This window comes from Pinirhizobacter sp., assembly GCF_036499745.1.
Classification (GTDB): Bacteria; Pseudomonadota; Gammaproteobacteria; order Xanthomonadales; family Rhodanobacteraceae; genus Pinirhizobacter.
Genome location: NZ_DASYDG010000028.1, coordinates 1 through 81,592 on the forward strand (window position 1 = coordinate 1; position 81,592 = coordinate 81,592).

Below are 81,592 nucleotides of genomic sequence, written 5' to 3' on the forward strand. Positions count from 1 at the left end.
GCGCATGACCGCGCCCTTGCCGAACTGCTTTTCGATCTGGCCGAGGGCACTGGCGAGCGCCTTGCGCTTGTTGTCATCCATCGTTTGCATTCCCGCGTGAGGTCGTTTGATGTAGGTGTATCTTGCGCCGCGGCGATCTCAGGGACTGCGATCCACCGGGGGGATTTCAATTATCCCACACCCGCCAGGATTTCCGCGGCGGATGGGCCCCGTTAACCCGTCAGCGCAAGCAGCATGCCTTCGAGGGCGGCACCTACCGTCTGCCGGCGCACCGCCTCGCGGTCGCCGTCAAAATGGAACAACTTGGCGTGTGCATAGCCACCACGCCGTTTCCAGCCGATCCATACCGTGCCGACGGGTTTGTCCGGCGTGCCACCAGAGGGGCCTGCGATGCCGGTGACGGCCACGGCAAGGCCCGCACCGAAGCGCGACAACGCGCCGGAGACCATTTCCGTCACGGTGGATTCGCTCACTGCGCCCGTGGCCTCGAGCGTGCGCGGGTTCACCCCGAGCAGGGCTTCCTTGGCCTCGTAGCTGTAAGTAACCACGCCCGCGTCGAACCAGGCGGAACTGCCGGGGAGATCGGTGAGGCTCTTGGCGACCCAGCCGCCAGTGCATGATTCGGCGGTTACCACCATCAGGCGGCGCTCCTGGGCGGCCACGGCTACCTTGCCGGCCAATGCGTACAAATCACCATCGGTGGGAATGGAGGGGTGCTCCATGCGAGACTTTCGCTTTTGCGGGGAAGGGAACGAGACGTTCTACTCCCCCACCACCGTATCGCCAAGACTTGACGCCATGACGCAGGACGCCACCTCGCACACGCCCTTCATGCGCCAGTACCTGGCCGCCAAGGCCGAACATCCGGATGTACTGCTGTTCTTCCGCATGGGCGACTTCTACGAGCTTTTCTACGATGACGCGCGCAAGGCCGCGCGGCTGCTGGACATTACCCTCACCCAGCGCGGCCAGTCGGCCGGGGCGCCGATCCCGATGGCCGGCGTCCCCTACCATGCCGCTGAGAATTATCTGGCCCGGTTGGTGAAACTGGGCGAATCGGTGGCGATCTGCGAGCAAGTGGGGGACCCGGCGCTGTCGAAAGGGCCGGTGGAGCGCAAGGTGGTGCGCATTGTCACCCCGGGTACGGTGACCGACGCCGCCCTGCTGGAAGACCGCCGTGACAACCTGTTGTTGTCCATCGCCGCCGATGGCGTGCGCTACGGCCTGGCCTGGGTGGACCTGTCCACCGGCCGCTTCCTGCTGAGCGAAGTGAACGGCGCCGAGGCGCTGGCTGCCGAACTCGCCCGCCTGGCGCCGGCGGAGACCCTGGTGGGCGAGGATGTCGCCTGGCCCCGGATGGTCACGGGGCTGCCGGGCCTGCGCAAGCGCCAGCCCTGGCACTTCGATGGTGCGGCGGCCTTGCGCGAGCTGTGCCGCTTCTTCAAGGTGCGCGACCTCTCCGGATTCGGCGTCGATGGCATGCCCGTCGCCGTGGCGGCCGCCGGCTGCCTGCTCGGCTACGTGGAAGAAACCCAGAAGAGCGCCCTACCCCATCTTTCAGGCATGGCGGTGGAAAGCGCCAGCGAAACCATCGCCATGGACGCGGCTACCCGGCGCAACCTGGAAATCGACACCCACCCCACCGGCCGCACCGAGCACACCCTGCTGGGCGTGCTCGATGAAACCGTCACGCCGATGGGTGCGCGCCTGCTCAGGCGCTGGCTGAACCGCCCATTGCGTTCGCAGGCCGTGCTGCGCGAACGCCACCAGGCCATTGCACTTTTGCTCGACACCCGCCGGCATCTTTCGCTACGCGAACGCCTGCGCGGCATCGGCGACCTGGAACGCATCCTGGCCCGAGTGGCCTTGCGCTCGGCAAGGCCGCGCGATCTTTCCACCTTGCGCGATGGACTACTGGCGGCACCTTCGCTGCGCGATGAGATCGCATCGCTGGACAGCCCGCTGCTGCATGCCCTGGTATCGCGCATCGGTGAGCACCATGAACTTGCAGCGCTGCTGCAGCGCGCCGTGATTGAACAGCCCCCGGCATTGATCCGTGACGGCGGCGTGATCGCCGACGGCCACGATGCGGAACTGGACGAACTGCGCCGGTTATCCACGCACGCCGACCAGTACCTGGTGGAACTGGAGGAACGCGAGAAAGCCGCCAGCGGCATCACGTCGCTGAAGGTGGGCTACAACCGTGTCCACGGCTATTACATCGAGATCGGCAAGGGCCAGAGCGATCGCGCGCCCACGCACTACACGCGCCGGCAGACCACCAAGAACGCCGAACGCTACATCACCGAGGAACTGAAGGGATTCGAGGACAAGGTGCTCTCGGCCAAGGAACGCTCGCTGATGCGCGAGCGCGCCCTTTACGAGGCGTTGCTCGATACCTTGATCGAAGAGCTTGCCCCCCTGAAATCCGCCGCCTCCGCGATGGCCGAACTGGACGTGCTGGCCAACTTCGCCGAGCGTGCCGACGCCCTGGACTGGACGCGCCCGGATCTCACCGAAAACGACGGCCTGCACATCGTGCGCGGCCGTCACCCGGTGGTGGAGAAAGTACGCGACGATCCGTTCGAACCCAACGACCTGTGCCTGGACGAATCCCGCCGCATGCTGGTGATCACCGGCCCGAACATGGGCGGCAAGTCCACCTACATGCGGCAGAACGCGCTGATCGTGCTGCTGGCGCATATCGGCAGCTACGTACCGGCCACCGAGGCCTGTCTTGGCCCCGTGGACCGCATCTTCACCCGTATCGGCGCCGGCGATGATCTATCGCGCGGCCACTCCACTTTCATGGTGGAAATGACCGAGACCGCCAACATCCTGCACAACGCCACCGCACAAAGCCTGGTGCTGATGGATGAAGTCGGCCGCGGCACCAGCACCTATGACGGCCTGGCGCTCGCCCGCGCCGCCGCCGTGCACCTAGCCGCGACAAGCCACGCCTATACCTTGTTCGCCACGCACTATTTTGAACTGACCGCCCTGGCCAGTGAAATGCCGAGCGTGGCCAACGTCCACCTGGATGCGGTGGAATACGGCGACCAGCTGGTGTTCATGCATGCGGTGAAGGAAGGCCCTGCCAACCGCAGCTTCGGCCTGCAGGTGGCAGCACTGGCCGGCCTCCCGCCCTCGGTGGTGGCCGACGCACGCCGCTACCTGCAGGCGCTCGAACAGGGCCAGCAAGTGACCACCGCCAGTGCGCCGCCGGTCGCGGCACCCGGCCCGCAAATGGGATTGTTCGCCCCGCCCCTGCCTTCGGTGGTGGACGAGACGCTGCGCAGTCTCGATCCCGACACCATGACACCGCGCGAAGCGCTCGATGCGTTGTACCGGCTGCGGAAACTGATCTGAAGGCGCCACGCCTAGCCGTCTGGATTTTCCTTCATGTCCCTCAACAGGCGGCGATCCTGTTTGTCTGGACGCCCAGCCGGACGAGGCGCATGCGCATGCAGCCTCCGCATGGCTGCCTCGTTGGCGCGATGGGCAACGCTTTCGGGTGTCTCGGCATAAAGCGCCTGCGCCTGGGCAGCGGGCCCGCGCCGTTCGGATAGGTCTTGCACCACCACTTCGACCCGTTCATTGCCGCGCATCAGGCGCAGCACATCCCCCACGTGCACGGCTTTCGCCGGCTTGCAGGCACTGCCGTTCAATTCCACCTTGCCGCCGTCGATGGCCTGCTTGGCCAGCGAGCGTGTCTTGTACATGCGGGCGGCCCACAGCCAGACGTCGGCGCGGACGAATGAAGTGTTGTCTGTCATCGATCGGGAAAACCTCAGACGGCCAGGGACATCAACAGCGCATTGCCACCGACGATGGTAAACAGCGATAGCGCGATGCCGGCGCCAAGCACGGTATTGGCCAATCGTGGCTCCAGTGCATACTGGTCGGCAAGGATCGCCGCCGAGATCATCGGCGCCATCGCAGCCTGCAGCACAGCCACCACCAGCACCAGGCCGCCGTAGCCGCAGGCCATGCCCAAGGCCAGTACCAGCAAGGGCGCCAGCAAGAGCTTCCACGAAAGTCCCAGCGACAGTGCACCGGCCTGCCCCGGCTCCATGTGCAGGCGGAATTGCAGGCCCACCGAGAACAACGCCAACGGCGTTAGCGTACGGCCGACCTGTTCCAGTGCCCCGTCCACGATCGGCGGCCAGCCGCCGATCCAGCCAACGACGATGCCTGCCAGCAGTGCAAGGAAGGCGGGAAAGGTGAAGAGGCGCCGCGCCATCGCACCCACCGTGGGCCTCGCGCCTGAATAAAGCGACGCCACCACGATGCCCCCCACCGCCAGCAAGGGAAACGTTCCCAGCTGGTCGGCTACGACCGCTACCCCAAGTCCGGGACGGCCATGCAGGGCTTCGATCATCGGATAACCCATGAACGAGGTATTGCCCAGGCCGCAGACCAGGGTAAGGCAGCCGATGCGTCCGCGTGACCAGCCACGCATACGGCCCACCGACGCAAAAAGAACCCACGCGCCGAAGAAGGTGATGAAGGCTCCCGCAGCTGGTAGCCACAGCGAGGATTCAAACCGCAGCTTGGGCACCAATGCCAGCACCAGCGCCGGCAAGGCGATGTTCAGTACCCACCAGTTGATGCCGGGCACGATACCCTCGGGCAACCGCGCGAATCGGCGGCAGACGATGCCCAACAGCAGGCAGGCGAACAGGGTGACAAGGGCGGACATCGACCCATTATGCCTGCGGGTCTACACCAACCGGCAGCACGCATGGACGATTGCGTGTTGACTTGCCTGAAGCCGCGCGGGCGCCGATGGCCCCGCGCGACATCCGGCAGCGGAATATCAGCCGAGCAACACGCGATTCATGCGACGGACAAAAGACGCCGGATCATCCAGTTGCGCACCTGCGGTAATCTCGGCCTGCTCGAGCAGCAGCGCGGCAAGGTCGCCTGCCCTGGCATCGTCGCCCTCGCCCTCCAGGCGCTGGACCAATGGATGGCCTGGATTGATCTCGAGCGTGGGCTTGCCCGAGGGCATCTCGTGCCCGGCCTCGCGAAGCAGGCGTGCAAGGTGAGGGGCCATGTCGAAATCAGCCAGCGCCAGGCACGAGGGCGAATCGGTGAGGCGCGCCGATACGCGCACGTCGCCGACGCGCTCGCCCAGCAGGGCCTTGATGCGCTCGACCAGCGGCGCCGCCTGCCTGGATGCTTCTTCCTGCTTCTGCTTTCCAGCTTCATCCAGTGGCAATTCGCCCTTGGCGGCGCTCTGGATCTTCTTGCCGGCATATTCGGTGAGGTTGCCCAGCATCCATTCGTCGATGCGGTCGGACAGCAGCAGTACCTCGATGTCCTGGGCCTTGAGCGCTTCCAGTTGCGGGCTTCCGGCCGCCGCGGCGTGGCTGTCGGCGGTAATCGCCCAGATCACGTCCTGGCCCACCTGCATGCGGCCGATGTAGTCGTCCAGCGACACCACCTGGGCGGCACCGTCGCCCTTGGTCGAAGCGAATCGCAACAGTTTGGCAATGCGCTCACGGTTGGCGCTGTCTTCGACGATGCCCTCCTTGAGCGTATTGCCGAAGGCCTTCCAGAAGGTGGCGAATTTGTCGGCGTCGTCGCGGGCGAGTTTCTCGATCAGGTCCAGCACGCGCTTGACGCAGGCGGCGCGGATCTTCTCCAGCTGGCGGTTCTGCTGGAGAATTTCACGGCTCACGTTCAGCGGCAGGTCGTCGGCATCCACCACGCCGCGCACGAAGCGCAGGTAGTTCGGTAGCAGCTCATCGGCCGCGTCCATGATGAATACGCGCTTGATGTACAGCTTCAGGCCCTTGCGCTCGTCGCGACCACCCATGGCCAGGTCAAACGGCGGCTGGCTTGGGATATACAAGAGCGTGGTGAAGCTCTGGCTACCCTCGACGCGGTTGTGCGTCCAGGTGAGCGCATCGTTGAAATCGTGGCCCAGGGATTTGTAGAAACCCTGGTATTCGTCCTCGGAAATCTCCGACTTCGGACGCGCCCACAGTGCTGAAGCCGCGTTGATCGTCTCGAATTCACCTTCTTCCGGCTTGCCGTCCTTGTCCTTGGGCACGCGGATCGGGAAAGCGACGTGGTCGGAATACTTGCGGATGGTCTGGCGCAGTGTCCACGGGCGAAGGAATTCATCCTCGTCGGCTTTCAGGTGCAGGATCACCGTGGTGCCACGGGCGATATCCGGTGCATCGTCGAGCGTGTACTCGCCCTTGCCGTCGCTTTCCCACTTCACGCCCTCGTCACTGCCGGCACGGCGGCTGAGCACGGTGACCTTGTCGGCTACCACGAACGCGGAGTAGAAGCCCACGCCGAACTGGCCGATCAGGCGGGCGTCGTTCTTCTGTTCGCCCGAGAGCGCTTCGAGGTAACGGCGGGTGCCGGAGCTGGCGATGGTGCCGATGTTGGCGATCACTTCATCGCGGCTCATGCCGATGCCGTTGTCACGCACGCTCACCGTGCGGGCATCGGGGTCCCAGCTGACCTCGATGCGAAGTTCGGAATCTTCCGCAGCCAACGAAGGATCGGCCAGGGACTCGAAACGCAGTTTGTCGCAGGCGTCGGAGGCATTGGAGATCAGCTCGCGCAGGAAGATTTCCTTGTGCGAGTACAGCGAATGGGTGACCAGGTGCAGGACCTGGGCGACTTCAGCTTCGAAGCGGCGGGTTTCGGTACCAGTGGTCATGGGTCGTGGGAACCTTACAGATGTTGTTGAAAAGGAGAGGCCGCGGCGCCTCCCGGCGCCGCGGCCTTCGGGAACGGTGAGTCCGCTAGTTTACGCCGTACGCTGCAGGGCTGCGATGCGCTCGGGTAACGGCGGATGGCTCATGAAGAGCTTCTTAAGGCCTTCAGCGAGCGGGCCGGCAATACCGAAGGCGGCGATCGTCTGCGGCAGGGTGGATTCGCCGTGGTTGGCGGACAGGCGTTGCAGGGCCGAAACCATCGAAGCGCGGCCGGCAAGGTTCGCCCCGGCGGCATCGGCGCGGAATTCGCGCCAGCGCGAAAACGCCGCCACGATCATCGAGGCGAACAGGCCGAACACCACCTGCAGCACCATCACCACCACGAAATAACCGATGCCACCACCGCCATCGCGCTCGCGTCCACCGGAAAGCCAGCCATCGACCACGCGGCCGACGATACGCGCCAGCACGATCACCAGGGTGTTCAGCACGCCCTGGACCAGGGTGAGGGTCACCATGTCGCCGTTGGCGACGTGGCCGATCTCGTGGCCAAGCACGGCGGAAACCTGCTCGCGGTCCATCTGCTGCAGGAGGCCCGTGCTGACTGCCACGAGCGCGCTGTTGCGGCTCATGCCAGTGGCGAAGGCGTTCATCTCGGGGGCGTCGTAGATGGCCACCTCCGGCATGCCGATGCCGGCCTTTTCCGCGTGCTTGCGCACGGTGGCCAGCAGCCAGCGCTCGGTGTCATTGCGCGGCTCGGTGATCACCTTCGCACCGGTGGACATCTTGGCCATCCACTTGGAAAGGGCCAGCGAGATGAAGGCGCCGCCCATGCCGAAGACGGCGGCAAAGGCCAGCAGACCGCCAAGGCCTACGCCCTGGCGTGCCGCCCACTGGTCGATCCCGAACAGGTGGCAGACGACCGACAGCAGCAGCAAGACGGCGATGTTGGTACCGAGGAACAGGGCAATGCGCAGCACGTGGTTTTCTCTCTTGCGTCCGTGGATAGAGTGAAGACCATTTCTGCGGGCGCCGGTTCCTCGTTTCAAGGTGAACGGCGTTCCCCATCTTGCTGTCGTGGCAGCTAAAATTGCCCAATGACCTATCGCGGCCGCTTCGCTCCCTCGCCCACCGGTGACCTCCACGAGGGATCCCTGCTGGCCGCCGTGGCCAGCTGGCTAAGGGCGCGCCAGCACCACGGCACGTGGCTCGTGCGCGTAGACGACATCGATCCGCCACGAGAGGTAAGCGGCTCGGCGGCGTCGATCCAGTCCACGCTGACCTCGCTGTCCCTGCACCCGGATGAACCGGTGTGGTTCCAGTCAGCGCGCCACGACGCCTACCACCATGCTTTCCTCAAGCTGCGGACCTCCGGACTGGCTTATGCCTGCTGGTGTTCGCGCGCAGACCTCGCCGCCGCTGGCGGCATCCATCGCGGCCCTTGCCGGTCGCCGCCGCGTGACAGGCCGCCTGCCTGGCGCCTGCGCGTTGGCGATGCCGTCATTGAATGGCTCGATCTGGTATCCGGCCCGCAGGCGTGGCCCATGGCCGATGGCGGTGATTTCGTCGTGCTACGCGCCGACGGCTTGTGGTCGTACCAGCTTGCCTGCGCCGTGGACGATGCAGCCCAGGGCATCAGCGAGGTCGTGCGCGGGCGCGACCTGATCGATTCCACACCGCGCCAGATACTGCTACAGCGCCTGCTGGACCTGCCCACACCCGCCTACGCCCACCTTCCCCTGCTGGTGGGTGTGACGGGCAGCAAGCTGGCCAAGTCCACCCACGCGCCTGCCGTCGACACCGATGGCCTGCCGGCCCTGCGCCGGACGCTTGCGCGGTTGGGCATGCCTGGTGCGCCTGAAGGCGACGCCGCCACGATGCTTGGCTGGGCCCTGCCGCGGTTCGATCTGGCGTCGGTCGCGGACAAAGTAGCCATCCATATGGCCGAACCGTTATAACGTCGGATCAAACGGCGTTCGCCGGACCGAACATTCCAAGGAAATACTTCCAATGACGCAACGCACGGCCCTGGTCACCGGCGGTACGGGTGGCATCGGCACCGCATTGGTGCGGCACCTGATCGACCAGGGGCATCGCGTTGCCAGCAATTACCGCGACCGCGACAAGGCCAACGCCTGGGGCCAGCGCATGCGGGAGCTCGGTTATGAAGTCACCCTGGTCTATGGCGATGTCTCGGACAATGTCTCAAGCCAGGCCATGGTCGAAGAAGTGGAAGCGGCCATCGGGCCGGTCGACATCCTGGTCAACAACGCCGGCATCACCCGCGACAGCACGTTCCACAAGATGGACTACCAGCAGTGGAGCGAGGTGGTACAGACCAACCTGAACGCCTGCTTCAATGTCACGCGGCCGGTGATCGAAGGCATGCGTGCGCGGCGTTGGGGGCGGATCGTGCAGATCAGCTCGGTGAACGGCCAGAAGGGCCAGTACGGCCAGGCCAATTACGCCGCGGCCAAGGCCGGCATCCACGGTTTCACCATTTCCCTGGCGTTGGAAAATGCCCGCTATGGCATCACCGTGAATACGGTGTCGCCCGGCTACATCGCCACCGACATGGTCAAGGCCGTACCGCTTGAAGTGCGTGAGAAGATCGTGGCCCAGATCCCGATGGGACGCATGGGTCATCCCGACGAAATCGCCCGTGCGGTCACGTTCCTTACCGCACAGGAGTCGGAATGGATCACCGGCGCCAACCTCGCCATCAATGGCGGGCACTACATGGGCTGGTAGCGCTGCCGGCCACGCCTTAAGCCAGCAATTTTTCCAGGATCTTGCCCACCGCCGCGAAGGCGAAGGTACCCGTGACGTGGGTGGCGGCGCCCAGGCCACCCCCGCAATCGAGCTTCAGCGCATCGCCGCCTTCCGGACGGATACCGCACACGCTGCCGTCGGCCTGGGGGTACTGGACGTTCTGCAGTGAATACACCGCCGATACACCGAAGTAGCGGTCGGTGTTCTTCGGGAAGCCGAAGTCCTGGCGGAGCTTCTTGCGGATCAGGCTGAACATGGCGTCGTGCTCGGTGCGCGAGAGATCGCGCACCCGCACCTGGGTGGGATCGGTACGGCCACCGGCCGAGCCCACCGTCACCGTGGGGATCTTCTGCCGCCGGCACCAGGCGATTGCCTCGACCTTCACCCGGAACGCATCGCAGGCATCTAGCACGGCATCGTAGCCGCGGTCGAGCAGTTCATCGAGCGTACTGGTGGTAAGGAAGCGCTCGATCGGATCAAGCGCGATGTCGGGGTTGATTGCCCGCAACCGCTCGGCCACCACCTGCACCTTGTTGCGTCCGTACTGGCCATCGAGCGCATGCGACTGGCGGTTGGTGTTCGACAGGCAGATGTCGTCGGCATCGATCAGGGTGATCCGCCCCACGCCTGATCTCGCCAGCGCCTCGGCCGCCCACGAACCCACCCCCCCGACACCAATGACGCAGACGTGGGCCTGGCCCAGGCGAGCGAGCGAGCCGGCGCCATACAGACGCTCGATGCCGGCGAACCGCTCGTGCGCGGTAGTGACGGCCGGCGCCAGGGCCAATGAGGGAACTGACATCAGGGTATCCGCTTAATGCATTGAATGGATTATATTTCAAAGCGTAAGGATCGACGGTCGGCTATGCTTGGCCCCCGTGCTTAGGAGGGAAACCATGCGAGCCATCATCCTTTTGGTCATCGGCCTGGCCGTGGGCGCAATGTGCGCCACCTACGCGGCCAATACAGTGGCGGCGCGGCACGCCTATACAAGGGGTGTCATGGCCATCATGCAGCACCATGCCACTGCCCTGGGCGCCCAGGTCAAGGCCGGCCAGTGCCCTGCCGACACCAGCCTGGACCACCTCCGCCGTATCAATGGCACCGCCGCCGAGATTGAATCGGCCTTTGCCGGCGCGGATGCCGACTTCTTCAAGCATGCCCACGCGCTGGCCGATGCCTCGGCGGCCGTCATCGCCAGTCCCCCCGCCGACTGCCCGGCGCTGAAGCAGGCAATGGCGAAAGTGGGCGAAACCTGCAAGAGTTGCCACGAGCTTTATCGCTAGGCATTTCCACGGAAGCCTTGCCCAAGGATGAAACCGCCCGTCCAACGCTCTACCGGGCCGCTGCGCTTCCTGCGCATGCGGGCGTGGCTGCTGTACCGCGCGCTGACGCGGTTCGAGACCACCATGTTCGCCCGTACCCGCTACTCGCAACCGAAGATGGTGGCGATCGGCGTCGTTGGCGCGCTCAGCCTGATGTTCTACTACCCGATCTGGGCGTGGCTATTTCCGCAGCCATACGAAAACTTCGGCCTGCGACTGGCCTGCAGCGTGCTGTTCGTACCGCTGGCCCTGCTGCCCTGGTGGCCCCGGCGCGCGCGTGCCTGGCTACCGAGCTACTGGTATGCGGTGATGACCATCTGCATGCCCTTCTTCGTCGGCTATATGACCCTGCGCAACGGCACTGCCGTATGGCTGATGACCCACCTGGCAGTGATCATGTTGCTGATGATGCTGTTCGATGTGTCCAGTTTCGTGCTGGTATTCGTGGTCGGCAGCCTGATGGCCACGGTGGCCTACCTGGTAACCCCACACCAGCCATTCAACTCCGCCGCCTTCATCGAATACATCCCGCTGCTGTTGTTCGCCACGGCCGGTGGTGCGGTGTGCACGGTGTCCGCCTCAATGGCCGAACAGAACCGCCTGGACGCCCTCACCGCCGCATCGAACAACATTGCCCACGAGCTGCGCACCCCGCTGGGTTCGGTGCGCATCGCCGCCCAGGCCGTGCGCCGGTACCTGCCGGACCTGCTGCAAAGCCACAGGACCGCCCTCGATGCGGGCCTGACGGTGGCCGAATTGCGCGACAACCACCTGATGGCACTGGAGCGCAGCATCGGCATCATGGAGCGTGAGGTGGAGTACTCCAACACCATCATCGACATGCTGCTTTTGGCCGCCCGGCCCATTGGCGAAGTACGCCCGACGGAGCTTTCCGCCCTGGCATGCGTGGAACAAGCGCTCAACCGGTATCCTTATGGCTCCCGGGCCGAGCGGGACCGGGTTCGGCTGGAGGCCGCCGGGGATTTCCTGTTCATGGGCGTGGAGAGCCTGCTGGTCCACGTGGTCTTCAACCTGGTGCGCAACGCCCTGTTGCATACCGGGCGCGCCGGCAAGGGCATCATCCAGATCTATATCGAGCCGGGAGCCGGGGACCACGTGATCCGTGTCCACGACACAGGTCCAGGCATCCCGCCAGACGTCCTGCCGCGGATCTTCAACCGGTTCTATTCACATTCGGACGACAAACATGGCGTGGACGGCTTAGGGATCGGGCTCGCTTTTTCCCGCGCGGCCATGGAGCATATGGGCGGGACCATCCGATGCAGTTCGCACTGGGGGGAATTTACTGAGTTCACCCTGACCTTTCCTCCACCCGATCCCGAACGGCAACCATGACGCTCAACGTGCAGGGTGATATCCAACCCTTCCACTTCCCGACCACAACGGTCCTGGTGGACGACCACGAGGAATACCTCGATGTCGTGCCGCTTTTGCTCGACCCGATGCTGCGTGTGCGGACATATTCCTCCCCACGCCAGGCGCTGGCGACATTGGGCAACAATGGCAGCCGGCCGGTGCCCGGGGGTGGCTGGCTGTACCGCTGGAAAGACCGTCCCTCCGATACCCAGGAACTGGTCGCCCTTGACATCGACTCCATCCACCGCGTGGTCTACGACCCGGAGCGCTTCGCCGAAGTGTCCGTGGTGGTGGTCGATCAGGTCATGCCCGAGATGGACGGCATCACATTCTGCAAAAGATTGCCGAATCCGCATGTGGGAAAGATCTTGCTTACCGGCCGGGCCGACGATGCCACCGCGATCGAGGCCTTCAATGCAGGGATCATCGACCGGTTCATCCGCAAGAACGACCCTGCCGCCATCGACAAGCTGCAGACAGCCATCGTGGAACTGCAACGGCGGTACTTCGACCGCGCCAGTGCCTTCGTGGCCGAGACACTCGCCCTGGGCAACTTCCGGTTCCTGCGCGACCCGGCCTTCCGCGAGGTATTGCAGGGCATTACCGCCACCTTCCAGCCGGTGGAATGCTACGTGCACTGCAATCCCACCGGCCTGTTGTTGCTCGACGCCTGGGGCATCGGGCGCTTCCTGCTGGTTCAGACCGACGAAGACCTCCGCGCCCATTATGAGATCGCCGCCGATCTAGGCGCCCCGCCCTCGTTGCTCGAAGCCCTGCGCGGTGGCGAGGCGCTGCCCTGGTTCCCATCACGGGACGGGTTCTATCACAAAAGCCTGGAGAATCCCGAGGCAAGCCTTTACCCGTCCACGGCGATTTCAGGCGAGCAGTGGTACTACTACGCGTTGATCGACCACGTGGAACGCTTCCGCCTGCAGCATGTGAAGTCGTATCGCAGCTGGCTGCGCGAGCAGGATCTCAACGCCTCAATCGGTCATGTCCCGAAGCTGATCTGAAGCCGGGACAGGCAGGGTTCGCCAGCAGAATTCACGGCTTTTTACCCGGCGTAAAACCATAAGCGATGCGAACCGTCTGATATTTTAGCGGTTGCATTGCAAATCGTGGCTGATCAATATCGGCAGAATAGCGATTCCATCACAGCCTAATCACTTCATTTGCAGTGATTGTGACGCAGTTCGCTGCCATGATGAGTTATCGGGCCATCCGCTGCTCTCTCCAATACCGCCGGTCCAGGCAGGGCTGGTGATCGGTTCCGCACATCCGCGCTGCGGTTCCGTCCAGACAGGGATGTGCTCTATCCCCCGGCAACCGAGAGGCCAACATGAGTAACGTTTCCCCGATCCACCGTTCCACCCCCGTGTCAGCACCCGCGCTACCTGCTTTCGTCACCCGCCGCGTCGAGCGCTTCCACACTCAACGCGTGGCGGTGGACTGGGGCGGCCGGCACATCCTGCGCGGCCGCCATCCCAAGCCTGGCGACCTGATGCTGCAAAGCAACGATTACCTGGCCATCGCCGGCCACCCGCAGATTGTCGAGGCGCAACGTGAAGCCCTGGCGACAGGCGGCCTGGGCATGATGATGTCCGCGCTGTTCATGCAGCACGAAGACGAACCCCTGCACCAGGTGGAAGCCGAACTCGCCCGTGCCGTGGGCACCGAGTCCGGCATCCTGGCGCAGTCGGGCTTCGCCGCCAACGTGGGCCTGATCCAGTCGATCGCCGACGAGCGCGTACCGGTGTACGTGGATATGCTCGCCCATGCTTCCCTATGGGAGGGCATCAAGAGTGCAGGCGCCAAACCCGTACCGATCCTGCACAACGACCTGGGCCACCTGGAGCGCCACGTATTGCGGCATGGCCCGGGCATCATCGTGGTCGATTCGGTATATAGCACCAACGGCAGCGTGGCCCCACTTGCGGCCATCGCCGACATTGCCGAGCAGTTCGGCTGCGTGTTCATCGTGGATGAATCCCACTCTCTGGGCACCCATGGCGCCCGTGGCGAAGGCCTGGTGGCGAGCCTCGGCCTGAACGAAAAGGTGCATTTCGTTACCGCGAGCCTGGCCAAGGCCTATTGTTCGCGGGCCGGGTTCATCGGCTGCGGGCATCGCTTCAAGGATTATTTCGGATGCGAAGCGCTGCCGGCCATCTTCAGTTCGTCACTGTTGCCACATGAACTGGCCGGCATGGCCGCCTCGCACCGGGTGATCCAGAACGAAGGCTGGCGCCGCACCCGTTTGCGCCAGGTCACCCACCAGGTGCGCAATGCCCTGACGGACCTGGGCTATCCCATCGAGGACGGAACCGAGCAGATCATCGCCTTCGAAGGCGGAGCGGAACTCCTTACCGGCCGCGTGCGCGACGTGATGGAGGAGCACGGCATCTTCGGTTCGGTGTTCAGCGCCCCGGCCACCACGCTCAATCGTTCCCTGCTACGGCTGACATTGAATGCCGGCATGGACGAGGCGGACGTGGACCGCCTGATCGACACGTGTGCACTTATCCGCGACAAGCTCGACATTCCCTCGTGGAGCGCGCACAAGCGGGCCGTCCGCCGGGCGAGCGATCGTGAACTGGAAAACGTGGCCTGAAGGGGAAGGATCCCTGGCACGACGGCCAGCCGGTAGTGCGGGACAGGGTCAGCGGATGCTGACCCTGCCGCGCAGGATGTCCCAGAACATCACCCAGTCGCCCGCCAGGCTGTAGAACGGGTGGCTGAAGGTGGCCGGGCGGTTCTTCTCGAAGAAAAAGTGGCCGACCCACGCGCAGCCATAGCCGCCAACAGGCGCCAACCAGAGCCAGGCCAGTCGCCCGGTCGAGGCTGCCAGCACGATGCTCACGATCACCAGCACGCTGCCGGCGAAGTGCAACCGACGGCTGCGCACATCACTGTGCTCGTTAAGATAGAACGGGTAGAACTGGGCGAAGCTGGCAAATCGCGCCATGGCAAAGCTCCCTTACCAGGCCCGCCCATACTGGAGGGGCGCCTGGATCTTAACGCCCAGCTCCGATGCTGCGCGACGGGGGAAGTACGGGTCGCGCAAGAGCTCCCGCGCCAGCAGGACAACGTCGGCGGATCCGTCGCTGATCACCTTGTCAGCCTGCGCTGAGTCGATGATCATCCCTACCGCACCGGTAGCCATGCCCGCCTCGTGGCGGATCCGCGAAGCAAAGTGAACCTGGTACCCAGGGCCAACGGGGATCTTCGCGCCGGCCACGTTGCCGCCGGAGGAAACATCGATCAGGTCCACGCCCAGCTCTTTGAGCATGCGCGACAACTGAACGCTCATCGTGTCGTCCCAGCCGCCGTCGATCCAGTCCGTTGCCGAAATCCGCACCCACACCGGCAGGGTTTCCGGCCATACCTGGCGTACCGCCCGCACGACTTCGCGCAACAGCCGCGTGCGCCCTTCAAGGTCGCCGCCCCACTGGTCGGTCCGATGGTTGGAAAGAGGTGAAAGGAACTGGTGCAGCAGATAGCCGTGCGCCGCGTGGATTTCCACAAGCTCGAAACCGGCGGCGGCCGCCCGGCCGGCGGCGATGCGGAAGGCCTCGATCACGGCCTGGATGCCCGCTTCGTCGAGCTCGGCCGGCACGTGCCAGCCCTCATCGAAGGGCAGCGCCGACGGCGCCACCGTCGGCCAGGGTGATTCATCCCTGCCGAGCGGGCCGCCGCCCTGCCAGGGCAACTGGGCACTGGCCTTGCGACCGGCATGGGCCAGTTGCACGCCAGCATGGGCACCCTGTGAACGGATGAAGGCGGTAATCGGCTGCCAGGCTGCAATCTGGGCATCGTTCCAGATGCCGGTGTCGCCGTGGGAAATGCGGCCCTCAGGCAACACCGCGGTGGCCTCGCTGACCACCAGGCCCGCGCCGCCAACGGCGCGCGAACCCAGATGTACAAGATGCCAGTGGTTGGGCAAGCCATCGGTGGCGCTGTATTCGCACATGGGTGACATGACAATGCGGTTGCGCAGTTGCAAACCACGTTGCTGCAGCGGCTCGAACAGGGACATGAATATTCCTCGACGGAGGTAAATATCCAACGTGCCGCTACGGCCGGCTCATATCAAGCGGTCGCAACAACTTTCGCAAATGAAAAAGGCCGGGCGTTACCGCCCGGCCTTTCTTACTTACCATGACGCCTTTGGATCAGACGGCCTGGACTTCTTCAGCCTGCTCGCCCTTCTGACCCGGCACCACCTTGAAGCTGACCTTCTGGCCTTCAGCAAGGCTCTTGAAGCCGTTGCCCTGGATGGCGCGGAAGTGTACGAACACGTCCGGCTTGCCACCCTCGCGGCTGATGAAGCCGAAGCCCTTGGCATCGTTGAACCACTTGACAGTGCCGATCTCACGATCCGACATAAAACACTCCAATACGAGTTACACAACAATTAAGCCGGCCACGGGGGGCCGGCGACTTACCACACGAGTTTAGGCGGCAGAGACTTCTTCAGCCTGATCGCCCTTCTGGCCCTTCGTCACTGTAAAGCTGACTTTCTGGCCTTCAACAAGGCTTTTGAAGCCGTTGCCCTGGATAGCGCGGAAGTGTACGAAAAGGTCCGGGCCGTTATCGCGGCTGATGAATCCAAAACCCTTGGCATCGTTAAACCATTTAACGGTGCCGAGCTGACGTTCTGACATGCTTTTACCACTCCTGGAACGATTTACTGAACTCAACCGTGACCTTGTTCCAAGGGTCGAACGGCCGACTTACTGGTGTGCAAGAAACGCAAGGAGCGAAGCGATGTGGCAGATCTTGGATCAGCGCATCGGGACAGGACTTCCCCATCCCCGGCAAACACAGTCCGGGCATCATACCCCCCCTACGGCAAAATTGCGATGGCAGCGGGATATCAAGCCAACACGCCGCGTTCACCGGTGCGGGCCGCATGCTTTGCCCGGTTCATTGGAAGTCCCGCCGGGCGGGACCAAGCAGGTAGCCTTTTGAAGACCAAAACGACCAAACGGGGGTTCGCCATGAAAAACCTGACCAGTAAGCTTATTGTACCGCTCGGCCTGGCCGGCCTGATCCTGGCCGGGTGTTCGCACCAGGAGGCCAAGCCGACGACCTCCTCGACGACCAGCACCAGCACTGTCGCACCCACCACGCGCACCACGTCATCGACCGCCGGCACCTCCCGCAGCACCAGCGGTACCGTCCGCAAGGCTGCAAGTTCCGTTTCGGACGCGGGCCTGCCCTCGAGTACCGGCGTTCCCGCCTGCGACGACTACCTGGCCAGCTACCGAAGCTGCCACCGCGCGGCGGCGATCTACCCGGCCGACCAGATCGATTCGCGCTACGAGCAGATGCGTCACACCCTGCTTCGCGACTCGCAAGATCCCGATATCCGTCCGCAGCTGGCCAACCGCTGCAATTCGCTGGCTTCGAACCTGAAGCAGGCGCTGCATGGCAAGAGCTGTGCGCCCGATGCCGCCCCGGCGAGCACTTCGCCCGCTGCCGCAGGCAGCGGTGGCTAGGCGGCCCATCCCCCCGTCCCCCCACTGGAGGAATCGCCCATGAAGTTCAAACCCAGAACCGGCCTTCGCGCCCTCGCCCTGGCCACCTCGCTGTTCGCCGGCAGTGTGGCCGTGGCCCAGACCGACACGTCGCAACCGCCGGTGCCACCACCCCCGCCGACAGCCCCTGCACCTCCGGTCCCCCCACCGCCTCCGCCGCCCACCGACACACCGCCGCCCCCGCCGAGCGATGCGCCGTTGCCGCCCCCGCCAGGCACCGCGCCGGCTCCAGCCACACAAGCGCCGCCACCGCCTGCCGGCGCCGCCATGGCACCGACAGCCGGCGCCCAGGTGGAAGTGCATAGCAGCCAGCCACAGGTGGCCGCGATGGGTACACCGCCGGATTTCTCCACGCTCGCCAAGAGCGGCAAGTCCATCAGCGAAGCCGATGCCGCGGCCTATCCGGCCCTGGCCAACGACTTCCAGTACGCCGACAAGAACCGCGACGGGCGCATCACCAAGTCCGAGTACGAACGCTGGACGCAGGGAAAGTAAGCGCGGTCGAACAGGTCCCGGGCTGATCCGGGGCCTGTTCGACATTCTTCCGCAAAGGCATTGGCTACACTCTTCCTTCGCGTGCTTTTTATAAAAGTGATGTGCCCAAGGGAGAGCACTGCATGAAACACACCGCCGCCACCACGGCGCTTGGTGCCGCTGCGTGCCTGGCACTGGGCATGGCCCGCGCACAGAACCCCAGCCCGCTGGACATCCGCGCCTGCTCTGCCATAGAGACCGACTCACAACGCCTGGCCTGCTATGACAAGGCCGTGGGCAGGCCCAACCTGGTCACTGCGCAGAAAAAGGGCAATCCGGAAGCCAGCCGCGACCTGGCAGGTTTCGAAGCCGCGCACCGCGATATCGAAGGCACCTCCATCGGCGAAGGCGTGGCAGCACCCGTCTCGCTGCTCGATAGCCGTTGGGAACTCGCACCGGAATCGAAGCTGGGCACATTCAACCTGCGCGGCTACAAGCCGACCTATGTGTTACCGGTGTTCGTCAGCAGCGACCAGAACCAGCGACCGTCGAGCCCCGCACCCAACCATACGGTGAGCGAAGACCAGGGACTGGACAACGTGGAGGCGAAGTTCCAGCTGAGCCTTAAGACCAAGGCGTGGCAGGGCGTGTTCGGCGACGTGGGCGACCTGTGGGTCGGTTACACGCAATCGTCCCGCTGGCAGGTCTACAACAAGGATATCTCACGCCCCTTCCGCGAAACCGACTACGAACCTGAAGCACTGCTGGCGTTCAACACCCACTACCAGGTGCTCGGCTGGGAGGGCCGGTTGCTCACCATCGGCGTGAACCATCAATCGAACGGGCGAGCCGATCCGCTCTCGCGAAGCTGGAACCGCGTGGTGGCGGACGTCGGCTTCGAGCGGCCGGGCTGGGTGGTGATGCTGCGGCCGTGGTGGCGTATCCCGGAAGATCGCAAGACCGACGACAATCCTGACATCTCCGACTACATGGGCCGGGGCGAAGTGCAGGTGATCCGCGAATGGGATTCCAACGAGTTCGGCCTGGCGGCGCGGCACTCCTTCCGCACCGGGGACCGCTCGCATGGCTCGCTACGCTTTACCTGGAGCTTTCCGATAGCCGGCAACCTGCGCGGTTACTTCGAAGCCTTCAATGGTTACGGCGAGAGCCTGATCGACTACAACCACAGCGCCAATTACCTGGGCCTGGGTGTGTCGTTGCTGGATTGGTATTAGCCCAAGCCGGGGTCGAAGGCTGAGCCTGCGAACCCCGGCAGCGGTCAGGTTTAGTGGTGGTGGCCGCCCACGCCATGGACATGGCCATGGCTCAGTTCCTCGGCGGTCGGCTCACGCACGTCGGAGATTTCAACGGCAAAGTGCAGGGTTTCGCCGGCAAGGGGATGGTTGCCGTCGACGGTAACCTGGTCGTCCTCGATCCGCGTGATGGTGACGTTGATCGCACCGTGGTCGTTGCGACCCTGGAACTGCATGCCCGGCTGGAGGTCTTCCACCCCCTGGAAGGCCTCGCGGGGCACCACCTGGATGAGTTCGTCGTGCTTCACACCATAGCCTTCGGCGGGTGCGACATCCACGTTCAGCTTGTCGCCCTTCTCGCGGCCTTCCAGCGCGTTTTCCAGGCCCGGGACGATCTGGCCCTCGCCATGGATGTAGGCCAGCGGTTCACGGCCATCGGAGCTGTCGATCACCTCACCGGCATCGTTGGTGAGGGTGTAGTGGAACGATGCAACGGTGTTCTTGGCGATCTTCATCGTGGGGCTCTTTGCCTTGAGGGATCGAGTAGGCTAAGTGACGCGGCGCACGACTGCAAACCTCGCCCCTGGATTGGCTAGCCGGCCAGCACGCCAGGCAGGTCCCGGGCGATTTTCTCCGGGGTATCGGTGGGAGCGTAGCGGCGCACCACGTGTCCGTGTCGATCAACCAGGAACTTGGTGAAGTTCCACTTGATCGCCTCGCTGCCCAGGATCCCCTTGCCCTCGTGCTTGAGCCACCGGTACATCGGATGGGCGTGCTCGCCATTGACCTCGACCTTGGAGAACATCGGGAACGAAACATCGTAGGTCAGTGAGCAGAAATCGCGTATCTGCGCCTCGTCGCCGGGCTCCTGGTGGCCGAATTGATCGCAGGGGAAACCCAGGACGTCAAATCCCTGTGCTGAAAATTCCCGCTGAAGTTGCTCCAGGCCCTTGTATTGCGGCGTGAAGCCGCATTTGGAGGCCACGTTCACCACCAGCAACGCCCGGCCCTCGAATTCCCCGAGCGAACGCCCGCGACCATCGATGTCGCTTGCGCTGAAGTCGTAGATCGAAGCCATCGGTCGTCCCCGCGCGCACCAAAGATACGGAAGTCTAAACCCTCGCCGGCCTTCCATGCAGGTTAAGATTCGTGCATGACCGAACGCCCTGCTTTGATCACCCTTAAGGCCGTTGCCAAGTCCTACCGCGTGCGCGGCCGCGACATACCCGCCCTGCAGCCGACGGACCTGGCCATCGAAGCGGGCGAAGTGTTCGGCATCATCGGCCATTCGGGAGCGGGCAAGTCCACCCTGTTGCGGCTGGTCAACCTGCTGGAGAAGCCCACCGCCGGCCGCGTGGTTATCGACGGCGCGGACGTCACCAGCATCGATGGTGCGGCGCTTCGCGACCTTCGTGCAGGCATCGGCATGATCTTCCAGCATTTCAACCTGTTGTCCTCGCGCACCGTGCGCGACAACATCGCCTTTCCGCTGCGCCTTCGCCCAGGCATGGACGAGGCGGCCATCGCCCGGCGCGTGCAGGAACTGCTTGAGCGTGTGGGCCTTGCCGGGCTCGCCGACAACTACCCGGCCCAGCTGTCGGGCGGCCAGAAGCAGCGCGTGGGCATCGCGCGGGCGCTGGCCAACAAACCGCGGGTGTTGCTGTGCGACGAGGCCACCAGCGCGCTCGATCCGCAGACCACGGCCTCGGTGCTGGACCTGCTGCTGGACATCAATCGGGAACTGGGCCTCACCATCGTGCTGATCACCCACGAGATGGACGTGATCCGCCGTGTCTGCGACAGGGTCGCCGTGCTCGATGCCGGGCGCGTGGTGGAACTGGGCAATGTGGTTGATGTCTTCCTGCATCCGGAGCATCCCACCACGCGGCGCTTCGTCAGCGAGGCCGAGCACGGCGATGAAGGCGGTCCGGACTACAGCGCGGTGGAAGGACGGCTGATGCGCCTGTCATTCCGTGGCGAGGCCACCTATGCGCCAACCCTGTCGTCGGTGGTGCGCGACACCGGCATCGAATACAACCTGCTGTCCGGCCGTATCGACCGCATCAAGGACATACCGTACGGCCAGCTCACCCTGGCCATGCGCGGGGCCCGCATGGATGCCGCCGTGGCGCAGCTTCGCGCCGCGGGCGTAGTGGTGCAGGAGATCGCCCGATGAACGCGCCTTCGCTGCTGCAACAATGGTTCCCCAACATCACTGACTGGACGGAAATCGGCCAGGCCTGCATCGACACCCTGCTGATGCTTGGCGGCTCGCTGCTGCTCACGGTCGTGATCGGCCTGCCTCTTGGCGTATGGCTGTTCCTGGCCAGTCGCAGCCAGTTGCACGACAGTCCGCGGAGCTACGCTGCGCTCTCGCTGGTGGTGAACGTGCTGCGCTCGATCCCGTTCATCATCCTGATGATCCTGCTGATGCCGCTGACCTTCTTCCTGATGCGCGCGACCATCGGTATCCGTGGCGCCATTCCACCCCTGGTGATCGGCGCCGCGCCGTTCTTTGCGCGACTGGTGGAAAGCGCCCTGCGCGAAGTGGGCACCGGTGTTGTCGAGGCCAGCCAGGCCATGGGCGCCACCACCGGGCAGATCGTGCAGCGCGTGCTGCTTCCCGAGGCCCGCGCCGGCATTGTCGCGGCGATCACGGTGACCGCCATCGCACTGGTGGGCTATACGGCGATGGGCGGCATCATCGGCGCCGGCGGCCTGGGAAGCCTCGCCTACCAATACGGTTACCTGGGTTACAAACCCGACTACATGATCGTGACCGTTGCCCTGCTGGTACTGCTGGTACAGCTGCTACAGATGCTGGGCGACGCGATCGTGCGCCGGATGTCCCACCACTAGGCGCCTTTGCCATTTGGATGTCTGGAAGGCTATGCTGCCGCACCGCAACAAAAACACGGATATCCATCAATGAAGACCCTCCTGCCCATCCTCGCCGCCGCCCTGCTGGCACTGGCCGGCTGTGGGCAGAAGGCTGCCGACGACACGCACCTGTCGGTGGCCGCCACCGCGGTGCCGCACGCTGAAATCCTGAACTTCGTCAAGCCCATGCTGGCCCGTGAGGGCATCACCCTGGACATCAAGGTGTTCGCCGACTACGTGCAGCCCAACCTGCAGGTGGCGCAGAACCAGATCGACGTGAACTACTTCCAGACAGAGCCCTACCTGGACCAGTTCAATCGCGAACGCGGCACCCACCTGGTGACGGTGGTCGGTGTGCACATCGAGCCGTTCGGCGCCTATTCGCGCAAGTACAAGTCGATCGGCGACCTGCCCGACGGCGCCAGCGTGGTGATCCCGAACGATCCGAGCAACAACAGCCGCGCGCTGCTTCTGCTGGCGAAGAACGGCCTGATCACCCTGGCCGATCCGAACGACCGTCTGGCAACGCTCAAGGACATCACGGCCAATCCGAAGAACCTTAAATTCCGCGAGATGGAAGCGGCGATGTTGCCGCGAGTACTGGGCGAAGTGGACCTGGCCCTGATCAACACCAACTATGCGCTGGCGGCCAAACTCGACCCGTTGAAGGATGCGCTGCTGATCGAAGGCAAGGATTCCCCCTACGTCAATTTCCTGGTTTCGCGGGATGACAACCGCGAAGATCCGCGTGTACAGAAACTGGCCAGGGCGCTGACCAGTCCCGAGGTGAAAGCGTTCATCCAGTCCCGCTACAAGGGCGCGGTGCTGCCTGCCTTCTGACATGCGAATCCCTTCAAAACTGTTTGGCCCGTTGTTGGCGCTGCTGCTCGCCCTGCCCGGCGCCGGCGCCGCCCAGGACCTGCGCATCGAAGGCCTGGGCCAGGTCCGCGTGCTGACGGCGGCCCAGATGCGCGCACGCCCGGACGCGCGCGACATCTTGGTACCCGATGACCCGGTGTACCACCGGGACATGCACTACAGGGCAGTGCCCTTGCGCTCACTGCTTTCGGGCCTTGCCGCCGATGCGCATGTGCAGTTCGTCGCCACCGACGGATTCACCGGTGAAGTGCCTGCGCACCTGGTGATTGACGGCGGCCGTACCACCGGCTGGCTCGCGATCGAACCTGAAGGCCATCCCTGGCCTCCGGTAGGGCCGGGCAAACCATCGGCGGGGCCGTTCTACGTGGTCTGGACTGAACCTTCAGCGGCCGGCGTGGGCCGCGAACAGTGGCCCTTCCAGGTAGCCACCGTGCGCGTCACCACCGACGTCGACACGAGGTTCCCCGGCATGCTGCCCGACCCCGCCCTGCCGCCGGACGCGCCGGCCCGACGGGGATTCGCCGTGTTCAAGAAGGATTGCATCACCTGCCACACGCTCAATGGCCAGGGCGACGCCCGGCTCGGACCGGACCTCAACATCCCCCATAGCCCAACCGAGTACCTGGGCACGGCCTACCTCAAGAAACTGGTGCGCAACCCGCAGGACCTGCGCCATTGGCCCGAGGCGAAGATGCCGGCGTTCGACAGGCGCACGCTCAGCGATGCCGACCTCGACGACCTGGTGGCCTACCTCAGCCACATGGCGTCGCGCAGGCCGAAGTAGCCAGCGCCTCGAGGCTAGCCTGTCGCGCTTGTTTCGGTTCCCTGGCCAATACTGCTACGCGCGCATGGAAAGCGGCCCAGTTACCATGGACCTGGGCGAACAGGGCCGTGAAAGCCGGCACCCATTGCTCGTACAGGCCAAACGGCAGCAGGCTGGCGTTGTTGAGGTCCCCCGCCACCCATGCGTCGTAGCGTTTGTCGCCACCGAAGTCCGTATCGCGCCAATGCGCGTAGCGTTCACGGAAGCCGGCGAAGGCAGCACGCTTTTCCTTCGCCAGCGTCATCGGCTCCCCGCCGCGGGTATAAATGTCGGCCAACGACTGCCGCAGATCGATCACCAACTGGGTAAACGCTGCTTCCATGCGGTCTCCGCGCGGATCCACCGGACCCAGCCCTCGAGCGTGTCGCCATGCATCCAGGCCCTGCCGCTGCACGAACGTCGCGTAGGACTCGTTGAAGGCGGTATCGCCGGCCACGTAGACACGCTGGTGCGCCAGTTCATGGAACACCTCGCCGGCCAGTTCGTCATCGTCCCATCGCAGCATGCTGCTTAGCACCGGATCGTCAAACCAGCCAAGGGTGGAATACGCAGGCGCACCGCCCACGCTCACATCGTCCCCAAGGGCACGTAGCCGATCGGCTTCACGCGCGGCCTGCGCTTGCGAAAAATACCCGCGGTAGGCGACGCAGCCGGCGATGGGGAAGCAATGATTGACGGCCTTGATGGAGTAGGCCGGCGTGGCGAACACATTCCAAACCACGTAGGGCCGGTGAATATCCACGTATCGGGTATAGCTGCCATTGCGCGGCAGTGCCAGCATGTCGGAGGCGAAACGTCGCGCCTTCAAGGCAAGTTTCAGCCGATCCGCGACGGTTGTATCGGTAGCAGGGTCCGCAAGCACGCGATCGATCGCCTGCCGATGCACCAACAACGACGCCTGTCCCCTCGCCACGTGTGCGTAATAGCAACCCCCGGGCAACAGCAGCGCAACCGCCAGCAAGCACGAGCGGAGCGTTTGCACGCCCCGAGTCATGCGCTGCCGTCAGTGATCGCTGCGGTGACTGTCCCCGCGCGACCCGCCGTGGTTGCCGTTGCTGCCACCGTTGCCATGGTACCCACCCGACGGACGTGCACCCGATGGGCGCCCACCCTGGCTGGAACTACCCGGACGTCCTTGCCAGCCGCCAGGCCGCCCATGCCCATCATCGGCCCTGCCACGCCATCCACCAGGAGGCGGGCGGCGATCGCCCACCGCTCCGTCATGGCGATCGCCTGGACGCCCGTTCCACCCTCCCGGACGGCCACGGCCGCCGTGATCGCGCCAATCGGACGGACGGCGATAGCGATGACCATGGCCATCGTCGACCCAGATGGTCGAGACGCCGAAACCACTGCCGTAGTAGTAGTCGTCATAGCCCGGATAGTAAGCCGGATAGACGGGGTAAGGGTCGGAATAAACCGGTGCGGACTCGCCGATGTAGGCGCCGCCGCCGGAACGCACGTAGGCCGGCTCGTAGTAACACGCCGACAATGCCCCTGCCATCACGGCAAGAGCGGCACAACGCCAAACGGTTTTCATCTCGACACCCTGTCTGCCTTACGCCACCAAGCTGCGCTGGCGGCGTTGAATGGGTCCTTAAGTTGGCGCGTGCCGGCCCCTGGTGGATGCCTGCCGTTCAGCCCTTGCGCTTGGCCTGGTCGCCGCGCTCGTGCGCGTGGTTGGCATATGTGGATTCAGGCGAAGGCACCGGCGTCGCCTCGTGCGCGTCGTTCACCGGCGCGGAACCTGCCGCACCGCCTTCGCCAGGCCAGGACGGCCCTTGGCGGACGCGTTCACGCTTGGCGTCGAGCAATGCCTGGATATTGGCCACTGCTTCCTCTTGCGTGATCAGGGGAACGTGTTCGGTTTCGACACCCAGTTCACTCGGACGCGGCGGGACCGCCTCCGTTGCAGCGGGAGCAGGCGCTGCGGGCCTGGGAGCAGGCGCTGCGGGCCTGGACGTAGCCTTGCGCGGCAGCGCCGCCGGTTTGGCCGCTGAAGCAGGGGCTGCCTTCTTTACTGGCCTGGCCGCGGGCTTGACGTTTACCTGCGGCTTCGCCTGCACGATGGCTGCCTTCTTCACCGGTGCCTTCTTCGCCGGCGACTTGGCAACTGTCACCTTGCGGGCAGGCGCCTTGCGCGGTGCGGCCTTCTTCGCGCCAGCACGAGTCGGCGCCTTCTTGGCGGCCTTGCGCGGCGCGACTTTCTTCGCTGCCTTGCCGACGGCGGTCCTGGCAACGGGCAGCTTCCTGGCTACAGCCTTCTTCGCCGTGGATTTCTTTGCGGCAGCCTTGCGCGAGGCAGCTTTCTTCACTGCCGCCTTACGGGGTGCAGCCTTACGGGGTGCAGCCTTGCGCGCGGCTGTTTTGCGAGCGACCGTCTTGCGAGCGGTTTTCTTCGCAACTTTCTTCGTCGCGGACTTGCGGGCTCCGGCCTTCTTCGCAGCTGGTTTCCGTGCAACAGCCTTCCTGGCCGTAACTTTCCTTGCCGCCGCTTTCTTCGCCGGTGTCTTGCGCGCGGCAGCCTTCCTGGCGGGTGCCTTCTTCACGGCAGCCTTCTTGCCAGTGGCCTTCTTGCCTGTCTTGCGTGCCGCGGATTTCTTCGCGGTGGACTTGCGGGTGGTTGCCATGCGTTAGCTCCTCCGGTCGGGTTGCGCGACGCGCCTGGCTCACCGTGTGCAGGCTTCGCGCTCTTGCATTCGGGAATAAGAACATCCCGTTCGTGATGTACGCGTGTCACATCATCTCGCAAGCGCGGGTGGAAGTCACATGCGGCTTCAAGGATTGAGCAGCGTCTGCACGAAATGGCCAACCAGGCGCGGTTCGACCACAAGGGTGGCGGCTATGCCATATGCACCGCCCCACAGGTGCGCGCTGTGGTTGACGTTGCCACCACCGCGCCGCTCCATGAACACCGAATACACCACGTAGAGCACGGCATAAACGATGGCCGGCATCGGGATCACGAACATGACGCCGATCATCGACCACGGCCGGAACAGGATGTAGGCGAAAAGGATGGCCGATACTGCGCCGGAGGCGCCCAGGCTGCGATAGTTGGGGTCTTCCCGGTGCTTGAAATAGCTTGGCAGGATCGAGGCGATCAGGCCGCCTACATAGAACAACACGTATCCCAGGATGCCCAATTGCGCCGTGTAGAACCGCTCCAGGAACCCACCGAAGAAAAACAGGGTGAGCATGTTAACCAGCAGGTGGTTGAAGTCGGCGTGCACGATGCCGTAAGTGACCAGGCGCTGGTACTCGCGGCCACGGGCCACGGCGGGCGGCCAGAAGATCAGGCGGGCCATCAGTCGGCCATCGCGCAAGGCCATGAAGGAAACGACGCCGGTGAGCGCGATGATGATCAGGGTGATGGGCATCGAGGCCATGGTACGGGGTGATCTCCTTGTCGGGCGCGGCATAGTGGCGTCCCGGACCCCGGGTTGTCGATACGCCGCGTTGACGCCGGGCCGGTAATGGTCGGCGCTTGAAATCGACTGGACAGCCATGGACATCAAAAGCGGTCATCCGTTCTGGCCATTGGAACATGGCCTGCTTGGCGCGTTTCCGGCGCTCCAGGGTGACCTGACGTGCGAGGTGGCGGTGATCGGTGCCGGCATTACCGGCGCGCTGATCGCGCGGGAACTTGCCGCTTCCGGACTGGATGTGGTGGTGCTGGACCGGCGTGAGGCCGGTTGGGGCAGTACTTCGGCCAGTACGGCTTTGCTGCAATACGAGATCGACACGGAACTCACGGAGCTTCGGTCCATGTATGGCCAGCGCTTTGCCGACGAGGCATATCGGGCGTGCAGCCAGGCCATCGACGATTTCGAAGGCCATGCGCGGGACATCGGTGTCGATGTCGGGTTCCGGCGCGTGGGGAGCCTTTACTATGCTTCTTCAGCGAAGGACGCACGTGGATTCCCCGGGGAATTCGCCGCCCGGTGCGAAGCAGGCCTGGCCGTGGAATGGCTTGAGGCCGGTGATGTCGTGGACCGCTTCGGCCTGAAGGCCCCTGCGGCGATGTGGACACCGCAGGCAGCGGTGGTTGATCCGTACCGTTTTTGCCGCCACGCCCTGCACCAGCTGGTCGACCGCGGCGCCAGCGTGTATGACCGCACCGAAGTGACGGGCTGGAAGGATGCCGGTGGTGGCTGGCTGGAGCTTGCCACCCATGCCGGTGCGCACGTCCGCTGCCGGCATCTGGTGATCGCCGCCGGTTATGAATCCCAGCGTTGGCTCAAATACCGCGTGGCCCGCAATCACAGCAGCTATGCACTGGTAACCGAACCCGTGGGCCACCTGCCCTTCGCATTGGAAAACAATGTGGCCTGGGAATCGGCCCGTCCCTACCTTTACCTGCGCAGTACCGATGACGGGCGCGTGCTTGTGGGCGGTGAGGACGACAAGCTGGACATTGCCAGCAAGCGCGACGCCGCATTGCCTGGCAAAGCAGACCGGTTGTTGGCGAAGTTGTCCCGGCTATCGGGTGGCCGCAGCTTCGAACCGGGCTTTGCCTGGGCGGGAACATTCGCCGAGACCACCGATGGACTCCCTTACATCGGCACGCTTTCGGACGGTGACCCCCGTGTGCACTTTGCCATGGCCTATGGGGGGAACGGCATCACCTATAGCGTCATTGCCGCCGAGATCCTGCGCGAGGCCATCCATGGTGGCACGCATCCGCGTGCTTCGTTGTTCGGCTTCGGCCGAATCGGGCGATAAGGCCATACCGTCGCGCCAGGCGGCGGCATATAGGGGTTATCATGAGCGGCTCGTGTCCCCACCACGGCGCCTGCCCTCATGCACCAGATCCGTTACCAGCAGCTGGACGTCTTCGCCGCCAGGCCGGGCGGCGGCAACCAGCTCGGCGTCGTCATCGATGCAGAAGGCTGGACCGACGAGGCCATGCAGGCCTTCGCCCGCTGGACGAACCTGGTCGAAACCACCTTCCTTACGCCGCCGACGCAACCGGGCGCCAGCTACCGTGCGCGCATCTTCACACCGCGCAAGGAAATTCCCTTCGCCGGGCATCCCACCATCGGCAGCGCGCACGCCGCCCTCGACGCCGGGCTATGCCGGCCCTCCGCCGACGGCTTGTTGCACCAGGAATGCGCCGCCGGCGTGTTGCCGATCCGGGTGGAGAACCATGACGGTGAGCGTGTGCTGTTCGTGCAGGCACCGCCTGCGCGCGTGGTGCCTGCACCGATCGGCCTTAGCGCACTTCGCGATGTCCTGCACGGCATCCAGACCGGCCCCCTGCCGCCGGCCTTCGTCGAGGGTGGCCGTCGCTGGTGGATCGCCGAATTCGCCGACGAGGCGGTACTGCGCGCCTGGCACCCGGACCATGCCGCCATCGGCATGCTGGCGCGTGATACAGACAGCCTGGGCCTTTGCGTGTTCGCTCGCAGCAGTGAGCCGGGTGTCGAGCTTGCGGTACGCGCATTTCCTTCGGGCGTGGATATCGTCGAGGATCCTGCCTCCGGAGCCGCCAACGGCCTGATCGCCGCCTACATCGCGCACGCGGAGCCAGCGGGCGCACTGGCCCGCGGGTATCGGGTCAGCCAGGGGCGTGAAGTGGGGCACGACGCCAGTATCACCGTGCGCATCGACGGTGCGATATGGGTGGGCGGGAGGACGAACACCATCATCGACGGCGCCGTGGACTGGCCGCACGCATGAGCCAGGCTCCGGGCCCGGTGATCTGGGTGGACGCCGACGCCTGCCCGGTTGTCATCAAGGAGATCCTCTTCCGCGCCGCCGAACGGGAGAAAATCACCGTCACCCTGGTGGCGAACCAATGGCTTCGTACCCCACCATCGCGCTACATCCACACCGTCCAGGTACCCGGCGGCTTTGATGTGGCCGATGGCGAGATCGTCCGACGCGTGGCGGCGGGCGACATGGTGGTAACCCAGGACATTCCACTGGCGGCGCTGGTGCTGGAAAAGGGCGCCCTGGCGTTGAATCCACGGGGTGAGCTTTATACCCGCGAGACGATCGCCCAGCGATTGTCCATGCGCAATTTCATGGAAGAATTGCGTGGCAGCGGCGTGGACACCGGCGGCCCTTCGGCATTCGGCCAGCGCGACCGCCAGTCTTTCGCCAATGCGCTGGACCGGTGGCTGGCCAGACGCCCGCGGTAATTGCCACGCGAAATATCGCCGGCACGTCGGATGCCGTCACCGCACGTGTTGCCGAAGGGCTATAGCTCGCGCAATACGCGGAAACCCACGCGGGCGCTGCGCGTGTCGGCACCGGCACCCTGGCGGAACGCCGAACGCAGCATGTCGGGCGCACTGCCCCAGGAGCCACCGCGGATCACCCGCCGCGTGCAACCTGGGTTGTCCCATGCGCTGCCATCGCGCGGCGCCCGGATGTAATTATCGTGCCAGCAGTCCTGCACCCACTCCGAGACGTTGCCGCCCATGTCATAGAGGCCATCGGGATTGGGCGCGAACGACTGCACCGGCGCCGGCCCCCAGTATCCATCGCGATAACCGGGCATGGCGTTGCTCCAGCGCCGGCCGCTGGTCGTGCGGTCACCGCTGCCGGTGATGTTTTCCACCCGGCTGGCGGGACTGCCATCGCCCCACCAGAAGCGCGTGGCGGTACCACCACGTTCGGCATACTCGAACTCCGCCTCGCTGGGCAGGCGGTAACGTTGACCGCTGCGGCTGGCCAGCCATGCTGCAAAGGCGCGGGCGTCGTTCCACGATACGTTGATCACCGGCAGGCCGTCGGCCGCGGGCTTACCTGCGTAGTCGGACATCCAGGTGGCCTGGGCGTCGTCGCGCAGGCCGCCGCTGGCTTCATCGTAAATACTTGAGCCGCCTAGCTTCTGCGAATCAGGCACATAGCCGGTGGCGCGGACGAACTCGCGGAACTGGCCCACGGTCACTTCACTTCGTGACAAGGCAAAACCCTTGGCGATGTCCACGGTATGGCGCGGTGACTCACTTGCGTCGTGGCCCTTTTCGTCCTCAGCGGAACCCATCTGGTAGCTGCCGGTGGGCAGCACGACCATCGCCGGGCCCTGTCCGCCACTGTCGACGAAGCGATCGCTGAACACCTGGCCGGGCTTGTAGCTGGCATAAAGACGGGCATTGGTCATGCGTTCGTTGAATTCGTCCAGGCCCGCCAGATCCGGGCTGATGCCCTGGGCCTGTTTGGCAAGCTTGCCTGCAAGAGCCTGGTCACCGGCATCGAGCGCGGAGCGTGCCTGGGCCAGCAGGCCCTCAGCACTCTGACGCCTCATCCCCTCTACCCGGCCCCGGGTGTCCTGCAGGGCCTGGGAATCGGGCTGGATCGCGGCAGCGTCGGCCAGGGCCTTGTCCGCCCCGGCGAAATCGTTCCTTGCCACGGCCGTCAGCGCCTGGTCGAGCACCACGCGCTGCACCTGCGCCATGCCCTGGCTTGCCACCGCGTTGCCCGGATCCATCGACAGCACCCGGCGATACAGGTCCAGCGCGCTGCCACCGACAGGAGACGCAGCCTTGTCCTGACGCATGAGGTCCGCTGCCTGGGCCAACACGGGTTGCACCTGGTCCAGGAGCTTGAGCTTGTCGTTCAGGGCCGCGGTATCCGCCGCGCTGTCGGGCATCGCCTTGAGCATCTTGACGCGTTCACGCGCGGTATCGCCATCGCCCAGTGCCAGCGCTTGTTCGGCTTCGGCGAGCAGTCGCGCGTGGACTTCGGCCACACCGGCCTTGCCCTTGAGGCTATCGGCATTGGCCTTGAGTACTTCGTTGTACAACGCCAGTGCACTATCGGGCCCGCCGGTGAGGTGATCGGCCGCCAGCGCCTGGGTGGCGCGTTCGAGCAGTTTCTTCGATTCGGCGCTATCGGGCACCGAGGCGCCTTCCGGTGCGGGCACCGGTTCACGCCGATGACCTGCGATCACCGCGGCCGACGCCAGCATCAGCGGCGGTCCTGAATCCACCTCCGAAACCATGCGCGGCGCGGCCTGTGGCCGCTGGTCGAACCCCATATTGGGCGCCGGTGCGGCCGACGGCGCCAGGACCGGGCCCTGCGACTGTGACGAAGTACGCAGCAATCCGGGGAAAAAATGATAGGAAAGTCCAAAGCACAACACCACCAGGCCAAAGCCGCCGCCTAGCGCGCGCTGTCGTCGGACGGTTTCGGTGCTGGGCATGGTCTTCGGGCGTCCCGGGTGGCGGCCTGCTATCTTTCGCCGTCACCATAGGCAATCGACGCACACAGGGCAACGGGCGGTGCCCGCGCGCACCGGCTCAGGTTCACGCAAAGGATTCAAGATGGATGCACTTTCGCCGGCCCCGGCCGCCGACTGGATCGACAACGCGGCTGCGCTGGGCGCATGGCTGGGCGATATTCCCGCCGGTGCCGCGGTGGGCATGGACACCGAGTTCATGCGCCGCGACACTTTTTATCCACAGCTGGCGCTGCTGCAACTGTCATACGGCGGTCGCCACGCCCTGGTAGACCCACTGGCTTTCGACGCCGGCACCCTGCTTGACGATGCCTTCGGCAAGCGCCCGGTCACCAGCATCATGCACAGCGCCAGCGAAGACCTCGAAGCACTGGCGCCATTGCTGCCGCGAGGCCCGCACACGCTTTTCGACACCCAGATCGCCGCGGCCTATGCCGGGATGGGCGCGGGCCTGTCCTATCGCGCGCTGGTGGCCGAAGTGATCGGTGACGACCTGGACAAGGGCGAGACCCGCTCGGACTGGATGCAGCGGCCGCTCACACAAAGCCAGCTGGCCTACGCCACGCTCGACGTGGTGCACCTGCATCGCATTCACGCCGAACTCGTCACACGCCTGAACTCGCGTGGCCGCTACACCTGGTTCGAAGAAGACTGCCGCCGGCTGCTTGCCCGCGCCGCCCATGCCGGCGACGACCAGCCCCAGCGCGGCGTGCGAGGTGCGGCCGAATGGCCACGCGAACGACAGGCGCTGCTTCGCCGCATCCTGCGCTGGCGCGACACCACCGCCCGCAAGCTCGATCGTCCACGCCCATGGTTGCTCGACGAAGCCCTGGCATTGAGCCTCGTCAACAACCTGCCACATAGCCAGGCCGATCTCGATACCCGCGGCCGCGGCCAACGTGCATTGCGTTCGGCACAGCGGCAGGAACTGTTCGCGTTGCTGCACCAGCCGGTGACACCGGCGGAAGTGGCGGCGACACTGCCGATCCCGGGACATCCGTCAGGCGAGGCGAAGAAAGCGATCACCGCCATGAAGCTGGTGGTGGATGCTATTTCGCTGGAACTGGACCTTCCGCAGGGCCTGGTTTGCGCACGGCGCAACCTGGATGAATATGTCGTGTCAGGCCAATGGCCCGACGGCTTGGCCGGCTGGCGTCGCGACGTACTCGAGGCAAGGATTTCACCCCTCCTTCCATAGCCGCCGATGAAATCCATCCAGGAAATCCGGAATCTTGCACACGCGCTTCGCGCCCTGCACACGGACAGCATGCGCGAGCGGGCCGCATTGGTAACGATCATACGGACGGAAGGTTCGACCTTCCGGCGAGTGGGCGCCGCGATGCTGGTCCATGAAACCGGAGCCATCATCAACACCCTCTCCGGAGGTTGCCCGGAGCGGGATCTGGTCGACCGGGCGCGTGAGGTCATGGATAGCGGAAACATCCGCTATGTCGGCTACAACGAGGAACAAGGCCTCGACCTTCTCCTGGAAATGGGATGCGGCGGGACACTGGAGGTTGCCATCGAGCCATTCAACTCATGCGACGATCTTCAATTCCTTCCGTTTCTGGAGGACGCCTTGCAAGCCGGCCGGGCCTTCATGATGTCCACGATATTCCCGCCGTCAGGATCAACGGATCGTCCCCGACGCAACTTCGACAGGCGGGCGGTCGACATCACCGGTGGGTCGATCCCTGCGGGAACCGCGGTGTGTGATATCCGGGACCACGGGCAGGTCGTTCTCATCGAATCCTTCCGCGCTCCCGTTTGCCTGGTGATCGCCGGAGCAAGCGAAGAGGCCCGCCAACTGGCCGATGTGGCAAGCCGGTTGGGCTGGCGCGGCACGATCGTGGATAGTTCAAGTGAGCGACTGGGCGCCCTGGCAACGCTTGCCCCTGGCTGGACGTCGATGATCAGCCATCCCGAAACCATTCATTTGAATGTTCCGCTGGACGAAAATACGGCCTTTGTCACCATGACGCGTAACCTGGCGCAGGATATTGCCTATCTGCGGGCAGGCTCCGATGCAGGCGCCTTTTACCTGGGCGCCCTGGGATCGCGCGAGCGGGCTCACCTGATACGCGCCCGGGTTGATTCACCTTCGCTGCGCGTGCCTGCCGGCCTGGATGTCGGGTCCAATACACCCGGCGAAATCGCCTTGGCCGTGGTTGCCGAAATCATGGCGGCGCGCCATGGGCGAACGGGCACGTCGCTGAGCGTTATCGACGGGCCGCTTCACTGATCAGGTGAATTTGCTGCATCCAGCCTGCCTGACAGGACGGCCTGGCGAATATCATCCTCCGTATCCAGATCGTCGCCCAATTCGTCCGCACGGACGCAGAGCGGTTCATCAACGAGCCACAGGTGTCGGAAACCTTGCTCGCCCTTGAGATCCCGGGCCAGCTGCATCGTGTTCGCGCGGACGAAGGCCGGTACGCCGCGTACATCACCATAGCCGGTGACGACGTCGCGCCGACCGTCATAAGCGGCCATGAGCGCATCAAGATGTGCCTGGCCAAGCGCGGGCTGGTCCACCACGGTGATCAACACGGGAAGCTTGCGTCCGGCCAGGCAATCCGCCGCCCGTTGGAGCGACGACGCCATGCCGCTGGCCCAGTGGGGATTGATCACGACGAGATCGCCCGATACCTGTAAACGGAGGGTGTCGGCGAATGCGCCCAGGACCACGACAAGCTTCTGCGGGCGCGTTGCTGCAACCAGACGCGATGTGCGGGCGAGCAGAGTCTCGCCGTCTATCGTAAGGCTCTGCTTTGGACGGCCCAGTCGTCGGCTACCGCCTGCGGCGAGCACCACTGCGTCGTGAGCTTCAGTCATCGTAGGCCTGAAATCCGGATGCCGCGGCCAGCATACCGGCGACATGGTGTTTTCATGAAAACTACGGAACTTCCTCGGCCCCGGTAACCCGTCCCGTCCCAGGCCCCTTCCATCGCCGCCCCACCCGCTGCTACCATTCTGCGCTCAAGTGGGGCGGTAGCTCAGCTGGGAGAGCGTCGCGTTCGCAATGCGAAGGTCGTGGGTTCGATCCCCATCCGCTCCACCATATTCAAGGCCCGGGTTCCTACCCGGGCTTTTTTTTTGCGTTGCTCCAGAGCCACGCGATCACTTGATCCGCGTCAGGTCGGCCTTGAACGCCGTGGCCCATGTGCGGCCGCCGTCCCGCGAATAGGCAATTTCGAAGTGATGGGCGTCGGCCTTGATGTCCGACCAGACGCCGCGCACCAGCACCGTGCGATCCTTGTAGAGGCTCGTTCCGAAGAACTCGCCACGGCCGTCCTTGAAAGCCCCGATGGTCGGGGCCTCGACCTTTCCGGAACTGCTGTCGACGTAGGTCTGGCTCCATTGCCCGGCCTTGGTGTCATAGACGAAAAGCGTCGCGCCTTCCCAATGTCCGTCGGGCCCGTCGGCCTCGATTTCTTCGAGCCACGCCTTGCCATTCCAGACCGGGCGGGCCGTCTTCGTACCGTCCATCACAACCGTATGGGTGCCGCCCTCGAACGGGTCGAGCACTTGCGTGGCATGGGTATGCCAGACGCCACGGGCGAAGTCGAAATCGTGCGCGCCGTCCCGGGGCGATTGCGCCCCTGCGATGAACGGCAAGCAGGCGATGACACCTGCAACCATGACACTACGCAGCAACCATTTCCGCATTATCCCGCCCTCCGTCGTGACCAATCTCACGAAGGCACTTTAGGGAAGGTCCCTGGGGATGAAAAAGGGCCAATTCCGGGAATTGAAGGTGGTCCACTTCACCGCCATGGCCTTGCCGGCGTTTCCTCTCCCGATTGGTCCGCATGTTTTCCAGCGAAGTGGCGCCTATGTTCCTGCCCATCGTTGCAATAACGTGATTCGCCTGGTGTATCAACCCTCAGGCGAGCAATGAACATGCGCGGAAAAACCTGGAAAAGCCCGTTGTTGTCAGTTGCGATCCTCCTCACCGCCACGGGGCCCGCCGCGGCCGCCGAACCCGACGGCCAGCATGACTTCGACTTCCATTTCGGTACATGGAAGACACATGTATCCCGGCTGGTGCATCCGCTGACGGGCTCGACCACCTGGACCGCCTACGACGGTGAATCGATCGTTCGCAAGGTCTGGAACGGCCGCGCCAGCATCTTCGAGCTGGAAGTCGAGGGACCGGCGGGCCATATCGAAGGCGTCGGACTTCGCCTGTACGATCCGACATCGCATCAGTGGAATCTTAACTGGACCAACAGCAGTGTCGGCATGCTCGATGGCGCGATGATCGGCGAGTTCAAAGGTGGACGCGGGGATTTTTATGGCAAGGACACCCTCGATGGGCGAAGCATCCTGGTGCGCAACAGTTTCGCCGACATCACCCCGGGCTCGTCCCGATTCGAGCAGGCGTTTTCCGACGATGGTGGCAAGACCTGGGAGACGAACTGGGTGATGACTTTCACCCGGTAGCGAGGTTCATTGCGAGCCAAGCCGACACAACGAAGTTGAGCATGACAGTTTGAGTTTTGTCCGATGGGATGTCAGCGATAACTTTGCGACGCTTACTATATGGAGTTGGAGCGACATATCCGCGATCATCTGTTTGCCGCCGGGCAACTCTCGGCGGTCGGGTATCGAAACCCGTGTTCTAGATCCGGGTGCCGTAGGCAATATCGCCTGCGGTACCCGTGATTCCCCGTCTTTCTATGGCGGGCAGTCAGGCGGGCTTCGGCCCGGCCGTATTGATCTAGACACGGTTTTCGATCCTGGCTCGCCCGCCACTCTGAGTGCAAACAGCGTGGCGACATGCTCCTGCATGAGTCAGCGCAGGACGGATGAACCATCGGGTCGTGTCGAAGTGATCCACGGCTGGCTAACCGGTCATGAACACCATGACGTGACTGGGGCCGACAGGCAGGACATGCCTGGGTGGTTCATTCGTCCGGCCCTCTCCTTAGGGCCATCGCCGCGCAGCATGCAGTATGCGAATGATGCGGATGTCATCCTTCATGACATCGTAGACTACGACGTAATTACCATGCACGACGAGTTCGCGGGTTCCCTTTAGCCGTCCAGTACGACCCATCAGCGGCAGTTCAAGTAATCCTGCTGTGCGATCGGAAAATACCTCATCCAACTCAAGTGCGGCAGCCGGGTTGTCACGCTCGATGAAGGTTCGGATGTTCACGCGATCCTTGCGTGCGGTGCTCGTCCATAAAAGTTTCACCGACTGGATCGCTCCTTCCGGTTCATCGCCGCAAGTGTTCTTTTCCGCCAGGCATGTGCTTCGGCCTCCACCTCCTTGGCAGATGTAACGTCGCCCGCATCCGCTGCTTTGAGGCCGGCACGCACCTGGGCTTTGAACCAGACATCGTACTGAGCAGTTTCGCGTTGCTCGCGGACGAAATCCCGCATGAAGTCGCGTAACAATTGCGCTCCACTACGATCTCGGGAGCGGGCTGCCGAAGCAAAGGCCTGTTTTAGGTCTTCTTCGACCCTAAAGGTAAACGTGGCATCGGTCATGAAATGGCTTATCCCATGTGTTACAAAGTAAGTACACTGTAGCACACCGATGCCAGGCTTATCAGTCTTTTAGCGATCTTGCCGAAGCAAGCGCTGCCGCCAACGCCTCACCCGCTCCCCGGATTTGTTCCGGCTCCAGAGCACCGAACCCAAAAACGAAACCATGGCGGTCCACGACCCCATGGTAGTAGCGGTGGAGCGTATGCAATTTGATCCGCCGTCGCTGGAGAAACCCTGCAACTTCCTCGGCGTCAATATCACTTGGAACAGTCGCCGACAGATGCATGCCGTAGGAAGATGGCAGTGGCGTGAGCGTTGGCGCCAGCGTGTCCATCACTTCAAGCAAGGCCTCGCGTCGCTCCCGGTAACGCTGGCGCATACGCCTCACATGCGCGGCAAGATGCCCTTCGTCGATGAAGCGGGCCACACCCAGCTGGATCGGCGTGGGGCAATGCCAGTCCATGCAGTTCTTCGCCGCCACCAGGGTGGGCATGGCCCAAGCCGGCGCTACAAGGTAACCCAGGCGCAGCGAAGGCAGCATGCATTTGGAAAACGTGCCGACATAGAACACGGTGTCGGCATGCGCAGGTGTGCGCAACACCTCCAGCGGGCTTCCTTCGTGGCGGAATTCGCCGTCGTAGTCGTCCTCGACGATCACCGCGCCGCGTTGCCTTGCGATGTCGAGCAAGGCCTGGCGCCGCCGCGGTGACATCGACACGCCGAGCGGGAACTGGTGCGACGGGCAAAGGCAGATCACGCCGGCATTCACAGGCAGGCGGTCTACCATCAGCCCTTCATCGTCGACGGGCACGGGCACCAGGGTGGCGCCTGCCGCGGCAAAGGCCACGCGCATGGGCGGGTAGCCCGGGTCTTCCACAGCGACGACCGTCTGGCCCGGCGTGACCAGCACGCGAGCGAGCAGGTCGAAAGCCTGCTGCGCACCGGAGGTCACCAGGATGTCGTCGGCCGTGCACACCACGGCACGGGTCAAGGCGATGTGGCGGGTGATCGCTTCCCGGAGGTGGTAATTGCCCTGGTTGCCTTGCGGGCTCTTGTAGCGCGCCGGCCGCTTTTCCAGGCCGCGCAATTGCCCGGTCATGACGCGCCGGAAGATATCGAAGGGAAAAAGCCGCGGGTCGATAAGCGCGGGTCGGAAATCCAGGGAGGGACCGTCGCCCGCCACGGTATCGGGCGTGTCCCTCCAGAACCCCATGGCGGCGGTCACGTCCTTGCGTAGCCAGAAGGGATTGAGCGCGGGATGGGACGCGGCCGGAACGGCGGCCACGCTCCTTCCCCGCGGCATGGGCGGCGCATCGGCCACGAAGGTGCCCGAGCCTTGTCGGCTCATCAGCAGGCCTTCGGTCAACAGACGATGGTAGGCCTGCACCGCCGTGTTCCGCGAGACGGCGAAAAAGGCGGCCGAGGCGCGCGTGGCAGGTAGCTGCGTGCCAGGACGCAGGCGCCCGTCGATGATCGCCGCCTTCAATTCCTCGTACAGCGTACGGCCGGATGCGCGCGTCCCGCGCCCGGCTATGTCCAGCTTGATCTCGAACAGGGCATCCATGGAAAGTCCCGGGCGCCTAATAAGGCTCCTGCAGCGCAATGGTGCCTGTTTCCAGCAGCGATTTTTGGAGATGCCTTTCTGAATTTCGCAAATTCCTGCTCTACGCAATCGGTACGTTCCACGCTCGTCCAGGGCAGCTGCTTACGTATATTCGGCAAAAGTTGCCTCATGGGTTGCGGCCGTGAGACCTGTGACCCACGTTTGGTTTGCAGTCGTGGCATGCTGTCAGTGTATTGGCGGACCACAACCATCAGGCTAGGGGCGACAAGGGCGTGAAGGGAAGCACGGAAGGCGAAATTGTCAGGGCGGAACCCTGGGTCTGGGGGCAGCACGTTGCGATCGCCGCCGCCTACGGGGTGATCTATCAGCTCGCCCTGCATGTGTCGTTCCCACAGTTCCTCCTCACCACGGGCCTGCGCCTGGCCTGCCTGCTACTGCTGCCTGTCCGTTACTGGCCGGCGATCGCCCTGGGCGAGGGTCTGCCCCTGGTTGAGAACGCTATCCTTTGCGCCGGAAAATTCGGCATCCCATGGGCGATCCTTGCCTCGGTGCCGACCGTGGCGTTATGGATGCCGCTATTAAAACCCTTACGTCAGCGGTGGCCCCTGCATGACCCTGACGGCCACCTGAGGATGCCCATGATCCTCGCGGCCACGCTCGGCGCCGCCGTCATCACCGCCGCGATCACGACCGTCACTTTAATCGCGGCGTTGCTCCATACGCCCGGCAAGTGGCCCGACCTTTCGCCGGTCGATTTTTTCTTCGCTTATCTGCTCGGCGCGTACCTCGGCGCGCTCACTCTCACGCCCGTCATCCTCGCGCTTCATGAGCGCTTCCGTGCGCTTCATGACGCGCGCCTTAGCATCGCGGTGATCTGGCATAGCGCCCTGTTCCGCGACGTCCTGTGGTGGGTATTGCCGGCCCTCGCCGCGATGGCCTGGCTGGCCATCACTACGCAAGACGATGTCGTGCGTCAGGCGGCCCGCCTTGCCCTGCTCTGGCCGGTTCTGGGCCTGGCCTGGCGTCATGGCTGGCACGGGACCGCGGTGGGTGGCATGGCGGCCAGCCTGGCCCTGGCCATCACGGCCAAGGGCCTCCTCGACCCGGCAACGCTCCAGGTTCAGGTGGTGCTGGCGTTCGCGCTTTCGGGCACCTTGATGATGGGCGCGCGCGCGCAGACGCTTCGGGCCGCTATGGGGCCCGAGCGTTCCTGATCTTCAGCGTTTCACTGTACCCGGATCGAGCACTGCGCCGGGTTATCGCAATCGCCCGGCGCAAGCATCATGCGTGCGGAGCCGTCCGGCTGCGGGGCCACGATCACCGTCACCGAATCGTCCTGGTAGACCTGCTTCGCGGCGTCCGGCGCGGCGCCGTCGGTGACCGTGACCCAACGCGATGCATCCACACCGATGGGCAGATCAAGGACGGTATTGGCATCGGTATAGGCGATGGCGCCGCGGACGGTGCCGGAGGCATCGTTGACCTGGACGTAACGCACGCCCTCTTTCTCGAAAACGTAGACGTGATAGCCCGGGCTGGCGCTGACGTCCGAAGCATTGGGCCATGACTGGCCCAGTCCCGTCGCCGGAGGCGTGGCGGCAGCAGCCGAAGCGCACGCCAGCAAGAGGATGGATACGATGGCACGGCGGTGAATGGAACGCATGGCGACACTCCGAGGCTAGGTTGGTTGGGAACTGCGAGCGTAGCCTAGCGCTCCTTGTGCAGACCTGCGCTGCCCGGTAGCCCTCGGCGCCGAGGTGTACCATGCGCGATGTCGAAATGTGGCCGGCCCATTCGACGCATGCGTATTCCCCCATCATGGACGCCGAATGACCGACCATCCCCTTGCCGATCGCCGCTGGCTGGCCCTGGTCCTGCTTTGCCTGGGCGAATTGATGATCGTGCTGGATACGACCATCGTGAATGTCGCCCTGCCCTCCATCAAGGCCAGCCTCGGCTTCGATGAAACGGCGCTGGCCTGGGTGATCAATGCTTACATGCTTACCTACGGCGGATTCCTGTTGCTCGGTGGACGACTGGGCGACCTGTACGGGCACCGCAGGCTTTTCCTGCTGGGCATCGGCTTGTTCGTGGTTGCATCGCTTGCCTGCGGGGTATCGACCACCCGCAGCGTGCTGGTGATAGCCCGCGCCGTGCAGGGGATCGGGGGTGCGGTGGTCACCGCCGTGGCCCTGTCGCTGATCATGGACCTGTTCCCTCAACCGGCCGACCGTGCCAAGGCCATGGGGGCCTACGGCTTCGTCTGCGCCGGTGGAGGCAGCATCGGCGCCATGCTGGGCGGCGTGCTGACCAGTGCGCTGAGTTGGCACTGGGTATTCCTGGTGAACCTGCCGATCGGCCTGCTGGTGATCGCCTGGTCGTGGCGATTGCTGCCGGCGGTGCATACGCCTCCGGCCACGCGCCACCTGGACATGGTGGGCGCGGTGTCGATCACGGCGGCCTTGATGCTGGCGGTGTATGCGGTGGTCGGTGGCCGTGAAGCAGGCTGGCTTTCGGCGCAGACGCTTGGCTTCGGCGCAGTGGCCGTACTGCTGTTTGTTGCCTTCCTGGTGAACGAATCGCGCGTGAAAGCTCCCTTGGTACCACTGGGCCTGTTCCGCCTTCGCAACCTTTCCACCTCGTCGGTCGTGGGTGTCTTCTGGTGTGCGTCAATGTTCGGCTGGTTCTTCCTTTCCGCGCTTTACCTGCAGTTGGTGCTGGGGTACAACCCGATGAAGGTGGGCATGGCGTTCCTGCCGGCCAACATCCTGATGGCGGTGTTTTCACTGGGCCTCTCGGCGAAGCTGGTGATGCGCTTTGGCATCCGCAAGCCGCTGGTGGCGGGCCTGGTGCTGGCCGTGACGGGCCTGCTCTGGTTCGCCCGGGCTCCTGTGGACGGGAATTTCCTCGTGGACATCCTGCCGCCCATGCTGCTCCTGGGCCTGGGCGGCGGCATCGCCTTCAACCCGGTGCTGATGGCTGCCATGAGCGAGGTTGGCCCCAATGATTCAGGCCTGGCGTCCGGCGTGGTGAACACCGCGTTCATGCTGGGCGGCGCGCTGGGCCTGGCGGTACTTGCTACCCTTGCCGCCGTTGCCACCGACCACGCCCACGGACTGCCGCGAGAGGCGGCGTTGTCCGCCGGCTACCGCGTCGCTTTTCTGGTCGCCACGGCGTTTGCCGCGATCGCCGCCATGGTCGGTGGGTTGTTGCTGCGCGATACCGCCCCCACCCAAGCCCACTGATGCCTCCATCCATGGAAGGCCAAGGTCCAAGCATGAACACGCAAATCAACGGTTCCGCCCCCGTCGTGTCGATCAAGGGTGTCAGCAAAACCTACAAGAGCGGCCATACCGCCCTGAAGCATGTCGACCTGGATATCCGCCGAGGCGAGATCTTCGCCCTGCTCGGCCCGAACGGCGCAGGCAAGACCACCCTGATCGGCATTGTCTGCGGCATCGTGCGGCCAAGCTCCGGAACCGTCACTGCAGACGGCTTCGATGTTGTTACCCAGTTCCGGCATGCGCGAGAGGCCATCGGCCTGGTGCCACAGGAACTCTCCACCGACGCCTTCGAAACGGTGTGGTCGTCGGTAAGCTTCAGCCGCGGCCTGTTCGGCAAGGCGCGCAACGACGCGCATATCGAGAAAGTGCTGCGCGGTTTGTCGCTGTGGGACAAGAAGGACGCCAAGATCATGACGCTCTCCGGCGGCATGAAGCGGCGCGTGCTGATCGCCAAGGCGCTGGCGCACGAACCGCGCATCCTTTTCCTGGACGAACCCACCGCCGGTGTAGACGTGGAACTGCGCCACGACATGTGGGAAATGGTGCGGCAGCTTCGCGAAACGGGTGTCACGGTGATCCTGACCACCCATTACATCGAAGAGGCCGAGGACATGGCCGACCGCATCGGGGTGATCAACAAGGGCGAGTTGATCCTGGTGGAAGACAAGGCCACGCTGATGCGCAAGCTCGGCAAGAAGAAGTTGACCCTGCAGCTGCAATCGCCACTGGAAAGCATCCCCACCGCCATTGCGGACCTGCCGCTTACGCTTTCAGACGACCGGCAGGCGCTTATCTACACCTTCGACACGCAGGCAGAAGAAACCGGCATCGCCGCCTTGTTGCGGCGCCTGAGCGAACTGGGTATCGATTTCAAGGATCTGAAATCCGAGGAGAGTTCGCTCGAAGACATTTTCGTCAGCCTGGTAAGGGGCAACGCATGAACGTGCACGCGATCGCCGCGATCTACCGCTTCGAGATGGCGCGCACCTTCCGCACGCTTACCCAGAGCATCGCCTCGCCGGTGCTTTCGACCTCGCTGTATTTCATCGTGTTCGGCACGGCCATCGGTTCGCGCATGGGCCAGATCGGGGGCGTGAGCTACGGCGCCTTCATCATCCCCGGCCTGATCATGCTCTCGCTGCTGAACGAGAGCATTTCCAACGCCTCGTTCGGGATCTACCTGCCGAAGTGGTCCGGCACGATCTACGAGCTGTTGTCCGCGCCGGTGTCAGCGGTGGAAGCGATCATCGGCTATGTGGGTGCGGCTGCGACAAAATCCGTGCTGCTGGGGTTGTTGATCCTGGTCACGGCGCGGTTCTTCGTGCCGTACCACATCGAGCATCCCTTCGTGATGGTGGGTTTCCTGATCCTTACGGCCGCCACCTTCAGCCTGTTCGGTTTCATCATCGGCCTGTGGGCCGACGACTTCCAGAAGTTGCAGGTGATTCCGCTGATGGTGGTCACACCGCTTACCTTCCTGGGCGGCGCGTTCTATTCCATCAACATGCTCTCGCCGGTGTGGCAGAAGATCGCCCTGTTCAATCCCGTGGTGTATTTGATCTCCGGTTTTCGCTGGAGCTTCTACGGGGTGTCGGACGTGAGCGTGGGCGTGAGCCTGGCGGCGACCTTTGGTTTCCTGCTGGCCTGCGCGGCGATCGTGTGGTGGATCTTCCGTACCGGCTACAAGCTTCGCTCGTAGCCACGGACAGCAGCGCGAACTACAGGTATACGAAGGTCAACGTCGCCGAGGCGTTGGCTGTTCCTGCCGTGGGATTCGCCGCTGTCTGTATGTACCGGGCCTTGAAGCCGAGCGTGTAGGTCGCATTCTCGCCCAATCCGGAGGCGATATTGCTCGGCTGCACCTGCGATAACGAAACAGGCTGCTCGTTGCTGTCGCTCAATTGCACGCCGATGCCCGTTGCCCCGCCCGGAGCGAGAGACATGATCCCCCGCGGGGCATCGACCGCCGGGGTCAGCGGGTCTACCCGATAGTTGATGACGTTGCGTACCTGCGTGAGAGTGCTCGATCCATCATCGCCGTTGTAGGTCATCTGGTAGCTGCCAAAAAAAGCGGGGCAATCGAGCAGCTGTACGGGAACATCGACCCACGACGTCGTCGCACCCACGTTGCCCAGTTCGTTCAGATTGTGCGTCCCAAGGTCCCGTGTGACATCGGGGGTGCGACACGTGCGCGAAGCTACCGCGACCTGGCCGGTGACCGTAGTGCGGAAAACTTGCAGCAAACTCCTGCCACCTTCGCTCTGAACAAGTTCAAACGTGGGCAGGTCCTGGGCTCGAATCACTCCCGTGCCCACCACTGAGGCGGTCTTGATGAAGCTGATGTTATAGGACGCCCAACTGCCTGAAAAAGCGATAGTGGTGGTTTTGTCGTAAGTGGCAACGCCACTATCACCGGGAAATCCGATGCCCGAAGCCGACACGAATGCAACGCCCACACCCGGAATCGGTGTGTCGAAAACATTCCCTCTATAAGCCGGTGGCTGGAAGGTCGAGCGCGGATAAGGTGTCGTCAGTTCGAGTCGCCGCACCTGATAGGTTCCCGCCTCGCAGAGAATTTGTATCGAAGGAACCGTTGAGCTTCCCGCCGAACGACCAAGGACCGCCCCGATCGGTAGATCCCTGCCGGCCATGATATTGCCGCTAATGAGATTGGCAATGGGAACGCCGCCAGTTGCCGGAGCGGCGTAGACGCACGCGGCAAGAGCAGGCTTGGCCACGCCGAGCATCCAGCCGGCCAGTGACATGGCTACCAACGACTTCCACCGGTGGCGATGAATCAAGGGATATTTAGGTGACATCACATATACTCCACGGTGACGGTCGCGATCGCACTGACGCTACCGGGAACGACATTCTGGGTTGCCAATCGCCAGTAACCCGCGGCCAGCGGCAAACTCGCCCTGCCATTCACAATGGCGACCGTCCGCTGGTTGTCCGTTCCATCGGCACCGATTACCTTGCCGTCGGCTGACTGTAGTTGCACTGCAACGCCTTGCGCGCCGCCGGTATTTAGAAAACGAAGCGGATCGCCTGCGGCAGGGGTGCCGGTGAAGGTGAATTTGGCGCCCGTTGTGCCTGCAGAACACTTATCGAGGTCAAGCTTGAATGACTTCAGCGCAACCACTTTGCCCCGCGGCAAGGCATCCTGGCTGATATCCTCCAGGGTAACTACCGTATTCGCATCGCCGCTGGACCAGTCGCAGGTAGCCGCATGGAACGAGCCGGTAAGGCTGATGGTGAGGTCAGCGGCATTGGAGCGCGTGGCGATCATGACTGCCGCGATACCGGACAGGATAAGAAAGTGACGACGGATCATGGCGACTTTCCTTCCACATTCTTAGCCTTGGAGAGCGGTTCGACGGCCGTGGCCTGACAGGGGGCCTTGATCATCGGCATGGTGTCGTCATTGGCGGCATGTCCGCCAAGCTCGACGTTGATGCTGCATGCTTGATCGTGGTCGTCGCCCCAGCGCACAGTGACGTTGCCGCTTTCCCTCATGTCGCGTATGTAAAGGCGGCTTGCCTGGCCAACTACACCGATGGTTTTGCCAGCGGAGTCGAAGACATCCGCGCCGAAGGGAATGGCCAGGCCCCCCGGGGCGGAGGTGTCCACCAGCACCGCCCTGCCCACCTGCGTGTTGAACTTAAGCAGGACGACACTGCGATACCGAGGTGCAACCCGTACGGTGGTGTTGTCCACTTCGAGACCCTGGCGCGCACCCTTTGGATCGAGCGTGATCGTGTTGAGCTCGTAAGGCTGCAGATAGGTCGACAACGCATAGCCGCGTGAGTCGATGACCGCGCCCTGCCCGCCGGAGATGGATGCGCCGGTGGCGCCCGGCGCATGGACCAGGGCCGTGGTTTCGCTCGTGGCCGAGCCGAAGGTGAAACCATCGCTATGCGCCACCAGGCTGCCAGAGGCGCCAGCGTTGACTTGCCGGTACTCCGACCCGTGTCCTGCACCGGCAGCGAGTGAGATCGCCGAACCTCGGTACTGGCCATTCACATCCACCGCGTTGCGCCGGCCGGTATGGTTGAGCGTGGCGGCATAGGAGTAGCGGTTGTCACGGCCAGCCAGGCCGCTCAGCGTCGCCGACGCATTAACCGGCTGTCCGCTGTCACGCGAGGCGTTTGCGGCCAGGGTAGGTGCCTGGATATTCTCACCCAGCGGAATCGACATATTGAGGAACCACCGTGTGTCGCGGCGGCCCGGCGTGATGTCGCCGAAGAAACCGTCCGTGGCCGGGCGGCCGGGCAACGCCGGCCGAAGGAACTCGCCACCGCTGTCACGCGTACGCTGGACGGAAAAACTATAGGTGACCTTGCCAAGGGCATTGCTGTAACCGGCGGAGAAGTCCTTCTGCTGCCCGCTTCGGCCGTAGAACTGGCGCAGCGAGCCATTCACGTACAACTGGCCCCAACCAGGATTAAGCGTCTGGGCCACGTTGACGTCCAGCCGGCTTCGGTCACGCCCCGGGCGGCCGTCGCCGAGCTCGCGATCCAGGCGGTCGCGCATGGCTACGGCATCGCGCAGCCCCACATACCCTTCGGTGTTGTAACGATAGGCCGCAATGCCGATGTTGGTGCCGATATCGATGACGTTCTTGTTGTAACCCAGGCGGAGGCTCGAGCCCTGCATGGCGGACGCACCAGGGGCCTGATTCCTCGAACGGGTTAGGTCAAGCGAGAACGCGCCAAGCGGCGTGCCCACAGCCGCGCCGCCCAGGAACGAGCGGTAACCGTTGGCGATAGTGAATCCACTGTATCCGGTCCAGTGATTGGTCAACCCGCGCTGGTAGGTTCCCTGCAGGAAGAACGGCTGCGCGTGAAGATTGAGCTCCTGCACGCGTCCGGTGGTGACGCTGTAACGCGACTGGCCCGGGCGAAGCAACTGGGGAAGCGCGGCGAAGGCAACCTCGAATTGCCTCACACGGCCATCGGCCTCCCTCACCTCGACGCTGAGATTGCCGCCGTAGCCAGTAGGGTAAAGGTCATCGATCTCGAACGGACCCGGCGCCACCGTGGTGTCGTAGATCACATAGCCGCGCTGGCGGATCACCACATGGGCGTTGGTTTCGGCCACGCCGCGCACAGTGGGCGCATAGCCGCGCATTGACTGCGGAAGCATGCGATCGTCGCTCGCCAGGCGCAGGCCCCGCACGCGCACGCTGTCGAAGAAGTTGCCCTCGGTGAAGGTATCGCCCACCACGATCTGCGACATCAGCCCCGGAATGTCGTGCTGGAGATTGGTCTGCGTGGCTTGGTACTGCCGTCCGCTTCCGGTCTGCCAGCTGAGCGAACCTGAGTGCACAAGATGCCAGGATTTCAGGTTGATCGAACCGTCCAGGCCAAGGTAGCCACTGGTGGTCCTCTGCGCGCCGCCGCTCGCTTGGTACACATTGCTGCTGTAGTTGAGCAGTGCCGCATTGATACCGGGGTCCCACTGTGACGGCGGAACATACCCGCGCGCGGAACGCGACATGTAAACCTGGGGAATATCCACGGCAAGGGATTGCTCACCCGGATCGAACGTGGCGGTTGCGCCAGGAACATACTTGACGATATCCCCGCAGGACCGGCCGACAGGCAACGCCTCGAGCTTGTCCACCGCCACACCCCACTCCAGCAGCATGTCCGGCGTGAAGCACAGTTGGGCACTCTCGTGGCCCGGGACGGACTCGAGCGTAATATCACCACGGCCGACCCAGATGTTGTTCACCGTTGTGTCGCCGCGATATGCGCCTGGCATGTTGACGTTGCCGCGGGAAAAGCGTGAAAGGTCGACCTTCGGCGCGCCGCCGGAAGGGAAGAACGAGGGGTCGAATTCAACGTCTTCCGGCGCACCACCTGGTGCTGCGACGGCATGGCCGCCAAGCATGGCACTGAGCAGCGTGGCGATCAGGCGTCGCCGCAACCGGCGGTGACGCATAGAATATGGTTGGTGATTCATGCGTTTCATGTCGGTCACGGCAAAATCAGGGCAAAGTCTCCCCAGGCGCGCCATGTGGCAGCGCCGAGGCAACTTGCGGTGGATGGGATGGCCTAGGGGCTCAGTGGCGCCGTCAGCTGCTTGACTGCGCCGTAATCGGAGATCGTCGAAAACGACGCCTGCGCGCCGGAGGCCGGAATAGCGGTCAGTCCTTCGATCACAAAGCTGGCCTTTGCACCCGGCGCGACCATGCCACCGGTCTTCGCCGCGAACTCCCGTTCACCGGACTTGATACCGACGGTACTGAAGGACACGTGGTATGGCGTGGGATTGTCCACCACCACCTCCACGCCCTTGCTGTTGGCAGCCAGCCTTGCGCTCCAACGCAGTTGCGTCGGTGCCTGGCTGACATCTGCTGCCAGTCCCGGCGGCCTGAAGAAAAGCTTGATCCGCGTGCGGAAGGCGAACTGCAACAGGTTACGGTCCGCACCGTCGGCGGCCTTGGGCGGCACTTCGAGCACGTTCACCCAGAACAGCGACTCCCTGTCTGTCGGCAGGGCTTCCTTCGAATACATCACACGCACGGCCTGACCCTTGCCCGGCTCCATGCGAAAAAGCGGCGGCGTTATGTTGAACGGGACTTTCGCCGTGTCCGGCGTCGATTTCTCGTCGCCGTCATCCAGCCATACCTGCACCAATGCCGGCTTCGTGCCATCGTTGGTCAGCTTGACCGTGACTTCCTTGTCCTGGGCGGGGTAGACCACGCGCGTGCCATTGATCACAACGCCGGCATGGCTTGTACCGGCAAGCACGCCGGTGGCTAGCAACAATCCGGCAAGCATCGAACGCATCTTGGTCGTCATACATCACCTCGGGAAAAAGTCGGCGGCCACTCGTCAGGCCGCCGGCGGCATCATCAGTTGTAGGTCACCGAATAGACCACGCTGGTCGACAGGCGACCCGGGGTACCGACGTCCTTGGCGAAGTACTGAGCAGCAAACGGCAATACGGCACGGTTGCTGGCATCGAAGGCTACCGTCTTGGTGTTCGGCTGCGAGAGGTCGATGGCAGTATTGGTATCGCGGTCGAGCAACTGCAGCTGGGCATTGGTCTCGCCCATGAGGGCATTGATCAGGTTGCCGGTTTCGGCATCCACGCGCAGGCTGCTGGACTCAAACGAGAAATTGGCGTTCCGGCCCGACACGCACTCACCGCCATCTTCGCCGGTGACGATAATGTTGAAGGCTTTCTTGCCGGCAACCGCACCGACGGTATCCAACGAGGTGACGGCGACGGAATCGAGCGGCACGGCGATATTGCCGGTGCCGCCGTCCGTGCCGGCGCCGCCGGAAATGACGCAGGTGCCGTCGGTGACCAGACCGTCGAAACGGATCGTGCCGCCGTCGGCGGCTATGGCGGAACCGGCCGCGAGGGCGGAAGTAAGCGCGAAAGCGCAAACGAGCTTGGTATTCATGGATTGTCCTGGAATGGCATGGGATGGGCGCATGGCCGGGCGCCGCGATGCGGCACCGAAGAACGGCCAGAGCAGGACGCAGTGTAGGAATTCGCCTACGCGCGGTTGAATGGAACAAAGCTCAAATCGGGCGTTGCACCCGCTGGGCGTATCGAAGTCCAACCGAAAACGCGCTCGCACCATCGTTCCGCGTGCGTTTTGCCTTCGATGGAATTTTTCTCAAATCCGGATCGTGCAGCCCGGAAAAATGCGTGACGCCAGGCGCTTAACCCCCGGCGGCAATCTGCCGTATCGCCCGCTCGAACACTTCCACGGGTTGGCCACCAGAGATCAGATGCCGATCATTGATAACCACGGCCGGGACAGCGCGGATACCCCGCTCCATGAAAAATGCTTCTTGCGCACGCACCTCGGCGGCGTATTGGTCGCCAGCGAGGATAAGCCGTGCAGTTTCCACATCCAGCTTCGTCTCATCGACGATGCGCAGCAATTCGGCGTGGTCGCTCACGTTACGTCCATCGGTGAAATACGCAGCGAGGAGCGCCTTCTTCAACGCCAGCTGCTGCGCCTGGCCGAGTTCGCCGGCCCAGTGCAGCAGGCGGTGCGCATCGAACGTGTTGTAGACGTGCGAGCGTTTTTCCATGTCGAACCTGAAACCGAGTTCGGCACCACGGTCGGTGATCGCCTGGCCATTGTGGCGTATCTGTTCCGGCGTGCTGCCGTATTTCTCGACCAGGTGCTCCACCGCATCCTGGCCCTCGGCCGGCATCCCGGGGTTCAATTCAAACGGCTGGAAATGCAGGTCGACCTTCACCTCGTCGCCCACCCGGCCAAGGGCCTCTTGCAGCGCGTTCAGTCCCACAGCGCACCAAGGGCAGGCAACGTCGGAGATAAAATCGATCTTCATGGGGGTAGACATGGTTTAGAGGCCGTATCGATCGCCGGGAATTGGATCGTTCACACGGGTAAGTCAAGGCAATCCGCGCAGTTTCAAGCCATCAGCCCGGCGAAATGGGCTATCCATCATCGCGATCGTCGTGCCCATGCCCAGGCTCCTCCTCCTCAAGGTGCTGCGCGTGGGCGTCAGGCCTGACGCGCTCGCCGCGGGCGATGGCCAGGCCGTGGGTCAGTTCCGCGCCCAGCAGCACGATGATCGAGGCGTAATAGACCCACGTAAGCAGCACCACGATGGCCCCGGCCGGCCCATAGGCGCCGCCGATCCGCGCTTGTTCGATATAGATGCCAATGACGTATTTTCCCACCAGGAACAGTACCGCGGTCAGGATGCCGCCCCGCACCGCATCGCGCCAGGGAATATCGGCGTCGGGCAGCACGCGGTACATCGCGCCAAAGGCCACCACGAACACGGCCGCGGAGATGCCGTATTCCACCCCTGTCCACACCTGCATGTTCGCCGGCATCAGCGCGTGAATCAGGCCGCTGACAACGAAGGAGATGATCAGCAGGAAGATGATGCCGATGATCAGGCCCAGCGCCCGGGCCCGGGTGCGCAACCAGCCGACCACCGCTGCCCCTGGTTTCACCTCCAGCTTCCAGACCCGGTTGAGCGTGGACTGAAGCTGGGCAAATACCGCGGATGCGGAAAAAAGCGTGATGCCAAGCCCGACCAGGCCCACCACGTTGCCCAGGTGCGGACGTTTCTCGGCGTTGTCGATCACCAGCTTCACCGCGCCGGCCGCCTGCGGACCCACCACGGAGGTCAGGGCATCGACCAGTTGCTGCTGCCACTGGGCCTGCATCGCCGCCACGATCCATAGCAGCAACACCAGCAGGGGAGCGAAGGAAAGTGCCGAATAGAACGAAAGCGCAGCGGCGCGCGTCATCAACTCGTCGTCATCGAAGCCTGCGACGGCGGTCTTGATCGTGCGGACGATGAGCTTCCAGGGGCTCTTCATGGGCCAAGCATAGCCATTGGACCTGATCAAACCGTGTAGGCGGCCCTTTGCAGCTGGTCCAGCGGAAGGGGCTTGGCGAACAGGAAACCCTGCATGGCCTGGCAGCCGTGATCGAGCAGCCAGCGCCGCTGGGCGGTGGTCTCCACCCCTTCGGCGATCACCTGCAGGTCAAGGCTGTTGGCCAGGAACAGGATGGATTCACAAAGCGCGCCATCGGTGCGGTCATGCGGCAGCTTGCTGACGAACGAGCGGTCGATCTTCAGCCTGTCGATCGGCATGCGGCTTAAGTAATTGAGGCTGGAGAACCCCGTGCCGAAATCATCCAGGGCGATGCTCACGCCCAGCGCCTTGATCTTGCGCAGTGTTTCGATGGCGCGCTCAGGTTCGCTCAAGAATGCGCTCTCGGTCAGCTCCAGCTCGAGGTAACGCGGTTCCACGCCGGTTTCGTCCAGCACGTCGCGCACCAGGCCGATAAGGTCGTCATGGGCCAGCTGGAACGCCGACAGATTCACCGCCATGCATACCGGATGGCCCATGATCGAGGAAATCGCCGCCTGGTCGCGGCACGCCTGGCGCAACACCCACCGCCCGACATTGACGATGGCGCCGGTTTCCTCCAGCAGGGGAACAAGCACATTAGGCCGGCTCAATTCACCCGGCCCCGACGGCCAGCGCAACAGGGCCTCGACACCGAATACTTCCGATTGCACGCCGCGGTGCTGGCTCTGGTAGTGAAGTTCCAGCTCGTCGTCGAGCGCTTCCTCGGTCAACCGCGACACCACGGCCAGCCTTGCCAGCGCCGTGTCGTGCAGCGCGGCTGAGTAACGGCGCCATGTATGGCGCCCCATGCGCTTGGCGTGGTACATCGCGGTGTCAGCATTGCGGATCAGGGTGTCGGCGTCGTCGCCGTCCATCCCCAGGTAAGCCACGCCGATACTGCAGGAGAGGTGCTGTTGCATGCCTGCGACCATCAACGGCCGTTCGATCGCGGCCTTGAGCGCCGGAATGACCGGAGGAACGATGCCGTCCGCTTCGTTGCACGGAACGACGGCGACGAATTCGTCGCCGCCGAAGCGCGCCACGTACCCGCCAGGGCCTACCGCCTGGCGCAGGTTGGAACTTACCTGGCGCAGCACTTCATCACCAACAAGGTGGCCCAGCGCGTCGTTGATGTACTTGAAATGATCAAGATCGATGAACAGCAGCATCAGCTGTCGTGAATAATCCCAGGCCTGGGTGATCATGGCCGAGACGGCTTCATGCAACGCGCGGCGGTTGGGCAGGCCGGTAAGTTCGTCGTGCATCGCCTGGTGGTTGAGTTTCTGCTCGTAATGGCGCTGGTCGGTGACATCGCGGATGATCACCTGTACGCCACTGCCGATCGCATCGCGATAAAGCGATACCGATAGTTCCGCCTCGAAAGGCGGCCGGCCCGGTGGCGACACCCGGGCATCGATGCGCGAGGCGGCCATGTCCGGTGCCTCAAGTGCATGGCGCAGTTCGCCGTCGATGTATTGGTGAACCGATGCGCCGACAAGTTGCTCACCGGCACCCAATAATTCCTCGGCCAGGAGGTTGGCGTAGGCGATGTTGCCGTTGCGCAACAGCAACAAGGGCAACGGCATGTGCGCAAGCAGCCCGTGATATGACTCCTCGCTCTCCGCCAGCGCCGCCCGCGTGGCCACGATGGCAGTCTGGTCCATCATGCCGCCAATGGTACGCACGGCCTTGCCGGTGTCATCGCGCAAGGCATAGGCACGCCCGAACACGTCGGCATAACTGCCATCCTTGCGCCGCAAGCGATAGGCGCCGGCCCAGGTCACGCCGGACCCGGCGAAGAAAGCATTCAAGCCACCGACGATGCGCTCATGGTCATCCGGATGTACGCGGGAACACCAGGCCTGGAAGCCATTGTCTTCCTTGCGTGCATAACCAAAGCCGGTGTAGAACGCTTCGCTCCACCAAGCCTGGCCCGTGACCAGGTCCATGTCGAACACCGCATCGTTGGTGGCGCGCGCAAGCATCTGGAAGCGTGCGTTGCTCGAGGCCAGTTCCCTCTCGGCCGCCACCTTCCCGGTGAAGTCCATGCCCACCACCAGTTGCGCGGCATGTCCCGCGAACTCGATCTGGGACCCGGAACAGCGCATGTGCAGAAGCCGGCCTTCACGATCACGATGAAGCGAGATAGGGTTGGCACGGTCACCGGTATCGGGCTTCTCAACCGCGCTATGCAACGGCAACGGTTCCGACGTGGGCCGCAGGTCTTCGATGCGCAGCTGAAGGAAATCATCGCGCGTGTAGCCGTATGTCGCCACCGCCGCGTCATTGACGGCAAGGATGGCATGCGATTGCATGTCGAACACCCAGGCGGGCAACGGACTATGGTCGAACAGGAAGCGGTATTGCGATTCACTTTCGCGCAGTCGTGCCTGCGTATGGCGCAGCGTGGTGACCTCGCGGATAGTTCCCTCGATCCGGCGCGGCCCGGGCCCGTCGCCCTGGCGACGCGCACGCAGGTGCATGAATGCGATGTCCGCGTTGGCGCGGATCACACGGTATTCGCACTCGAAGGGACCATCTTCGTGCATGCACCGCCAGAACCAGGAGGATACGTCCTGCCGGTCGTGCGGATGCACGCGAGCCAGGTAGCCGGCGACGGTGTTTACCTTCTCCCCTTCAGACAGGCCGAGGATCGGCGCCGCCTCTCCCGACCAGGCCAACCGGCCGCTGGCGAGGTCCAACTCCCAAAGGCCCACATCGCCGATACGCTGAACGTTGTCCAGATGTTCGGCCTGGCGCAGCAGGAAGGCGACCAATTCCGCCTGCCTGCCCTGGGCACGCATGACCTGGCGCGACCCCGCCGCGATGAGTCCCAGCAGAAGCAACATGCCCGCCAGGGCGGGCCAGGCCTGGCTGCTCCACATGCCCAGCGCGTCGCCCCGCGACATGCTGGCGAAGACCGTATAGCCGAAATGGGGTGACACACCGTGGCCGTAGAAACGTCCATCACCATCGTCGCGCGGAAGGCTTTGGCCCGGATGCGCGCGCCGCACCCAGTCGCGTCCGATCGCTTCTGCTTGTGCACCGCCCTCTCCCGTACGGGTCACCAGCACGCCGTCGCGATCGAATAATTCAAAGGCACCCGTACTGCCGAAAGGCGAATTGACCAGGTTGCCGGCGATGGTCGGCGGGGCGATCTGTGCGCCGATCCAGGCCTGCTGGCCCGCCGTTTGCCCTGGAAAGGACGCAACCACGCGTAGCGATGCGCCATTGGCACCCGGTGGCGAGGAGGCAAGCCGCAGGGCAATGCTGCCCAGGTCCGCAACGGGACGCGAAGTGACCCGCGACCAGTCATCACCGGTTCGTGAATCGGATCCGGCCAGCACGCGGCCACTGGCATCGAGCACGACGAGGCGGTCGAGTTCGGGATGCCGGGCCTTGACCCGCACCAGCGCGGAGGTGAGATCTGCCGGCGGGTTACGAGCGGCTTCGAGCAACGCCTGCAGCGGCCCTTCGGTACTTGCGACCTGAAGATCGGTCAATCGGATGACGCTGGCGGCGGCCGAGTTCACCCGGCGTGTCGCGTTGGCCACCGTATTGCGCCAGGCGATGAATTGCACCACCGCTACCAGGACGATGATGCCCGCCGCGCACGCAAGCGCTGCCAGAAGCATCAGGCGCCGGAAACGCAACTGCTGCTCCGGAGCGCTCTCACTCCTGGCCACGCGCAGGCTATCCATCGGCACGATACCTCGCTCCGGCTCGCCTACTCTCCTGCCGCCACGGGCTTGCGCCCGTCGCGGCCCCCTGTAACCAGTGGCCCTGGTTGCTGGCACCGGCCATTCGCACCCGACCTTATCGAGGCCCCCCTCGTGTGGCAATGGCAAGACAAAACCGGCCGAAGAATTGGCCGAATATGCGCATAGGTTGCTTCGCTACAATAATGGCATGCAACCACCTCGCAAACCCGGACAGGCCCGCGCCGTCCAGTACATCGCCCTGGCACGCAGCGCCCTGGTCACCCTTCTGGGCCTGCTGCTGGTATTTCGTATCGTCGCCTCGCCCGACCCCGCCTGGCGCGTAGCCGGAAGTGCCCTGGCCTTCGCGCTGGTTCTGCTGGGCACCTGGATGGGCGCCCGGGCGATGCGACGACTGCAGCAGCTTCGCGCCGGGCCCCGTCCCCCCGGAAATACCTCCGGCGAGTGACCGGCGCCGGTGGCGATACAAATAAATTGCTGTCTCAAGGCGCGGGATAGGGGTGGGCAGCGAGCAGCCCTGCAAGATGTACGGCGTTGGCCGACAGCGACTTGATCGTCTGCGCCACCTTCTTGGGTGTCTGTTTGAGGTCAACATAGTTGGTGTCGGACATCGCCTCGCCCACCCAATAGGCCGAGCTGCCCCCGGGCACGGTAAAGCCGACATCGGCCAGCGCCTGGTACAGCTCCGCCGTGACGTGGTGCGCGCCATCCTCATTGCCGACGATGGCAGCCACCGCTACCCGCCCGGCGGTGGGATAGCGCCCGTCGTCACCGATCTCATCAAGGAACGCATCCATCCGTTCAAGAACACGCTTGGCCACGCTGCTGGGCTGACCCAGCCAGATGGGAGTACCCAACACCAGGATATTGGCGTCAAGGACCTGTCGGCGTAGCCCCGGCCACTCGTCGCCGTCACCCTCGTCGGCCTTGACTCCGGGTTTGATATTCAGGTCCACAACACGGGTCGAGGAGGTCTGGACCCCCCGACCCTTCATGTCCTTAAGGATCTGATCGAGCAGCTTCTGGGTCGAGGACGGGCTGGGCGAGGCTGAAAGGGTGCAATTGAGGGCGATGGCCTTGAGCGGCATGGGGTTTCCTTCGGATGAGGACAGAAAAGAATCCAGCCTCGCCCAGCTCTCGTGCAGCCCCGGTACCGACCTTGTCGAAACGGCGCGAAATGCTGCAACGTCTTAAGTCGTCGCGAGTTCTGCCGATAAGACAGATAAGTTGTAAAAACTCGCATGATAGTCTGTGATCCAATTCACAGACTTTTGTGTCTTTTCCTGAGCCAGCGGGCACAATAGCCGCAACGGATCAACTTCGGCGGCGCCTCGGGGGACGGGGCGCCTTGGATATTTGCATCGTTGCGGGTACCCCGTGGCGGGCACTGGCGGGACACGTGGAGCGGATGAGCAGGCGGATCGGTCCGGGCTGGCGTTGGCGTCGCATCTGGATTGCGATGCTGCTGCTGTGCGCCGGTTTCGGAGCCCTGCATGCCCAGGAACTCAGTGGCGCCTGGCGCGAAGTGCGTCCCGGCGATACGCCCGCGCAGGTACTTTCCGAATTCCGCGAGGGACACCTGCTGCCGTTTTCACCCTCGCGCCTGCAGTCGTTCCCCACCCAGCGCGACGGCGCCTGGGTGGTGCTGCAGATGCAGCCACCCTACATTGCCGACGACCGGGTGCTGCATGTGGATACGCCACCAGCAGGTGCGGTGAGTCTTTACTCCGGCGAGCGCGCACCGGTGCGCATAGCCCTGGATGACTTCTCCAATGTGGTCCATGGCCACGGGCGCCTGGCATTCGTCCTCACGGCCGAGCAACGGGCGGCCGACCCGATCCTTTTGAAGTTTGAACCGGCGCGAAGCATGCCCGCCCCGGTGACCTTCCGCATGCAGTCATGGCCCGACTACCTCGATACCGACGCTGGCTGGCTGGTGTTCGCCACCAGCTGTTTCGCGGTGATGCTGGCCATGGCGGCGATGGCGCTATGTTTCGCGCTGATGCTGCGCGACATGCTGTTCGCCTGGTATGCCGGTTACCTGGTGTGCTACGTGCTGATCCAGGCCACGCAGACCGGCTTCATCTATCACCCGTTGGAACTGCAGTTCCTCTCGGGCCTGGGTGCGGTGATCGCCGGCGCAACCGTGGCCGTCTCGGTAAGCTTCGCTGCGATATTCCTGCTGCGCTTTGCCGAGATCCGGCAGTACGCGTCGTTGCTGCGCGTACCGATCCTCGCGCTGGCCTTCGGCATGCCCCTGGTGGCACTGGCCCGCCTGACCGGCATCGAGGTGCTGATGAGCACCAGCCAGGTGCTGACCGGGCCGTTGCTTATCTTAGGCTCCGCCCTGCTGCTGCTGGCCTCGGTGATCGCCGCGGTGCGCGGATCACGCTATGCCTGGTTCTTCCTTGTCGGGTGGACGCCGTTGCTGGCATTGACGTCGTTGCGAGCCATCCAGGTCAGTGGGTTGCTGGCCGATGCCTTCTGGTTATCCGATGCCCCCCTGGTCGCCGGCGCCTTCGAGGCGGTAGTGCTGTCCATTGGCCTTGCCGACCGGGCACTGATCCTGCGCCGCGACCGCGACCGCGCCCAGGTGCTGGCCGACAACGATGCGCTGACCGGCGTGCTCAACCGCCGCGCGTGGAACGAAGCTGCCGATGCGCTGCTGGCCTCCAGCCCGCCGCGGCCGTTGAGCGTGCTGTTCCTGGATCTTGACCACTTCAAGGAATTGAACGACTGCCAGGGCCACGCCGCCGGGGACCGCGCGTTGATCGCCGTCGCCGACGCGTTGCGCGCGGAACTGCGCCCGGGCGACCTGCTGGGACGTTACGGCGGCGAGGAATTCGTCGCCCTGCTCGACGGTGTGGACGCCGACAATGCGGTACATGTGGCGGTGCGGCTGTGCCGGCGCGTGCACCGGCTGGAATTGAATGTGGGCACCAGTGGCAACCTGCTGACGGTGAGCATCGGCGTAGCCATGCGCAACGCCAGCGATAGCGTGGATGGCCTGATCGAGCGCGCGGATGCGGCAATGTATGCGGCCAAGCTCGCCGGGCGCAACCGCGTGATGCTCGAAACGCAGCTGCGCCCTGGTGCCAACCGCCGCCGGCCCTCCGCGCAACGCACCGCGCAATCGGAGTGAGCTAGGCCAGTTCACCCGCAGCGGCAACGATGTCCGTCTCGCCAGGCAGTACCAGCAAGGCGGCGCCGGCCAGCGGGGTGAACGTATCCACGCCGACCACGCGGCGGAGCGGCGTGGCACCGAAACCGGCTTCGACGATGGCGGTGATCACTCCCTCGCCTACGCCGGCGCTGCGACGCCCCTCGTCGACGACGATGATGCGCCGGGCTCCCGCGGCCTGCGCGGCGATGAACGCGTCGTTGAGTGGCGCCAGCCAGCGCAGGTCGACCACGCGGGTCTTCCAGCCGTGCCCGGCCTCGATGCTCCGCGCGGCGCGAAGGCTCATCGGCACGCCGTTGCCGAAGGTGAAGATCACAAGGTCGTCGTGGTTGGCGTCGTAGACCCGACCCTCGCCCAGTTCAAGGACGTGGCCCTCCGGCGGATAGGCGAACTGCCAACCGCCGTCACCGGGCTGGTACAGATCCTTGGTCATGTACAGGGCGATCGGCTCCAGGTACGCGCAGACGCGGCCATCGATACGGGCAAGCGCCGAAAGCGTCCGGAGCATGGCAACGGCATCGTCGCCACGGCTGGGACAACCCACCACCAACCCCGGGATGTCGCGCAGCGCGGCGATGGAGTTGTCGTTGTGGAAATGGCCGCCAAAACCCTTCTGGTAGCCCAGCGAGGCTACCCGCATCAGGATCGGGTTGCGGAACTGGTCGTTGGAGAAGAACTGCAGCGAGGCCGCCTCCCCGCGGATCTGGTCGCAGGCATTGTGGAAATACGCCAGGTACTGGATCTCGGGAATCGGCAGCATGCCCATGTTGGCGTAACCCTGGGCCAGCCCCAGGATCATGGTCTCATCAAGCAGGGTGTTGAACACCCGTGCGTTGCGAAACGCCTTATGCAACCCCTTGGTTACCGTGTACACGCCGCCCTTCTGCGCCACGTCTTCGCCGAACAAGAGGCTCTCGGGGTATTTGGCCATCAGTTCGTGCAGGGCCTGGTTGATCTGGATCGCCAGGTGCCTGGGAGGCTGTGTCTCGGGCAACTTCGCCGCGCCGCCGAAGGCGGCCTCGCGGCGTGCTGGATCGGCCGCGCGTCTGGCTTCGGCACGCACGGCGTCGGGCGAATAAGGTGCCAGCGGCGCAATCACTTCGGCAAGGCTGCCGATCTTCGGCCGGCGGTCGGCTTCCTCGGCGGCGGCGAAACAGCGCTTGCGGATCGTCTCGTAGATGTCGAGCAGGCCGGCGCGGTCGAACAGGCCCGATTCCAGTGCGATGGCCGCCGAACGAAGCAACGGATCAGTCGCCTCCAACGCATAAAGTTCCTCCACCGACCGCCACTCGATCTCGAAGTCGGTACCTGCGTGACCCATCACGCGGGTTGTCGCCAGGTGCAGGAAGGTCGGGCGGCGCGTACGCCGGCAGTGCTCCACCGCGCGCTCGACGTCGGCGTAGCCGGCGGCGAGATCCAGGCCGTCGGCCTGGAAATAATCGAGGTTGGCGCGGTGCCGGAAGTTGCTTTCCACCCAGCCGCCCGGTGTTTTCACCGAGATGCCGATGCCATTGTCCTCGCAGACAAAGAGTACTGGCGCGGGAAGCTTCTGGTAGGCCGTCCAGCCCGCGGTGTTGAAGGCGGTCTGCGCCGTGGCGTGGTTGCTCGATGCGTCGCCGAACGAGCAGATGGCGATCGAGTCGTCGGGAATCGGCAAGGCATGGCCGATGCGCCGCGCCTGTTCGATGGCCACTGCCGTACCGAATGCCTTGGGCAGGTGCGAGGCGATGGTGGAGGTCTGCGGCAACACCCACAGGGGCTTGCTGCCCCACACCTTGTGTCGTCCGCCGGAGGCCGGATCCTCGCTGCTGGCGGCAAAGGACAGAGCCGAATCCATCACCGGATCCATGCCCGGGATCTTGCGAAAACGCTCGGCCATGAAACCGCCGCTGCGGTAATGCAGGAAGGCAGGGTCGGTATGGCGCGTCAGCCGCGCCACCATCGCATTGCCCTCGTGGCCGGATGATCCAATGGTGTAGAACACTTTGTCCTTCACGCGTAGCACCCGGGCCATGAGGTCGAGGTGGCGTGAGATGAGCTGCGACTCGAACAGGTCGAGGAAACCACGTGCGGTGAGGCGGCTGCCGGGCAGCACAGGGGCGTCATCGTGCGGTGCGGAGTGCGCATCGCCCTGCCACTGCTGCACGAACTCGACGAAGTTCGCATCGATGATCTCGGCGCGGTTGAAACCCTTGTGGCGGGCGGGGATGACAAACGGAATGGCCATCTTCTGCTTCTTGGTCAGGCGTGCGGGTGCATGGAGGTGTGGCCAGGCTGCGCGGCAACGCGGTCAAGCCAGGCATTCACGGCAGGGTAGCTGGAGAGATCGAATCCTCCCTCCCCTGCGCAATGGGTATAGGCATACAGGGCGAGGTCGGCAACGCCGTAGCGTTCACCGACGAAGAAGCTGCGACCGGCAAGGTGTGCTTCCATCACCGCCAGAGCCTTGTTGCCACCGGCGGTCAATCGCGGCAAGTCGGCATGGCGGGCGTGGTTGGCCGGAAGGAACCGCTGGATGAAACGCGCTACCGCGATATAGGGTTCATGGCTGTATTGCTCGAAGAACAACCACTGCAGCGTTTGCGCGCGCTCCCAGGCGTCGCCCGGCCACATCCAGGTACCCTCGGCCAGGAAACAGGCGATGGCGTTGGATTCGGCCAACCGTCGGCCGTCGTCAAGTTCCAGCAGCGGCACCTTGCCGTTGGCATTGCGTGCCAGGAAAGCCTCGGTTTGTGTTTCGCCGTTGGCGCTGTCCACGTCGACCCAGGTGTAGGGCCTGCCGAGCTGGTCAAGCAACAATTGGAGCTTGTAGCAGTTTCCGGACGTGCGATTGCCGTACACGGTAAGCATCATTTGGCTTCCTGTTGAAGGCTCAGTAGCGCGGCGCGAGCGAGGTCTTTCTGGCGGCCGAACGAACGCAGGATGCGTACCTGTTCGGCGCGCGTAGGCACCATCACGGCGTGGCCGAGCACATCCACCGGCGTCACGTTCCGCGCACGGACCGGCTGCCAGCCGGTACCGTCGACGTGCAGGTCCAGGCCGCCCATCACTTCCACGCGCCAGGGCTCGAAAGCAAAACGTCCATACCGCGAACGGAACAGCTCGCTCACATCGGACGGCACCACGGGCAGGCGCTGGGAGGCCCAGCACGCCAGCAAGGTATCGGCATCGCGCACGCTGGTCATGACGTCGATGTCGGCAACCTCGACATCGGCGCCCACCAGCCACGCGGCGGCACTGCCGATGATCGTCCACTTATCGCGGCACCGCAGATTCAATTCGCCCGCAAGCGCGGCCAGTTGGCCACGCAATGCCGCGTCATGGGCCGGGTCGTGCGAAGCGATCATGCCGCGGCGCAGTCGAAAGTCAGAATGCGTTGATGCCGGTGACCTCGCGGCCGACCACGAGCTGGTGCACCGTCTCGGTGCCCTCGTAGGTGATGACCGATTCGAGGTTCAGCGCATGGCGGATGGCCGAGTGTTCGGTGGTGATGCCCGCGCCGCCAAGGATGTCGCGGCAGGTGCGTGCGATATCGATGGCCATGCGGCAATTGTTCCACTTGGCCAGGCTTACCTGGGTCGGTTGCATCTTGCCGGCATCCTTCAGGCGGCCCAGTTGCAGCGACAGGAGTTGGGCTGAAGTGATCTGTCGCGCCATTTCCGCCAGTTTCAGCTGCACGGCCTGGTTGGCGGCAAGCGGACGTTCGAACAGGATGCGTTCCTTCGAATATTCCAGCGCTTCACCGAAACAGGCGATGGCCGCGCCGATCGGCCCCCACGTGATGCCGTAACGGGCCTGGGTGAGGCAGCCCAGCGGGCCCTTCAATCCCTTGACGTTGGGAAGCCGGTTGGCGTCGGGGATGCGCACACTGTCGAAGAACAAGCCGGAGGTGACCGATGCACGCAGCGACATCTTCTTGTGCACTTCCTGCGCCTTGAACCCCGGCGTATCGGTGGGCACGATAAAACCCTGGATGCCTTCGTCGGTCTGTGCCCAGACGATAGCGATGTGGGCCAGGTTGCCGTTGGTGATCCACATCTTGGCGCCATTGATTACCCAGTCGCCACCGTCCTTCTTCGCGGTGGTCTTCATGTTGGCCGGGTCCGAACCACCATGCGGCTCGGTCAAACCGAAACAGCCGATCACCTCGCCCCGGGCCATCGCCGGCAGGTACTGGCGTTTTTGTTCTTCCGAGCCGTAGGCGTAGATGGGATACATGCACAGCGAGCTCTGCACCGAGGCAAAGCTTCGCAGGCCCGAGTCGCCGCGCTCGAGTTCCTGGCAGATCAGCCCGTAGCTCACGCCGTTCATGTTGGCGCAGCCGTATTCCTCGGGAAGGGTGGCGCCGAGCAAGCCCATCGAGGCCATCTCAGGGATCAACTCGCTCGGAAAGCGCGCCTGGTCGAAGCAGTCGCCGATGATCGGCAGCACCCGCTCGTCGGTGAAGCGGGCCACGGTGTCCTGCACCATGCGCTCCTCGTCGGTAAGCAACGAACGGATGTCGAAAAGGTCGAACGGATCCAGGCGGGCGGCCATGGTCAACTCCAATGGAACGGGCAATCCGCCCATTCTAGCGGGCGGTAGCGGTGAAGATCATGGTGTGGTGCGGCAAAAGGCCAGCGCGCGGGCCATCACCCCCGGATCGGCCAGGATCTGGTGGTGGCCCAGACCGGAAGTCCACAAGTGCTCCGCCCCGGGCCAGATCCGGGCATATTCCTCACCTTCGGAAAATGGCACGTCATGGTCGTCGCGATCATGGATGACCAGCACCGGCTGGGCCAGGGCCGGCAATAGTGGCGCGGCCTGCAGGTCGGCGATCGGGACGCCGGTACGCTCCGCCAGCCGCGCATGCAGCGGTTCGCGCAGGCGCCGGTGCAAGCGCACCAGGTCCGCGAAGCGTGCGACCGCGGCTTCCGGGTCGATCGAAGGAGATACCAGCACGGCCCGGCCTGCGGCCAGTCCCTGGGACAAGGCCAGGGTAACTGCCGCACCACCCAGGGAGTGGCCGACCACGGCTGTGGCCTCGCCGAAATGACGGCCCACGCCCCGCAGGGTGGCGATGAATTCGGGCAGCGTCACCAGATGGCCGCCGCTGTGTCCATGGGACGGCTGGTCGAACGCCACCGCGGCCATGCCCGCCTCGCGCAGGGCAAGGGCCCAGGGCTCAAAACGAAGGCCGAAGCTGGACCAGCCGTGCGAAAACAACACGTACGGCTGGCGCGCCGGGTCACCCCAGGCGTAGGTCGCGATCAGCACGCCGTCCACCATGATGTCGCGCCGAACGGCCTTGCTGTCGGGCGTAGCCGCACGCGCCCGGGTACGGCTGCTGGTGAACGGCGTACAAAACAGCCGTGCGGCATGGCGCAGGGTATTGCCCGGCGCAAACCGGCTGCCGAGCGTGTAGCGGGCGCGCACGGCGGCGAGCTTGACCAGGAAGCCGGGCCCGACGCGGCGGGTCTTGCGAGGTTGGGGATGGGGGGTCATGGCGATGGGGTGCGAAAGGACGACCGAAGATATCACCCGCCCCGGGCCGTGCTGCGCCGCAATGAGCGCCGCCTGCGCCAAGGGGCTAGAATACGCGGCTGATGACCGCCCAGGACTTACCCGGTGCGGTCTTTTTTTAGATTTATCAACCGTCTGGCCGCCGAGTGAAACGGCCATCATCCGCGGGACGCTATCCCCATGGTGTCCTGGCCACTGGAGTTCGAAGTTCGATGATTTTTGAGACCATCGCCAATACAGGCCACGAGGAAGTCGTCTTCTGCCATAGCAAGGACGCGGGCCTGAAGGCCATCATTGCCATCCACAACACGGTCCTCGGACCGGCGCTTGGTGGCTTGCGCATGTGGCCCTACAAGAGCGAGCAGGACGCGATCAACGACGTGCTGCGCCTGTCGCGCGGCATGACCTACAAGAACGCCGTGGCCGGCCTGAACCTGGGCGGCGGCAAGGCGGTAATCATCGGCGATCCGTCGAAAGACAAATCCGAAGTGCTGTTCCGCGCCTTCGGCCGCTTCGTCAATTCGCTCAACGGTCGCTACATCACCGCCGAGGACGTCGGCATCGACGTCAACGACATGGAACATGTGTTCCGTGAAACCGAATATGTCACCGGCGTGCACCAGGTGCATGGCGGTTCGGGCGATCCCTCGCCGTTCACCGCGTTCGGCACGCTGCAGGGCCTGATGGCCGCGCTGCAGTTCAAGCACGGCAACGAAGATGTGGGCAAGTACAGCTACGCCGTGCAAGGCGCCGGCCACGTGGGTTCGGAGTTCATCAAGTTGCTGCGCGAACAGGGCGCCAAGGTGTTCGTCACCGACATCAACAAGGATGCCGTGCAGCGCTGCGTCGACGAACTGGGCTGCGAAGCGGTGGGTCTGGACGAAATCTACGACGTGGAAGCCGACGTTTATAGCCCCTGCGCCCTGGGCGGCACGGTCAATGAGCAGACCATCGACCGTATCAAGGCCAAGATCATCTGCGGCGCGGCCAACAACCAGCTGGCCACCGATGCCATCGGTGATGAGCTCTCCCGTCGTGGCGTGGTCTATGCCCCCGATTACGCCGTGAACGCTGGTGGCGTGATGAACGTCTCGCTGGAAATCGACGGTTACAACCGCGAACGCGCCATGCGCATGATGCGCACCATCTACTACAACGTCGGCCGCATCTTCGAGATCGCCCAGCGCGACGGCATCCCCACCTACAAGGCCGCCGACCGCATGGCCGAAGAGCGCATCGGCATCATCGGAAAGATGCGCCTGCCCCATATGGGCAATGGTGCACCACGCTTCCAGGGCCGCATGCGCGGACAATAATCGGCCACCTCATGCCGGGTACAACCAGCCGCCGGGCATGCCCGGCGGTTTTTTTTGCGATCCAGGCCGCTTTCACGACCTCGGCGAAGCAACCTGCTATACTGATTATGACATTCACGAAAGCTGTAAGTAACTGCTTATATGGATGTTTTTGACCAAGGGGGCCCGCACGGCGGGCGCAGTACACAATCAGCAACTTTCGATCACGACATGACTTTTCTCCGCGTCGTCGTCCCCGCATGGTGACCCATCGGGTGATCTGGACCTCGAGGAAGGCGTAACCGACGGAAGGGAATACCGAGCATGAGCACGATCCCGGCAGAAGCCCTCACCAACGACGACATCCTGGCCCGGCTGAAGGATGTCCTGCACGAAACCTTCGAGATCGATCCGGCGAAGGTCACACCCGAGGCGCATCTTTTTACTGACCTGGAGCTCGACAGCATTGATGCGATCGATCTGGCCATCCAGGTCCAGGACATGACCGGCGCCCGCATCAAGCCCGAGGACTTCAAGAGCGTACGCACGGTCGGCGACGTCGTCGCCACGGTTCGCGCGCTGATCGAGCGCTGAGCAGCCGGGTGATGTCGCCAGCAGAGCGTGTCGACGCGCCAGCCTTCGCCCCCTGCGCCGTGGTACCGATCTACAACCACAAGGACACCATCGCCGCGGCCGTCCGGTCGTTGCGCGGCCACGGCCTTCCCGTCGTGGTGGTGGACGATGGCAGCAACCAGGCGACGCGCGAGGTGCTCGACGAGCTTGCCGCGCAAACGCCTGGGATGCGCCTGATCCGCCTGCCGGTCAACCAGGGCAAGGGCCGCGCGCTCTCAGCGGGCCTTCTCGCAGCGCGTGAATCAGGCTTCACCCATGCCTTGCAGATCGACGCCGATGGCCAGCACGACGTGGCCGACGTGCCGCGCTTCCTCGCCGCCTCACGGGCTTTCCCCGAGGCGATGATCTGTGGACGCCCGGTGTACGACGATTCCGTGCCGCGCGCACGGCTCTACGGCCGTTACCTCACGCACGCCTTTGTCTGGCTGGAAACCCTTTCCTTCCAGATCCAGGATTCGATGTGCGGCTTCCGCCTGTACCCGCTGGGTGAAACCTGCGCCGAGATCGCCCGCGCGCCGTTTCCTTCACGCATGGATTTCGATACGGAAGCCGCGGTGCGCCTGTTCTGGCGCGGCGTGCCGGTGCATAACCTGCCCACCCGCGTGATCTATCCGGAGAACGGCCTGTCGCACTTTCGCATGTTGCGTGACAATGCCCGCATCACCGCCATGCACACCCGGCTGGTGCTGGGCATGCTGCCGCGTGCACCCCGGCTGATCTGGCGCGCTGCGCGCAGGAAAGCCGCATGAAGCGCGTGGTCGTGACCGGCATCGGCGGCATCACGCCGCTGGGATCGGACTGGGCCACCATCGCCGCCCGCCTGGGCGACGGACACAATGCCGTACGGCGCATGCACGAGTGGGATTTCTTCGATGCCCTGAACGGACGCCTGGGATGTCCGGTCGACGATTTCATACTGCCGGACTGGCCACGCCGGCACCTTCGTTCGATGGGTCGCGTCTCGCACCTGGCCGTGGCTGCCAGCGAAAAGGCGCTCGACGATGGGGGCCTGCTGGGCGACCCTTCCATCGCCGATGGCCGCATGGGGGTAGCCTATGGTTCATCCGGCGGCAGTATCGATCCGGCGCGCACGATCGGCCGGATGCTGGAAACCGGGTCCATGCAGGGCGTAACAGCCACCAGCTACATCCAGATGATGGCGCACACCACCGCGGTGAACGTGGGCGTGTTCTTCGGCCTGAAGGGCCGCATCATCCCCACTTCCAGCGCATGTACCTCAGGCAGCCAGGCCATCGGCTTCGGTTACGAGGCCATCGCCCACGGCAAACAGCGCCTGATGCTGTGCGGTGGCGCGGAAGAACTCTCAGGCCCCGGCGCGGCGGTATTTGATACCTTGTTCGCCACCAGCACGCGCAACGACACACCGGCGCTCACGCCGCGGCCGTTCGACCGCGCGCGCGACGGCCTGGTGGTCGGCGAAGGCGCCACAACACTGCTACTGGAAGAACGCGACCACGCCCTGGCGCGCGGTGCGCGCATCCATGCCGAGGTAGTCGGTTTTGGCTGCAATTCAGACGGACAGCACATTACCCAGCCCACGCGCCAGACGATGGCCGTAGCGATGCAGATGGCGCTGGCTGACGCTGGTCTCACCGCCGGGGCCATCGGCTATGTCAGCGCGCACGGCACCGCCACCGATCGCGGTGACGTGGCCGAAAGCCACGCCACCGCCAGTGTGCTTGGCGAAGGCGTGCCGGTGAGTTCGATGAAGAGCTACGTCGGCCATACCCTGGGCGCCTGCGGCGCGCTGGAATCGTGGTGGGCGATCATGATGATGCGCGAAGGCTGGTTCTCACCCACCATCAACCTGGACGATCCCGATCCCGAATGCGCGGCCCTGGATTACATCCGTGGCCAGGCCCGTTTCATCGATACCGAGTACGTGATGAACAACAACTTCGCGTTCGGCGGTATCAATACGTCGCTGATCTTCAGGAAGCACCCCTGATGAACCGGGTGGTGGTTACCGGCATGGGTGTCGTTTCGTGCCTTGGCATCGGTCGGCACGCTTTCTTCGATGCCCTGCTGGCCGGCCGTAGCGGCATAGGCAAGGTGGCGGCGTTCTCGGAACTGGGCATGACCTGCTGCACCGGTGCCGCGGTAGACGCTACCGGCCTGCCGGAGCTTCCGCGCAAACTCCGGCGCTTCCTTTCCACCCCAGCCACCTACGCCTGGCACGCCATGCGGGAGGCCATCGACGAAGCGAAGCTTGACCCGGCAACCCTTGCCAGCCGGCGCTGCGGCATCGTCATGGGCGGCAACGCCGCGCTTAGCGAGCACGAGGCGGCCCTGGCCCAATACCACGCCCGCGGCATCGGCAGGCTCTCACCCTTCATCGTGCCGCGCTGCATGACCAGCGCACTGCCTGCAAGCCTTGCGCACGCCTTCGGCATCGGTGGCCGCAGCACGCTGGTGAGCGCTGCCTGTGCCAGCGCCGCGCACGCCATCGGCCAGGCGATGGAACTGTTGCAGGCCGGCCGCCAGGATGTGGTTGTCTGCGGCGGTGCCGAGGAGCTGGATCCCAAATCAGCCATGGGTTTCGACACCATGGGCGCGTTGTCCGTTACCGGCATTTCCCGTCCGTGGGATGCGCGGCGCGACGGTTTCGTGCTGGGCGAAGGAGCCGGCGTGCTGGTGCTGGAGACACTCGACCACGCCCGGGCGCGGGGCGCGACCATCCTGGCGGAGGTCACCGGCTATGGTGCGGCCACCGACCCGCACGACATGGTGGCCCCGGATGTCGACGGCATCGTCGAGGCCATGAACCAGGCGATCAGCCAGGCACATGCCTTCCCCGGTTACATCAATGCCCACGCCTGCTCCACCGAGCAAGGCGATGCCATGGAATGGAACGCCATCGAACGCACCGCGGCGCGGCACGGCAGCCCAGTGCCACCGGTGTCCAGCATCAAGGCCTCGATCGGCCACGCGCCCGGGGCATCGGGCGCCTTCGACGCCATCGCATCGATCGCGATGCTCAACGCCCAGGTGGTGGTGGGCGGCGCGGTGGACGTGCCCGATATCGTCTTCACCGATGCGCCGATCGTCTTCGCCAAACAGGCGCTGGCCTTCGACCAGGTGCTGTCCAACAGCTTCGGTTTTGGCGGAAGCTGCGCCAGCCTGATGTTCGCCCGCGCCGCCGCATGATCGCCACGGCCGCACCGAACCGTCGCACCGACGCATGGGCGTGGCGATTCATCGGTACGGCGCTCAGCTTCGCCTTGTTCGGCATCGGCGGCATGGTGCTGCGCGTGCTGGTGCTGCCGGTGCTGTGCCACTGGCCGGGCCTGCCCGAGGCGCGGCGCTTCCGCGCACGGCGCGCCATCTGCAAGGCGTTCTGGGCGCACGTGCAGTTCATGGCCCGCACGGGCGTCCTTAATTACCGGTTCGACGGCGTCGAGCGGCTCGGCCGTCCGGGCCAGGTGATCATCGCCAACCATCCCTCCCTGATCGACGTGGTATTCCTGATCGGCCACGTCCGCGATGCCAACTGCGTGGTCAAGCACAAGTTGTGGAAGAACCCGTGCATGCACGGACCGATCGTCACCGCGCAGTACATCAGCAACAACGGCAGCGCCGAGATGCTGGACATCGCCGCCAGCGTCCTGCAGAAGGGCGAAACGTTGATCGTCTTCCCCGAAGGCACGCGCACCACACCGGGGCAACCGCCTGAATTCCACCGTGGCGCCGCGGCGATCGCCCTGCGCGGCGCCCGCATCGTTACACCGGTGTATATCTCGGTCACGCCAACCACGCTGACCAAGGCGGAGCCCTGGTATCGCATCCCCCTGCGCCGTCCGTATTTCAGCCTGCGCGTGGGTGAAGACATCGATCCGGGCGCGTTTCGCGACGCAGCGCCGATGCCGATCGCCTCGCGCCGGCTGAACGATCACCTGCACCGGCTGTACCAGCGGGAGCTCGGCTTGTGACACGGCAGGAAAGCCATGCACGTGAGCACCCTGCCGACAGGGCCATGTACGTGCATGCCCACCCGTGGGTTGCCCAAGCCCGGGCCGCGAGCCACCAGGCCCCCTGCCAGGGCGTAGCCGTGTGGTTGAACGATCGCGGCATCGCCCAACTGTTGCAGCACGGCCGCGCGGATCTGCTAACCGAGCTCGACTCGCAATACGTGGCGAACGAGCCGTTGCGCGAGCCTTGCGCCTGGCGGCTGTTCGACCAGGATTTCCCGATACCTGAAGGCGCGGCACTGGACGCGGAAATCGCCCGGCCGCAGCCCGGCGAGCCGCTGCTGCTGGGCGAGCACACTACGTCCACGGGCCATCTATTCGAGTTGAAGCTGCCGCTGGACCTTGCCCTTTTCGATAACCATTTCCGTGCCGCACCGGTGGTACCTGGTGTCATGCAGGTGGCCTGGGCGCTGGCATTCGGCGCCCGGCATTATGGGCCGATGTCCTGCGGCACGATGGATGCGGTGAAATTCCGCCGACTGGTTCGCCCAGGTGATCGCCTGCACCTTGAGGTGGCGCACGACACCGGACGCGGGCGCCTTGATTTCACTGTCCGCATCGACGGGATCCTGTGTTCGTCGGCACGACTGCACGTGGTCCCCGCCGAAGGGGTCGACGATGCGCGCTAGCGGTGTCCTTCGGATCGAGATACCCGTGGAAGTACCCTTCTTCGACGTCGATTCGATGGACGTGGTATGGCACGGCCACTACGTGAAATACCTGGAGCTGGCCCGTTGCGCCCTGCTCGAACGCATCGGCCACGACTATCGCCAGATGAAGGCATCCGGCTACCTGTGGCCGATCGTCGACCTGCAGCTTCGCTATGTGCGCGCTGCCCGCTTCGGCCAGCACCTGGTCGTACGCGCCGACCTCGTGGAGTGGCACAATCGCCTGAAGGTGCACTACCGCGTGCTCGACGCCGAAACCCACGAGCGCATCACCCTTGCCAGTACCGTGCAGGTGGCAGTGGCGATATCGTCGGGCGAATTGCAATTGGAATCGCCATCGGTTTTCGTCGAGGCCGTGGAGCGGGCCCTGGCGGCGGCCGGCGGCAACGAAGGCGCACCGGCATGAATCGCTGGCGCATCGCCGACCTGGTTCCGCACACCGGCAGCATGGTGCTGCTGGACGAACTCCTGGATTTCGGCACCGACCATGTTGCCTGTGCCCTTACCGTGCGCGAAGGCGCCATGTTCGTCGATGCCCGCTCCGGCTTTCCTGCCTGGGCAGGCATCGAACTGATGGCGCAGGCGATCGCCGTCTGGAACGGTTGCACGGCGCGCACGCAGGGCGAAGGCGTGCGGCCCGGGTTCCTGCTGGGCACGCGAAGCTATCGGTGCACGGCGGTGAGCTTTCCCATCGGCGCGACGTTGCGCGTGCTGGCCGAGCGCGGCTTCAACGACCCGGAAGGCATGGCAGCCTTCAACTGCAGGATCGAACACGAACACACACTCGCGCAGGCACGCCTGACGGTGTTCAGCCCTCCCGATGCGGCAGCGCTACTGTCACCGGACCATCCGCTCCTTGAACCCGGGCATTCATCATGACGCAAACCATCCTGGTCACTGGCTCCAGCCGTGGCATCGGCCGCGCGATCGCGCTGCGCCTGGCCGAAGCCGGTTACGACATCGTCGTTCATTGCCGATCGCGCCGCGATGAAGCACTGGCTGTGCAGACACAGGTACAGGCATTGGGACGCGACGCGCGCGTGCTGCAGTTCGACATCGCCGACCGCACCGCCACGGCCGCGGCACTGGAAGCGGATATCGCAAGCCATGGCGCGTATTACGGCGTGGTGTGCAATGCGGGCCTTACCCGTGATGGTGCATTCCCCGCCTTGAGCGGCGAGGACTGGGACAGCGTGCTGCGGACCAACCTGGATGGCTTCTACAACGTGCTGCATCCGCTGGTGATGCCGATGATCCGCCGTCGCGCGCCGGGGCGCATCGTATGCATCACCTCGGTGTCGGGCATCATCGGCAACCGTGGCCAGGTCAACTACAGTGCGTCCAAAGCCGGCGTGATCGGCGCGGCCAAGGCGCTGGCTGTGGAGCTGGCTAAACGGCAGATCACCGTGAACTGCGTGGCGCCCGGATTGATCGACACCGACATGGTGGACGGCGACGTGCCGATGGAAGCGATCCTGGCGATGATCCCGATGCAGCGGGTGGGTACGCCCGACGAAGTCGCCGCCGCCGTGCGCTTCCTGATGGGCCCTGACGCCGGGTACGTCACCCGCCAGGTGATCGCGGTCAACGGTGGGCTTTGCTGAAAAAATACCTGCCGCGGCAGCCGTGCACACAGGCCCTGCGCTAGGCTTGGGCCATGCCGATAACCTTACGACAACGCCTTGTCGCACTGACCGAATCTGACCGGGCTGCCGACGTCGTCCGCGTCCTGCTGGCGCTCGGCGGCGTGCTGGTGTGGTGCGTGCTGCGAGATGAACGCGCAAGCGCTGTTCCGGCGATGCTCGGCGTCATCGCGTGTGCCGTTGCCGAAACCGATGATGCATGGAGCGCGCGGCTGCGTGGCCTGGTGGTCACCCTTGCCTGCTTCGCGTTGGCGGCGTTCACCGTACGGCAAACCATTACCCTGCCCTGGCTGTTCGCCCTCGCCCTGCCCGTGGGAACTTTCGTGCTGGTGATGCTTGGCGCGGTCAGCGGCCGTTACGCCACGATCGCCGCGGCCACGCTGATCCTCTCGGTGTACATGATGATCGCGTCCGATCCATCGCTGGCCACGGGCGAGCCTTGGCTCATAACCACAGCGATGCTCCTGGGTGCTGCCTGGTACGGCGTGCTGTCACTGGCCTGGAGCGCGCTCGCGCCGCAGCGGGCAGTTCGCCTGGCGTTGGCGCGGCTATTCGAGGCGCTGGCCGCACAGCTGGAAGTCAAGGCAGCATTGTTCGAACCGGTGCGGGACCTGGACCGTGACGCCCTGGACATGCAGCTGGCGTCGCTGTCGGCGCGGACAGTGGACGCACTGAACGAGACACGCATGGTCCTGCTCGATCGGCTCGGCCGCCGCCAGCCGAGGGGTCGCATGGCCGCGCGGCTACGGCTGTACTTCGCAGCCCAGGACATCCACGAGCGCGTCAGTTCCTCGCATTACCCGTACGAAAAACTGGCCGAGGCGCTGTTCCATAGCGACATCATGTTCCGCTTCGGCCGCCTGATCCGCCTGCAATCCATCGCCTGCGGCGCCCGCGCGGAGGAGATCCGGCGCACCTTGCCCCCGGGCTCGCTCGCCCTGCCCCGGCACGCGCTCGAAGACGTGCGCAGCTCAGTGGAGCTCGGGGCCGGCTCGCGCGATGCCGGCATCGACGAGGCGCTGACCGGGCTGCTACGCAATGTCGAACGCCTGCAGGAGACACTTACTTCGGGCAACGAGGCAGCACGGGATACCGACTACGCACTGCAGAATCCGGACCCTCCCACCTTCAGCGACGCGCTGGCAAGGACCCGTGTACAGATCACCCGCCGCTCGATGCGATTTCGCCATGCGGTGCGCCTGTCCGCGGGCATGCTGGGTGGTTACCTGCTGCTGCTCGCCGTGCACCCGAAGCATGGCTACTGGATCCTGCTCACCACCTTGTTCGTTTGCCAGCCCGGCTACGGGGCTACGCGGCTGCGCCTGCTGCAGCGCGTGGCCGGTACCGTGCTCGGCCTGGTGGTAGGCTGGACGTTGCTGCATGTGCTGCCTGGCGGCGACTGGCGCCTGCCCCTGGTGGTGGCGACCGGCGCGGGTTTCTTCGCCTTCTGGCGCAAGCGCTATACCCTGGCCACCGCCACCATCACGCTGTTCGTGCTGCTTTGCTTCGATGAGCCCGGGGCCAGTTACGGCGCCATCGCGCCTCGGCTGCTCGATACCCTGATGGGAGCGGCGGTCGCTGCGGCGGCGCTGCGTTTCATCCTGCCCGACTGGCGCGGCCGGAACCTGCCTGACCTCATCGCCGATGCACTCGCCGCCGATGCAGCCTACCTTCGCCACATCGCGATGCAGTATATGCATGGCAGACACGACGACCTCCCCTACCGCGTGGCCCGCCGCGACGCACACAACGCACACGCGGCGCTGGCCGGATCCATCAACCAGATGCTGGCAGAACCCACGCACACCCGTACTGCAACTGAGGCAGCCTTGCGGCTCATGACCCATTCGCAACAGGTACTGGCCCATCTCTCCACCCTGGGCGCACACCGGGAAGCCTTGCCCGAAGGGGCGGACGGTGCCATGGCGCTGCGGGGGCTTGACGAGGTAGCGGACGGCTACGAGCGGCTGGCCCGCCTGGTGCGCGAGGGCCACGCCATCCAGGCCGCAGATGCAGCATGGCTGGGATCGCTTCAATTACAAGCAAACCAGGCCGCGGGATTGCCGCGCCTGGTGAGCCTGCAGAGCCTGTTGCTGGCGAAGGCCCAAACGGGGTTCACGGACATGGGCGCAGTATCAGGCTAACCGCGCCCGTTGTGCGTTGCGCCAAGGCCCCCGCCGGCCCGCGCGCTACCATGGGTGGCTTTTCAATGTTTTCCAGGAGCTTTGCATGCGTCCGTTCCCCCTCGGCGACGATCTCGACACCCTTCGCGAAAGCGTCCACGGCTTCGCCGAGAAGGAAATCGCCCCGCGCGCCGACCGTATCGACCGCGACAACGCCTTCCCCGACGACCTGTGGGTAAAGTTCGGCGAGATGGGCCTGCTGGGCATGACCGTGGCCGAGGAATTCGGCGGCAGCGGCCTGGGCTACCTGGCGCACCTGGTGGCGATGGAAGAAATCTCCCGTGCATCCGGTTCCGTGGGCCTGTCCTACGGTGCGCATTCGAATCTCTGTGTGCAGAACATCAATTACAACGGCAACGACGCGCAGCGCCGCAAATACCTGCCGAAGCTTTGCAGCGGTGAATGGGTGGGCGCGCTGGCAATGAGCGAGCCGGGCGCCGGTTCCGACGTGGTCGGCTCGATGACCTGCCGTGCCGAAGAAAAAGACGGCGTGTGGGTGGCCAACGGCAGCAAGATGTGGATCACCAACGGTCCGGATGCCGACGTGCTGCTGGTGTACATGCGCACCGCACCGCGCGCGGCGGGAAGCCGCTGCATGACGGCCTTCATCATCGAAAAGGGCATGAAGGGCTTTTCCACCGCGCAAAAGCTCGACAAGCTCGGCATGCGCGGGTCCAACACCTGCGAACTGGTGTTCGAGAACTGCGAAATTCCCGCCGAAAACATCGTTGGTGAAGTGAACGAAGGCGTGCGCGTGCTGATGGGTGGCCTGGATACCGAGCGCCTGGTGCTCTCTGGCGGCCCGATCGGCCTGATGCAGGCAGCCATGGATTTGACGCTGCCCTATGTGCGCGAACGCAAGCAGTTCAACGCACCGATCGGTACCTTCGGCATGATGCAGGCGAAAGTGGCCGACATGTACACCGCGTTGCAATCGTCACGCGGCTTTGCCTACATGGTGGCGCGCCAGTTCGACGAAGGTATCCGCTCACGCATCGATCCGGCCGCGTGCCTGCTCAATGCCAGCACCAACGCTGTGAAGGTGACCCTGGAAGCGATCCAGGCCTTGGGGGGCAATGGTTACATCAACGAGTTCCCGGCCGGACGCCTGCTGCGCGACGCCAAGCTCTACGAGATCGGCGCCGGCACCAACGAAATCCGGCGCATGTTGATCGGACGGGAATTGTTCCACGGCAAGAGCTGATGTTGGAAAGCCCCGACATCAGAAAGCCATGGTGTAGCTCACCATGGCCATCTTCGAACTGTCGCGGTCACCGAAACGCTGGTCCAGCGACATCTTCAGCCCCGAACGCGGCGTGATGCTCCAGTCGAGCGTGGCGCCCACCAGCGCCGCGTTGCGCGCCAGGCCGATGCCACCAACCGGGCCCCACGAATCGATGCCGGTGAAGCGGGCGGCGAAGACGTCGCCCTGGGTGGCAAAGGCATGTTGCCAGGCCACGTGACCGTTCAGGCTTACCCTCCCTCCGGAAGGCAGCAGCCAGTCGCGGCCCGCGCGCAGGCCCGCGCCCGCCTGCCAGCGCGACAGCACCTGGCCATCGGCGGTCAGGCCAAAGCCCGCCGCGCCCGTTTCACTGAAGCCGCCCCGGTCGATGCGGTCGTACTCGAGGTCGGCATACGGGGTGATCGATACCGCGCCCGTGGAAAGACGCATGCCGCTCTCGCCATAGGCTACGGCGTAGTGGCCCTGCGAATTGCTCGACACGCCCGTGGCCACTTCACCCAGCTGCACGCCGCGGTACATCGTTTCGCGGTACTGGCCCAGGCCGACGCGGCCCATGGCGTAATACCGGTCACGCACGGTGCCAAGGTATGCGGAGGCTTCCGTGGCATGGCTTCGACCCTGGTCCACGCTCTCGGCCAACTGGCCCAGCCCCTGTGACTGGCTGAGCGCGAAACCAACGATGCCGCTGGCGCCAAGCTTGTGGTCCTGACCGACCAGGAACCCCGAGACATCCACCCCGACGTTGCCGTAACCGCCGCGGCTCATGCCACCGCTATAACCCAGGCGCTGCGTCCAGGCGCCGGCGAGCTGGTTGGAAGCGAGGCTGGCCATGCGGCTGGACAGCGCCTGGTTGCCTTCATCGATGGCCTCCAGCGTCATCGCAGCGCTGGCGGCATGCAACTGGCCCGACAACGATTCCAGCGACTTCTGCGCCACTTGCGCCGTGGGCGCCTGCTGGATCATCGCCGCACCCAGCAGAGCGTCGGTGGACACGCCGGAGCCTGGGGTCCTGGCTGCGGCATCAAGCTGGGTAAAGGCACCTTCCACGCGCTCGGCCGAGCCTAGCGTCACGGGGCGGGAAGAAACGCCGGTAACCTGAGTGACGTTCACGCGCGTGGTGTCCAGCCATACCTCGTTCGACGCGTACTGCACGGTGGTGCTCAGCATCACGTTCGGCGCTGAACTGACGGTGGCGAAGATACCCGTCACGCCGCCGAATGCGGTAAGCACCGACTGGTGCACCGTGCTCACATACCCCGGCGTGGCGCCGGCGAAATAGAGGTTACCGTCAAGCTTGACGGTCCCGCCTACCTGCAACACCGCCCCGATATAGGTGGAAAGGGTGGCGCCGGCGGACTGGTTGAAATTGCCTCCCACCGTCACATTGCCCTGCATCCGCACGGTGCCCTGGTTGAGCAGGTTGCCGCCCACGGCGCTGCCCGATGCGCCGCCCAGTTCAAGCGTACCCAGGGGCCCGGTCTGCACGACGCCGGTGAACGGCTGCAACGCGGTCAAGGTGCCGCCGTTCACCGTGGTCAGGCCGGTATAGTTATTCGCTCCGCCCAGGGTGAGATGGCCGGTCGTGCCACTGACCACGAGGTTGCCTTCACCGCCAATATCGTTGGCCCAGGTTGAGGTGGTCGTGCCGATGTTGACGGCAAAGTCGCCCCAATCGAACTGCGCCGGCCCAAGGATGGCCTTGCCGACATTGAGCGCGCCATATCCGAAGGTAGCGTCCGGTCCGGTAGTGCCCAGATCCGTCGCGGTACCGAGCAGGGTCTGCCGCACATTATCGTTGGTGAAGTACGGAAAGGCCGACCAAACCACCGCCGCCGCGCCGCTTACCTGGGGCGCGGCGAGCGACGTGCCTTCGTAGACGAAATAGGAAGGGTTGTTCTGGGTGTCGTTCTGGCCGCTGACGATGACATCGCCCGGCGCGGCCAGACAGTAACTCATGGCCGAACCGCACTGGTTCGAATAGCTGGCCAGTGTCGTCGGGTTATTGCTGTCCAGCGCCACGACAGCAAGCCATCCACGGGCAAGGTCGGCGGCACGCGAAGGCAACGCCGCATTGTCGGACGGATTGGCCTTGGAGTCGTTGCCTGCGGCAAATACCACCAGTCCTCCACCGGCTATGAAGGGTGCGTAGGCATCGTGGAAACTTTGCGTGGTGGCGGTGGCGGTGGCATCCCAGTACAACCCGCCCCAGGAATTGTTCATCACCCTGACATGGTTGAGCATGAGCGCATCGTTGACGCGTCCAAGGTAGTCGGCATCGGCACTGCCGGCCTGGTTGCCATTACCCGAGCCATCGTCCGTCGGTTCCTTGTCGTCGATGATGCGCGCCGAAACAATGGTCGATTCAGGCGCGATGCCGCCGGCGAACTTCTGGAACGGCGTACCGGCGGCGATTTCTGCCACGGCCGTGCCATGGCCAACCACGTCGTCCACGGTCAGATTGTTCGTCGTCGAATCGACGTAGTTCAGGTTGGCAGTGACGCGCCCGGTCAGCGCCGGATGATTGCGGGACACACCCGTGTCGACAATGCCGATGACCACTCCCTGGCCATTGAAACCCGCCGTATGGGCGACATCGGCATGGGTAAGTGCGATCTGCGCATCGACAGGAGGATTGGGTACCGTGGGAGGAGTCACCGGTGGTGTCACCGGAGGTGTGGTTACCGTTGAGGGCTTGCTGCCCCCACCGCCCGAACAACCGGCCAACGCAAGAGCCAAGCACACGCCCACGGCGAGGTCCTTTCGGACCCAGGTATTATCTTTACCCAGCATTCCTTTAACTCCCCTTGCGTTTTCCTGGCATCAACGCCATTTACCCAACCCTTGGGCCGATATTCGCATACTGTCGCTAAATATCAGCGACCGGGTGCACGTTTGCTGCATGAACACCCCGCTGCGATAATCACCTGTTATCGACGGCCCTGCCGTTAACCGGAGTGTTTTGATGAGCGACATGAACGTGGTCATCGCCGGCGCGCGGCGCACGGCAATCGGTTCTTTCCTTGGCCAGTTCACCGGGGTACCCACGCCCACCCTGGGCGCTACGGCGATCCGTGCCGCGCTTGAGCAGGCGCAAGTTCCTGCGGCAGACGTGAGTGAAGTGATCATGGGCTGCGTACTGCCCGCCAATCTCGGCCAGGCCCCGGCGCGCCAGGCATCTCTTGCCGCCGGCCTGCCCGTGTCTACCGGCTGCACCACCATCAACAAGGTGTGCGGCTCGGGCATGAAGGCGGTGATGCTTGGGCACGACCTGATCCGCGCCGGCTCCGCCACCATCGTGGTTGCCGGCGGCATGGAGTCGATGACCAACGCACCGCACATGGTCAACGCCCGCACCGGCATCCGCTACGGCGACGGCCAACTGGTGGACCACATGGCATGGGACGGCCTGACCAATCCGTACGATGGCAAGGCCATGGGCGTGTTCGGCGAATCATGCGCCGACAAATACCATTTCACCCGTGAGGAACAGGATGCCTTCGCCATCACTTCGGTGGAACGCGCCAAGGCAGCCCAGTCCAATGGCGGCTTCGCCGACGAGATCGTCAAGGTAAGCGTTACCGGCCGCAAGGGCACGGTGGATGTCGACACCGATGAACAACCCGGTCGTTCGGACGTGGCCAAGGTGCCGCAGTTGAAGCCGGCCTTCCGCAAGGAAAACGGCACGATCACCGCGGCAAGTTCCTCCTCGATCTCCGATGGCGCCGCGGCGCTGGTACTTACCTCCGAAGGCGAAGCCAACCGGCGCGGCCTGGACGTGCTCGCTACCATCGTCGCGCACGCCACGCATTCGCAGGAACCGGAATGGTTCACCACCGCGCCCGTGGGCGCCATCACCAAGGTGCTGGAAAAGGCCGGCTGGAAAGTCGACGACGTCGACCTGTTCGAAGTGAATGAAGCCTTTGCGGTAGTGCCGATGGCAGCGATGCGCGAATTGGGCATCACGCACGAAAAGATCAACGTCAACGGCGGCGCATGCGCCCTTGGCCACCCGATCGGGGCCAGCGGTGCGCGCGTATTGGTGACGTTGATCCACGCACTACGCAAGCGTGGGCTGCACCGGGGCGTGGCGTCGCTTTGCATCGGTGGCGGTGAAGCCACGGCGGTTGCGGTGCAAATCCCTTAGTGAAGATCAGGTGCACGTGGCGCGAACGCGCCATGTGCACCGCGTCGAGGCTGCATGCACGATGTTTGCCTGCCTTTAATGCGCCCTGAAGGGAGACAGGCCCGGCGGTGGCTTATCTACGGAAGCTGCGCTATTAATACGCCCGCCAAACGGCATTCCACGGCTAAGGAGATTTCAATGACTGTTACGCGTACCCTACTCGCCTCCGCGCTCGTCGCGTTGCTGGCGGCATGCAGCAACGGCGCGCAGGATTCGGCACAGGATGCCCAGAAGCAGGCGGCCGATGCCCAGCAGCAGGCCGACAAGGCCCAGCAGGCTGCGGAGTCCGCGCAGAACCAGGCCACCACCCAGGCCGCGCAGCAGGCGCAGAGCTCGGCTGACCAGGCCAGCCAGGCGGCCAACCAGGCCTCCAATGCCGCCGCTTCCGCCGGCACTTCCGGTGGCGCGATGTCCTCGATGTCCAAGGATGCCGCCAACAACGCCGCCGACCAGGCTGGCAAGGCTGCCGACAACGCCAAGGACGCGGCGGACAACGCCAAGTCGTCGGCTGACGACGCCAAGAAGCAGTAATCCCTCGCGATACAAAAGACCGGCCGCCTCGTGCGGCCGGTCTTTTTTTGCCCTCGCCCGGCGCGCCCGGCCGCTTATGCTGCACCGCCACGACCGCGCGGCCGCCAGCACCGCTATGATTACCCGCTGCTCACCAGCGCGGCCTACGCATGCCCATCATCACCTCGCAGCTCGATCCGCACTCGGCCGATTTTCTTGCCGCCAGCGCCCACATGCAGGGCCTGGTCGACGACTTGCGCACGCAACTGGAACGCGTGGCAGGCGGCGGTGGCGCCAAGGCACGCGAGAAACACGAGGGCCGCGGCAAGCTGCTGCCCCGCGAGCGCATCCGTGCGCTGCTCGATCCCGGCTCACCGTTTCTCGAACTCTCGCCATTGGCCGCACACGGCATGTACGACGATGCCGCACCCGCGGCGGGCCTGGTCACCGGCATCGGCCGCGTGCATGGGCTTGAAGTAGTGGTGGTGGCCAACGATGCCACGGTAAAGGGCGGCACATATTTCCCTATCACGGTGAAAAAGCACCTGCGCGCCCAGGAAGTGGCGATGGAAAACCACCTGCCCTGCATCTACCTGGTGGATTCGGGCGGCGCCAACTTGCCGCACCAGACCGACGTCTTTCCCGACCGGGAGCATTTCGGCCGCATCTTCTATAACCAGGCCAATCTCTCGTCGCTTGGCGTGCCGCAGATCGCGATCGTCATGGGCTCGTGCACGGCGGGGGGCGCCTATGTGCCGGCGATGTCCGACGAGTCGATCATTGTCAAGGGCCAGGGCACGATCTTTCTCGGCGGCCCCCCTTTGGTGAAGGCCGCGACCGGCGAGATCGTCACGGCCGAGGAATTGGGTGGCGCCGATGTGCATAGCCGCATCTCCGGCGTTACCGATCATTATGCGCTTGACG

General features: G+C 64.3%; 79 protein-coding genes and 1 tRNA gene. 42 read left to right on the top strand and 38 right to left on the bottom strand.

Annotation, left to right across the window (positions count from 1 at the left end; genetic code table 11):
* Positions 1 to 212: 212 nt before the first annotated feature.
* Positions 213 to 722 (bottom strand): CinA family protein, encoded by a 510-nt coding sequence (locus VGM61_RS09810; protein ID WP_331522611.1) that lies wholly within the window; start codon positions 720 to 722, stop codon positions 213 to 215.
* Between the two features lie 76 nt (positions 723 to 798).
* Between VGM61_RS09810 and mutS the strand changes: the two genes are divergently transcribed.
* The gene (mutS, locus tag VGM61_RS09815; protein WP_331522612.1) at positions 799 to 3,369 is read left to right on the top strand and encodes a DNA mismatch repair protein MutS; all 2,571 of its coding nucleotides are present in this window, start codon (positions 799 to 801) and stop codon (positions 3,367 to 3,369) included.
* Positions 3,370 to 3,380: 11 nt separating this feature from the next.
* Here the strand turns inward: mutS and VGM61_RS09820 are convergent, their stop codons facing one another.
* The 4 genes from VGM61_RS09820 to htpX form a co-directional block, all read right to left on the bottom strand.
* Complete coding sequence (locus VGM61_RS09820) at positions 3,381 to 3,776, bottom strand: RNA-binding S4 domain-containing protein (RefSeq protein WP_331522613.1); 396 nt, start codon at positions 3,774 to 3,776, stop codon at positions 3,381 to 3,383.
* 14 nt (positions 3,777 to 3,790) lie between these two features.
* A complete protein-coding gene (locus tag VGM61_RS09825) occupies positions 3,791 to 4,702 on the bottom strand; it encodes an AEC family transporter (RefSeq protein WP_331522614.1) in 912 nt (303 codons plus the stop codon).
* A 117-nt stretch (positions 4,703 to 4,819) separates the two neighbouring features.
* Positions 4,820 to 6,685 (bottom strand): molecular chaperone HtpG, encoded by a 1,866-nt coding sequence (htpG, locus tag VGM61_RS09830; protein ID WP_331522615.1) that lies wholly within the window; start codon positions 6,683 to 6,685, stop codon positions 4,820 to 4,822.
* 90 nt (positions 6,686 to 6,775) lie between these two features.
* Positions 6,776 to 7,663: a protease HtpX gene (gene htpX, locus VGM61_RS09835; RefSeq protein ID WP_331522616.1), complete on the bottom strand. Its 888-nt coding sequence runs from the start codon at positions 7,661 to 7,663 to the stop codon at positions 6,776 to 6,778.
* A gap of 117 nt (positions 7,664 to 7,780) precedes the next feature.
* On the opposite strand from htpX, the gene gluQRS reads away from it, so the two are divergent.
* The gene (gene gluQRS, locus VGM61_RS09840; protein WP_331522617.1) at positions 7,781 to 8,641 is read left to right on the top strand and encodes a tRNA glutamyl-Q(34) synthetase GluQRS; all 861 of its coding nucleotides are present in this window, start codon (positions 7,781 to 7,783) and stop codon (positions 8,639 to 8,641) included.
* 52 nt (positions 8,642 to 8,693) lie between these two features.
* Entirely contained in the window at positions 8,694 to 9,434 is a 741-nt protein-coding gene (phbB, locus tag VGM61_RS09845) for an acetoacetyl-CoA reductase (protein WP_331522618.1), read from the top strand.
* A 16-nt stretch (positions 9,435 to 9,450) separates the two neighbouring features.
* Here phbB and VGM61_RS09850 read toward each other — a convergent pair whose 3' ends face one another.
* Entirely contained in the window at positions 9,451 to 10,257 is an 807-nt protein-coding gene (locus VGM61_RS09850) for a tRNA threonylcarbamoyladenosine dehydratase (protein ID WP_331522619.1), read from the bottom strand.
* A 94-nt stretch (positions 10,258 to 10,351) separates the two neighbouring features.
* Between VGM61_RS09850 and VGM61_RS09855 the strand changes: the two genes are divergently transcribed.
* From VGM61_RS09855 to cqsA, 4 genes are all read left to right on the top strand, one after another.
* Entirely contained in the window at positions 10,352 to 10,741 is a 390-nt protein-coding gene (locus tag VGM61_RS09855; RefSeq protein ID WP_331522620.1) for a cytochrome c, read from the top strand.
* Between the two features lie 27 nt (positions 10,742 to 10,768).
* Positions 10,769 to 12,136, top strand: coding sequence for a HAMP domain-containing sensor histidine kinase (locus VGM61_RS09860; RefSeq protein WP_331522621.1), 1,368 nt, complete (start codon positions 10,769 to 10,771; stop codon positions 12,134 to 12,136).
* Positions 12,133 to 13,170 (top strand): response regulator, encoded by a 1,038-nt coding sequence (locus VGM61_RS09865; RefSeq protein ID WP_331522622.1) that lies wholly within the window; start codon positions 12,133 to 12,135, stop codon positions 13,168 to 13,170. The genes VGM61_RS09860 and VGM61_RS09865 overlap by 4 nt, the downstream gene beginning before the upstream one ends.
* A gap of 326 nt (positions 13,171 to 13,496) precedes the next feature.
* A complete protein-coding gene (gene cqsA, locus VGM61_RS09870; protein WP_331522623.1) occupies positions 13,497 to 14,765 on the top strand; it encodes an alpha-hydroxyketone-type quorum-sensing autoinducer synthase in 1,269 nt (422 codons plus the stop codon).
* Between the two features lie 48 nt (positions 14,766 to 14,813).
* Here cqsA and VGM61_RS09875 read toward each other — a convergent pair whose 3' ends face one another.
* The 4 genes from VGM61_RS09875 to VGM61_RS09890 form a co-directional block, all read right to left on the bottom strand.
* Positions 14,814 to 15,119 (bottom strand): DUF962 domain-containing protein, encoded by a 306-nt coding sequence (locus tag VGM61_RS09875; RefSeq protein WP_331522624.1) that lies wholly within the window; start codon positions 15,117 to 15,119, stop codon positions 14,814 to 14,816.
* 12 nt (positions 15,120 to 15,131) lie between these two features.
* Positions 15,132 to 16,190, bottom strand: coding sequence for an NADH:flavin oxidoreductase/NADH oxidase (locus VGM61_RS09880; protein ID WP_331522625.1), 1,059 nt, complete (start codon positions 16,188 to 16,190; stop codon positions 15,132 to 15,134).
* Between the two features lie 136 nt (positions 16,191 to 16,326).
* A complete protein-coding gene (locus VGM61_RS09885; RefSeq protein WP_331522626.1) occupies positions 16,327 to 16,539 on the bottom strand; it encodes a cold-shock protein in 213 nt (70 codons plus the stop codon).
* A 69-nt stretch (positions 16,540 to 16,608) separates the two neighbouring features.
* On the bottom strand, positions 16,609 to 16,818 hold the full coding sequence (locus tag VGM61_RS09890; RefSeq protein ID WP_331522627.1) for a cold-shock protein: 210 nt from the start codon (positions 16,816 to 16,818) through the stop codon (positions 16,609 to 16,611).
* Positions 16,819 to 17,154: 336 nt separating this feature from the next.
* On the opposite strand from VGM61_RS09890, the gene VGM61_RS09895 reads away from it, so the two are divergent.
* From VGM61_RS09895 to VGM61_RS09905, 3 genes are all read left to right on the top strand, one after another.
* Positions 17,155 to 17,655 carry a hypothetical protein gene (locus VGM61_RS09895; RefSeq protein ID WP_331522628.1) on the top strand — a complete coding sequence of 167 codons (501 nt, stop codon included), beginning with the start codon at positions 17,155 to 17,157 and terminating at the stop codon, positions 17,653 to 17,655.
* 39 nt (positions 17,656 to 17,694) lie between these two features.
* The gene (locus VGM61_RS09900) at positions 17,695 to 18,189 is read left to right on the top strand and encodes an EF-hand domain-containing protein (protein ID WP_331522629.1); all 495 of its coding nucleotides are present in this window, start codon (positions 17,695 to 17,697) and stop codon (positions 18,187 to 18,189) included.
* 122 nt (positions 18,190 to 18,311) lie between these two features.
* Positions 18,312 to 19,403 (top strand): phospholipase A, encoded by a 1,092-nt coding sequence (locus VGM61_RS09905; protein ID WP_331522630.1) that lies wholly within the window; start codon positions 18,312 to 18,314, stop codon positions 19,401 to 19,403.
* A 50-nt stretch (positions 19,404 to 19,453) separates the two neighbouring features.
* On the opposite strand, the gene VGM61_RS09910 is transcribed toward VGM61_RS09905, so the two are convergent.
* Positions 19,454 to 19,936 carry a peptidylprolyl isomerase gene (locus tag VGM61_RS09910; protein ID WP_331522631.1) on the bottom strand — a complete coding sequence of 161 codons (483 nt, stop codon included), beginning with the start codon at positions 19,934 to 19,936 and terminating at the stop codon, positions 19,454 to 19,456.
* A 77-nt stretch (positions 19,937 to 20,013) separates the two neighbouring features.
* Positions 20,014 to 20,499, bottom strand: coding sequence for a glutathione peroxidase (locus VGM61_RS09915; protein WP_331522632.1), 486 nt, complete (start codon positions 20,497 to 20,499; stop codon positions 20,014 to 20,016).
* 93 nt (positions 20,500 to 20,592) lie between these two features.
* On the opposite strand from VGM61_RS09915, the gene VGM61_RS09920 reads away from it, so the two are divergent.
* The 4 genes from VGM61_RS09920 to VGM61_RS09935 all read left to right on the top strand — a co-directional run bounded on the left by VGM61_RS09920 (position 20,593) and on the right by VGM61_RS09935 (position 23,964).
* Positions 20,593 to 21,597 carry a methionine ABC transporter ATP-binding protein gene (locus VGM61_RS09920; protein WP_331522695.1) on the top strand — a complete coding sequence of 335 codons (1,005 nt, stop codon included), beginning with the start codon at positions 20,593 to 20,595 and terminating at the stop codon, positions 21,595 to 21,597.
* Positions 21,594 to 22,280, top strand: coding sequence for a methionine ABC transporter permease (locus VGM61_RS09925; protein ID WP_331522633.1), 687 nt, complete (start codon positions 21,594 to 21,596; stop codon positions 22,278 to 22,280). Before VGM61_RS09920 ends, VGM61_RS09925 begins: the two co-directional genes overlap by 4 nt.
* Before the next feature lie 69 nt (positions 22,281 to 22,349).
* A complete protein-coding gene (locus VGM61_RS09930; protein WP_331522634.1) occupies positions 22,350 to 23,141 on the top strand; it encodes a MetQ/NlpA family ABC transporter substrate-binding protein in 792 nt (263 codons plus the stop codon).
* 1 nt (position 23,142) lies between these two features.
* A complete protein-coding gene (locus tag VGM61_RS09935; protein ID WP_331522635.1) occupies positions 23,143 to 23,964 on the top strand; it encodes a cytochrome c in 822 nt (273 codons plus the stop codon).
* Here VGM61_RS09935 and VGM61_RS09940 read toward each other — a convergent pair.
* The 4 genes from VGM61_RS09940 to VGM61_RS09955 form a co-directional block, all read right to left on the bottom strand.
* Complete coding sequence (locus tag VGM61_RS09940; RefSeq protein WP_331522636.1) at positions 23,933 to 24,985, bottom strand: aminopeptidase; 1,053 nt, start codon at positions 24,983 to 24,985, stop codon at positions 23,933 to 23,935. The genes VGM61_RS09935 and VGM61_RS09940 overlap by 32 nt on opposite strands.
* An 8-nt stretch (positions 24,986 to 24,993) precedes the next feature.
* Positions 24,994 to 25,323, bottom strand: coding sequence for a hypothetical protein (locus VGM61_RS09945; protein ID WP_331522637.1), 330 nt, complete (start codon positions 25,321 to 25,323; stop codon positions 24,994 to 24,996).
* A 317-nt stretch (positions 25,324 to 25,640) separates the two neighbouring features.
* The gene (locus VGM61_RS09950; protein ID WP_331522639.1) at positions 25,641 to 26,633 is read right to left on the bottom strand and encodes a histone H1-like repetitive region-containing protein; all 993 of its coding nucleotides are present in this window, start codon (positions 26,631 to 26,633) and stop codon (positions 25,641 to 25,643) included.
* A 147-nt stretch (positions 26,634 to 26,780) separates the two neighbouring features.
* Entirely contained in the window at positions 26,781 to 27,383 is a 603-nt protein-coding gene (locus tag VGM61_RS09955) for a rhomboid family intramembrane serine protease (protein ID WP_414694851.1), read from the bottom strand.
* 127 nt (positions 27,384 to 27,510) lie between these two features.
* Here VGM61_RS09955 and VGM61_RS09960 point away from each other — a divergent pair, with 127 nt between their 5' ends.
* From VGM61_RS09960 to VGM61_RS09970, 3 genes are all read left to right on the top strand, one after another.
* Positions 27,511 to 28,728, top strand: a complete 1,218-nt coding sequence (locus tag VGM61_RS09960) for an FAD-dependent oxidoreductase (protein WP_331522642.1) — start codon at positions 27,511 to 27,513, stop codon at positions 28,726 to 28,728.
* Between the two features lie 78 nt (positions 28,729 to 28,806).
* Positions 28,807 to 29,685 (top strand): PhzF family phenazine biosynthesis protein, encoded by an 879-nt coding sequence (locus VGM61_RS09965; protein ID WP_331522643.1) that lies wholly within the window; start codon positions 28,807 to 28,809, stop codon positions 29,683 to 29,685.
* Positions 29,682 to 30,149: a YaiI/YqxD family protein gene (locus tag VGM61_RS09970; protein ID WP_331522644.1), complete on the top strand. Its 468-nt coding sequence runs from the start codon at positions 29,682 to 29,684 to the stop codon at positions 30,147 to 30,149. Before VGM61_RS09965 ends, VGM61_RS09970 begins: the two co-directional genes overlap by 4 nt.
* A gap of 59 nt (positions 30,150 to 30,208) precedes the next feature.
* Here VGM61_RS09970 and VGM61_RS09975 read toward each other — a convergent pair whose 3' ends face one another.
* Complete coding sequence (locus VGM61_RS09975; protein ID WP_331522646.1) at positions 30,209 to 32,158, bottom strand: formylglycine-generating enzyme family protein; 1,950 nt, start codon at positions 32,156 to 32,158, stop codon at positions 30,209 to 30,211.
* Positions 32,159 to 32,279: 121 nt separating this feature from the next.
* On the opposite strand from VGM61_RS09975, the gene VGM61_RS09980 reads away from it, so the two are divergent.
* A complete protein-coding gene (locus VGM61_RS09980; protein WP_331522647.1) occupies positions 32,280 to 33,392 on the top strand; it encodes a ribonuclease D in 1,113 nt (370 codons plus the stop codon).
* A 69-nt stretch (positions 33,393 to 33,461) separates the two neighbouring features.
* Positions 33,462 to 34,436: an XdhC family protein gene (locus tag VGM61_RS09985; protein WP_331522648.1), complete on the top strand. Its 975-nt coding sequence runs from the start codon at positions 33,462 to 33,464 to the stop codon at positions 34,434 to 34,436.
* Here the strand turns inward: VGM61_RS09985 and VGM61_RS09990 are convergent.
* Positions 34,430 to 35,029, bottom strand: a complete 600-nt coding sequence (locus tag VGM61_RS09990; RefSeq protein ID WP_331522649.1) for a nucleotidyltransferase family protein — start codon at positions 35,027 to 35,029, stop codon at positions 34,430 to 34,432. The two genes, VGM61_RS09985 and VGM61_RS09990, sit on opposite strands and share 7 nt — an antisense overlap.
* Positions 35,030 to 35,179: 150 nt before the next feature.
* On the opposite strand from VGM61_RS09990, the gene VGM61_RS09995 reads away from it, so the two are divergent.
* Positions 35,180 to 35,255 (top strand) — tRNA-Ala (locus VGM61_RS09995).
* A 59-nt stretch (positions 35,256 to 35,314) separates the two neighbouring features.
* On the opposite strand, the gene VGM61_RS10000 is transcribed toward VGM61_RS09995, so the two are convergent.
* Positions 35,315 to 35,863, bottom strand: coding sequence for a hypothetical protein (locus VGM61_RS10000; RefSeq protein WP_331522651.1), 549 nt, complete (start codon positions 35,861 to 35,863; stop codon positions 35,315 to 35,317).
* A 234-nt stretch (positions 35,864 to 36,097) separates the two neighbouring features.
* On the opposite strand from VGM61_RS10000, the gene VGM61_RS10005 reads away from it, so the two are divergent.
* The gene (locus VGM61_RS10005; RefSeq protein WP_331522652.1) at positions 36,098 to 36,640 is read left to right on the top strand and encodes a hypothetical protein; all 543 of its coding nucleotides are present in this window, start codon (positions 36,098 to 36,100) and stop codon (positions 36,638 to 36,640) included.
* Between the two features lie 484 nt (positions 36,641 to 37,124).
* Here the strand turns inward: VGM61_RS10005 and VGM61_RS10010 are convergent, their stop codons facing one another.
* The 3 genes from VGM61_RS10010 to VGM61_RS10020 form a co-directional block, all read right to left on the bottom strand.
* On the bottom strand, positions 37,125 to 37,397 hold the full coding sequence (locus VGM61_RS10010) for a type II toxin-antitoxin system RelE/ParE family toxin (RefSeq protein WP_331522654.1): 273 nt from the start codon (positions 37,395 to 37,397) through the stop codon (positions 37,125 to 37,127).
* On the bottom strand, positions 37,394 to 37,693 hold the full coding sequence (locus VGM61_RS10015) for a hypothetical protein (protein WP_331522655.1): 300 nt from the start codon (positions 37,691 to 37,693) through the stop codon (positions 37,394 to 37,396). Before VGM61_RS10015 ends, VGM61_RS10010 begins: the two co-directional genes overlap by 4 nt.
* 61 nt (positions 37,694 to 37,754) lie before the next feature.
* The gene (locus tag VGM61_RS10020) at positions 37,755 to 39,257 is read right to left on the bottom strand and encodes a PLP-dependent aminotransferase family protein (protein WP_331522656.1); all 1,503 of its coding nucleotides are present in this window, start codon (positions 39,255 to 39,257) and stop codon (positions 37,755 to 37,757) included.
* Positions 39,258 to 39,529: 272 nt separating this feature from the next.
* On the opposite strand from VGM61_RS10020, the gene VGM61_RS10025 reads away from it, so the two are divergent.
* Entirely contained in the window at positions 39,530 to 40,471 is a 942-nt protein-coding gene (locus VGM61_RS10025) for an MASE1 domain-containing protein (RefSeq protein ID WP_331522657.1), read from the top strand.
* A gap of 11 nt (positions 40,472 to 40,482) precedes the next feature.
* Here VGM61_RS10025 and VGM61_RS10030 read toward each other — a convergent pair whose 3' ends face one another.
* The gene (locus VGM61_RS10030; RefSeq protein ID WP_331522658.1) at positions 40,483 to 40,920 is read right to left on the bottom strand and encodes a hypothetical protein; all 438 of its coding nucleotides are present in this window, start codon (positions 40,918 to 40,920) and stop codon (positions 40,483 to 40,485) included.
* Between the two features lie 166 nt (positions 40,921 to 41,086).
* Here VGM61_RS10030 and VGM61_RS10035 point away from each other — a divergent pair, with 166 nt between their 5' ends.
* From VGM61_RS10035 to VGM61_RS10045, 3 genes are read left to right on the top strand one after another with little or no spacing between them, the layout of a single operon-like run.
* Positions 41,087 to 42,502 carry a DHA2 family efflux MFS transporter permease subunit gene (locus tag VGM61_RS10035; protein ID WP_331522659.1) on the top strand — a complete coding sequence of 472 codons (1,416 nt, stop codon included), beginning with the start codon at positions 41,087 to 41,089 and terminating at the stop codon, positions 42,500 to 42,502.
* 32 nt (positions 42,503 to 42,534) lie between these two features.
* A complete protein-coding gene (locus VGM61_RS10040; protein WP_331522661.1) occupies positions 42,535 to 43,482 on the top strand; it encodes an ABC transporter ATP-binding protein in 948 nt (315 codons plus the stop codon).
* Positions 43,479 to 44,240, top strand: coding sequence for an ABC transporter permease (locus VGM61_RS10045; protein WP_331522662.1), 762 nt, complete (start codon positions 43,479 to 43,481; stop codon positions 44,238 to 44,240). Before VGM61_RS10040 ends, VGM61_RS10045 begins: the two co-directional genes overlap by 4 nt.
* A 19-nt stretch (positions 44,241 to 44,259) precedes the next feature.
* Here VGM61_RS10045 and VGM61_RS10050 read toward each other — a convergent pair whose 3' ends face one another.
* The 8 genes from VGM61_RS10050 to VGM61_RS10085 form a co-directional block, all read right to left on the bottom strand.
* Positions 44,260 to 45,360: a fimbrial protein gene (locus VGM61_RS10050; RefSeq protein ID WP_331522663.1), complete on the bottom strand. Its 1,101-nt coding sequence runs from the start codon at positions 45,358 to 45,360 to the stop codon at positions 44,260 to 44,262.
* Positions 45,360 to 45,878, bottom strand: a complete 519-nt coding sequence (locus VGM61_RS10055; protein WP_331522664.1) for a fimbrial protein — start codon at positions 45,876 to 45,878, stop codon at positions 45,360 to 45,362. The genes VGM61_RS10050 and VGM61_RS10055 overlap by 1 nt, the downstream gene beginning before the upstream one ends.
* Positions 45,875 to 48,511 (bottom strand): fimbria/pilus outer membrane usher protein, encoded by a 2,637-nt coding sequence (locus VGM61_RS10060; RefSeq protein ID WP_331522665.1) that lies wholly within the window; start codon positions 48,509 to 48,511, stop codon positions 45,875 to 45,877. The genes VGM61_RS10055 and VGM61_RS10060 overlap by 4 nt, the downstream gene beginning before the upstream one ends.
* Positions 48,512 to 48,603: 92 nt before the next feature.
* Complete coding sequence (locus VGM61_RS10065; protein ID WP_331522666.1) at positions 48,604 to 49,353, bottom strand: fimbrial biogenesis chaperone; 750 nt, start codon at positions 49,351 to 49,353, stop codon at positions 48,604 to 48,606.
* A gap of 53 nt (positions 49,354 to 49,406) precedes the next feature.
* The gene (locus VGM61_RS10070; RefSeq protein WP_331522667.1) at positions 49,407 to 49,964 is read right to left on the bottom strand and encodes a fimbrial protein; all 558 of its coding nucleotides are present in this window, start codon (positions 49,962 to 49,964) and stop codon (positions 49,407 to 49,409) included.
* Between the two features lie 265 nt (positions 49,965 to 50,229).
* Positions 50,230 to 50,871, bottom strand: coding sequence for a DsbA family oxidoreductase (locus VGM61_RS10075; protein WP_331522668.1), 642 nt, complete (start codon positions 50,869 to 50,871; stop codon positions 50,230 to 50,232).
* A gap of 109 nt (positions 50,872 to 50,980) precedes the next feature.
* Positions 50,981 to 51,880 carry a YihY/virulence factor BrkB family protein gene (locus tag VGM61_RS10080; protein ID WP_331522669.1) on the bottom strand — a complete coding sequence of 300 codons (900 nt, stop codon included), beginning with the start codon at positions 51,878 to 51,880 and terminating at the stop codon, positions 50,981 to 50,983.
* Between the two features lie 26 nt (positions 51,881 to 51,906).
* Positions 51,907 to 55,620, bottom strand: coding sequence for a sensor domain-containing protein (locus tag VGM61_RS10085; protein WP_331522670.1), 3,714 nt, complete (start codon positions 55,618 to 55,620; stop codon positions 51,907 to 51,909).
* A 208-nt stretch (positions 55,621 to 55,828) separates the two neighbouring features.
* Here VGM61_RS10085 and VGM61_RS10090 point away from each other — a divergent pair, with 208 nt between their 5' ends.
* Positions 55,829 to 56,086 (top strand): hypothetical protein, encoded by a 258-nt coding sequence (locus VGM61_RS10090; RefSeq protein WP_331522671.1) that lies wholly within the window; start codon positions 55,829 to 55,831, stop codon positions 56,084 to 56,086.
* Between the two features lie 34 nt (positions 56,087 to 56,120).
* On the opposite strand, the gene VGM61_RS10095 is transcribed toward VGM61_RS10090, so the two are convergent.
* Positions 56,121 to 56,726, bottom strand: a complete 606-nt coding sequence (locus tag VGM61_RS10095) for a flavodoxin family protein (RefSeq protein ID WP_331522672.1) — start codon at positions 56,724 to 56,726, stop codon at positions 56,121 to 56,123.
* 320 nt (positions 56,727 to 57,046) lie between these two features.
* On the opposite strand from VGM61_RS10095, the gene VGM61_RS10100 reads away from it, so the two are divergent.
* Positions 57,047 to 58,780, top strand: a complete 1,734-nt coding sequence (locus VGM61_RS10100) for a diguanylate cyclase (RefSeq protein ID WP_331522673.1) — start codon at positions 57,047 to 57,049, stop codon at positions 58,778 to 58,780.
* Position 58,781: 1 nt separating this feature from the next.
* Here the strand turns inward: VGM61_RS10100 and VGM61_RS10105 are convergent, their stop codons facing one another.
* Genes VGM61_RS10105 through VGM61_RS10125 form a run of 5 tightly spaced genes read right to left on the bottom strand, consistent with a single transcriptional unit; the run spans position 58,782 to position 64,303 of the window.
* Complete coding sequence (locus tag VGM61_RS10105; protein ID WP_331522674.1) at positions 58,782 to 61,046, bottom strand: thiamine pyrophosphate-dependent enzyme; 2,265 nt, start codon at positions 61,044 to 61,046, stop codon at positions 58,782 to 58,784.
* Positions 61,047 to 61,060: 14 nt separating this feature from the next.
* On the bottom strand, positions 61,061 to 61,669 hold the full coding sequence (locus VGM61_RS10110) for a glutathione S-transferase family protein (RefSeq protein ID WP_331522697.1): 609 nt from the start codon (positions 61,667 to 61,669) through the stop codon (positions 61,061 to 61,063).
* Positions 61,669 to 62,166: a hypothetical protein gene (locus VGM61_RS10115; RefSeq protein WP_331522675.1), complete on the bottom strand. Its 498-nt coding sequence runs from the start codon at positions 62,164 to 62,166 to the stop codon at positions 61,669 to 61,671. Before VGM61_RS10115 ends, VGM61_RS10110 begins: the two co-directional genes overlap by 1 nt.
* A 19-nt stretch (positions 62,167 to 62,185) precedes the next feature.
* A complete protein-coding gene (locus tag VGM61_RS10120; RefSeq protein ID WP_331522676.1) occupies positions 62,186 to 63,355 on the bottom strand; it encodes an acyl-CoA dehydrogenase family protein in 1,170 nt (389 codons plus the stop codon).
* 57 nt (positions 63,356 to 63,412) lie between these two features.
* Entirely contained in the window at positions 63,413 to 64,303 is an 891-nt protein-coding gene (locus VGM61_RS10125; protein ID WP_331522677.1) for an alpha/beta fold hydrolase, read from the bottom strand.
* A 230-nt stretch (positions 64,304 to 64,533) separates the two neighbouring features.
* On the opposite strand from VGM61_RS10125, the gene VGM61_RS10130 reads away from it, so the two are divergent.
* The 12 genes from VGM61_RS10130 (at position 64,534) to VGM61_RS10185 (ending at position 75,936) form a co-directional block, all read left to right on the top strand.
* On the top strand, positions 64,534 to 65,637 hold the full coding sequence (locus VGM61_RS10130) for a Glu/Leu/Phe/Val dehydrogenase dimerization domain-containing protein (RefSeq protein WP_331522678.1): 1,104 nt from the start codon (positions 64,534 to 64,536) through the stop codon (positions 65,635 to 65,637).
* A gap of 303 nt (positions 65,638 to 65,940) precedes the next feature.
* Entirely contained in the window at positions 65,941 to 66,210 is a 270-nt protein-coding gene (locus VGM61_RS10135) for an acyl carrier protein (RefSeq protein ID WP_331522679.1), read from the top strand.
* Positions 66,211 to 66,221: 11 nt separating this feature from the next.
* Complete coding sequence (locus tag VGM61_RS10140) at positions 66,222 to 66,998, top strand: glycosyltransferase family 2 protein (protein ID WP_331522680.1); 777 nt, start codon at positions 66,222 to 66,224, stop codon at positions 66,996 to 66,998.
* Positions 66,995 to 68,218 carry a beta-ketoacyl-ACP synthase gene (locus VGM61_RS10145; RefSeq protein ID WP_331522681.1) on the top strand — a complete coding sequence of 408 codons (1,224 nt, stop codon included), beginning with the start codon at positions 66,995 to 66,997 and terminating at the stop codon, positions 68,216 to 68,218. Before VGM61_RS10140 ends, VGM61_RS10145 begins: the two co-directional genes overlap by 4 nt.
* A complete protein-coding gene (locus VGM61_RS10150) occupies positions 68,218 to 69,417 on the top strand; it encodes a beta-ketoacyl-[acyl-carrier-protein] synthase family protein (RefSeq protein WP_331522682.1) in 1,200 nt (399 codons plus the stop codon). Before VGM61_RS10145 ends, VGM61_RS10150 begins: the two co-directional genes overlap by 1 nt.
* The gene (locus tag VGM61_RS10155; RefSeq protein ID WP_331522683.1) at positions 69,414 to 70,199 is read left to right on the top strand and encodes a lysophospholipid acyltransferase family protein; all 786 of its coding nucleotides are present in this window, start codon (positions 69,414 to 69,416) and stop codon (positions 70,197 to 70,199) included. Before VGM61_RS10150 ends, VGM61_RS10155 begins: the two co-directional genes overlap by 4 nt.
* The gene (locus tag VGM61_RS10160) at positions 70,196 to 70,867 is read left to right on the top strand and encodes a hypothetical protein (protein WP_331522684.1); all 672 of its coding nucleotides are present in this window, start codon (positions 70,196 to 70,198) and stop codon (positions 70,865 to 70,867) included. The genes VGM61_RS10155 and VGM61_RS10160 overlap by 4 nt, the downstream gene beginning before the upstream one ends.
* Positions 70,868 to 70,892: 25 nt before the next feature.
* Positions 70,893 to 71,312 (top strand): acyl-CoA thioesterase, encoded by a 420-nt coding sequence (locus VGM61_RS10165; RefSeq protein WP_414694850.1) that lies wholly within the window; start codon positions 70,893 to 70,895, stop codon positions 71,310 to 71,312.
* The gene (locus tag VGM61_RS10170; protein WP_331522686.1) at positions 71,309 to 71,785 is read left to right on the top strand and encodes a hotdog family protein; all 477 of its coding nucleotides are present in this window, start codon (positions 71,309 to 71,311) and stop codon (positions 71,783 to 71,785) included. Before VGM61_RS10165 ends, VGM61_RS10170 begins: the two co-directional genes overlap by 4 nt.
* On the top strand, positions 71,782 to 72,510 hold the full coding sequence (gene fabG / locus VGM61_RS10175; protein ID WP_331522687.1) for a 3-oxoacyl-ACP reductase FabG: 729 nt from the start codon (positions 71,782 to 71,784) through the stop codon (positions 72,508 to 72,510). Before VGM61_RS10170 ends, fabG begins: the two co-directional genes overlap by 4 nt.
* A 53-nt stretch (positions 72,511 to 72,563) precedes the next feature.
* Positions 72,564 to 74,693 (top strand): YccS family putative transporter, encoded by a 2,130-nt coding sequence (yccS, locus tag VGM61_RS10180; RefSeq protein WP_331522688.1) that lies wholly within the window; start codon positions 72,564 to 72,566, stop codon positions 74,691 to 74,693.
* Positions 74,694 to 74,778: 85 nt separating this feature from the next.
* The gene (locus tag VGM61_RS10185) at positions 74,779 to 75,936 is read left to right on the top strand and encodes an isovaleryl-CoA dehydrogenase (RefSeq protein ID WP_331522689.1); all 1,158 of its coding nucleotides are present in this window, start codon (positions 74,779 to 74,781) and stop codon (positions 75,934 to 75,936) included.
* An 18-nt stretch (positions 75,937 to 75,954) separates the two neighbouring features.
* Here the strand turns inward: VGM61_RS10185 and VGM61_RS10190 are convergent, their stop codons facing one another.
* Positions 75,955 to 78,630: a S8 family serine peptidase gene (locus VGM61_RS10190; protein WP_331522690.1), complete on the bottom strand. Its 2,676-nt coding sequence runs from the start codon at positions 78,628 to 78,630 to the stop codon at positions 75,955 to 75,957.
* A gap of 307 nt (positions 78,631 to 78,937) precedes the next feature.
* Here VGM61_RS10190 and VGM61_RS10195 point away from each other — a divergent pair, with 307 nt between their 5' ends.
* From VGM61_RS10195 to VGM61_RS10205, 3 genes are all read left to right on the top strand, one after another.
* The gene (locus VGM61_RS10195) at positions 78,938 to 80,119 is read left to right on the top strand and encodes an acetyl-CoA C-acyltransferase (protein WP_331522692.1); all 1,182 of its coding nucleotides are present in this window, start codon (positions 78,938 to 78,940) and stop codon (positions 80,117 to 80,119) included.
* Between the two features lie 177 nt (positions 80,120 to 80,296).
* Positions 80,297 to 80,689, top strand: a complete 393-nt coding sequence (locus tag VGM61_RS10200; protein ID WP_331522693.1) for a hypothetical protein — start codon at positions 80,297 to 80,299, stop codon at positions 80,687 to 80,689.
* Positions 80,690 to 80,838: 149 nt separating this feature from the next.
* The coding region (locus VGM61_RS10205) for a carboxyl transferase domain-containing protein (RefSeq protein WP_331522694.1) at positions 80,839 to 81,592 on the top strand (754 nt) is incomplete at its 3' end.

What these genes read in the sequence shown, in the direction of transcription:
- VGM61_RS09810 (WP_331522611.1), bottom strand. Translation starts at nt 722, where the DNA reads ATGGAGCACCCCTCCATTCCCACCGATGGTGATTTGTACGCATTGGCC.
- mutS (WP_331522612.1), top strand. Translation starts at nt 799, where the DNA reads ATGACGCAGGACGCCACCTCGCACACGCCCTTCATGCGCCAGTACCTG.
- VGM61_RS09820 (WP_331522613.1), bottom strand. Translation starts at nt 3,776, where the DNA reads ATGACAGACAACACTTCATTCGTCCGCGCCGACGTCTGGCTGTGGGCC.
- VGM61_RS09825 (WP_331522614.1), bottom strand. Translation starts at nt 4,702, where the DNA reads ATGTCCGCCCTTGTCACCCTGTTCGCCTGCCTGCTGTTGGGCATCGTC.
- htpG (WP_331522615.1), bottom strand. Translation starts at nt 6,685, where the DNA reads ATGACCACTGGTACCGAAACCCGCCGCTTCGAAGCTGAAGTCGCCCAG.
- gluQRS (WP_331522617.1), top strand. Translation starts at nt 7,781, where the DNA reads ATGACCTATCGCGGCCGCTTCGCTCCCTCGCCCACCGGTGACCTCCAC.
- phbB (WP_331522618.1), top strand. Translation starts at nt 8,694, where the DNA reads ATGACGCAACGCACGGCCCTGGTCACCGGCGGTACGGGTGGCATCGGC.
- VGM61_RS09850 (WP_331522619.1), bottom strand. Translation starts at nt 10,257, where the DNA reads ATGTCAGTTCCCTCATTGGCCCTGGCGCCGGCCGTCACTACCGCGCAC.
- VGM61_RS09855 (WP_331522620.1), top strand. Translation starts at nt 10,352, where the DNA reads ATGCGAGCCATCATCCTTTTGGTCATCGGCCTGGCCGTGGGCGCAATG.
- VGM61_RS09860 (WP_331522621.1), top strand. Translation starts at nt 10,769, where the DNA reads ATGAAACCGCCCGTCCAACGCTCTACCGGGCCGCTGCGCTTCCTGCGC.
- VGM61_RS09865 (WP_331522622.1), top strand. Translation starts at nt 12,133, where the DNA reads ATGACGCTCAACGTGCAGGGTGATATCCAACCCTTCCACTTCCCGACC.
- cqsA (WP_331522623.1), top strand. Translation starts at nt 13,497, where the DNA reads ATGAGTAACGTTTCCCCGATCCACCGTTCCACCCCCGTGTCAGCACCC.
- VGM61_RS09875 (WP_331522624.1), bottom strand. Translation starts at nt 15,119, where the DNA reads ATGGCGCGATTTGCCAGCTTCGCCCAGTTCTACCCGTTCTATCTTAAC.
- VGM61_RS09880 (WP_331522625.1), bottom strand. Translation starts at nt 16,190, where the DNA reads ATGTCCCTGTTCGAGCCGCTGCAGCAACGTGGTTTGCAACTGCGCAAC.
- VGM61_RS09885 (WP_331522626.1), bottom strand. Translation starts at nt 16,539, where the DNA reads ATGTCGGATCGTGAGATCGGCACTGTCAAGTGGTTCAACGATGCCAAG.
- VGM61_RS09890 (WP_331522627.1), bottom strand. Translation starts at nt 16,818, where the DNA reads ATGTCAGAACGTCAGCTCGGCACCGTTAAATGGTTTAACGATGCCAAG.
- VGM61_RS09895 (WP_331522628.1), top strand. Translation starts at nt 17,155, where the DNA reads ATGAAAAACCTGACCAGTAAGCTTATTGTACCGCTCGGCCTGGCCGGC.
- VGM61_RS09900 (WP_331522629.1), top strand. Translation starts at nt 17,695, where the DNA reads ATGAAGTTCAAACCCAGAACCGGCCTTCGCGCCCTCGCCCTGGCCACC.
- VGM61_RS09905 (WP_331522630.1), top strand. Translation starts at nt 18,312, where the DNA reads ATGAAACACACCGCCGCCACCACGGCGCTTGGTGCCGCTGCGTGCCTG.
- VGM61_RS09910 (WP_331522631.1), bottom strand. Translation starts at nt 19,936, where the DNA reads ATGAAGATCGCCAAGAACACCGTTGCATCGTTCCACTACACCCTCACC.
- VGM61_RS09915 (WP_331522632.1), bottom strand. Translation starts at nt 20,499, where the DNA reads ATGGCTTCGATCTACGACTTCAGCGCAAGCGACATCGATGGTCGCGGG.
- VGM61_RS09925 (WP_331522633.1), top strand. Translation starts at nt 21,594, where the DNA reads ATGAACGCGCCTTCGCTGCTGCAACAATGGTTCCCCAACATCACTGAC.
- VGM61_RS09930 (WP_331522634.1), top strand. Translation starts at nt 22,350, where the DNA reads ATGAAGACCCTCCTGCCCATCCTCGCCGCCGCCCTGCTGGCACTGGCC.
- VGM61_RS09935 (WP_331522635.1), top strand. Translation starts at nt 23,143, where the DNA reads ATGCGAATCCCTTCAAAACTGTTTGGCCCGTTGTTGGCGCTGCTGCTC.
- VGM61_RS09945 (WP_331522637.1), bottom strand. Translation starts at nt 25,323, where the DNA reads ATGGCCATGGTCATCGCTATCGCCGTCCGTCCGATTGGCGCGATCACG.
- VGM61_RS09950 (WP_331522639.1), bottom strand. Translation starts at nt 26,633, where the DNA reads ATGGCAACCACCCGCAAGTCCACCGCGAAGAAATCCGCGGCACGCAAG.
- VGM61_RS09955 (WP_414694851.1), bottom strand. Translation starts at nt 27,383, where the DNA reads ATGCCCATCACCCTGATCATCATCGCGCTCACCGGCGTCGTTTCCTTC.
- VGM61_RS09960 (WP_331522642.1), top strand. Translation starts at nt 27,511, where the DNA reads ATGGACATCAAAAGCGGTCATCCGTTCTGGCCATTGGAACATGGCCTG.
- VGM61_RS09965 (WP_331522643.1), top strand. Translation starts at nt 28,807, where the DNA reads ATGCACCAGATCCGTTACCAGCAGCTGGACGTCTTCGCCGCCAGGCCG.
- VGM61_RS09970 (WP_331522644.1), top strand. Translation starts at nt 29,682, where the DNA reads ATGAGCCAGGCTCCGGGCCCGGTGATCTGGGTGGACGCCGACGCCTGC.
- VGM61_RS09975 (WP_331522646.1), bottom strand. Translation starts at nt 32,158, where the DNA reads ATGCCCAGCACCGAAACCGTCCGACGACAGCGCGCGCTAGGCGGCGGC.
- VGM61_RS09980 (WP_331522647.1), top strand. Translation starts at nt 32,280, where the DNA reads ATGGATGCACTTTCGCCGGCCCCGGCCGCCGACTGGATCGACAACGCG.
- VGM61_RS09985 (WP_331522648.1), top strand. Translation starts at nt 33,462, where the DNA reads ATGCGCGAGCGGGCCGCATTGGTAACGATCATACGGACGGAAGGTTCG.
- VGM61_RS09990 (WP_331522649.1), bottom strand. Translation starts at nt 35,029, where the DNA reads ATGACTGAAGCTCACGACGCAGTGGTGCTCGCCGCAGGCGGTAGCCGA.
- VGM61_RS10000 (WP_331522651.1), bottom strand. Translation starts at nt 35,863, where the DNA reads ATGCGGAAATGGTTGCTGCGTAGTGTCATGGTTGCAGGTGTCATCGCC.
- VGM61_RS10005 (WP_331522652.1), top strand. Translation starts at nt 36,098, where the DNA reads ATGCGCGGAAAAACCTGGAAAAGCCCGTTGTTGTCAGTTGCGATCCTC.
- VGM61_RS10015 (WP_331522655.1), bottom strand. Translation starts at nt 37,693, where the DNA reads ATGACCGATGCCACGTTTACCTTTAGGGTCGAAGAAGACCTAAAACAG.
- VGM61_RS10020 (WP_331522656.1), bottom strand. Translation starts at nt 39,257, where the DNA reads ATGGATGCCCTGTTCGAGATCAAGCTGGACATAGCCGGGCGCGGGACG.
- VGM61_RS10030 (WP_331522658.1), bottom strand. Translation starts at nt 40,920, where the DNA reads ATGCGTTCCATTCACCGCCGTGCCATCGTATCCATCCTCTTGCTGGCG.
- VGM61_RS10035 (WP_331522659.1), top strand. Translation starts at nt 41,087, where the DNA reads ATGACCGACCATCCCCTTGCCGATCGCCGCTGGCTGGCCCTGGTCCTG.
- VGM61_RS10040 (WP_331522661.1), top strand. Translation starts at nt 42,535, where the DNA reads ATGAACACGCAAATCAACGGTTCCGCCCCCGTCGTGTCGATCAAGGGT.
- VGM61_RS10045 (WP_331522662.1), top strand. Translation starts at nt 43,479, where the DNA reads ATGAACGTGCACGCGATCGCCGCGATCTACCGCTTCGAGATGGCGCGC.
- VGM61_RS10050 (WP_331522663.1), bottom strand. Translation starts at nt 45,360, where the DNA reads ATGTCACCTAAATATCCCTTGATTCATCGCCACCGGTGGAAGTCGTTG.
- VGM61_RS10055 (WP_331522664.1), bottom strand. Translation starts at nt 45,878, where the DNA reads ATGATCCGTCGTCACTTTCTTATCCTGTCCGGTATCGCGGCAGTCATG.
- VGM61_RS10060 (WP_331522665.1), bottom strand. Translation starts at nt 48,511, where the DNA reads ATGAATCACCAACCATATTCTATGCGTCACCGCCGGTTGCGGCGACGC.
- VGM61_RS10065 (WP_331522666.1), bottom strand. Translation starts at nt 49,353, where the DNA reads ATGACGACCAAGATGCGTTCGATGCTTGCCGGATTGTTGCTAGCCACC.
- VGM61_RS10070 (WP_331522667.1), bottom strand. Translation starts at nt 49,964, where the DNA reads ATGAATACCAAGCTCGTTTGCGCTTTCGCGCTTACTTCCGCCCTCGCG.
- VGM61_RS10075 (WP_331522668.1), bottom strand. Translation starts at nt 50,871, where the DNA reads ATGAAGATCGATTTTATCTCCGACGTTGCCTGCCCTTGGTGCGCTGTG.
- VGM61_RS10080 (WP_331522669.1), bottom strand. Translation starts at nt 51,880, where the DNA reads ATGAAGAGCCCCTGGAAGCTCATCGTCCGCACGATCAAGACCGCCGTC.
- VGM61_RS10085 (WP_331522670.1), bottom strand. Translation starts at nt 55,620, where the DNA reads ATGGATAGCCTGCGCGTGGCCAGGAGTGAGAGCGCTCCGGAGCAGCAG.
- VGM61_RS10090 (WP_331522671.1), top strand. Translation starts at nt 55,829, where the DNA reads ATGCAACCACCTCGCAAACCCGGACAGGCCCGCGCCGTCCAGTACATC.
- VGM61_RS10095 (WP_331522672.1), bottom strand. Translation starts at nt 56,726, where the DNA reads ATGCCGCTCAAGGCCATCGCCCTCAATTGCACCCTTTCAGCCTCGCCC.
- VGM61_RS10100 (WP_331522673.1), top strand. Translation starts at nt 57,047, where the DNA reads ATGAGCAGGCGGATCGGTCCGGGCTGGCGTTGGCGTCGCATCTGGATT.
- VGM61_RS10105 (WP_331522674.1), bottom strand. Translation starts at nt 61,046, where the DNA reads ATGGCCATTCCGTTTGTCATCCCCGCCCGCCACAAGGGTTTCAACCGC.
- VGM61_RS10110 (WP_331522697.1), bottom strand. Translation starts at nt 61,669, where the DNA reads ATGCTTACCGTGTACGGCAATCGCACGTCCGGAAACTGCTACAAGCTC.
- VGM61_RS10115 (WP_331522675.1), bottom strand. Translation starts at nt 62,166, where the DNA reads ATGATCGCTTCGCACGACCCGGCCCATGACGCGGCATTGCGTGGCCAA.
- VGM61_RS10120 (WP_331522676.1), bottom strand. Translation starts at nt 63,355, where the DNA reads ATGGCCGCCCGCCTGGATCCGTTCGACCTTTTCGACATCCGTTCGTTG.
- VGM61_RS10125 (WP_331522677.1), bottom strand. Translation starts at nt 64,303, where the DNA reads ATGACCCCCCATCCCCAACCTCGCAAGACCCGCCGCGTCGGGCCCGGC.
- VGM61_RS10130 (WP_331522678.1), top strand. Translation starts at nt 64,534, where the DNA reads ATGATTTTTGAGACCATCGCCAATACAGGCCACGAGGAAGTCGTCTTC.
- VGM61_RS10135 (WP_331522679.1), top strand. Translation starts at nt 65,941, where the DNA reads ATGAGCACGATCCCGGCAGAAGCCCTCACCAACGACGACATCCTGGCC.
- VGM61_RS10140 (WP_331522680.1), top strand. Translation starts at nt 66,222, where the DNA reads ATGTCGCCAGCAGAGCGTGTCGACGCGCCAGCCTTCGCCCCCTGCGCC.
- VGM61_RS10145 (WP_331522681.1), top strand. Translation starts at nt 66,995, where the DNA reads ATGAAGCGCGTGGTCGTGACCGGCATCGGCGGCATCACGCCGCTGGGA.
- VGM61_RS10150 (WP_331522682.1), top strand. Translation starts at nt 68,218, where the DNA reads ATGAACCGGGTGGTGGTTACCGGCATGGGTGTCGTTTCGTGCCTTGGC.
- VGM61_RS10155 (WP_331522683.1), top strand. Translation starts at nt 69,414, where the DNA reads ATGATCGCCACGGCCGCACCGAACCGTCGCACCGACGCATGGGCGTGG.
- VGM61_RS10170 (WP_331522686.1), top strand. Translation starts at nt 71,309, where the DNA reads ATGAATCGCTGGCGCATCGCCGACCTGGTTCCGCACACCGGCAGCATG.
- fabG (WP_331522687.1), top strand. Translation starts at nt 71,782, where the DNA reads ATGACGCAAACCATCCTGGTCACTGGCTCCAGCCGTGGCATCGGCCGC.
- yccS (WP_331522688.1), top strand. Translation starts at nt 72,564, where the DNA reads ATGCCGATAACCTTACGACAACGCCTTGTCGCACTGACCGAATCTGAC.
- VGM61_RS10185 (WP_331522689.1), top strand. Translation starts at nt 74,779, where the DNA reads ATGCGTCCGTTCCCCCTCGGCGACGATCTCGACACCCTTCGCGAAAGC.
- VGM61_RS10195 (WP_331522692.1), top strand. Translation starts at nt 78,938, where the DNA reads ATGAGCGACATGAACGTGGTCATCGCCGGCGCGCGGCGCACGGCAATC.
- VGM61_RS10200 (WP_331522693.1), top strand. Translation starts at nt 80,297, where the DNA reads ATGACTGTTACGCGTACCCTACTCGCCTCCGCGCTCGTCGCGTTGCTG.